This window comes from Streptosporangium sp. NPDC000095, from assembly GCF_042899335.1.
Classification (GTDB): domain Bacteria; phylum Actinomycetota; class Actinomycetes; order Streptosporangiales; family Streptosporangiaceae; genus Streptosporangium.
The window spans coordinates 227,998-341,656 of the sequence record NZ_JBIAZS010000009.1 but is presented as its reverse complement, the minus strand read 5'-3'; the positions used below and the strand labels follow the sequence as shown (position 1 = coordinate 341,656).

Here is a 113,659-nt window from a genome sequence, read left to right as displayed (position 1 = left end):
GGTCGCACGCCGCTTCGCGGCCAGGATCGGAGTGATCCGTGAGGCTGTCGGTATCGCGGCCTACCGTGCCGGCCACTTCTCCGAGGCGCTCAGCGATCTGCGCGCGGCTCGCCGGATGACAGGTTCCGACTCGTTCCTGCCGATCATGGCGGATTGCGAGCGCGGTCTTGGCCGCCCCGAGCGTGCGCTTGACCTGGTCCGTTCCAAGGAGGCCGAGCGACTCGACCGCGTCGGCAAGATCGAGCTCGCCATCGTGGAGTCCGGCGCCCGGAGAGACCTCGGTCAGAACGACGCCGCGGTCATCACCCTCCAGCGCCTTCCCGAGCTGCGTGACACCCGTCCCCAGCCCTGGTCGGCCCGTCTCGCCTTCGCCTACGCCGACGCGTTGTCCGCGGCCGGTCACGCGGGGCCGGCCACGGAGTGGTTCGGCCGGGCGATGACCTTCGACGAGGACGGCGAGACCGACGCGGCCGAGCGTTACGCGGAGCTGACGGGCGCTGTCATCGAGGACATCGAGGACATCGAAGAGGACGACATCGAGGACGGGGAAGTCTTCGTCGACGATGACACCCGCGCCGACGATGACGCCGATGCCGAGGGCGATGATGAGGTCAACGTCGACGATGACGCCGATATCGACGACGTCGCTGCTCTGGACGAGGAGATCGAGGCCGAAGACGATCTCTTTGACGACGACTTCGACGCGAACCGTCCCACTGCCGATGACGCTCAGGACAACGGTTCCGTCGACGAAGAGCACTCCGCCGAGGTGAGCTCCCCCGAGAAGGTCTCTTCCGAGGGCGAGGCGGTCGACGCCGAGCGGAAGACGGAGGAGAAGCCGGGCAAGGTGGAGCACGCTGTCGGCCCTGCCTTCATCGAGCCCGACTTCGGCGACATTCTGAGTGACGCCTCCGACACCGACTCCGATGAGGACGAGGATCAGCGCGAGGACGACGAGCAGGGCCGGGGCAAGGCCGAGAAGAAGTAAGTCCAGGGAACCTTCGCCGCATTCCGGGTGGACGAGCTGTGCGCCCGGAATGCGGGAGGTGTCTCCATCGTTCTCAGCGAGGGGACTGCCAGGTTTACCCGGTGAATTGCTTCCCTGTCACCGCCCCTGTGTTTGAAACGGTCAGGGCTTGGCCGTCGCCTACCTCGACGGAGGGAGGCGAGAAGCCGCTTCTTTCGGGGAGCGGAGGAGTCACAACGGCCCCGAGCCTTGCAGGGCACGTTTTCACGGCTGGATTCGATCCAGCCAGTGCAGGATTCCGGCCACGTTGGACGGGGCGCCGCTCAGCAGCTCGAATTGTTCGGCGGTCGCCTCGTCCGTCTTCAATGCCGCGTAACGGTCGCGGGTGCGCTCCCTGACCATGGCAACGGCGTGATCCAGGTCCATGCCCTCCGTGTGGGCCTGACGGGTCAGGTCGACCCAGACACGAAGCTCCTCGGCGGAGCGTCCCAGGATCTCCTCCACATCCGTGACCGGTCCGTAGTGACTGAAGAGCAGCCTTTGCGGGCCCAGTGCTTTGAACAGGGCGATCGAGTCCAGCGCGGTCCGCAGGTCGAAGTCCGGCGGAGGCGTGGCGGGACGCAGGTCGCCCGTCTCAGGAAGGTAGACCCCGGCCGCATCACCGACATAGAGGTCTCCGGTGCCGGAGTCGATGAGTCCGACATGGTGTTTGGCGTGCCCCGGCGAGTAGTGGCTGTTCAGGGTACGCCCGTTGCCGAGGTCGATCGTGTCGGTGTCGTCGAGCGCGCGGATCCGCGAGGCTTCTGTCGGGGAGAGTTCGCCGAACAGGGTGTCGAGCTTGTCGCCCCAGACCATTCGCGCGCTCGCCATCAGCCTGGATGGATCGGCGAGATGCCGGGCACCCTTCTGGTGAACCACAATCTCCGCATTCGGGTAGAAACCGGCGATGTCGCCGACCCCGCCCGCGTGATCCAAATGGATGTGCGTGACGACGACCGTGGCGAGATCTCCGGGTCCGACGCCCAGCGAGGTGAGGGCGTCACGCACCACGGGGGCGGAGGTGGAGGTGCCGGTCTCAACCAGGCAGGGACGGTCTCCAAGGATCAGGTATCCGGCCGTGATGCTGGAGTACCCGGCCATCCTCGTATCGATCTCATAGACGTCCCCGCCGAGGGCGGTGATGTTGTCCACAGGCCACCTCATAACTGGAACCGGTATCCACAGAACAGTATTCGGCCATTCCGGTGCAGCTCACATCGTAGAGAGTCGTCCTCGACAGGCAGGATCGAGGGAGGATCGCATGGATCGTAACGAGGTCATTCTCGTGGGCCGCCTACCTGAGGTGGCCCACGTCAGGCCGTTGCAGAGCGGAGGCACGCTCGGCACCTGGCGGCTCATCGTCCGGCGGCGACACCGCGGGCGTGGCGCCCGGGTCGACACCATTCCGTGCGCGTCGTTCGAGACCGATGTCATCGAGGCCGTGGCCGGTTGGCTTCCCGATGACATCGTCGAGGTGACGGGTTCGCTGCGTCGGAGATGGTGGGGAAGCGAAGGGGCCAAGTCGTCCGGCTACGAGGTCGAAGTGCGTTCGGTGAGACGTCTTGAGCGTAAGGTCATCACGATCCTGGCCTGTGACGAGGAGGTTCCCGTGCCCGTCCCGCCTCGGCCGGTGCGCTCACTCCTGCATGCGAGGAGGGGGCCACGGGACCGGGGGGAGGAGCCGCGGCTCACCCCGGCGAGATCGGGTAACTGACGCCCTACTTCCAGGGCATGCAGGATTCCGAGATCTCGGACCGACCTCCACGGCTCGGGAAACGCAGGGTTTCGGAGTTTCCGCGGCATCCGGCTCTTCTCAGGGGTCCGGCCCTCCTGAGTTTCAGGATCCTGACTTCGCGGAGGGCGGGTTTTCTTCGGAAGGTGTCCGTCCCGGGGTGAGCGTGCGCAGAACCAGACCGGTTCTGGGCTTCGGGCCGAAGGAGGTGGACTTGCGAGGCACTCGTTCCCCCTGAGCCGCGATGGCGAGCACCTCGTCGACCGCGAGCGGGCGCAGAATCACCGCGGTTCCACCGGACGTCCGCGCGAGCCGTACGGCGGCCTCCGGGTCGTGGTGGACGACGCGCACCGACTGTTCGTCGTCCCGCATCCCCCACACCTTCGGCAGAAGAAACTCCGCGAGGATGGAGGTGTTCAGCGCCCGCCACCTGGCCGAGTGCTCGGACGGCATGGCGTGTTCGAGCTGGTCGGGATCGGGGTCGGTGAGAAGGTGTGCGGACCCGCCGGCGGACAGCAGGTAGGCCGGTCCGCTGGTCTCCTCCAGTGCGGCCAGACCTTCGGCCAGGTCCGCGTGGTCGTGCACCTGCCACGAGCCCCTCGCCTTGGCCAGCGCCTCCTCAAGCGGCAGTCCGGGAATGACCCGGTGGATGGCCTTCAGATCCGGTGGGTAGGCGCTGGAGTCCACCAGGAGCGCGAGACCGAAGTCCCACGGACCGGGCTCCGGAGGGTTCGTCGGGCTCACCGCTTCCGTGGGTTCCACCGGGCTCACCGAGGCCGTGGCTTTAGCGGGTTTCCCGGGATTCGTGGCTTCCGCCGACTCCGCGGGGGTGCCGTCCGTCATGGGCGTCACCGATTCCACGGCTGTCGTGGGTTTCATGGACGTGGTTGTCGCGGCGTCACTCGTGACGGAGGCAGTGACGGAGGCGCGGTGTTCCCGCTGGAGCGCGAGATAGGTGGCGTAGCGGTGGTGCCCATCGGCGATCAGGGCCTGGCGGGGGCGGAGGTCGGCGTCGATGGAGGCGAGCTCGCCGGTGTCGGTGACGGCCCACAGCCGGTGCCTGACCCCGTCCTCGGTCTCCGTCTCCGCCAGAGGGGGCCGGGACGCGGCGATGCGGTCGACGAGGTGTGTGGTGGCGCCGCCCGCACCGTCGTAGAGCAGGAAGATGGGTTCCAGGTTGGCTTGCGTGGTGCGCATCAGCGCGAGCCGATCGGCGACCGGTCCGGGCATCACGTTCTCGTGAGGAAGGATGATGCCCAGCTCCGGACCGGCCAGGCCCACGTCACCGATGATCCCGCGCTGCAGGATGCCAGGACCCGACTGCTCATAGATGTAGACCGCGGGTGTCTCGTCGGCGGTCAGCACCCCGCAGGAGAGCCACTGGTGAAGAGTCTCCCGCGCCTCGGCGTATTTGTGATGGTCGGTGCCGGGAAGGATCAAACGCACCACATTGTTGGGGTGAAGGTCGAGCAGCTTCCGCACCTCGGCCTCGTCGATGAGGTCGTACGGCGGGGAGGTGACTCCGGCCAGATCGTCGACCGTGAACCGCACGCCGTGAAACGGGCGCAGCACCAGCCCGCCGGGTATCGGCAGTTCAGGATTCGCCATAGAGGGCATGCTGCCATAAAGGCCTGAAACGGCCGGGGGCCGCTTCGAGTCTGCGATGGTGCCTGGTCCGTCAGGAAATCGGCCAGATCTGTCGTCTGTCGATGAAGGAGGCCTCACATAATGGTCCAAGGACGTGGCGGTCCGTCTGATTCCCCCAGCCCCGAGACGGGCGCTCCGGCCGGGGACGTCTACGAATGGTTCCAACGAGGGACGAAACTGCTGGCCGAGGGCAGTCCGGCGGCGGCGGCCGCGCTGCTGGAGCGGGCGGCCGACGCGGAGCCGGAGTCGCGGAGCATCCGGGAGGCCCTCGCCCGAGCACAGTTCAACTCCCGGCAGTACGCCGACGCCGTCGACAGCTTTCGCTGGATCATCGACGCCAATCCGGCTGAGGACTACGCGTATTTCGGTCTTGGGCTCGCCCTGTGGCGCACCGGGGACATGGAGGGGGCTCAGGAGCCACTGGCGATCGCCGTCGCGATGCGGCCCGACCTGCGGCACTATGTTTCCGCGCTGAAAAGTGTTCGCGCCACGTTGCGTGCCCGCAGGATGTGATCCGTACGAGTTCGCCGTTGTGATCCCGAACGCCCGCAGGATGTGATCGGTGCCGACCTTGCCGGTGTGATCGGTTCCTGCTGCCGACGCGACCGGTGGGTGCCCTGCCGGTACGCCCCGAGGATGCTCGCCCGGTTGATCCGTGCGGGTTCGCAGGACGTGATCCAGGCGGTTCCGCCGCATGGGAGCGGTGCGGGCGGTGGAACGTGGGTGATGAAATGGGCCGGTGGACACGAATACGCTGATCGACCCGTATGACACCCTTCTCCTTGACCTTGACGGGGTGGTGTACCTCGGGCGCAACGCCGTACCGGCGGCCCCGGAGTCCCTGCGCCGGGCGGCGGAGGGTGGTGTACGTCTCGCCTACGTCACCAACAACGCCTCACGCACCCCCGCGGCCATCGCCCAGCACCTGCGCGCGCTGGGCGCCCCGGCGGAACCCGAGGACGTCGTGACCTCCGCCCAGGCCGCCGCGCGGGTCGTGGCCGAGCGGGTCGAACCGGGCGCCGCGGTGCTGGTGGTCGGTGGGATGGGGCTGCGCTCCGCACTGCGCGTCCACGGACTGCGCCCGGTCAGCACCGCCCTGGAGGGGCCGGTCGCGGTCGTCCAGGGCATCGCTCCCGATCTCTCCTACGGCCTGCTGGCCGAAGGCACGCTCGCGGTGAGAGGGGGAGCCCTCTTCGTCGCCGCGAACGCCGACTCGACCATGCCGACGGGCAGGGGTGAGCTTCCCGGTAACGGCTCGATGGTCAGGGTCATCGCCACGGCGACCGGGGTGGAGCCGATCGTCGCGGGCAAGCCCGAGCCGCCCCTGCACCGCGAGTCGATGCTCCGCACCGGATCGCAGCGGCCTCTGGTGGTCGGTGACCGGCTCGACACCGACATCGAGGGAGCGACCAACGCGGGGGTGGACAGTCTGCTGGTCCTGACGGGAGTGGCGGGCCCGCTCGACGTGCTGACCGCCGCTCCCCGGCACCGGCCCACCTACGTCGCCGCTGATCTGTCCGACCTGCACCGGCCCTACCCCGAGGTGCGGAGGATCGCGGACGGGTGGACCTGCGAGGGGTGGACGGCCCGCTGGGAGGAGGGCGTGCTCACCCTCGAAGGCGGGGGTGAGCCGCTTGACGGGCTTCGCGCGGCTTCCGCGGCGACCTGGGAGGCCGTGGGCGAGGGCCGGGCGGACGAGGACGCGGTGAAGGCGGCACTCGACTCAGCGCTCTCGCCACGGGCCTCGCGTTCCGGCTGAGACGGCCGCTCGACCCCGGCCTCCTCCAACGGCCGCCCAGCCCTCGTCATCCCCTTCTCGGCGTGACCTCACGTGCTCCCCTTGACGCCGAGCCCAGGCCGGGAGGCCGGGGCCGGGCGGGCCGTCGCCCTGCGTGACCCTCTCCGCCCGTGTGATCCCGCCCTCGGGCGGGATCCTCAAAGGAGCTTGCGCAGGCGGAGAAGGTCACCGAAGCTGGCGTCGACCTTGATCCGGCCGCCGAAGACGGCCCGTCCCATGTCGAGGTCCCCGTTGACCAGCGAGATGAGATCATCGCTGCCGATGGTCAGTTTCACCTCGGCCTGCCTGCGGTCGTCCGGGGAAAGATCCTCGAAGGGACCGAGGCCGCCGTGGTGGATGTGGCCGTAGAAGGTGACGTCGAGATCCTTGATGTGGCAGCTGATACTGCGTTCGACCACGTGCTTGTCGCGGCTCTCCCGGTCAACCTCGTCGAACTGCTCGCCGAGTTTGCGCAGTGCCACCCGGCACTCGTCGACGGTCGCCATCGCGTGGCGCTCCCTTCTCTTCTCCCTGACCGATCCGAATCCCTTTCAGGTACGGACGGTAGCGTTCCACATGGGTACGGCATGCAATCCGGCGCGGGGGCACCGGAGAAAGAGGCTTCCGCAATGGCGTTCACGACATCGCGGGGTTATGCGCCGACGGCCGCCGACCTTAATGGCATGACAACGATCGAGGTTCCCGCGATAGTTCGCGGTTTACCCATCTTTGGAAGATCTCTCCCTTCCTTGCCCGCGCTGGGCCGACCTGTGTGGATCGGCCGCTGCGGATCCCCCCGTATCCGTGCGGATCGGCCGCCGCGAATATCCCGCGTCTGTGCGGGTCGGCCCTCGCGGATCCCCCTGCGTTCAAGGGAAGGACGGGGCGGGATTCGCGGCGTGGGGAGAACCCGCCGAGGAGGGGAGCCCGTGCATGGGCGAGGGAAAGCCGGAAAGGCGGGAAAGCCCGCCGAGGCGACGAGGGGCGCGGCTTCCGATACGGTCGGGGAATCCACGGGCGCGGCGCCGGTGAGCGTGGCGCTCGTACGGCGGCAAGGGCCGCGAAGACGACCATGACGGCCGAAGCGGCCAGGAGCGGTTCCGGAGGGGGCACATGACGGACCTGCTGGAGGAGACGGGCGATGAGCGGGCGGACGCCGCGCTGGGCGGGCTCACCCGTCTCGGCGCTCTGCCCGTCTCCGCGCACGCGGACGTCTTCGAGGAGGTGTTCACCGGACTGGAGCAGGCGCTCGCCGCGGTGAACGGTACCTCGGGGCGGGAGTCCGCCTCGCCGGACAGTCCTCCGGAGCGGGCCACCGCCCCGGCGCACGGTGCCCCGGAGCGGGAAGCGACCTCACCGGGCGGCCTGCCAAAGCCAAGCGGCGTGCCAAGGCCGGGACCGGCCCTGGTGCACGCTCTTCCCGGGCAGGGGCGCCCCTCGGTGGACGGCACCCGGGATCGGCGCCCGTGAGCCGGCGGACACGTCTCGACAGCGAGCTCGTCCGCCGGAAGCTGGCGCGGTCCCGCGAGCAGGCGGCCCAGCTCATCGAGGCCGGCCGGGTCAGCGTCGGCGGCCAGGTGGCGGCGAAGCCCGCGACCCAGGTCGACACGGCCTCGGCGATCGTGGTCGCGGAGGCGGCCGAGGGACCCGACTATGTCTCGCGGGGCGCGCACAAGCTCCTCGGCGCGCTGGAGGCCTTCGGTCCTCTCGGCCTCACCGTGGAGGGACGCCGCTGCCTGGACGCGGGAGCCTCGACCGGGGGCTTCACCGACGTACTGCTACGTGCGGGAGCGGCGCACGTCCTGGCCGTCGACGTCGGGTACGGCCAGCTCGCGTGGTCGCTGCGGACCGACGACAGGGTCACGGTGATGGAGCGGGTCAACGTCAGGGACCTGAAACCCGACATGCTCGGCGAGGCGCCCACGCTGATCGTCGGTGACCTCTCCTTCATCTCCCTGCGCCTGGTGCTGCCGGCCCTCGTCCTGTGCGCCGCGGAACGGGCCGACTTCGCGATGCTGGTCAAACCCCAGTTCGAGGTCGGCAGGGAGCGGGTCGGCGCCGGAGGGGTCGTCCGCGATCCGGAACTTCGCGCCGGGGCCGTAAGGGACGTGGCCGAGGCCGCGCGGACGCTCGGCCTGACCGTGCGAGGGGTGACCGCGAGTCCTCTGCCGGGCCCGTCCGGCAACGTCGAGTACGTCATCTGGCTGGGCAGGGGAGAGGGCGCTCCGCCGGTCCCCGACCTTGACGCGGAGATCGAGCGAGCGGTGGCGGAAGGCCCCCGGTAGCCGCTCCAGCTCTCCGGCTCCCGGCCCTTCAGCGCCCGGCCTCGGCCCTCCAGACCTCTGCCACCCGGAAACCTTCCGGCCTGTCCGGACCTCAACCTCCGAATCCTCTGCCACCCAGACCTCAGCTTCCTCCCCCACCCGGGGGCGAGGATCTCCACGTTCAAGGAGAGTCGATGACTGCCAAGCGCACCGTGCTGGTCACCGCGCACACCGGGCGGGCGGCGGCCGTCGACAGCGCCCGGATGGTGATCCAGCGGCTCGTGGACGCCGGGCTGACCGTGCGGGTCCTCAGCGTCGAGGCCGAGGAGATCGCCTGCGCGGGGACCGACGTGGTACCCGCGGGTCCGGCGGCGGTCGACGCCGTCGAGATGATGATCGTGCTCGGTGGCGACGGCAGCCTCCTGCGGGCGGCCGAGCTCGCCCGCCCGGCGGGAGTGCCGCTGCTGGGGGTGAACCTCGGCCACGTGGGTTTCCTGGCGGAGGCCGAGGTGGAGGACCTGGCGGAGGCGGTCGACAGCGTGGTGGACGGCCGTTACGACGTCGAGGAGCGGATGACCATCGAGGTCACCGCCCGCCTCAACGGCAAGCTGCTCGCCGACAGCTGGGCGCTGAACGAGGTCACCGTCGAGAAGAGCGAGCGGATGCTCGAGGTGGTCGCCGAGATCGACGGGCGCCCGCTGTCACGCTGGGGGTGCGACGGGGTGATCTGTGCCACGCCGACCGGTTCGACCGCGTACGCCTTCTCCGCCGGAGGCCCGGTCGTGTGGCCGGAGGTGGAGGCGCTGCTGCTCGTGCCGATCAGCGCCCACGCCCTGTTCGCCAGGCCCCTGGTGGTCTCTCCCCGCTCCAAGCTGGCACTGGAGGTCCAGCCGGAGACGGCGGGCGCGGTGCTGTGGTGCGACGGCCGCCGCAGGTTCGACCTGCCGGCCGGTGCGAGGGTGGAACTGCGGCGGGCGGAGCTACCGGTACGGCTGGCGCGGCTGCACGGTCTGGAGGACACCGGGGCGCCGTTCACCGACAGGCTGGTCGCGAAGTTCGATCTCCCCGTACAGGGGTGGCGGGGTCGCGTGAGGCCCTAGTTCGTCCGGGCGGGCGACGCCTCAAGCGCGTAGGATCGTGCCCGCGCACCGCACTGATGTTCGGTGAATTCGATGTGACGGGAGGGACCAGTGCGACCTGGAGTCGAGGAGGTCCGTATCCAGGGGCTCGGCGTGATCGATGAGGCCGTCCTGGAGCTGGCGCCGGGATTCACCGTGGTCACGGGCGAGACGGGCGCGGGTAAGACCATGGTGGTGACCGGCCTGGGGCTGCTGTTCGGCGGCCGTGCCGACCCCGCCCGCGTCCGTCCGGGCTCCGGCAAGACGACCATCGAGGGCACGCTGATCGTCGACCCCGCCGGGCGGGTCGCCCAGCAGGTGCAGGACGTGGGAGGCGTGGTCGAGGACGGCGAGCTGATCATCTCGCGCACGGTCTCCGTCGAGGGGCGCAGCCGCGCCTGGCTGGGCGGGCGGACGGTTCCCGTCGGCACGCTCACCTACCTGGCCGAGGACCTCGTCGCCGTGCACGGCCAGATGGACCAGCAGCGGCTGCTGCAGCCGGGCCGTCAGCGGGCCGCCCTCGACCGCTACGCCGGTGAGGAACTGGTCAAGCCGCTGCGTGCCTACGAGCAGGCGTACAAGCGGCACAGGGAGACCGCGGAGAGGCTGGCCGAGCTGACCACCAAGGCGAGGGAACGCGCACAGGAGGCCGACCAGCTCAGGTTCGGGCTCGGCGAGGTCGAGAAGGCCGATCCCAAGCCCGGCGAGGAGATCGAGCTGCGCGAGGAGGAGGAGCGGCTCTCCCACGCCGACTCCCTCAGGAGCGCCGCGGAGACGGCGCACCGGGCGCTGCTCGGCGATCCGATGTCGGGTGAGCAGGCCATGCCGGACGCCATCGCGCTGGTCGGCGAGGCCCGCGCGGCCGTCGAGGCGGTGCGCGACTTCGACCCCTCGCTCGCCGGGATCGCCGACCGGCTCGCGGAGGCGGGCTATCTGATCTCCGACGTCGCCACCGAGCTGGCCGCGTACGCCGAGTCGGTCGACGCCGACCCGGGCAGACTCGCGGTGGTGCAGGAGCGACGGGCCGCGCTCATCCACGTCATCCGCAGATACGGCCAGGACACCGCGGAGGTGCTCGCCTGGGCCGCGCGGGCCGCCGCCCGGGTGGCGGAGCTCGACGGTGACGACGACCGCATCGGCGAGCTCACCCGCGAGCACGAGGAGCTCACCGCGCGCCTCACCGAGCTGGCCGCCGAGCTGACCCGGGTCAGGACGGCGACCGCGGAGCGGTTCGGGCAGGCCGTGACCGAGGAGCTCACCGCGCTGGCCATGCCGCACGCCAGGGTCGCGGTCACGATCACCGCCGCCTCCGAGTTCGGCCCGCACGGCGTCGACGAGGTCGAGCTGCGCATGGCGCCGCACCCGGCCTCGCCGCTCCTGCCGCTGAACAAGGGCGCCTCCGGCGGTGAGCTGAGCCGGGTGATGCTCGCCATCGAGGTGGTCTTCGCCGGCGCCGACCCGGTCCCGACGTTCGTCTTCGACGAGGTCGACGCGGGCGTCGGAGGTAAGGCCGCGGTGGAGATCGGCCGCAGGCTGGCACGGCTGGCCCGCACCTCCCAGGTGATCGTCGTCACTCACCTGCCGCAGGTCGCGGCCTTCGCCGACCAGCATCTCGTCGTGGAGAAGGCCGACGACGGGAGCGTGGTGCGCAGCGGCGTGATCGCCCTCGACAAGGACGGCCGGGCGAGGGAGCTCTCCCGCATGCTCGCCGGGCTTGAGGACTCCGAGCTGGGCCGCGCGCACGCGCAGGAGCTCCTCTCGATCGCCGCCGCCGACAAGGCGTGACCCGAAACAGGCCGAACACGCCGGATTCGAGAAGCGAGGCGGTACGTGAGGGGTTGAAGGAGTAATCCTCGCGTTCCAGGGGAGCAGGTCTCAGGAGTATCGGGTGACGTATCTAACACGCTGCCGCCTGTTTGGCTCTCCCGGTCGTTCACTCTGGCAGGATGGGCGTGATGAAGGTGCCGACTGAAGAGCTTCAAGACAGGCTCACAAGGTACCTCCGCCGCAGGAAGGTCACGGACCTTCCCGGGGTGACGGCAGTGGCGAGAATCGATCGGCGGACCAAGAGGCTGACCAAGCGCCTCAGGGCCGGGGAAATCGCGATTATCGATCACGTTGACGTTGACCGGGTGAGCGCGGAGGCCCTTGTCGCGTGCGGCGCGGCGGGTGTCGTCAACATCGCCTCCGGCATCAGCGGCCGCTACCCCAACCTCGGCCCGCAGATCATCGTCGAGGCCGGGGTGCCGTTCGTCGACAACGCGACCCCCGAGCTGTTCGAGCGGATCAAGGACGGCGACCTGGTCAGGCTGCACGAAGGCGTCCTTCACCTCGACGACGAGGTGGTGGGCAAGGGCGACGTGCAGACGGCGGAGTCCATCGAGGCCGCGATGAGCGAGGCCCGTGCCGGGCTGACGGTGCAGATCGAGGCGTTCGCGGCCAACACCATGGAGTACGTCCGCCGTGAGCGCGACCTCCTCATCGACGGGATCGGCGTCCCCGACGTCCGGACCGTGATGGAGGGCAGGCACGTTCTCATCGTGGTGCGCGGTTACCACTACAAGGAGGACATCGCCGCCCTCCGCCCCTACATCCGCGAATACCGCCCGATCATGATCGGGGTGGACGGCGGCGCCGACGCGCTGCTGGAGGCCGGTTACCTGCCCGACATCATCGTCGGTGACTTCGACTCCGTCTCCACCAAGGCGCTCACCACCGGCGCCGAGCTGGTCGTGCACGCCTACCGCGACGGCAGGGCGCCCGGACTGGAGCGGGTCCAGCAGTTGGGCCGCACCGCGGTGCTCTTCCCGGCGATCGGCACCAGCGAGGACATCGCGATGCTGCTCGCCGACGACAAGGGCGCCGATCTCATCGTCGCCGTCGGCACCCACGCGACCCTGGTGGAGTTTCTCGACAAGGGCCGCTCCGGCATGGCCAGCACCTTCCTCACCCGCCTGCGGGTGGGCAGCAAGCTCGTCGACGCGAAAGGCGTCAGCCGGCTCTATCGCAGCCGGATCTCCACACCGTCCCTGCTCCTGCTCGTCGCCACCACGCTGATCACCATGGGAGTGGCGATCGTCGTCTCCCCGGTGGGCAAGATCTGGCTGGACAGCGTCCGCGACGTCTGGAGTGGCTTCATCTTCTGGCTGGTCGGACTCTTCTCGTGATCGATTTCCGCTATCACCTCGTCTCCATCGTCGCGATCTTCCTCGCGTTGTCGGTCGGGATCGTGCTCGGCACCACCCTGCTCGAAGATCCCGTCATCAAGGCGAGCGAGTCGCTGGCCAACCAGCTTCGCGAGGGCAACAACGAGCTTCGCGACCAGGTGGACGCCCTGCAGAAGCGCGAGGCCGCCAACGACGCCTTCGTGACCGGCGGCACCGCCCGGATGGTCCAGGACGCGCTCGTCGGCAGGAGCGTCGTGATCGTCGAGGCCCCGGGCAGCACCGCGAGCGTGCGCGAGGCGGCGCAGCAGGCGATCGAGGAGGCCGGGGGGAGCGTGACCGGCCGGATCACCCTCACCGAGCGGTACACCGACCCCGCCCAGGCGGGCTTCGTCGACAAGCTGGCCGTCGGGGCCAAGGCCGCCGAGACCGTCTTCTCCGTCGAGGACACGGCGCACGACAAGGCGGCGGAGGTGCTCGCCGGCGCGATCCTGACCAGTGACTCCAGCCAGGTGGGCAAGGAGCACCCGTCCGGAGCCGGCATCCTCGACGCGTTCCAGCGCGCCGGCCTGCTCACCGTCACCGGCGAGCCCGCCAGACGCGCGGAGACGGCCCTGATGATCGCCCCGGCGGAGGCGTACGCGGGGGAGACCGCGAGTGCGCAGGCGGGCACGCTCGTGACGCTGGCGCTCGGCCTCGACGACGCGGGCCAGGGCACCGTGATCGCCGGCACGCAGACCTCCGTCGCGCCCGGCGGGGTGATCGCCGCGCTCCGCGAGGACGCGGCCTTCACGGAGAAGGTCTCCAGCGTCGACACCGCCGATATGCCCGCAGGACGGGTCGTGGTGGTCTACGCTCTCCGAGAGCAACTCACCGGGCTGGCCGGCCAGTACGGCATCGGCCCCGGTGTCTCCGGCATCGAGCCCAGCGCGACGCCGACCCCCACGGTCCCCACGGCCACCTCCGGAGGATGATCCGATGGCTCGTCGCGCTTTTCCCCGCGCCCTCGCGGGTGCCCTCGCCGGTGCGTTCCTCGGCGCGGTTGCCGCGCGCGCCGCGTACGCCGCCTTCACCCGCAGGCCTCCGGTCGGCGACACGGAGACCTGGGCCCGCACGAACCACAGGGGTGAGCCGATCACCCTGCTTGAGGGCCCGGCGTTCGTCGCCGGTGCCGGTGCCGCCGCGGCGGCGATGCCCGGGCTGCCCGGCAGGGTCCGCGTGGCGGCATTGCTGGCGGTGGCCGGTGGTGGCGGGCTCGGCGCCTACGACGACCTGTACGGCGCGACCTCGTCCAAGGGGTTCAAGGGGCATCTGAGTGCCCTGGCCAAGGGCGAGGTCACCAGCGGGGCCGTGAAGCTCCTCGGTATCGGCGCGACCGGCCTGGCCGCGGCCGCCCTCACCTCCCGTCACCCCTTCGACGTCGCCGTCAACGGTGTGCTGATCGCGGGGAGCGCGAACCTGGCCAACCTCTTCGACCTGCGGCCGGGTCGCGCCGTCAAGGTGGGCCTCCTCGCCGGAGCGCCCCTGCTCGCCGCGGGGCTGCTCGGAAACGACCCGGCTTCGGCCACCGTGGTCGCGCTCCCCATGGGGGCCGCCGCCGCGCTGCTGCCCGAGGACCTCGGTGAGCGGGCGATGCTCGGTGACGCGGGGGCCAACGCGCTGGGCGCGCTGCTCGGCTTGGCCGCGACCATCACCCTGGGACGTCCGGGGCGCCTGGCCGTGCTCGGCACCGTGGTCGCGCTGACCGCGGCCTCCGAGAAGATCAGCTTCACCAAGGTGATCGCGGGCAACCCCGTCCTGCACCGCCTCGACATGCTCGGCCGTCGCCCTGTGGAGCAGGCACCCGCCACCCGATGAGCACGAGGATCGCACGAGGGGTCGCGGGAGCGGCGCTCCTCATCGGAGTCGTGACCGTCCTGGCCAGGCTCGTCGGTTTCGGCCGCTATCTCGTCCAGTCGCAGAGCGTCGGCAACAGCTGCCTGGGCACCGCCTACAACACCGCCAACTACGTGCCCAACATCGTCTTCGAGCTGGTCGCGGGCGGCGTACTGGCCGGGATGGTGGTGCCGGTGCTGGCCTCGGCGGCCTCCAGGTCCGATGACGACCCCAAGGCCAGGGCGGAGGTGAGCAGGACCACCTCGGCGCTGCTCACCTGGTCGATGCTCGTCCTGGTGCCGCTCACGCTGCTCATCGTCGCGTTCGCCGGGCCGATCGTCGCGCTGCTCGTGGCGAATCCGGCCCCGTGCGACCTGGCGGACGTCGTCGAGGCCGGCACCGGCCTGCTCGTCGTCTTCGCCCCCCGGATGATCTTCTTCGGCCTGGCCGTGGTGCTGTACGGGGTGCTCCAGGCCCACCAGCGGTTCATGGGCCCGGCCCTGGCGCCGCTGGTCTCCAGCCTGCTCATCGTCGCCTCCAACCTGTTGTTCGAGGCGGTCAACGAGGAGGCCGCGAGGGACCTGTCGCAGCTCAGCGGTGCCGGGCAGCTGTCGCTCTCCCTCGGTGCGACCGTCGCCGCCGCCGCGATGGTGCTCACCGTGATCGGTCCGGTGGCCCGGCTGCGGCTGAGGCTGCGGCCCTCGCTGTCGTTCCCGCCGGGCGTCGCGGCCAGGGCGCGGAGTCTCGCCACCGCGGGTCTCGCCGTGCTGATCGCGCAGCAGATCGCGCTGATCGTCGTGATCCGCCTCGCCAACGAACTGGGAGGCGAGGGCGCGATCGCCGCCTACACCTACGCCTGGGCGCTGTACCAGCTGCCGTACGCGGTGCTCGTGATGCCGATCGCCACCAGCTCGTTCCCCGTGCTGTCCACCCGAGCGGCCGAGGGGGACACGCCGGGTTTCGACGCCCTGACCGCCTCCACCACCCGGGCCGTGCTCCTGGTCACGGGGCTCGCGGCCGGGGTGATGGCGGCGGTCGCGGTACCGGTGTCGAGGGTGTTCCTCGATGGGACCCCTGGCGGCGACCCCGCCGAGATGGCGAGGGGTGTCGCGCTGTTCGCGCCCGGCCTGGCCGGGTACGCGCTCATGTTGCACCTCGCCCGCGTCCTGTACGCCTGCGGGCGGGGCCGGTCGGCGGCCGTGGCCTCGGTGACCGGGTGGGCCGTCGCGCTGGTGGCCCAGATCGTGCTCGCCCGCACGGCGGGGAATCCGGCCGACGTGGTCGGGCTGCTCGGTCTGGGCAGCACGGTCGGTATGACCGTCGGCGGGCTGCTCCTGGCCGTCGCGGTGCTTCGCACCAGGGGAGCGGCCGCGCTGGCGGGGACGCCACGCACTCTCCTCGCGACCGTGGCCGGTGGTGGTGCCGCCTGGGGATCGGGGCTCGCCCTGGTCAACGCCTTGGGTGCGGTGTCCACCTGGGAGTTCGTGGCGGCGGGCCTGGCCGCCGGTGTGGCCGGTGTGGTCGCTTTCGCGGCCGTGGCCGTGATGATCGACAGGCAGGACGTCCAGGCGCTGGCGGTGAGGCTCCGCCGAGGGGCCGCGAAGGAGGGTGGCCTTTCCGATGGCTGATGAGGGCAGGCGGGTGGCACTCGTACTGGGAACGAGCGCGGGAGGGGTCGGCCGGCACGTGGCGATGCTGGCCGGAGGGCTGGTGCGTGACGGCCACCGGGTGGTCGTGGCGGGCCCGCCGAGTACGGAGCGGGCCTTCGGCTTCGCCGCGCTCGGTGCGCGCTTCGTGCCCGTGCCGATCTCCGACCGGCCTCGCCCGGCCGGCGACCTGCGGGCTGTCCTGGCGCTTCGCGCGTTGCGCGGGGCGCACGTCGTGCACGCCCACGGGTTGCGGGCCGGGGCTCTGGCGTCGATCGCGCTGGCGGGGACCGGGACAGGGCTGGTGGTGACCCTGCACAACGCCGCCACCGCGGGCGGCGCCGTCGGCGCGGTCTACGGCCTCCTGGAACGGATCGTGGCCCGTCGCGCCGACCGGATCCTGGTCGTCTCCCCCGACCTGGGGGAGCGGATGAGCCGCCTGGGTGCCACGCGTGTCGAGGCCGCGGTCGTGCCCGCGCCCCCGTTGCCCCCTTCGGGACGCGAGCCCGGCGACATGCGGCGAGAGCTCGGGGTGGGAGACCAGATGATCTTCCTCACGGTCGCGAGGCTCGCCCAGCAGAAGGGCCTGGAGACCCTGCTCGACGTCGCGAAGACCCTGCGCGGGGCTCAGGAGGCGGAACCCGCGCGGGAAGCGATCTCCACCGAGCCCGGGCACGGCCGGATCGCGCGGGAGCGCGCGCCCGGAGTCGTGTTCCTGGTGGCGGGGGAGGGGCCGCTGAGGGGGGAGCTGCAGGGGCGGATCGACCGGGAGAGCCTGCCGGTGCGGTTGCTCGGCGATCGCGCCGACGTGGGAGATCTGCTCGGGGTGGCGAGGGCGCTGGTGGTGCCGAGCCGCTGGGAGGGGCAACCCCTCACCGTGCAGGAGGCCCTGCGGGCGGGAACGGCGGTCGTCGCCACCGCCGTGGGGGGCATCCCCGCGATGGTGGGAGAGGCCGGGCTGCTGGTGCCGTACGGGGATGTCGCCGCGATGCGCGACGCGGTCGCGAGGGTGCTCGCCGACGACAAGCTCGCCGCGGCGCTGGCCGGGGCCGCCGCCCTGCGGGGCCGCGAACTGCCGGGCGAGGCAGAGGCGCTCGGGGCGGTGCTCGCGGTCTATGCGGGGCTCTCCGGCTGAGAGCGCGCGGGGTTTTTCGATCAGAGAACCGCGGGAGGGCGCTCGGTCCCGCGGGGAGAAGGAAGGCGCGCGCCCGGTCCCGAAAGGGAGCCGGAAGGGCTGGAAAGGGCCGTCGGCAGGCGATTTCGGGGTCGATGGAACAAGCGGAGGAGCCGCGAGGTTGGATTAGGCGACGCCATGCCAGACGCCTATACTGGCGTGGTTAGGGGGGGAGTATCCCTTCGCGGCAGTCTCGTCATCACGGTGTTGTCTCGCTCCACGAGGCCCCCGGGGCTGTCGGTCCGCATCGTCGATCCGCTTCACATCGACCTGGTTTCATGCGGGCGGGAGAGACCTCCGGCAGTCTGTCATGCGCGCCGCCGGAGGTTTATCAACCGTGAATGTTCCTGTCTGGGTCTGGCTCGCCGTGATCGGCGGCCTCCTGGTCGTCCTCGCCTTCGACCTGTGGATAGTCGACCGAGGCGAGCCCCGGGAGTTCTCCCTCAGGCAGGCCGGGTTCTGGGTCGGTTTCTACGTCACACTCGCGGTGCTCTTCGGCATCGGGCTGTGGGTGATCGCTGGTCCCACCCCCGCGGGCCAGTTCATCGCCGGATATCTCACCGAGTACAGCCTCAGCGTCGACAACCTCTTCGTCTTCTACATCATCATGACCCGCTTCGCGGTGCCGAAGATATACCAGCACAAGGTGCTGCTGATCGGCATCGTGATGGCGCTGGTCATGCGCGGCATCTTCATCGCGATCGGCGCCGCGGCGCTGGCCAACTTCGGCTGGCTCTTCTACGTCTTCGGCGCGTTCCTGATCTACACCGCCGTCCAGCTCGTCCGTCAGTTCGGCGAGGAGGAGCACCTCGAGGAGAACGCGGTGCTGCGCTGGGCACGGCGGGTGCTCCCGCACACCGACGACTACGTGGGCGCCAGGATCACCGTCAAGGTCGACGGCAAGCGCCTGGTCACCCCGCTGCTGATCGTCATGATCGCGATCGGCACCACCGACCTGCTGTTCGCGCTCGACTCGATTCCGGCTATCTTCGGCCTCACCACGGACGCCTTCATCGTCTTCACCGCGAACGCGTTCGCCCTCATGGGATTGCGCCAGCTTTACTTCCTGCTGGGCGGACTGCTTCAGAAGCTGGTCTACCTCAGCTTCGGTCTTGCGTTCATCCTCGGTTTCATCGGGGTTAAGCTGATCCTCGAGGCGCTGCACTCCAGTGGTGTCTCCTGGGCCCCCGAGGTGCCGATCTGGGTGTCGCTGTCGGTGATCGTCGTCACGATGGCCGTCACCACGGTGATCAGCTTGATCAAGGTCCGGCGTGACGCCCGCGCGGGCAAGGAAAACACCACCCCGGCGAGTGTCGAGCAAGGCTAGCGAATCGGCGTGTGAGGCGCTTTGCTTGTCTCATTGCGCCTTATAAAGGCTAAGAGATGGGTAACATCCTGCCCCAGAGCGGGTAGACATACCGGTCTAATGCCGCAAGACATCACAAAGGTTCCCTGTGTCCCACGATTCAGCAAGCCACATACCAGGTCCGTTGGGCCTGGCACGTGGCGTCTCCCCGTGGTTGCTCCCGACCGTCGCCGCCGCCGCCGTGACCTCACTGCTCAGCCGCCGTGACCGGCGCTGGGCGCTGGCGGCGGTTCCGCTGACCGCGCTCAGCGGTGGGATGCTCTGGTTCTTCCGCGACCCGGATCGCACTCCGGGCACCGGGCGGATCCTGTCGCCCGCGGACGGCGTGGTGCAGAGCATCGACCCGTGGCCGGACGGCCGCACCCGGGTAGCGATCTTCATGAGCCCGCTCGACGTGCACGTCAACCGGGCGCCGCTCGCCGGCACGGTCACCTCGGTGGAGCACGTGTCCGGGGGATACCTGCCCGCGTTCAACAAGGACAGCGACACCAACGAGCGGGTCGTCTGGCACCTGGACACCGCTCTCGGCGACATCGAGATGGTCCAGATCGCCGGCGCGGTCGCACGTCGCATCGTGCCCTACGTGGCCGAGGGGGCGAAGGTGGCCAAGGCCGAGCGGATCGGCCTGATCAGGCTCGGCTCCCGGGTCGACGTCTACCTTCCCGAGGGAGTCGCGCCCGCCGTCTCCGTGGGCGAGAAGACGGTCGCGGGGGTGACGAGCCTTGACCACGGCTGACGCGAGCTGGCCGATGGACGAGACGGACGACGAGCCGCGAGGACCGGTAGGTAAGGCGTTTCGCCTGTCGGCCGCGGACTCCCTCTCCCTGGGCAACGCCCTCTGCGGCTTCCTCGCGGTCTGCGTGCTCGCCTGGTCGGCCATCAGCTCGCTGCAGGAGGCCAAGCCCTTCGCGGCGGACCCCCGGTTCTTCGGCACCGCCGTGGTGCTCCTGCTGATCGGCGCCACCTGCGACCTGTTCGACGGCCTGGTGGCGAGGAAGTTCCGCGCCTCGGCGATGGGCGCCGAGCTGGACAACCTCGCCGATGTGATCAGTTTCGGCTTCGCGCCGGCCTTCATGGTGGTCATCTGGGCGGGGTTCAACCAGCAGATCCCCTTTCTGCTGGTGATGGCCGCGGCGTCGTCGGTGCTGCTGGCCGGCGTCATCCGGCTCGCGCGCTTCGCCTCGGTGAAGACCAAGAGCGGTGACTTCATGGGGTTGCCCATCCCGATGGGGGCGATGACCGTGGTCTCGGTCGTGCTGCTCTTCCCCCCGTCGGTCTGGACGATCCTGCCGGTCTTCGGTGTGGCGTACCTCATGGTGAGCCGGATCGAATACCCCAAGCCCAAGGGCAACCTCGCCGCCGCCGTGCTCGCCTGGATGATGATCAACGTCGCCTGCCTCACCATCTGGGTCGCGGGCCTGGCGGGCGGCGACACGCTGATCAAAGTCGGTGCCGTCATGCAGATGACGATCGTGGCGGCGATCCCGCTGCGGGTTCTGATGTTCAAGCGGGAGAAGCGCAAGGAGCAGCGCAAGGCGTCCGCCGGAGTCGGCTGAGGCCTGGCCTGAGGCCGCCCGGAGTGTGTTCACCCGGGCGGTGGGGCGATGGTCGCGGACATCCCATGCCGCGACCCGTTCTCGCCCTGGAATGTCCCGATCCGCTTTCCCCGCCCGGCGCGGGTGCGTTCAATTGCCTCATGGCAACCGAGCCGCACGAGCACACACGCACCTATTTCCTCGGCATGCTCGCTCGCGAGCTGGAGCTGAGAGGCATGAACGTGACGCTCAGGCGGAGCCCGCCGTCGTTGCGGGTCACCGATCCCGAGGCGGCGATGTTCAACGAGACCCTCGACTGCGTACCGCTCGCCGAGGGCTGGTTCTACCGCTGGTCATGGGGCGATCTGGTCGAGCGGGTGGAGGATCCTTCCAAGGCCGCGGATCGGATCCTCCGGGTCTTCGGCGGCTGATGTCCGCGAGCCCGGTGGGAACCTACCGCCTTCCCACCGTGCTTCCGCGAACCGGACCGCCTCGATGACGTGCGCGGGGGAGCGGGAACGGCCTTCCCCCCCGGGCGGGCGGGTGTCGGTCCTGGCGTTCCGAGAGCGGTCACCGACCGTGCCCGGGCGGCGCCGAGGGGTTGCCCCGGCCTGCCATGCCCGCGTCAGGCGACGCAGGGGGAGGGAATGAGGCGGGAGGTCACCAGCCGCGTTCGCGCCACTCGGGCAGGGAGGGGCGCTCGGCGCCGAGCGTGGTGTCCTTGCCGTGGCCCGGGTAGACCCAGGTGTCGTCCGGCAGCCTGTCGAAGATCCGCTCCGACACATCGGCGAAGAGTTGGGCGAACCGCTCGGGATCCTTGTTGGTGTTGCCGACGCCGCCAGGGAAGAGCGAGTCGCCGGTGAACAGGTGGCCGGGGTAGTACAGGGCGATCGAACCGGGGGTGTGCCCGCGCAGGTGGATCACCTCCAGGCTGACCACACCGACGGTGACCCCGTCGCCGTCCTCCACCTCCAGATCCACCGGCACCGGCAGTGCCCCCGCGTCGAGCGGATGGGCGATCACCGAGGCGCCGGTCGCCCTGGCGACCTCCTCCAGGGCCTGCCAGTGGTCGCCGTGCTGGTGGGTGGTGACGATCTTGCTGATCGGCTGGTCGCCGATGAGTTCGAGCAGACGGTCGGGTTCGGCGGCGGCGTCGATGAGGGCGCCGTCGCCGGTCTGGGTGCACCGGATCAGGTAGGCGTTGTTGTCGAACGGGCCGACGGCCAGTTTGGCGATCGTCAGGGCGGGCAGTTCGCGCAGGTCGGCGGGGCCGCCGACCTGCACGTCACCGGTGTACGTCACGGATTCTCCTCGGACGGGGTCGCGGGAAGGCGGGGCGGCACGCGCTCCGCCCTCGTCACCATCATCATCGCGCCCGGCGGGCCGGACGGGGCATAAGGGGGGTGTTCACGTCGTTGAAATCGTGGGCCACCTGCCATATCCGGGGGGAGACCGTACTCTGGAGGGGGCGGGAAAACGACCCCGGACGCCGGTCAGGAAAGACTCCGAACGCCGGTCCGGAAAATTGTCGGCCCCTCTCGCTAGTCTTCCCGCGACTACTTCCAACCCTCTACCAACGACGTCGGGACTGCTGTGGCTGACCGCCTCATCGTGCGTGGTGCACGTGAACACAACCTCAAGGACGTCTCGCTGGACCTTCCGCGAGACGCTCTGATCGTCTTCACCGGGCTGTCCGGCTCGGGCAAGTCAAGCCTGGCCTTCGACACGATCTTCGCCGAAGGTCAGCGCCGCTACGTCGAGTCGCTGTCGGCGTACGCGCGGCAGTTCCTCGGGCAGATGGACAAGCCCGACGTCGACTTCATCGAAGGACTCTCACCCGCGGTGTCGATCGACCAGAAGTCGACGAGCCGCAACCCCCGTTCCACCGTCGGCACGATCACCGAGGTGTACGACTACCTGCGCCTGCTGTGGGCGCGCATCGGCAAGCCGCACTGCCCGCAGTGCGGGCGGGCGATCGCGAGGCAGAGCCCCGAGCAGATCGTCGACCGGGTGATGGAGCTGCAGGAGGGCACCCGCTTCCAGGTGCTCGCCCCGGTGGTCCGCGGCCGCAAGGGCGAGTACGCCGAGCTGTTCAGCCAGCTCCAGGCCAAGGGGTTCGCCCGCGCCCGCGTCGACGGCACCGTGGTCCGCCTGGACGAGCCGCCGACGCTGAAGAAGCAGGAAAAGCACGACATCGAGGTGATCGTCGACCGTCTGGCGGTGAAGGAGGGCGCGGCCAGCCGGCTGACCGGCTCTGTGGAGACCGCCCTGGGCCTGTCGGGCGGGACGATCACCCTGGAGTTCGTCGACCTGCCCGAGGACGACCCCAACCGCGAGCGTTTCTACTCCGAGCACCTCTACTGCCCCTACGACGACCTGTCGTTCGAGGAGCTCGAGCCCCGCTCGTTCTCGTTCAACTCCCCCTTCGGCGCCTGTCCCGAGTGCACGGGCCTGGGCGTCCGGATGGAGGTCGACCCCGACCTGATCGTGCCCGACCCGGAGAGGCCGCTGGGCGAGGGCGCGCTCTCGCCGTGGGCCGGGGGCCACACCAGCGACTACTTCGAGCGCCTCGTCGAGGCGCTCGGCCTGACCATGGGGTTCGGCCTCGACACCCCGTGGGAGCGGCTCCCCAAGAAGGCGCAGAAGGCCCTGCTGTACGGCCACGACGAGCAGGTCCACGTCCGCTACAGCAACCGCTACGGCCGCCAGCGCTCCTACTACACCACCTTCGAGGGGGTCATCCCCTGGGTGCAGCGCCGCCACGGCGAGTCCGACAGCGACGGCATGCGCGAGAAGTACGAAGGCTACATGCGGGAGATCCCGTGCCCGGCCTGCAAGGGGGCGAGGCTCAAGCCGGTCTCGCTGGCCGTCACGGTCGACGGCCGCTCGATCGCCGACGTCTCGTCGATGTCGATCGGCGACTGCGCGACGTTCCTGGCGGGGCTGAAGCTCTCGGAGCGCGACATGCACATCGCCGAGCGGGTGGTCAAGGAGATCAACGCCCGGATGGGCTTCCTGCTCGACGTGGGCCTCGACTACCTCACCATGGACCGGGCCTCCGGCACCCTCGCCGGTGGCGAGGCACAGCGCATCCGGCTCGCCACCCAGATCGGCTCGGGACTGGTCGGGGTGCTGTACGTGCTGGACGAGCCCTCCATCGGCCTGCACCAGCGTGACAACCAGCGGCTGCTGGAGACCCTGATCAGGCTGCGCGACATGGGCAACACGCTCATCGTGGTCGAGCACGACGAGGACACCATCGCCGCCGCCGACTGGGTGGTCGACATCGGCCCCGGGGCGGGGGAGCACGGCGGCCAGGTCGTCGTCTCCGGCACCGTGGCCGACCTGCTCGCCTCGGAAGACTCGATGACCGGCGCCTATCTGTCGGGGCGCAGGACGATCGCGATCCCCGCCACCCGCCGCAAGCGCGACAGGAAGCGGCAGATCACCGTGAAGGGCGCCCGTGAGCACAACCTCAAGGGCGTCGACGTGGAGTTCCCGCTCGGGTTGTTGACCGCGGTCACCGGGGTCTCGGGTTCCGGCAAGTCCACCCTGGTCAACGACATCCTCTACAACGCGCTCGCCAAGGAGCTGAACGGCGCGCGCACCGTCCCCGGCCGCCACGCGCGGGTCAACGGGATGGATCTGGTCGACAAGGTCGTGCACGTCGACCAGTCGGCGATCGGCCGCACGCCCCGGTCCAACCCGGCGACCTACACCGGCGTCTTCGACAAGGTCCGCGACCTGTTCGCGCAGACCACAGAGGCCAAGGTCCGCGGCTACCAGAAGGGCCGTTTCAGCTTCAACGTCAAGGGCGGCCGGTGTGAGGCCTGCTCGGGAGACGGCACCCTCAAGATCGAGATGAACTTCCTGCCGGACGTCTACGTGCCCTGCGAGGTCTGCCACGGGGCGCGCTACAACCGGGAGACCCTGGAGGTCCACTACAAGGGCAAGACGATCTCCGAGGTGCTCGACATGCCGATCGAGGAGGCCCTGGACTTCTTCGACTCCATTCCGGCGATCAAGCGCTACCTCAAGACGCTCAACGACGTCGGCCTGGGATACGTCAGGCTCGGCCAGCCCGCCACGACCCTGTCCGGCGGTGAGGCCCAGCGCGTCAAGCTCGCCTCGGAGCTGCAGCGCCGCTCCACCGGCCGCACGATCTACGTGCTCGACGAGCCCACCACCGGCCTGCACTTCGAGGACATCCGCAGGCTGCTGGGCGTCCTGGGCAAGCTCGTCGACGGGGGCAACACGGTCATCGTCATCGAGCACAACCTCGACGTGATCAAGACCGCCGACTGGCTGATCGACATGGGGCCCGAAGGCGGCTCGCGGGGCGGTAGCGTGCTCGCCACCGGGACGCCCGAGGAGGTCGCCCTCGTCGACGAGAGCCACACCGGCCGCTTCCTGCGCAAGATCCTCGGCAGCTGAGGGCCGGATTCGGGACCGGGCTCCCCCGTCAATACCCTGGACGAGGGAGCCCGGTTCCGATCGGGGATGACATTGCGAGAAGGGCCGCGATGAGCATGCAGGAAACCTCCGCCATGCCCGCGCGCAGGCAGGTGATCGCCGCCGCGGGGGCCGTGGCGTGCGGTGCGGCGCTGGCGGGATGCGCGAGCGGGGAGTCCGCCGCCGCCATCGTGCCGCCGGGGATCAAGGGGAAGGTGATCGCACGGACCGCCGACATCCCGGTGGGCGGCGGCAAGGTGATCACCAAGTGGAAGATCGTCATCACCCAGCCGGCCTCGGGGGTGTTCAGGGCGTTCACGGCGAGCTGCCCGCACCGGGGGTGCGCGGTCGGCAGGATCGGGGACGGCGTCATCCGCTGCCCCTGTCACGGCAGCGAGTTCGCGGTCGACTCCGGAGAATGTCTCAAGGGCCCGGCGGAGGCGCCGCTGGTCCAGTACGCGCTGAAGGTCGAGGGCGACGGGATCATCGTGCTCTGACGGTTCGCGCCGACCTCTCCTCCGGGGAGGCGCGGATCCGCCGGGCCGGGCCTGGTTCGCCGGGGCCGAGGCCCGTGATGAGGGTTTGGCGAGGGTTCTCCGGTTAGTCCGTGAAGAGGGCCGAGGGAGTAATTCTTCACAGTCCCCTGACACGATGTGCGGCAAGCTGAACCGTCATCGGGGTGCGAGCCGTACCTGAAGATGATGATTCTGGAGGATATAGATGACTGAGACGACACGTCGTACGGTGATATTCAGCGCCGGCGGGGCCGGGATGGCCGCGGTGCTGACCGCGTGCGGAGGCTACGGGGAGCCGGCGGAGAGCGGCGGGGACACCTCCGCGACCTCCGCGTCGCAGGCGCCGGAGGCGGCCGAGACGAGCGCGGGCGCCGACTCGGGCGGCTCCGCGAACGCCCTGGCCAAGACCGCGGACATCCCCGAGGGAGGCGGCAAGATCTTCAAGGACCAGAAGATCGTGATCACCCAGCCGGCCGCGGGCGAGTTCAAGGCGTTCAGCTCCGTCTGCACCCACCAGGGGTGCGACGTCGACAAGATCGAGGGCGACACCATCGACTGCCCCTGCCACGGCAGCAAGTTCAAGATCACCGATGGTTCCGTGGCGAACGGCCCGGCCACCGACCCGCTGGAGGAGAAGGCGATCAAGGTGGACGGCGACTCCATCGTCCTCGCCTGATTCCTGACCGCCGCGAGCCCACCACCGGGGAACGTCCCGGCGGTGGCGGGCGTCTCACACGGCGGTTCTCGTACGGCCAGAAGCACCTGCAGGAGGCGACGGGCGTCGCATGAGGCCGTGGCCCGGTCCCGGGCGGGGACCGGGCCACGGCCCGTTCCGTCGATCCGCTCGGTGGGAGGCTGCGAGGCGGTCGACCCCGAGGCGGCGACGCGGGCGGTGAACCGGCCGCGGGCGGAAGGCTCGGCGCCGGTCGAGAGGAGGTCCGGGCAGGGACTGTGCGGGAGGTTCGGCGGAGGGGCGAGGGAATTCGGGCAGCGGGGTCGCGCGGAAAGCTCTAAGGAAACCTGTCGGTCCGGGCCGATAGGCTTTCCGTGTGGCGAGATCTGTGGGTGGTCAGGTGAGTTTCCGGCCGAAGCCGGGGTCCATCCCCGAGTCCCCCGGCGTCTACCGGTTCAAGGACGCGGAAGGCCGGGTCATCTATGTCGGCAAGGCCAAAAGCCTGCGCCAGCGGCTCAACTCCTACTTCGCCGACTTCGCGGGCCTGCATCCGCGCACCCAGACCATGCTCACCACCGCCGTGGACGTCGACTGGACGGTCGTCGGCACCGAGGTCGAGGCGCTCCAGCTCGAATACTCCTGGATCAAGGAGTACGACCCGCGGTTCAACGTCAAATACCGCGACGACAAGTCCTACCCCTACCTCGCGGTCACCATGGGGGAGGAGTTCCCCCGGGTCCAGGTGCTGCGCGGTGCCAAGCGCAAGGGCACCCGCTACTTCGGCCCCTACTCCCACGCCTGGGCGATCAGGGAGACCGTCGACCTGCTGCTGCGGGTCTTCCCGATCAGGAGCTGCTCGGGCGGGGTCTTCAAACGGGCGGCGCAGATCGGCCGCCCCTGCCTGCTCGGATACATCGACAAGTGCTCGGCCCCCTGCGTGAGCCGGGTCACGGCCGAGGAGCACCGGGCGCTGGCCGACGACTTCTGCGAGTTCATGGCGGGCAACACCGGCCGGTTCGTCAAGCGGCTGGAGCGCGAGATGCGCGAGGCCGCCGTCGAGCAGGAGTACGAGCGGGCCGCCAGGCTGCGCGACGACATCCAGGCGCTGCGGCAGGCGATGGAGAAGCAGGCCGTGGTCCTCGGAGACAACACCGACTGCGACGTGGTCGCCCTCGCGGAGGATCCGCTGGAGGCCGCCGTCCAGGTGTTCTACGTCCGCGGCGGGCGGATCAGGGGGCAGCGCGGCTGGGTGGTCGACAAGGTCGAGGAGGCCGCGCCGGGCGAGCTGGTCGAGCAGTTCCTGCTGCAGATGTACGGCGAGGCGGCCGCCGAGGCGTTGCCCAGGGAGGTGCTGGTCCCGGTCCTGCCCCCCGACGCCGCAGCGGTCACCGAGCTGCTCGGCGAGCACCGCGGGGCGCGGGTGGAGATCAGGGTCCCCCAGCGCGGCGACAAGAGATCGCTGATGGAGACCGTCGAGCGCAACGCCGTCGAGTCCCTGAAGCAGCACAAGCTGAGGCGGGCCAGCGATCTGACCGCGCGCAGCAGGGCGCTGCAGGAGGTCGCCGACGCCCTCGACCTGGACCAGGTGCCGCTCCGCATCGAGTGCTACGACGTCTCCCACATTCAGGGCACCGACGTGGTGGCCTCCATGGTGGTCTTCGAGGACGGCCTGGCACGCAAGAGCGAATACCGCAGGTTCTCCGTACGCTCCACCGAGGGCGATGTCGCCTCCATCCACGAGGTGATCTCCCGCCGGTTCAAGCGCTACCTGGAGGAGCGCTCGGCCACCGGGGAGCTCGACGCGGGCACCGGGGCCGATCCCGCAGGCCCCGCCGAGGAAGCGGCCGAGGGCGTAAGCGGAGGGCCGGGCACGGGCGATGGGCCGTCGGCCCGCACGTCACCGGGCATCGACCCGGAGACCGGCAAACCGCGCAAGTTCGCCTACCCGCCCAACCTCGTCGTCGTCGACGGAGGTCCCGCCCAGGCCGCGGCGGCCCGCAGGGCGCTCGACGAGCTGGGCGTGGACGACGTGGCGGTGTGCGGGCTGGCCAAGCGGCTGGAGGAGGTCTGGCTGCCCGGCGAGGACCTGCCGGTGATCCTCGCCCGCTCCAGCGAGGCCCTTTACCTGCTCCAGCGAGTACGCGACGAAGCCCACCGCTTCGCCATCACCTACCATCGATCCAAACGGTCGAAGAGTGTCAAGGAAAGCGCTCTGGACGAGGTTCCCGGTCTCGGCCCGGCCCGCAGGCAGGCGTTGATCAAGCATTTCGGATCGGTGAAGCGGCTGCGGGAGGCGACCGCGGCACAGATCTGCGAGGTTCCCGGGATCGGCCCCTCGACGGCCGAGACGATCGTGTCGGCCTTGAAGGGGCAGAACCCATGAGCGAAAGAGAGTCCGCGTTCGTCCTCGTCACCGGAATGTCGGGGGCGGGGCGGAGCACCGCCGCCAAGGCCCTGGAGGACCTGGGGTGGTTTGTCATCGACAACCTGCCGCCCGGGTTGCTGTTCGCCATGGCCGAGGAGGCGGGGCGGGTCAAGCTGGCCGCCGACAAGGTGGCCGCGGTGGTCGACGTGCGCAGCCTCGCCTTCACCAGCGACCTCAACAGCGCGATCGAGGAGCTGGAGGGGCGCGGCGTCGCCGTGCGCGTGGTGTTCCTGGAGGCGAGTGACGAGGAACTGGTCCGCAGGTTCGAGAACGTCCGCCGCCCGCACCCGCTGCAGGGGGACGGCCGCCTGGTCGACGGGATCGCCCGCGAACGCGGCATACTGCGCGAGGTGCGGGCGAACGCCGACCTGGTGATCGACACCTCCAACCTCAACGTCCACGAGCTCCGCGGGAAGATCGTCGCCTTCTTCGGCGGCGAGGACCGTCCAGGGCTGCGGGTCAACGTCGTCTCCTTCGGCTACAAGTACGGCCTGCCCGTCGACGCCGACCTGGTCGTTGACTGCCGGTTCCTGCCCAATCCCCACTGGGTCCCCGAACTCCGCCCGATGAACGGACTGGACGCTCCCGTACGGGAGTACGTTCTCAACCAAGCGGGTGCGAAGGAGCTCCTCGACGCCTACGAGGAGGTGTTCACCATCATCGCCTCCGGCTACACCCGCGAGGGCAAGAGCTATGCCACGCTCGCCGTTGGCTGCACCGGCGGCAAGCACCGCAGCGTCGCCATGGCCGAGCAGATCGGCGGGCGGCTGCGCGACAGGGGTGGCATGGAGGTGCAGGTGAGCCATCGGGATGTGGGCCGGGAGTGAATGAAGGTCTCAAGGTCGTCGCGCTGGGTGGGGGACACGGGCTGTACGCCTCGTTGTCGGCGCTGCGGAGGGTCACCTCCCGGCTGACGGCGGTGGTGACCGTCGCCGACGACGGGGGCTCCAGCGGCCGTCTTCGCCGTGAGCTCGGTGTGCTCCCCCCGGGGGATTTGAGGATGGCCCTGGCGGCCCTGTGCGGTGACGACGAGTGGGGGCGCACCTGGAGCGAGGTCGTCCAGCACCGCTTCCGCAGCGAGGGCGACCTGCACGGCCACGCGATCGGCAACCTGCTGATCGTGGCGCTGTGGGAGCGGCTCGGCGACACGGTGTCGGGCCTCGACTGGCTCGGGCGGCTGCTCGGCGCGCACGGGCGGGTGCTGCCGATGGCCTCGGTGCCGCTCGACATCGCCGCCGAGGTCGAGCTGGACGGCGAGGTGAGCACGGTGCGAGGTCAGGTGGCCTGCGCGCTCACGCCCGGCAGGGTCCGGGCCATCTCGCTGCTTCCTGAGGACCCGCCGGCGTGCCCCGAGGCCGTCCGTGCGGTCCTGGACGCCGACTGGGTGGTGTTCGGCCCCGGTTCCTGGTTCACCAGCGTGCTGCCGCACCTGAAGGTGCCCGAGCTGGCCGAGGCGCTGCACGCCACCCGCGCCCGTCGTCTGGTCGCGCTGAACCTCGCCCCGCAGGCGGGGGAGACCGACGGATTCTCCCCCCAGAAGCACCTGGAGGTGCTGCGCGAGCACGCGCCTTCCCTGGAGATCGACGTCGTCGTCGCCGACACCGGGGTGATCGACGACCGTGATGAGCTGGACAAGGCCGCGGCCGACCTCGGGGGGAGGCTGGTCCTCGCCTCCGTGGCGGACGAGGACGGCTCCCCGCGACACGATGCACAACGTCTTGCCTCCGTCCTGGACGAGATTTTCCGTGAGAAGCGTTGATCCTGGTCAGCGGTGCTCAGGAGTGCGAGAAACTTCTGTGAGCCCGATTTATCTCGGGTCGCAAGGGGTCTGTATGGGGGAGGACGAACACGCATGGCGATGACAGGTGTGGTCAAGGACGAGCTGAGCAGGCTGCCGATCCTGAAGCCTTGCTGCCGTAAGGCCGAGGTGTCGACGCTGCTGCGGTTCGCGAGCGGGTTGCACCTGGTGAGCGGCCGGATCGTGATCGAGGCCGAGCTTGACACCAACGTCACCGCTCGGCGGCTGATCAAGGACATCGGCGAGGTCTTCGGGCACAAGGCCGAGGTGCTCGTCCTGGCCCCGGCCGGGCTGCGCAAGGGCTCGCGCTACCTCGTGCGGGTCTACCGCGACGGGGAGGCGCTCGCCCGCCAGACCGGTCTGATCGACAACCACGGGCGCCCGGTCAGGGGCCTGCCCCGCCAGGTCGTCGCGGGGGCGACCTGTGACGCCGAGGCGGCCTGGCGGGGGGCGTTCCTGGCGCACGGCTCGCTGACCGAGCCGGGGCGTTCGATGTCGCTCGAGGTCACCTGCCCGGGGCCCGAGGCGGCGCTCGCGCTGGTCGGGTCCGCGCGGAGGTTGAAGATCCACGCCAAGGCGAGGGAGGTGCGCGGCGTCGACCGGGTGGTGGTCCGCGACGGCGACGCAATCGGCGCGCTGCTGACCAGGCTGGGCGCCCACGACAGCGTGCTCGCCTGGGAGGAGCGGCGGATGCGCCGCGAGGTCCGCGCGACGGCGAACCGGCTCGCCAACTTCGACGACGCCAACCTGCGCCGTTCGGCCCGTGCCGCGGTCGCGGCGGGGGCGAGGGTCCAGCGTGCCCTGGAGATCCTCGGGGAGGAGGCCCCCGAGCATCTGGTGATCGCCGGTCGCCTGAGGGTGGAGCACAAGCAGGCGTCCCTGGAGGAGCTGGGTCAGCTCGCCGACCCGCCCCTGACCAAGGACGCCATCGCCGGTCGTATCCGCCGCCTGCTGGCCATGGCCGACAAGCGGGCCCAGGACATCGGCGTTCCCAACACCGAGGCCAATCTCACCGTCGACATGCTGGCCCCTTAGGGCGTCGTCGGGATCGCACCACCGGCAGCGGTCGTTCGGCCGGATGGCCCGTGGCTCAGGGCTGCTTCCTGGGCTCGAAGTAGTTCGTGTGGTCGGCGGCCTCGTCCGGCTGCGAGACGGACGAGGCGGCGCGGGCGTCGTGGGCCTCCCGGGCCGCCTTGACGCGCCTGTTCACGAAGCTGAAGCCCGCGTAGGCGGCGACCACCCAGAACAGCAGCGAGATGGGGTCCTGGCGCAGGAGCTCGGGGAAGGCGTCGAGCACCCGGGCGAGGGCGGGGCCGTAGTCCTCGCCGGACACCTGCGCCCAGGCGATGGTGGATCCGACGATCTGGCCGAGCGCGGCGCCGGCGAGGGAGAAGAAGGCGGCGAGCGGCGGCAGCACCGGGCTGGTCGGCTTGACCGCGATCATGGCGAGGCCGACGAGGAGACCGACGCCGATGGCGGCGAAGCCGATCTCGTATCCGCTGAAGGCGATGAGCGCGCCGTAGGCCCCGGCGCCGACGGCGGTGCCCAGCAGGCCGGTGATAATGCCTGGTAGGAGGCCGTTCGCCAGGTGTGGGTCGTTATCTGTCACAGCAGATTCTCCTGGGGGTTGGGGTGTTTGTAGTGACGAGTCGGGCACTTTACTTGAATGGTGCGATACCTGTTCGTGGGTTAGCGAATAACGGGGCACCCCCTCAAGTGGTCTAGGCCAATTTGGGTCCGATAAGGTTCGTGGTTGAGGTTTCAGCCCGCATCAAGTCGCCGGATCCGAGAGACCGGCGCATCGACGTACGAGGAGATCGGCACCGTGACCATCCGCGTAGGCGTCAACGGATTTGGCCGCATCGGCCGCAACTTCTGGCGCGCGGTCGCTGCCAGCGGCAAGGACATCGAGATCGTGGCGGTCAACGACCTGACCGACAACGCCACGCTCGCGCACCTGCTGAAGTACGACAGCATCCTCGGCCGTCTGCCGTACGAGGTTAAGAGCACCGCCGACGAGATCATCGTCGACGGCAAGACCATCAAGGCGTTCGCCGAGCGCGACCCGGCCAAGCTGCCCTGGGGCGACCTGGGCGTGGACGTCGTCGTCGAGTCGACCGGCTTCTTCACCGACGCCAACAAGGCCCGCGTGCACGCCGAGAACGGCGCCAAGAAGGTCATCATCTCGGCTCCGGCCAAGAACGAGGACGTCACCGTCGTGATGGGCGTCAACCACGACAAGTACGACCCGGCGAACCACACGGTCATCTCCAACGCCTCCTGCACCACCAACTGCCTGGCGCCGATGGCCAAGGTCCTCAACGACACCTTCGGTATCGAGAAGGGTCTGATGACCACGATCCACGCCTACACGCAGGACCAGAACCTGCAGGACGCCCCGCACAGCGACCTGCGCCGCGCCCGCGCCGCCGCGATCAACATCGTGCCGACCTCGACCGGCGCCGCCAAGGCCATCGGCCTGGTGCTGCCCGACCTCAAGGGCAAGCTCGACGGCTACGCGCTGCGCGTGCCGATCCCCACGGGCTCGGCCACCGACCTCACCGTCGAGGTCGGCCGTGAGACCACCGTCGAGGAGGTCAACGCCGCGATCAAGGCCGCGGCCGAGGGCGAGCTCAAGGGCTACCTCAGCTACAACGAGGACCCGATCGTCTCCGCCGACATCGTGACCGACCCGGCGTCCTGCATCTTCGACGCGCCCCTCACCAAGGTGATCGGCAACCAGGTCAAGGTCGTCGGCTGGTACGACAACGAGTGGGGTTACTCCAACCGCCTCGCCGACCTCATCGAGCTGGTCGGCGCCGACCTCTGATGAAGGACATCTCCGAGTTCGACGTGGACGGTCGGCGCGTCCTGGTGCGCGCCGACCTCAACGTCCCCCTGGAGGGGGACGTCATCACCGACGACGGCCGCATCCGCGCCTCGGTGCCGACGATCAAGGAGCTCGCGGGCCGAGGGGCCCGCGTGGTCGTCGTCGCGCACCTGGGACGCCCCAAGGGCAAGCCGAACCCGGAATACTCCCTCGCCCCGGTCGCCAAGCGGCTGGGTGAGCTCCTGGGTGCCGACGTCGCCTTCGCGACCGACGTGGTCGGCGAGTCCGCCCAGGCCGTCGTGGAGGCCCTCCAGGACGGCCAGGTGGCCCTGCTGGAGAATCTGCGCTTCGAGGCGGGCGAGGAGTCCAAGGACGACGAGGAGCGGGCCGCCTTCGCCGCCAAGCTCGCCGCCTTCGCCGACGTCTACGTGGGCGACGGCTTCGGCGCGGTGCACCGCAAGCACGCCAGCGTCTACGACGTGCCCGGTCTGCTGCCGCACGCCGCGGGCCGGCTCGTCCTGGCCGAGGTCGAGGTGCTCAGGAAGCTGACCGACGAGACCGAACGGCCGTACGCCGTGGTGCTCGGCGGCGCCAAGGTCTCCGACAAGCTCGGCGTGATCGGCAACCTGCTCACCAAGGTCGACCGGCTCCTCATCGGCGGCGGCATGGCCTACACCTTCCTCAAGGCCCAGGGCTACGAGGTCGGCAGGTCACTGCTCCAGGAGGACCAGCTCGACAAGGTGCGGGGCTTCCTCGACGAGGCGCGCAAGCGCGAGGTCGAGATCGTCCTGCCGGTCGACGTGCTCGCGGCCGTGGAGTTCGCCGAGGACGCCGAGTACGAGGTGGTCGACGCCACCGCGATCCCGGCCGACCGCGAGGGGCTCGACATCGGCCCGCGCACCCGCGAGCTGTTCGCGGGCAAGCTGGCCGACGCCAGGACGGTGTTCTGGAACGGCCCGATGGGCGTCTTCGAGTTCGAGGCCTTCTCCGGGGGAACTCGCGCGGTCGCCGAGGCGTTGATCGCCTCTGAGGCCTTCACCGTCGTCGGTGGTGGAGACTCGGCCGCGGCCGTGCGCAGGCTCGGCCTGGCGGAGGACGGGTTCTCCCACATCTCCACCGGTGGCGGTGCCAGCCTCGAATACCTGGAGGGCAAGACCCTCCCCGGACTCGTGGCGCTGGAGCGGTAGAAAGTGAACGCACGCGACGAGCGGAGCGGCCGGTCGACGACCGACGCCGCCTGCCCAGTGAACAAGGAGTGGTGAGCGAACGATGAGCACACCTCGTAAGCCGCTCATGGCCGGCAACTGGAAGATGAACCTCAACCACCTTGAGGCCATCGCGCACACCCAGAAGCTCGCCTTCGCGCTGAACGACAAGGACTTCGACCGGGTCGAGGTGGCCGTGCTGCCGCCGTTCACCGACCTGCGCAGCGTGCAGACCCTGGTGGACGGCGACAAGCTGCGGATCGTCTACGGCGCGCAGGACCTGTCACAGCACGACGGCGGCGCCTACACCGGCGAGGTCTCCGGGGCGATGCTCTCCAAGATCGGCTGCACCTTCGTGCTCGCCGGTCACTCGGAGCGCCGCCAGTATCACCGCGAGGACGACGACGTCGTCAACGCCAAGGTGCAGGCGGCCTACCGCCACTCGCTCACCCCCATCCTGTGCGTGGGGGAGGGCCTGGAGGTGCGCAGGGCGGGCGACCAGGTGGCCCACAGCGTCGCGCAGCTCGACGGCGCGCTCCGCAAGGTGAGCGCCGAGCAGGTCGCCTCCATCGTGCTCGCCTACGAGCCGGTGTGGGCGATCGGCACCGGCGAGGTGGCCACCCCGGACGACGCGCAGGAGGTCTGCGGGGCACTCCGGGCGCGACTCGCCGAGCTGTACGACGCAGAAGTGGCCGCCGGTGTCCGTATCCTTTACGGTGGGTCGGTCAAGTCTGACAACATCGCGGGCATCATGGCGCAGCCTGATGTCGACGGTGCCCTGATCGGTGGCGCGAGCCTCGATCCCGGGGAGTTCGTCAAGATTTGCCGTTTTGGCGAATTGTCGAACTGACTGAGCCATTCGGTGGGTGCGACTTGACAGCACGTCATACCCTCTTAGAGCAGGTTTGAATCGTCACGCCATCGGCGTACACAAGGGTCGTGCCCGGACGCGGGTCACGCGCACATAGGGAACAGGTCAACGGTGACAATCGGAATCTCCATCGCCCTCATCCTGTCGAGCTTGCTGATGATGCTGCTCGTCCTGCTCCACAAGGGCAAGGGCGGTGGCCTCTCGGATCTGTTCGGTGGCGGTTTCTCGTCGTCGTTCGGAGGCTCCTCGGTGGTGGAGCGCAACCTCGACAGGCTCACCGTCATCACCGGTGTCGTCTGGTTCGTCTGCATCATCGCGCTGGGCCTGCTCCTGCGGCCCTGACCTGGCTTCGCGACAGGCGTGACAGTGGTTCAGTCCCCGCATCCCCAAGCGGCGGGGCCATCGAGCAAGGAGTTCATCCGTGGGTAGTGGCAACGCGATCCGTGGCAGCCGTGTCGGTGCCGGCCCGATGGGGGAGGCGGAGCGCGGCGAGGCGGCCCCCCGTGTGCGGGTGCCTTTCTGGTGCGCGAACATGCACGAGACGCGCCCCAGTTTCGCCAGCGACGCGGCCGTCCCCGAGTTCTGGGACTGCCCCCGGTGTGGTCTCCCCGCCGGTCAGGACGAGGCGAACCCGCCCGCCCCGCCGCGTAACGAGCCTTACAAGACGCACCTCGCGTACGTGAAGGAACGCCGCAGCGACAAGGATGGCGCGCAGATCCTCGCCGAGGCCCTGGAGCGGCTGCGCTCCTCCTCACGCCCGATCTACTAGCCGGTCCCTCGGGTCCCGGACCCTCGGGGACGGCTCGACGGCGAGTACGCGGAAAGACCTCCGCGGGTGGAATCCACCCGCGGAGGTCTTTCCGCGTTCCGGGGGTTTTCGCGATCGCCGGGAACCGCTTACCGGGCCGGCCCCGCGCCCTCTCGGCGAACTCCGGTGTCGTGGATGGTGAGGGATGTCCTGGGTAGGGGCTGAAAGATACCCCCGCATAGATGTGAGCAGGTGGGGGATCGACATCGCCCTGGAGGTGGTCCCATGAAGGAGCAGCCAGGTACACACGACCATCCGAAGAGCGCGCTGAACCTGCGGTTCGTTCTGGCGATCTTCGGCCTGGTGGTCTGCACGGTTCTGGCGGTGTTCGCGGCTCAGGGCGGATTCACCCTGCTCACCGTGGCCCTCGCCGTCCTGGCGGCCGTCGCGGTGGTGGACATCGTGGTGGTCGGGATCAGGATCGCCCGCAGGCGCCGACGCGGTGAGCGGCACACCCTGTTCGAATGAACCGTCCCCCTGGCCTTCCCGGCGGGCTCCCGTCTTCCTGGCGGGGTCCGTGGCAGAGGACGGATGCCCCGAAGACGACGGAAGCCCGGCCGGGGCCGGGCTTAGCGGGGGACGGCGCTCTCAACCCGGTCCCTGGCCGGGTTGAGCAGCCGTCGCGCTGATCTCACATCCATCTGTCTATGGCCTGTTGGGATAGTCGGGCCTGTTGGGGTAGTCCGGCCGATTGGGCATGTCCGTTCGACCGGGCATGTCCGTCCTGTGGGAGCTGTCTCCTCGGTGGGACATGCTTCCCTTGTGTGACATTCCGGCCATCTTCTTGGTGCCCATCGCCACCGCTCCCAGACCGAGCAGGAGGATGACGATGCCGGTGACGACGTTGTTCCAGATGCTGCCCCTCGTCGCCGAGCCGGTGATCCAGGGAGCGATGATGGTCCAGATTCCGATCACCGGGGCGACCCAGCTGACCCCGTAGGTCCGGCCGTAGGCGGACGCGAAGGCCAGAGCCAGCGCGGCGACCGCGATACCGGTGACGAGGTTGCTCACCGAGAGCCTGGACAGGCCGTTGAAGCCGACCACCCAGGGTGAGATCGCCAGATACAGGCCCGCCAGAAGGCCCAGTCCTTCGATGGCCTGGGCCACCGAACTGGAGCCCGCTCGTTCGTACCTTTCCCGCATCTCGATGAGATCGGGGTGATGCTCCAGGCTTGCGGGTCTCGTCATGACCCATGCCCCCTTCCGGTTTCACGCGAAATACGATCCGCTGTGAAAGCGAACTCTTACCGATATACCCGACATAAGCTCCAAACAGCCCAAAGGGCTACAAATCTAGACAATGAAATCCTTAGGCTACGGAGATCCGACATAGCCCTCAGGCGCCCTGTCCAGGGCTTACAGCACGATGTGTGTATGGATACGGGGAGCAGGGACATGGGCGATTGGAGGCCCATCCCGGGCGGGCTCCGGTCCTGCGCCAGAAGATGTGATGACCACGGCCAGTGGACTGCCCGTCGTCTCAGAGTCGCTGCGCCTGGCGCCTGCTGCGGGTGGCGGACACACACGTTGGGCGACACGGATATCGTCGCGGTGCGGGATCTCCACAAGCGGCTACGGATGTTTCCGCCCCCCATCGACGTCCACGGCCGAGGCGCCACCACGTGACCAGATTCAACTTCCGCGCCAGAGCCGTGAGGTTCCCCCGTATCCCCATCGGCCGTCACGGACTCGACCCGCTCACCGCGGTGCGCTCGCTTCGTGCCGCGCTGGAGAGGCTCCGCGCGCTGCGGCCCGGTTTCTACCGGGCCAACGTGACGGCCCACCTGGAGCGGGGAGCGTTCTTCCCCGAGTCGTCCCCCGAGTCGAGCCCGCCGCCCGAGGGCCTGCTCATCCATGGCGAGGAAGCCGAGCCGCCCGCCGGTGCGGTCAGCCGCAGTCGCAGTTGCAGCACTCGCAGCAGTCGCAGCACCCGGAGCACCCGTTGCAACACTGTCCGCAGGCGTCGCAGCCGGTGGGGTCGCAGCGCTCGCCGCACGACCGGTAGCGGTCCTCGTCCCACGGCGGCCGGTACAGTCCGCAGGTGCAGCAGGCCGCCGACATGCACAGCAGCGACAGCAACCCTCCGGGATCGGGCTTCAGCCGCGGGTCACGAGAGGGGGCCTCGGGGCTCTCCCGCTCGGCCTCGGCGAAGATCCGGTCGACGGCACGGCCGGTCTCGGCGACCAGCAGGGCGTTGACGAGGCGACGTCGTTCCAGGTCCAGTTCGGCCATCGCGAGGCGCAGTCCGTGCACGGCGTCGTCGCAGTGCCGCCGCGCGGCGGCCAGGTCGGTGCCCGAGGCCGTCAGCGGGTTGTAGGCCCCGTGGTCGCGGTCGCGGGCGAGGTCCTCGACGGCGTCGAGCAGGTGTGCCAGGCGGCCGAAGTAGCGTCCGGCCTCCTGCAGGGTCTCCCGGTTGTGCGGCTTGCCGGCCAGTACGGCGGTGTGCCCGAAGGCGGCGGCGACCGCGGCCTCGGTGGGGGCGGTGAGCCGGAGCAGGCTCGGGTTCGGCAGCCGTTCCAGCCGGGTCTGCTCCTCGACCGCGGCCAGGAGCGGGGCGGGATCGAATCCGAGGGCGGCGGCCGTACCCGATCCGGCGGCCGACCAGCGCGCGGCCACCCGCCCCGCGCCGGCCGCCACCAACCGGCGGGCGTAGACGCCGTCGCCGTCCTCGACGTGGTCTTTGACCTTTCCCGCGGCCAGGATCAGCGAGACCGCGGCGGCCAGCCGTACCCCCTCGGCCTGGGCGACGTCCGCGCCCTTGAACCCGCGCAGCGCGCAGGCGGCCGCACGCCGGTACGGGGAGGGGGCCGCGGCCTGTGCCTCGGTGAGCACGGACACCAGCAGGCCGTCGTAGTTGGTCACCAGCCGGGAGGCGTGCCCGTGCTCATCCCGCAGGGCCAGGCAGAGCCCGCACAGGTGCGCCATCCACTCCTTGAACAGCCCGCCGCACATCCCGTGCCTGCATGGGCGAACGATCCCAAACATATGCCCCTCTTCCGCCTGCGACCGGTGCCCAGCCTGACGGCCCCCACTTGTCGCACACTTGCGGATGGCGGGTCAGCCTGTCAGAGCGCCCATGCCGCTCCGGGATCTTGGACTCATTGTCGGGGCCGCGAAACGTACATTATCGGGTTGATGTTTCCCGTAAGCCGTTTTATCGGGCATCGCCGATCCCGGTCAGCAGGTTCCGGACGAGGGCCTCGGCGAACTCGTCGGTGAGAGGTTGGTCGGGGATGAGAAGACGGTGGTAGCAGGCGCCCCAGAGCTGGTCGACGACCACCTCGGGGGCGACGTCCTCGCGTAGCTGCCCGCGCCGCTTGGCGCGCTCCAGCGCTTCGACGGCGAGTGCTCTGCGCGGTGCCGAGTAGCGTTCGCGGAGCAGCGCCGACAGCTCGGGGTCGGTCTGGGCGTGGCCGACGAGCTCGGGCATCACGCGCCCGGCCTGGGTGTCGCGCATCAGGTGGACGAAGGCTCGCAGTTGCGCGGTGAGGTCGGCGGCGATGTCGCCGGTGTCGGGGAAGGCCAGGGTGGGGCCGACGGCGTCGAAGTAGCCGTCCAGTGCGAGTGCCCCCTTGGACGGCCACCACTTGTAGAGCGTCACCCTGCTCGCGCCCGCCAGTGCCGCGACCCGTTCGATGGTGAAGGCGGCCATCCCTTCGGTGAGCAGGAGTTCGCCGGCCGCCCGCAGGATCTCGCGGCGCACCTCGGCGGCCGGGCGGCGTCCGCGTCCGCGACGCGCGGGTGCGGGGGATTGCTGCGTCACCATCCACCTCCATGGAATATATGGACATTGTGTTTACATTCATATATATACATAGTGTACATAAGTTCTTGGAGGAGTGACCGATCATGAGCAGCACAGCAGCCCGCGTCGCCGTCGTCACCGGAGGCTCACGCGGCATCGGGCGCCAGGTCGTGGGCAGGCTCGCCGCCGACGGCTACGCGGTCGTGGTCAACTACGCGAGCAACGACACCGAGGGCAAGGCCGTCGTCGCGGAGGTCGCCGACGAGGGCGGCCGGGCGATCGCGGTCCGAGCCGACGTCGGTGACGAGCGGGCGGTCGCGGAGCTCTTCGACACGGCCGAGCGGACCTTCGGCGGCGTCGACGTCGTCGTGCACGCCGCCGGGATCATGAATCCGCCCACCCCGGTCGCCGAACTCGACCTGGACGTGCTGGACCGCGTGCTCCGCGTCAACGTACGCGGCACCTTCGCCGTGGCCCAGCAGGCCGCCAGGAGGCTGCGCGAGGGCGGCGCGCTGATCACCTTCTCCACCTCGGTGATCGGACTGGCCTCTCCCGGTTACGGCGCCTACGCCGCATCCAAGGGCGCCGTCGAAGGACTGACCCTCATCCTCGCCCGCGAGCTGCGCGGCAGGGACGTCACGGTCAACACGGTCGCCCCCGGGCCCACCGCCACCGATCTCTTTCTGGAGGGCAAGGACGAGGAGACCGTCGCCAGGCTGGCCGCCCAGCCGCCGCTGGAACGGCTGGGCCGGCCCGCGGACATCGCCGAGGCGGTGGCCTTCCTCGCCGGCCCCGCCCGCTGGGTCAACGGCCAGGTGCTACGGGTCAACGGCGGACTCGTCTGAGCCGCGACCGGATCCGGAAAGGCTGAGAGGGGAGACCGGGACGGGGCCTGCCGGCGGACTTGCCGCTTGTCGCGTTCCGGTGCGCCGGGGATGGGTGGTCAGGTGCGGGGCAGGCCGGTGGCTCGTGAGATGAGGGCGTCGAAGGCGCGGTCGGGCAGGAGCCGGCGGGTGAGGATGAGGGGCTTGGCGCCGAATCCGGCGGTGTAGCGGGTCTTGGGGCGGCGGGCGGTGACGGCCTTGGCGACGGTGTCGGCGATCACAGTGGGTGGGGAGTTGCGGCGGGCGTTGGCGGGGGAGGAGAGTGACTTCGAGACGGCGGCGGCCTGCGCGCCGTACGGGCCCGTCCCGGAGGCTTCTTTGAGCTTCTCGGCGGCGATGCCGCCCCATTCGGTGGCGATGCCTCCGGGCTCGATGACCACCACATCGATGCCGAACGGCTTGACCTCCAGGCGCAGGCAGTCACTGAGAGCCTCCAGGGCGAACTTGGTGCCGTGGTACCAGCCGCCGAGCGGGGTGTGGATCTTGCCGCCCATGGAGGTGACGTTCACGATCGTCCCCGAGTGTTGGGCGCGCATGTGCGGCAGGACCAGGCGGGTGAGTTCGATGGCGCCGAACACGTTGACGTCGAACTGGGTGCGCGCCTCCTTCATGGGCACGTCCTCGACCGCCCCGTAGGAGCCGTAGCCGGCGTTGTTGACCAGCACGTCGATCCGGCCCGTCGCTGCGATGATCTCCTCCATCCCGGAGGTCATGGAGCCGGTGTCGGTGACGTCCATGGCGAGGGGGCGGACGCCGCGGTCGGCGAGTGTCTTGAGCCGGTCGACGCGGCGCGCGGCGCCGTAGACGTCGTAGCCGAGCTGGAGCAGTTTCAGTGCGGTGGCCTCGCCGATCCCCGAGGACGCCCCGGTCACCAGTGCCGTCTTGTTCTTCGTGCTCGTCATGACAGGATCCTCCCGTAAGGTGAATTGTGCTTCACCTTCTATAGTGAAGCACAATTCACTTTGTGCCAAATCGTTCCCGGGAGCAGCACATGACCTCGTCACGGCCGCAGCGCGCCGACGCCGTCCGTAACCGCGCCAAGATCATGGCGGCCGCGCACGAGCAGATCACCGCGCACGGGCCAGAGGTGTCGATGGAACAGATCGCCTCGGCCGCCGGGTTCGCGGTCGGCACCCTGTACAAGCACTTCCCGACCAAGACCGACCTGGTCGCCGCCGTGGTCGCCGCCTCGATCAGCGCGGTCGCCGACGACGCCGAAGCCGCCCTGCGCCGTGCCGACGACGGCTCACCGGCCCTGGAGGAGATCACCGGCTTCCTGACCCGCCTGGTCGACGCCGCCGCCCACGACCACGCCGTCAAAGCCGCCGCCCGCACCCTGGGCGCCACCGATCCTGCCGCGCGGCAAGACGAGGTCCGCGCCACCCGTGCCCTGGGTGAGCTCATCCACGCCGCGCGGGCGAAGGGGGATCTGCGTGGCGACTTCACCGTGGACGATCTTTACCTGCTGTTCTCCACCGCTCCCACCGACCAGCCCGAGCCCGTCCGCGCCCGCTGGCTCGCCCTCCTGCTCACCGGCCTGGCCTCCCGCTGACCGGGAGGCGTCGAGAATCGATTCCCCCGTGGCCCGCAAGCCTGTGGCAACCCCTGGAGCCGCGGGTCACGGGGGCGCGCACGCGAGGCCGATGACGTCGGTGTTCCTCGCCCCCCGTTCGAAGGCCAGGGAGTATCCACACGCCCCGAGCGCGTTCTTCATCAGCCGTTCGGCCTCGGCGTGGGCGTCGTGAAACGGCCGCAGGCCGATGAGCGCCACCCCGGTCGTACGCCGTAGCCGGTGCGCGGCGCCGAGTAGCTCGGCGGCACGGTCGTGACGGCCGGTGGCGGCGACGGTCCAGGCGAGTGTCTCAAGGCCCCAAACCGGTCCCCAGCGGTCGTCGATGTCGTACTGGCGGCGCAGCGAGTCGCGGAACAGGGTGGCGGCCCGTACCGGGTCGCCGTGGCGCGACTCGGCGAGACCGAGGCCCCACAGCGCCCAGGAGTGGGCCCAGGTCCCGCCGAGGGCCTCGGCGTCGGCGAGGTAGGCCTCGGCGGCGGTGACGGCGAGCTCCCGGTCTCCGAGGAAGGCGCAGGCCATCGCCCAGAGCATGGTGGCCATGTGGGCGTCACCGATCGCGCCGTCGGCGAGGAACCGATCTCTCGCCTGCGCCAGCAGCGGGATGGAGCGAGGGCTGCCGTGGACGAGCATCGCGTGGGCGCCCTCGACGCAGGTGACGGCGGCGGGGACGTCGGTGTCGGGGAGCTGTGCGGCGAGGCGGCGGCAGCGGGCCATGAAGGCGTCGGCACCCTGCCTGTCGCCCTGGCAGAGGGCGATCCAGGCGACCATGGCCACCGCGCCGACCTGGAGGGGATCCGGCCGGCGGGGGGAGAGCGCGAGCCCGCGCTCCAGCCAGTGACGGCCCTCGCCGATGGTGCTGTTGAAGAACCAGAACCGGGTCCTGGTGAGGTTGACGGTGATCTCCAGACCGCTCCTCGCCTCGCCGGGCTCGGTGAGGCAGAAGTCCAACGCCGCCCGCAGGTTGGGGAGCTCCTGCCGCAGTCGTGACAGCCATCCGACCTCGTGAGGGCCGCACCAGTCGGCCGCGGCCTGTGCGGCGGTGCTCCGATAGTGGTCACGGTGACGCCGCCGCATCACGGTCTCCTGGCCGAGGTCGATCAGGCGCCGCCTGCCGTACCGGCGGATGGTCTCCAGCAGGCTGTAGCGCGTCCTGCCGTCCTGGCCGTTCACGACGAGGATCGACTTGTTCGCCAGGCCCGTGAGGAGGTCGAGGACGTCGTGGCGGTCGATGCCCGTCCCCGAGCACACCACCTCGGCCGCCTCCAGGTCGAACTCACCGGCGAAGACCGACAACCGGGCCCACAGCAGCCGTTCGTGTTGGGTGCACAGGTCGTGGCTCCAGTCGACGACGCCGCCCAGGGTCCGGTGGTGGCGTGGGGAGTTCTCGGCGTCGGTGTCGGCGAGCAGCCGGAAGCGGTCGTCCAGCCGGTCGAGTATCTCCTGGACGGAGAGCGTTCCCAGCCGGACCGCGGCCAGCTCGATCGCGAGTGGCACGCCGTCCAGTCGTCCGCACAGCTGCGCGACGACGTCGCGGTTGTGCCGCGTGATCTGGAAGTCCGGTGCCGAGGCCGCGGCGCGGTCGGCGAGCAGTTTCACCGCCTCGTAGTGGGTCAGCGCCGGCTCGGCGTCCGCGTCCGCCGATGTCGTGGGCGGTACGGAGAGGGGCGGCACCGGCAGGACGTGCTCGCCCTGGACGCCGAGCCGCTGCCGGCTGGTGGCGAGCACCCGCAGACCGGGCGCCGAGCGCAGGAGCGCGGTCACCAGCGTCGCGGCGGCGTTCACCAGGTGCTCGCAGTTGTCCAGCACCAACAGTGTCCTGCTGTCGCTCAGGTGCTCGACGAGGATGTCCAGGCAGGGGCGCGCGGAGTGGTCGCGGATTCCGAGAGCCTGGGCCACGGTCCGGTCGAGCAGAGCGGGGTCGGTCAGCGGGGCGAGGTCGGCGATCCACGCTCCGCCCGGGAAGGTGGGCGACACCTGCGCGGCCAGTCGCAGCGCCAGCCGGGTCTTGCCGACTCCGCCCACCCCGGTCAGCGTGACCAGGCGGCTGGTCTCCAGCAGTCGCGCGGCGTCGTCGAGCTGCCGCTGTCTGCCCACGAACGTGGTCATCTCGCCGGGGAGGTTGCCGGAAGATCTCCTGGCGGTGAGCGCGGGATCGTCGTCGAGAATCCGCTGGTGCAGTTTCCGCACCTCAGTGCCGGGGTCGACGCCGAGCTCCTCGGCGAGGACCTCGCTGAGGGATTGGTAGCAGCGCAGAGCCTCGGCCTGGCGTCCCGACCTGCACAGCGCGAGCATCCGCTGCGCCCAGAACCGCTCTCTGAGCGGATACGCGGCGGTCAGTCGGCGCAACTCGGCGAGCACCTCCTCGTGGCGGCCCAGTGCGAGGTCGGCCTCGATGCGGGACTGGAGCGCGTCCAGCCCGCGTTCGGCCAGCACGGGCGCGACCTCCCGCCGCAGGGTCTCGGACGGCACGTCCTGCAGTGGCTTCCCGCGCCACAACCCCAGGGCCTCGGCCAGCAGCGCGGCGGCCCGCTCCGTCGCGTCCGCGGCGAAGGCGGCCCTGGCACGGAGGGTGAGGGCCTCGAAGCGGTGCAGGTCGAGCCGGTCGTCGGCCACCCTGAGCAGATAGCCTCGCGGGCAGGTGAGCAGCGGACCCTCGTCCCCGGCGCACCCCAGCAGGCGCCTGATCCGCAACACGTAGTTCTGCAGGGTGTTTCTCGCCCCTCCGGGCGGGTCGTCTCCCCACAGATGGTTCGTCAACGTCTCGACGGAGACCGTCTTGTTGGCGTCGAGCAACAGCGAGACGAGCAACGTCCGCAGCTTGGCCGCCCGGATCGGCACCGGGACGCCGTCCCGCAGCACCTCGAACGGCCCCAGAATCCTGAACTCGAGATCCGAGCCTCCCGTTTCCATTACTCAATGTAATCATAAAATCGCCGCTCGTGATCAGGGGTGTACGTCAAATGCGCCTTGAATGCGCGGCAATCGTTTGGCGTGACAGGCTCCCGCGAAGGTCAAGTGTGACTCTGGGTAATCGCGAAGTGACCGTCGAGTGAGTGGCCCGCGGAACGGTGTGTGACGGCGGGGCGACATGTCCCGCTGATCCTCACGCGACAGGAAGGGCATCTCATGTTCAAGCGCGTAACCGGGATCGTGGCGGCGGTGATCGCGGCGGCGGTGATGGTCACCGCCGCTCCCGCTCCCGCCGGCGCGACCTCGTTCTCCCGGGAGCTCGCGGCCGCGGCGCGGGCCGCGGGCGTCTCGGAGGCGACGGCCCGCTCCATGGCGATGTCGCTGGTGAGCAGCGACCCGCAGGACGAGTACCGCTTCCCCGACGAGGAGTTCCAGGACGCCCCCCGCTCCTGGAGCGCGATCGTGGCGTTCGTCAAGAGGTTCTGGCGCCAGATCGTCGACGCGGCGAAGGCCGCCGGCGAGTGGGTGTGGTGGAAGGCGGGCAGGTGCGCCACCGGTGCCGTGAGCGAGGTCTGGAACAGGTTCGGCACAGACCTGACCGACCCGCAGGCGGTGCTGGCCGTGGCCGTCTACGGATGCCTGAAGGGGCTGCGCGGCTGATCGCCCCATCCCGCGGCTGATCGCCCCATCCCGTGGGGGCATCCTCGATCCGATGATCGGGGGTGCCGCCCACCCCGTGTCTGAGCCCGGGAAGCGGCGACGGCCTGCCGAACCGGGGCCTCGCTCGCTTGGTGGATGGTTCAAGGGTGCGCCGCGCGCCCTGCGATGTTCCAGGGCCGCCCGGTTCCTGGTCTCCGCGGAGGTGGTCGATTCACCAATATCTAGCTCGATAGATGTCGAAATTATCCTGATCAAGACAGGGTGCTCATCCATAGACATTTCGTACTTCCGACCCATAACATCAAGCCTTCTTGGGGCAGTCTTTACTGTCCCTTGAACTTTGGTCGGGGTTTTTTCCCGCCCCGAACTGATCGTTCTGGAAGGTTTTTGATGTCTGTACCACCTCTGGCGACGGGCCCTGGGGCGCCGGCCAACCTCCGCAGTTCGAGATCGACGCGTCGTGGCGCGGCGGCGTTGGGTCTCGCCGTCGCCATGACCCTGGCCGGGGTCGCGGCGCCCTCGGCCTCCGTCGGCGCGGCCGCCGACCCCTCCGTCGGACCGGTCTTCGTGGACGGCATGGCCCAGCCGGTGTTCTCGTCGAACCGCAACGACTGGATCCGCGAGGAGATGTGGGTCGAGACCTCGATCGACAGTGACGGCGACGGGCGGAACGACCGGGTACACGCCGAGGTCACCCGGCTGCGGGAGACGGAGACCGCCGGTCTGAAATCACCCGTCGTGTACGAGGTGAGCCCCTACTACGCGGGCGGCAACGCGGTCGCGAACCACAACGTCGACCACGAGCTCCACGAGGCGCTCCGCCCGGGCAAGGGCTGGATGAACCGCGGTGGTTCGGTGAAGGACCCGGCGGCCGACGAGCGGCTCGCCGCCGCCGGCGTGGCCGAGGCGGCCAGGGGTGACGAGGCCGTCACGGGCACCGGGCCGCAGCCCGTCATCAGCACCAGCCACGAGGCCAACTGGCTGCCTCGCGGTTTCGCGGTGGTACACGCCGAGTCGCTGGGCAGCGGTAAGTCCGACGGCTGTCCCACCACCGGTGGGCGCAACGAGACCATCGGCGCGAAAGCGGTCGTCGACTGGCTGAACGGTCGCGCGAAGGCGTACGACGCCGCGGGCAGAGAGGTCAGCGCCACCTGGACGACCGGCAAGGTCGGCATGATCGGCACGTCGTACAACGGCACCCTGCCCAACGCGGTCGCGAGCACCGGCGTCGAGGGTCTCGAGGCCATCGTGCCGATCTCGGCGATCTCCAACTGGTACGACTACTACCGCGCGAACGGCGCCGTCGTCGCGCCGGGCGGCTACCAGGGCGAGGACGCCGACGTGCTCGCGGAGTACGTCTACACCCGCGCGGACAGGCAGGTGTGCCGGAGCGTCATCGAGGAGCTCGCCAAGGAGCAGGACCGGGTCACCGGCGACTACAGCGCCTTCTGGGACGAGCGCAACTACCTGAACGACGTCGACAAGGTCCGCGCCGCGACGCTGGTCGCGCACGGGCTCAACGACTGGAACGTCAAGACCAAGCACGCCGCGCAGTGGTACGAGGCGCTCAAGGCGCGCGGAGTGCCGCACAAGATCTATCTGCACCAGGGCGGGCACGGCGGCTCCCCGAGCGTCAACGTGCTCAACCGCTGGTTCACCCGTTACCTGTGGGGCCAGCAGAACGGCGTGGAGAACGACCAGCGGGCGCTGATCCAGCGCGAGAACAGGACGCTGGTGGAATACCCCGAGTGGCCGGAACCGGCCGCGGCGGACACCGAGCTCAACCTCGCGCCCAGCACGGACGGCACCGCCGGTGTCCTCACCGCCGACAAGACCCGCCAGGGCAAGCCGGTGACCGAGACGATCGTCGACGACGCCTCGAAGCGGGCACTGGCCCTCGCCGACGCCGTGACGTCCCCCAACCGCCTGGCCTACAAGTCGGGGGCGCTGACCGACGCTGTCCGGCTCAGCGGCACGCCGCAGGTGTCACTGCGGATGTCCTTCGGCCAGCCGGCCGCCAACGTCACGGCGCTGCTCGTCGACTACGACCAGAACGGCAAGGCGAAGATCATCACTCGCGGCTGGACGGACCCGCAGAACCGTAAGTCGATCTCGAAGACCGAGCCGGTCAAGCCGGGCAGCCCGTACCGCCTCGACTTCGACATGCAGCCGCACGACTACGTGTTCGCGGCGGGGCACCGCATCGGCGTCGTGCTGCTGTCGAGCGACTACGAGTACACCATCCGGCCCACCCCCGGGGCGAAGCTGCACCTCGACACGACGAAGAGCACGGTCACGCTGCCGCTCGTCGGCGGGGCGACCGCGTTCACCGCGGCGAACGGCTGATCCGTCGCTCCCCTCGACAGGGCGAGATCGCCCTGTCGAGGGGAGCATGCCTCATGAGGTGGCGGGCCCCGGGCGTTCGGGGGCGGGCCGGCGGATGGGGGTGAAGAGCGCGACCGTCGCGAGCAGGAGGCAGGCGGTGCCCGCGAGCAGGCAGATCACGGTGACGCCGTAGCCGCCCGCGCCCCAGGTCAGGACGGCCGCGCCCACCGGGCCCAGGGAGAAGTGGATCGTCCAGAACGCCGAGGTGACGCGGCCCAGCAGATGGTCGGGAGTCACCTGCTGGCGCAGGGACATCGAGCAGATCCCGGCCACGCTGACGCCGCAGAGATAGACGGCCATCAGGGCGGCGATCACCGGGACGCGGCCCGAGAGTCCGACGCCCGCCATCGCGAGCCCGCTCGTCGCGAGGGCGCCGATCCAGGTCACGCCGAAACCGAGCCTGCGGCGGACGGGCGCCACGAGCACGGCCCCGGCGATCGTGCCCACCGCGGCGACCGCGAGGACCGTGCCGACGGTGCCGTCGGAGCGGCCCAGGTCGTGCTTCAGGTGGTAGATCAGCACGTCGGTCATGCCGAGCGTGAAGAAGATGAAGAAGGAGAGCAGGATCGTCAGGGAACGCAGCACCGGGTGCCGCCAGAGGAACCGGGCACCGGCCAGCATCTCCTGCCAGGGCCGCTGGCGCGGCGGCGCCGCGCCGGCCTCGGGCCGCCTGAACCGGACGAAGTACAGACCCGCCGCCGACAGCGCGAAGCTCGCCGCGTTGATGGCGATCGCCGCGGTCGGGCCGAACTGCCCGGAGACCACGCCGGCGAGCAGCGGGCCGCCGACACCGGCCGCCGCCGCGGTCGCGTAGAGCCGTCCGTTCGCCTCGGTGATGCGGTCGCCCTCGACCAGGTTGCGCACCGCGGTCACGTAGGTGACCTGGAAGACCATCCCGATCGCCTCGCTGAGCGGCAGCACCACGTACAGCAGCCAGACCTGCGGGCCGAACGCCCAGACGAGCGGGATGAGCCCGTACAGCGCCAGACGGGCGAGATCGCAGCAGATGAGCAGGGTGCGCCGGTCGAGCCGGTCGGCCAGGATGCCGGCGAAGACCCCGGCGAAGACCGACGCGGCACCGGCCACGCCGGTCAGCAGGCCCATCTGCGCGACCGACCCGGTCACGTTCAGCACCAGCAGCGGGATGGCGATGTAGGCGAACGAGTCCCCGGCGACGGAGAGCGTCTGGGAGACCCAGAAGACGTTGAAGTTGCGATCGCGCCACAGCGGGCGCCCACCCCCGCTCTCCGGCCCCCCTGCCTGCGTCACGGGGTGACTATCGCGCATCCCGGGCGGGCTTTTCCAGTGATTAAAGGATCATTTGGGAGCTGTTCCGGGGTTCGGATCTGGATGAGGTTCGGTGGCGAGCCGGCCGTGGCCGGTGGGAGTCGGATGTGGCGCGCTTTGACGTGACGGATGTCGAGCGGGCGTCGATCGAGCCATATCCGCCGGTGGCGGCTACCGGGCCTTCGAACCGGAGCGCTACCGGCAGCACGACACCGTCGATTCCACCTCGGCAGGTGACGTGATCGGTCGGCAAGGCCGCGCTGAGCATGGTCATGGAGGTGGATTTTCCGGGATCTACTTCGTGCGAACTGTCAGGACCCCGGCGAGATCGATGTCGCTGGAGCGGCCACCGAAACCGGACTCCGAGATCAGCCGAGCCCCCAGGACGGCGCTCCAGAAGGTCCGTGCCTCGACGAGGGCGGGACGATCGATGACCCAGTCATGGCGCTCCAGGACCGCGGTGAGGTAACGCTCCGCCAGGCGGAAGAGCAGATCGAGGTCGTGTTGCGCCAGCGGCTGCAACTCGGGCCGATGCCGTGTGATCGACATCGCCTGGACGGCGATCGGTACGGCCGGCAGTGCCAGCGCGGTGCGTGCCATCGCCTCGCGGAACGCCCTGGGGGTGCGCTGCCGGTGTCCGACCGGCTTGAGGCGTTCGGCGTCGCGGAGCAGCATCAGGAACGCCGCGTGGACGAACAAGGCGTCCTTGGAACCGAAGTAGTAGGTGATCTGGTTCGGGTGGGCGCCGGCCGCGGCCGCGATCTCGGCCACGCTCACGGAGCCGAAGTGCCGTCCGGCGAAGAGCGTCACGGCCTGTTCGAGAAGCTGCGCCCGGGTGCGTCGGCCGCGGCTTCGGGGGGGATCGCTCGTGGACACCCTATATTTGTATGCGATACAACTCCGCGAGATCAAGCTCGGGCACCGTTTCCGTGGTGAGGAGATCGACATGAGCGTTCAGGACGTCGTTGTCACCGGCCTGGGGGCGACCACACCTCTCGGCGGGGACGTCACTTCTCTGTGGGAGGGACTCCTCGCCGGGCGCTCCGGTGTCCGCCGGATCGACGACCTCGTGGCTTCGTTCGCCCACGCCGGCGAACTGCCCGTGAAGATCGCCGCCCCCATGGCGGTCTCCCCCGACGAGGTGCTGCCCCGTGTCACGACCCGGCGCATGGACCGCTGCCAGCAGGCCGCGCTCGTCGCCGCCCAGCAGGCCTGGAACGACGCCGCCGCGCCTGCGGTCGATCCGGAGCGCCTCGCGGTGGTGATCGGCACCGGCATCGGAGGCATCAACACCCTCCTGAACCAGGACGATCTGATCGAGGAGAAGGGGCCCCAGCGGATCTCTCCCCTCGCCGTCCCCATGCTGATGCCGAACGGACCGGCCGCCTGGATCAGCCTGGAGTACGGTGCCCGCGCCGGTGCGTACACACCTGTCTCGGCGTGCGCGTCGGGCGCCGAAGCCCTCGCCTTCGCCGCCCGGCTCATTCGGTCCGGTGAGGTCGACGTCGTCATCGCTGGCGGCACGGAAGCCGCCATCACGCCGTTGACCATCGCCGGTTTCGCCCAGGTGCGCACGCTGTCGAAGCGCGACGACGACCCCGAGCGCGCCTCACGGCCGTTCGACGTCGACCGTGACGGCTTCGTACTCGGCGAGGGCGCCGGCGTCATGATCCTGGAGCGGGCGGACTTCGCGGCCGCGCGGGGCGCCCGCCCGATCGGCCGGTTGGCCGGGTTCGGCATCACCTCGGACGCCCATCACATCACCGGCCCGGACCCGGCGGGCTCCGGCCAAACCCAGGCGATCCTCAGGGCCGTCTCGTCCGCCGGACTCCGACCGGCGGACGTCGATCACGTCAACTGTCACGCCACGTCCACCGTCGTGGGCGACGTCGGCGAAGCCTCCGCGATCCAGCGGGCACTCGGGAACGACGTCGTCCTCACCGCACCCAAGTCCAGTCTTGGTCACCTCGTCGGCGCCGCCGGCGCGGTCGAGGCGATCATCACCCTGCTGTCGGTCGCCAACAGCGTCATCCCGCCCACCCTCAACCTTGACCGGAAATCCCCCGACGTCGAACTTGAGGTCGTCAGTGGCGAGCCCCGCAAGCAGCACCTCGGCGCGGCGGTGTGCAACTCCTTCGGGTTCGGCGGCCAGAACGTCTCTTTGCTGTTCACCGCCCCTTGACCCTGTCCCCACAGGGAACGGTCTGCGGAGCGAGCCCGCTCCTCACCCGGCGCCGCGATGCACATCCGCGGCGCCGGAGTCGTACCGGCTCAGCGGATCGGTGGAAAGTCGAAGGATTCCCGTAGGTACGGCTCTCTTACGGAGGCGTAGGACTCCAGGGGGAGTCGTCCAGCGCGAAGGAGAGGTAGCGCTCGGCGGAGCGGCGGACGGCCTCGGCGCCGTCGGTGCGCACGATCCGCTTCCACCAGCCGCCGTAGACGCGGTCGAAGGCGTACGGCTCCAGCAACGACAGGGCGCGGCGGACGGTCGCGGGGCGCTCGGGGATCAGGTTGGGATAGCTGTACATGAAACTGACCCAGCGGCGGTCCTGGACGACCTGGAGGATGTCGCCGGAGAACAGCGAGCCCCGGCCGTCCTCGGCGTCGCGCCAGTGCATGACCTGGCCGCCGTCGAAGTGCACGCCCGCGTTGACCAGCGTCACCCCTTCGAGGATCTCGTGCGTGTCGCCCTCCCAGAAGAGCACCGACTCGTCGGGACGGGCCACCCAGTCGCGGTCGGCCGCGTGGATGTGGATCGGCGCGTCGAAGGCGTGTGCCCACTCGACCATCGAGCCGTAGAAGTGCGGGTGGCTGATCGCGATGGCGTCGATCCCGCCGAGCTCGCCGACCTGCCTGATCAGCTCGTCGTCGAGGTGGGTGACCATGTCCCACAGCACGTTGCCCGTGGGGGTGCGGACCAGCAGGGCGCGCTGCCCGATGGCGGTGGCGGGATCGGTGCCGATGCCGACGACCCCGGTGCCCTCCTCGGCGAGGTGCGCTCTGTGCCCGCTCTCGCGCAACTCGTCGAGGGAGGTCCAGCGCTGGCCTTCCCAGCCGACGTACTGCCGCTCGTCCTCGCAGATCGGGCAGTCGTCCCGCGCCTCGGCGTACTGGACCCCGCAGGTGACGCAGATGGGCAGATCGTTCACGATGTCCTCCGCCGACCGGCTGTTCGGGAGTGGTACGACCCGGCTGTTCGGGAATGGTACGGCGTCCTCCTGTGACAGCCGCCGTCGTTACGCCGCTCCGTGTGTCGCGGGGGAGGGGTGTCGCGTTGTCCGGCCGCCTTGAGCCGCACGACACCGTTCAGGTCCGGGGCGCCTACCTGGACAGCGAGCTCGTCTCCTGAGGAGGTGTCCTCCGGTCCGGCGCGCATCGTTCCCGCAGGAAGGTCCGAGGGCGCCGGGAGCCGGACCGTCGGCCGTCGGACGAGGTCAGCGCTGGTAGACCTGTTCGCCGTCGAGGAAGGTCATCGCGACCTTGGTGCGCCAGATGTCGGACTCCGGTTCGGTGAACGGGTCGCGGTCAAGGACGACGAGGTCGGCGCGGTTGCCGGGGACGATGGTGCCGGCGTCGTCGTCGCGGTTGATCCTGGCCGAGCCCGCGGTGTAGGCGGTGAGCGCGGTGGCGAGGGTGAGTCTCTGGCCGGGCAGGAACGGGGTCTGCGCCGTCGGGTAGCCCGCGTGCAGCGAGCCGCCGGGTTCGGTGCGGTTGACGGCCACGTGCATGCCCTGGATCGGGTCGGCCTCGGAGACCGGCCAGTCGCTGCCCGCGCAGAACAGGGTGCCGTGGCGCAGCAGGTCGGCGAACGGGTACTGCCAGGTGGAGCGCTCCTCGCCGAGGAAGGGGAGGGTGAGCTCGTCCATCTGGGCGTGGTGCGTGGCCCAGAGCGGCTGCAGGTTGGCGGTCACGCCGAGCTTGGCGAAGCGCGGCACGTCGGACGGCTCGACGATCTGCAGGTGCGCGATGTGGTGCCGGTTGGCCGGGTCGGTCCCCTCGAAGCTGTCCAGCGCCTCGCGGACGGCCCGCTCGCCGATGGCGTGGAAGTGCACCTGGAAGCCGTGCCGGTCCAGCTCGGCGACGCACTCCTTCAGGAGCACGGGGTCCACGTACGACAGGCCGGTGCCGCCGCAGCGGCAGTAGGGCTCGATCACCGCCGCGGTGAAGTTCTCGGCGATGCCGTCCTGCATGATCTTCACCGAGGTCGCGCGGAACCGCTCCAGGCCCTCGGCGGAGCGGCGCCGCTCCAGCAGCTCGGGGATCTGCTCGGCGCCGCGCGCCCGGTCCCACCACAGCGCGCCCACGACGCGGGCGCGCAGCGCGCCGGAGGCCGCCGCCGAGACGTACGTGGGCAGCTGGTCGTCGTAGCCCGCGTAGGAGCCGACGATGGCGTCCTGCCAGCCGGTGACGCCGAGGGAGAACAGATGGTCCTGGGCCGCGAGCAGCGCCTGGTGCATGTCCTGGGCGCTGGGACGGGGGGTGAGCAGGCCGACCAGGTCCATCGCGCCCTCGTGCAGCACTCCGCTCGGCGTGCCGTCGGCGTCGCGCTCGATCCTGCCGTCGGCGGGGTCGGGGGTGTCGCGGGTGATTCCGGCCAGTTCCAGGGCCCGGCTGTTCACCCAGGCGGCGTGGTGGTCGCGCTGGATCAGGTAGACCGGGCGGTCGACGACGTCGAGCTGGGAGCGGTGCGGCAGGCCGCCGGGGAAGGCCGACATGTCCCAGCCGCCGCCGTCGATCCACTCGTGGCCGGGGTGGGAGGCGGCGTAGGCGGTGATCCGCTCCAGATACTCCGGCAGGCCGTAGACCCCGGACAGGTCGCACCTGGCCCGCTCCAGGCTCGCCTGGACCGGGTGGATGTGCGCGTCGGTGAACGCCGGGGTGAGCAGGCGGCCGTCCAGGTCGACCACCTCGTGGCCGGGGGCGGCGAGGCCCGCGACGTCGGCCTCCGTGCCGACGGCGGCGATCCGGCCGTCACGGACCAGCACCGCCTCGGCGAAGGCGTCCGCGGCGAGGAAGACCCGGCCGCCCCGGAAGAGCAGGTCGCTCACTTTCGTACCATCCTTCTGCCGATGTCCCGAAGGCCGCTGAAGCCACGGAATGCCGCTTGATCACCTACATTGCACGTTCGACCGGCCGAGGTCCAGCGTGAGTTTTCTCCCGGCGCCGGTCGAGGTCCGGAGACGTCGGCCCACACTCACCGACGTCCATCACCCGTCCACCGCCCGTTCACCGACGTCCGGCGTTCGACGGGCGGGGGCGTCCGGGGTCGCCCGCCCCGCGTTCAGCGTCCGGTGATGGAGTCGGCGACGCGGGCCAGCACCGAGGTGCGGCCGAGCCCGGCCTTCTCCCTGGCGTCGGCCCGGCGGTAGAGGTCGTACATGGTGTGCACGCCGATCCACCGCAGCGGTTCCACCTCCCAGCCGCGCACCTTGCGGTCCACCCAGGGCAGGGAGGTCAGGTCGGTGTCCTCGCGCAGGACGAGGTCGCGCAGGGTACGGCCGGCGAGGTTGGTCGTGGTCACCCCGTGGCCGGTGTAGCCGCCCGCCCAGCCGATGCCGGTGGTGTGGTCGACGTGCACGGTGGCGCACCAGTCGCGGGGTACGCCGAGCACGCCGGACCAGGCGTGCGCGACGCGGGAGGCCCTGACCGCGGGGAACATCCCGGTGAGCAGCTCCCAGAGCGCCTCGATCGTCCAGGCGTGGGTGTGGCCCCGGTCGTCCACGCGGGATCCGTACAGGTAGGGCTTGCCGCGCCCGCCGAACGCGATCCGGCCGTCGGCGGTGCGCTGGGCGTACATGTAGTAGTGCGCCATGTCACCGAGCAGTTCGTTGCCCTCCCAGCCGATCTCGTCCCACAGCGCGCCCAGCGGCTCGGTGACGATCATGGAGCTGTTCATCGGCAGCCACGTCCGGTGATACTGCCTCAGCTCGGCGGTGAAGCCCTCGGTGGCGCGGATGACGTATTCGGCGCGGACCGTCCCCTGCGGCGTGCGGGCCTCGCGGGGGGCGATCTCGGTGACCGGGGTGCGCTCGAAGATCTCCACCCCGAGCCCTCTCACGGTCTCGGCCAGACCTCTGGCCAGCTTGGCGGGCTGGATCCTGGCGCAGTGCGGGCTCCAGATCGCGCTGACCGCGCCGTTCACCCGCAGGCGCCCTTCCCGCTCGGCGGGGTCGAGCAGCCGCACGTCCTCCTCGGTCCAGCCCCAGTGGCGCTCGTGGGCGAGCAGCCGGTGCAGCCGCCGGTCCTGGGCGGTGTTGGTGGCGACCGTGGTGACACCGCCTTTGACGATCTCGGCGTCGATGTTCTCGTCCTTGGCGACGGCGACGACCTCGTCGATCGTGTCGAACATCACCCGCTGCAGCCGCCTGGCCGCGTCCGCGCCGTGCGTCTTGGCGTAGCGCTCGGGGGTGCCCGCCAGCTCGCCGACCAGCCAGCCGCCGTTGCGTCCGGAGGCGCCGTATCCGGCGAACTCCTTCTCCAGTACGACGATCCGCAGACCAGGGCTCGCCTTCTTCAGGTAGTAGGCGGTCCACAGGCCCGTGTATCCGGCGCCGACGATGGCGACGTCGGCGTCGAGGTCTCCGGTGAGAGGGGCGCCGGGGGAGGGGATGCCGAGGGAGCGATACCAGAAGGAGACGTCTCCGTTGACGAAGTCCCCGGCCAGGGGAACGCGCGTGCTCATGGCCTCACATTCTGCTGTATCCGTCTATCTGGGTGCACCTGTCAACGGAAACCGTTGCAGAAACGCCGTCCGGCCGCGTAATGAGTGATCTTCTCAGACGTAACGATGGGCTCACTCATGTGTAGCAGTCCCGTAACAGCTTCGGGACAGGCTATGCCCTGACGGAAGGGGCATTCTGATGGGGTTTCTGAGGATTCGTACGACCGTTGACGAGAGGCCGGGACGGCTGGCCTCGCTGACCGCCGCGCTCGCCGCCAAGGGCGGCAACATTCTGGGCCTGAGCGTGCAGACCGACGTGGACGGCACGGTCGACGAGTTCGTCACGGACATCCCCGCCGGAGCCGAGGCGGTACGCGAGGCGCTGGAGGCCGCCGGGGGACGGCAGGTCCAGGTCGTCGCCGCCACCGCCCACGAGCTGACCGACGAGCCCACCCGCGTCCTGCTGCTCGCCTCCCGGCTGCGCATGACGCCCTGGCGCCTGCCGGAGCTGCTGGGAGAGCTGCTGCGCGCCGACGACTCCCGCTGGGTCTACGGTTCGGAGATGAGTGATCTTCCGGACCCGACCCTGCTGACCGTGCCCGTGGCTCCGCGCCGCGCGATCAGGGTCCGCAGGGCCGAGCTGCCCTTCACGCTGACCGAGGCCGCCCGTGCGGCCTCCTTCGTCCGCCTGGCGCAGCCACCCGTGGAGGAGTCCGGGGCCGACCGCGACATCACGCTCTCCGACGGCGTCGAGGTCAACGTCCGCCCGCTCACCCGCCTCTACCGCGAGGCTGTACGCGACCTGCACGACCGCTGCTCGCCCGAGGCCCGCAGGTTCCGCTACTTCACCTCGGCGCCGGTACTGCCGCCGAAGGTCTTCGAGCGGCTCTGCGACCGGGCCCGGGGGCAGTCGGTCGTCGCCGGACACGACGGCCAGGTCGTCGGTCTCGCCAACCTGATGTTCACCTCCGACCCGGGCACCGCCGAGATGGCGTTCCTGATCGAGGACCGCTGGCAGGGCAGGGGGCTGGGAACGGCCCTGGCGGGAATGCTCGTCCGCCAGGCCCGCGACCTGGGCTTCGCCGAGGTCAGGGCGACGCTGCTGTCCGACAACATCCGCATGCGCAGGCTCCTGATCTCGCTCGGCGCGACCCTGAGCTACACCGAGGACCCCGGCGTGGTGGAAGCCAGGCTGGCCGTGGGCGTGATGGCGCCGGCATCCCCGAGCTGAACCCCATCACGCGACCTTCCCGTTTCGAGATCGCTCAGGGATTCCGAAGCGGGGAGGTCGCACTTTTCGGTTTCTCCGTGGGGCCACAGTCCTCCCCGGGAGAGGTCGGGGTGCGCGGCCTCAGCCTCTCCCGGGGAAAAATGACATTTTAGTGTCAGCTTCGCGGTAAATGCCTTTCGCGGCCGGGGGCGGCGTGCGTAGGGTCCCCGCATGACGATCAACGCCTTCATCGACGCCCTCCCCAAGGTCGAGCTCCACGTCCACCTGGTCGGCTCCGCCTCCGTCCCCACCGTGCTCGAACTCGCCCGCCGCCACCCCGGCGGCGGCGTCCCCACGGACGAGGAGGAGCTGCGCGCCTTCTACAGGTTCACCGACTTCCCGCACTTCGCCCGCATCTACCAGGCGATCAACGCCCTCGTCCGCGAGCCGGAGGACGTGGCCACCCTGGTGCTCGGCCTCGCCTCCGACCTCGCGGGGCAGAACGGCCGCTATGTCGAGCTGACCGTCACGCCGTACGCGCACCACCTCGTGGGCATGCCGATGCGCGAGGTCACCGAGGCGCTCGACCTCGCCGCCCGCCGCTCCCACGAGGAGCACGGGGTGCGGATGGCGTACGTGTTCGACATCCCCGGCGAGTACGGCGCCGAGGCGGCCCGCGTCACCCTGGACCACGCGCTCGGTGAACCTCCCCAGGCGCTGGTAGGTTTCGGGCTGGCCGGCATCGAACAGGACCGCCCGAAGTATCGGGACGTCTTCGCCGACGCCTTCCGCGCCGCCACCGCCGCCGGGCTGCGCAGCCTGCCGCACGCGGGCGAGATGACCGGTCCGGAGACGATCTGGGAGGCCCTCGACCTCCTGGGCGCCGAGCGGATCGGCCACGGCATCGCCTGCATGGACGATCCCCGCCTCGTTGCCCACCTGCGCGAGACCCGGATCCCCCTGGAGGTCTGTCCCACCTCCAACGTCTGCACCGGCCAGGTCGCCCGCATCGAGGAGCACCCGCTGCCCCGCATGATCGAGGAGGGCCTGTTCGTCACCCTCAACAGCGACGACCCGCCCATGTTCGCCACCACGCTGAGCCGCGAGTATCGCGTCGCCGCCGAGCACCTCGGCCTGGACCGCGCCACCCTCGCCACCCTGGCCCGCAACGCGGTCGAGGCCTCGTCCATGGACCCGGCGGGCAAGAAGGAGATCCTCGCCGAGATCGACACCGTCGCCGCCCGGCACTCCGAGACCGCCCCCTGACGGCCATCTCGAAGATCGTGGTCGTCAGGTCATGCCGATTCGCGATAGACGCGCTGCCGCCGCACGGCCTGGCGGAGCACGGGTGCCTCGTCCGGCTCGTCGAGTGAGGCGACCAGATCGTCGAACTGCTCGGCGGGCATCAGCGTGACGTCGGACGGTTCGGCCACCATCCCCTCCATTCCGCGGTGTGCGTGCGGCCCTTCCGATGGCCACCGTAGCGGTCATCGCTCGATCGCACACCGTGAGCACGGTGTTCGGCGTGGCCGGATGTGAAGGACCGGGCTCAGCGGGGGAGATACGGCTCAGGGGGAAGGGATCTTGGAGGCGGCGGCTCCGTCCAGCAGGAAGAGGGTGTTCCGGCTGCCTCGGGCGCCGGCCGCGGGGACCTGCATCGTCCCCGAGTCCGACAGCGCGAGCCGTACCGCTTCGGCCTTCTCCTCGCCGGCGGCGATCACCCACACCTCGCGGGCGCCCTGGATCACCGGCAGCGTGAGCGAGACACGGGTGGGCGGGGGCTTGGGGGAGTCATGCACCGCCACCACGGGTCGGGTGTCGTGCAGGGCGGGCAGGCCGGGGAAGAGCGAGGCGACGTGGCCGTCGGGGCCCATGCCCAGCATCATCAGATCGAAGGACGGGGCCGGGCCGTGGTCCTCGGGGCGTGCGGCCTTGCGGAGTTCCTCGGCGTAGGCCTCGGCCGACTCCTCGGCGGTCATGCCCGAGTCGGGGCCGCGCATCACGTGGACCCGCGCGGGGTCGAGGTCAAGCTGATTGAGCAGGGCCTCGCGGGCGCCGGTCTCGTTGCGCTCGGGGTCGCCGTCCGCCAGGAAACGCTCGTCACCCCACCAGATGTCCACCTTGCGCCAGTCGACGGCGTCCCTGGCGGGGGAGGCGGCGATCTCGGCGAGGGTGGCGATGCCGACGGTCCCGCCGGTCAGGACCAGGTGGGCCGAGCCCTTGGCCGACTGGGCGTCGACGAGTCGGACGATCACCCGGGCGGCGACGGCCTTGGCGAGCACGTCGGCGTCGCGGTGGGTGATCACAGTGGGAACGCTCACGGGGCTTCTCTTTCGAAAGGAGGCGCCCCGCGGCGATCGCCGCGGGGCGCTCACGGCTCAGGACTTGTGGGTCCGGGCGAGTCGCTGGATCGCCGACGCGTAGATCTCGTCGGGGTCCAGCCGCCGCAGCTCCTCGGCGAGCAGCTCCGACGTCGGGCGCCGGGCCAGGGCGACCCTGCGGTCAGGCTGGCCGGGACGCGACAGCGTGCCCAGCCGGCCGTCGGGGCGGGTGATGGTGATGTCGCCGTCCGCCGCGATCAGCTTGACCATGGTCAGGCCGGGCCCGCTGGAGTCGGAGACCTTCACCGGGGCGTCGAGACGCTCGCCGAGCCAGGCCGCGAGCAGCAGGGCGCTGGCATGGCCGGGCACGGCCTCGATGGCGCCCCGCTTGACCTTGCCCACCGGCTGGTCGAACGCGGCGGCCAGCAGGCTCCGCCACGTCGTCAGCCGGGTCCAGGCAAGGTCGGTGTCGCCGGGTACGTAACCGCGGGCCCGGCCGACGATCGCCTTGACCGGGTCGGCCGCCGACCGCGCGTCGACGATGCGACGCTGGGCCAGCATGCCGATCGGGTCCTTGGACGGCACCTCGGGGCCGTCGGTGGGCCACCAGGCCACCACCGGGGTGTCGGTGAGCAGCAGCGGGCTGACAACCGAGTCGGCGTGCCTGGTCAGCTCTCCGTACAGGCGCAGCAGGATCACCTCGCCCGGGGTCGACTCACCGAACCGGATCTCGGCGTCGAGCCGGTTCGGCTCCTCGGAGTCGCGGGGAATGACGACCAGGATCCGGGAGGGGTGCTCCCTGGCGGCCTCGGTCGCGGCCCGGACCGCGTCGTACTGGTCGCTCTCGCCGCAGACCACCACGAGGGTCAGCACCATGCCGACCGCCGGGGTGCCCATCTGGTGGCGCAGGTGGGTGAGCTGCGAGGAGATCTTCGAGGCGGTCGTGCCGCTGAGCATGAAGCTGGTCATCTACAGCCGCCTCCAGACGCGCCCGTCGCGGGCCATCATCTCGTCGGCCGAGGCCGGCCCCCAGGTGCCCGAGGGATACTCCTCCGGCGGGCCCTGGGAGCTCCAGAAGTCCTCGATCGGGTCGAGGATCTTCCATGACAGCTCGACCTCGCGCTGGTGCGGGAAGAGCGGCGGGTCGCCGATCAGCACGTCCAGCAGCAGCCGTTCGTAGGCCTCGGGGGAGGACTCCATGAACGACTCGCCGTAGGCGAAGTCCATCGAGACGTCCCGCACCTCCATCGCGGTGCCCGGCACCTTGGAGCCGAAGCGCACCGTGATGCCCTCGTCCGGCTGAACCCGGATGACCAGTGCGTTCTGCCCCAGGATCTCGGTGTCGTCCTTGCTGAACGGCAGGTGCGGCGCCCGCTGGAACACCACGGCCACCTCGGTGACCCGGCGGCCGAGCCGCTTGCCGGTGCGCAGGTAGAACGGCACCCCGGCCCAGCGCCGGTTGGCGATCTCCAGCTTGATGGCCGCGTAGGTCTCGGTGATCGAGTCGGGCGGGATGCCCTCCTCCTGGGTGTAGCCGATCACCGGCTCGCCGCCCTGCCAGCCGGGCCCGTAGCGGCCGCGCGCGGTGGCCTGGGACAGGTCGGACGGCAGCCGCACCGCCTTGAGGACCTTCTCCTTCTCCCTGCGCAGCGAGTCGGCCCCGAACGACGTCGGATCCTCCATGCCGACCAGGGCGAGCAGCTGCAGCAGGTGGTTCTGGATCACGTCGCGGGCCGCGCCGATGCCGTCGTAGTAACCCGCCCGGCCTCCGATGCCGATGTCCTCGGCCATCGTGATCTGCACGTGGTCGACGTAACCGCGGTTCCAGATCGGCTCGAACAGGTTGTTGGCGAACCGCAGCGCCAGGATGTTCTGGACGGTCTCCTTGCCCAGGTAGTGGTCGATGCGGAACACCGAGCTCTCCGGGAAGACCGCGCTGGTGATCGCGTTGAGCTCCTGGGCACTACGCAGGTCGTGCCCGAAGGGCTTCTCGATCACCACCCGGCGCCAGGATCCGGGAGGGCCGTCGGCGAGGCCGGTCCGCTTCAGCTGCTGGACCACGACCGGGAAGAACTTCGGCGGCACCGAGAGGTAGAAGCCGTAGTTGCCGCCGGTGCCCCGGGTCTGGTCGATCTCCTTGAGCATCATCGCCAGCGTGTCGAACGCACCGTCGTCGGTGAACTCGCCACGGCAGAAGAAGATGCCCTCCGACAGCTGCTTCCAGACCTCCTCGCGAAACGGCGTCCGCGCGTGCTCCTTGACCGCGTCGTGGGTCAGCTGCGCGAAGTCCTGATCCTTCCAGTCGCGGCGGGCGAAGCCGACCAGGGAGAAGCCAGGGGGCAGCAGCCCGCGGTTGGCGAGGTCGTAGATCGCCGGCAGCAGCTTCTTGCGTGCCAGGTCGCCGGTCACACCGAACAGCACCAGCACGCACGGCCCGGCCACGCGCGGCAGGCGCTTGTCTCTCGGGTCGCGCAGCGGGTTGGCCTCGATCATGGCCTCGGTGACGCCGGCGGTCGCGACGTCGGTGGCCGTGGTGGTCGTGGGCGTCTTCTCTCCCTGCGCGTCCGTCACCGGGACGACCGTGTCGGTGGCCGATGCCGGGGCACCGGCCGCTTCGCCCGCCCGGGAGCTCCCCTTGCTCATGCGAACCTCCGGCGCTCCATCAGACCTCCCGCGAGGCGGCGAGCAGGCGCGCGACGCCGGCGGCGCGGTCGGTCAGGTGCAGTCGTACGGCGGGACGGCCGCGGCTGGCCAGCGCGCCCAGGTCGCCCAGGGCCTGGGCGAGCTGGAGCCGGCCCAGGGTGTAGGGCTTGCCGGGGACCTCGACGTCCTCCTCGACCGCGCCGGTGATCTGCAGGAACACCCCGTTCTGCGGGCCGCCCTTGTGGTACTGGCCGGTGGAGTGCAGGAAGCGGGGACCCCAGCCGAAGGTGACCGGGCGGTCGGTACGGACGGCGAGCAGCCCGCGCAGCGTCGCCGGGTCGGCCCCGCTCCACACGTCCGTCATCTCCTCGAACGAGGCGCCCTCGGCGTACGGGGCGTCGAAGGCCGCCTCACGGTCGAGGTAGGCCATCACCGCGAGGTAGCCGCGCTCCGGGATCGCCTCCAGCAGCCGGGTGAACACGTCCGACAGGTCCTTGACGTCCTCGGAGCCGGGGAACTCGCCGTACACCTCCACCGGGCCGTCGACCAGGATCGGGGTGCCGACCGGCAGCTCGGCCTGGTCGAGCAGCTTGGCGGTGTTCTCCTTGGACTCGGCCACGTTCGGCTGGTTGAACGGGTCGATGCCGAGGACGCGGCCCGCGACGGCCGTGGCGTACTCCCAGACGAGGAACTGCGCGCCCAGCGGGCCGGCGACGGTCACGACGCCGTCGGTGTCGATCCCGGCGAGCAGCTCGTCGTCGGCGTCACCGGGGTCGGCGCCCACGACGGGCAGGATGCCCTTGCCGGACTTGCCGGTGGACTCGGCGACCAGCTGCTCGATCCAGTCGGGCAGGCCGTTGATCTCCGACAGGCTGTCCTCGATCACGAGCTTGTCGCGCCCGGCCTCGGCGGCTGCGCCCAGGGCCGCGCCGAGGTCGAGACCGGGGTTGCCCTCGGTCCGCGACAGCAGCGGCGCCACCTCGGCCGCGTCGTCGAGCAACCGCTCGACGTCGGCGCCCGCCAGCGCGCTGGGCACCAGGCCGAACGCCGTCAGGGCGCTGTAGCGGCCGCCCACGTTCGGGTCGGCGAGGATCACCTGGTAGCCCGCCTCGCGGGCGCTCGCCTCCAGGGGCGAGCCGGGGTCGGTGACGACGACGATCCGCTTCGCCGGGTCGATCCCGGCGTCGCGGAAGGCCTTCTCGTAGATCCGCCGGTGGCTGTCGGTCTCGACCGTGCCGCCGCTCTTGCTCGCGACGACCAGGATCGTGCTCTCCAGCCGGTCCTCGAGCGCCCGGCGCACCTGGCCGGGGTCGGTGGTGTCGAGAACGGTGAGGGGTACGTCGGCTGAGGTGGTGATGACCTCGGGGGCGAGGGAGGAGCCGCCCATGCCGGCCAGGACCACGTGGTCCAGGCCCTCGGCGCGGGCCCGCTCCACCAGCGCGCCGATCTCGGGAAGCAGCTGCCTGCTCGTCAGCGGGAGGTTGAGCCAGCCGAGCCGGATCGCCGCCTCGGCCTCGGCCTCGGGGCCCCACAGGGTGGAGTCGCCGGAGGCGAGGGCCTGGGGGACCCCCTCGGAGACGAGCTGTCCTGCCGTCTCCGAGGCCTGCTCGGTGAAGTCGTCCTCGCTGAACGTCACGGACACTGACATATGGTCCTCACGCCTTCTTCAGCTCGGAGGAGACGGTCTCCAGCAGCTCTTTCCAGGAGGCCTCGAACTTGCTCAGGCCGTCCTCCTCCAGGAAGCGCACGACATCGTCGTAGTCGATGCCGGCGTCCTTGAGCGCCGCCATGGTGTTCCAGGCCTCCTCGTAGGAGGAGCGGACCGTGTCGCCGGTGATGTTGCCGTGGTCGCCCGTGGCGTCCAGGGTCTTCTCCGGCATCGTGTTGACCGTGCCGGAGGTGACCAGCTCGTCGACGTAGAGGGTGTCGGGGTAGTCGGGGTTCTTCGTCCCGGTGGAGGCCCACAGCGGGCGCTGGGCCCGCGCACCGGCCGCGGCGAGCGCCTGCCAGCGCGGGGACGCGACGACCTCCTCGAAGGCGGCGAAGGCGAGGCGGGCGTTGGCGACCGCGGCCTTGCCCTTCAGCGCGAGCGCCTCGGGGGTGCCGATCTTGTCCAGGCGCTTGTCGATCTCGCCGTCCACGCGGCTGACGAAGAACGAGGCGACCGACTCGATGGCCGACAGGTCCAGGCCGGCCTCCTTGGCCTTCTCCAGACCGGTCAGCCAGGCGTCCATCACGGCGCGGTAGCGCTCAAGGGAGAAGATCAGCGTGACGTTGACGCTGATGCCCTCGGAGATCGCCTGCGTGATCGCGGGCAGGCCCTCGACGGTGGCGGGGATCTTGATGAACAGGTTGGGCCGGTCGACCAGCCACCACAGCGCGCGCGCCTCGGCGACGGTCTTGTCGGTGTCCCTGGACAGGCGGGGGTCGACCTCGATCGACACCCGGCCGTCCACCTGGCCGGTGGTGTCGTAGACCGGCCGCAGCACGTCGGCGGCCCAGCGGATGTCGTAGGTGGTGATCGCCCGTACGGCCTCCTCCACGTCGACGCCGCGGATCTTCAGGTCGCGCAGCTGGCCGTCGTAGGCGTCGCCCTTGCTCAGCGCCGAGGCGAAGATCGTCGGGTTGGAGGTGACACCGACCACGTGCTTGTCGTTGATCAGGGACTGCAGGTTGCCCGTGCGCAGGCGCTCACGGCTGATGTCGTCCAGCCAGATGGAGACACCCTGCTCGGAGAGCTTCTTCAGGATCTCACTCATGATCAGTTTCCCGTCGTCTCGCCCTTGTCGGCTCCGGTCTTGGCGAGGCTCGCCTTGGCGGCGGCGGCCACGCGCTCGGCGGTCAGGCCGAACTGCTCGTAGAGGGTCTTGTAGGGGGCCGAGGCACCGAAGTGCTCCAGGCTCACCACCACACCCTCGTCTCCCACGAACTCCCGCCAGCCCAGCGCGATTCCCGCCTCGACCGCCACGCGCGCGCGCACCGCCGTGGGCAGCACCGTCTGCCGGTAGGCCGAGTCCTGGGCCTGGAACCACTCCACGCACGGCATCGACACGACCCGGGTGGCGATGCCCTCCGCCTCGAGGAGCTCGCGGGCCTCGACGGCGAGCTCGACCTCGGAGCCGGTACCGATCAGGATCACCGAGGGCTGCCCGTTGGAGGCGTCCCGCAGGACGTAACCGCCGCGGGCGACCTTGTCCGCGTCGCGGGTGCCCTCGTAGACCGGGAGGTTCTGGCGGGTGAGCGCGAGCGCGGCCGGCCGGTCGTTGTGCTCCAGCACGACCTGCCAGGCGGCGGCCGTCTCGTTGGCGTCGGCCGGGCGGACCACGTCGAGACCGGGGATGGCGCGCAGCGCCCACAGGTGCTCGACGGGCTGGTGCGTCGGACCGTCCTCGCCCAGGCCGATGGAGTCGTGCGTCCACACGTAGGTGACCGGCAGCTTCATCAACGCGGCCAGCCGCACGGCCGGGCGCATGTAGTCGCTGAACACCAGGAACGTGCCACCGTAGGGGCGGGTGCCGCCGTGCAGCGCGATGCCGTTGAGAATCGCGCCCATGCCGTGCTCACGGATGCCGAAGTGCAGCGTGCGGCCGTAGGGGCCGCCGGGGAAGTCCTTGGTCTGGAACTCCTCGGGGATGAAGGACGGCTCGCCCTTCATCGTGGTGTTGTTGGACTCGGCGAGGTCGGCCGAGCCGCCCCACAGCTCGGGCAGCACCGGCGCGAGGGCGCTGAGCACCTCACCGGAGGCCTTGCGGGTGGCGACGGAGGAGCCGATCTCGAAGGTCGGCAGCGCCCCGGTCCAGTCGGCGGGAAGCCGTCGCGCGGAGATGCGGTCGAACTCGGCGGCGCGCTCGGGGTTGGCCTCGCGCCAGCTCTGGTAGAGCTTGTCCCACTCCGCCCGCGCGGCCCGGCCGCGCTCGACGACCTCGCGGGCGTGCTCCAGGACCTCGGAGGGGACGTCGAAGCTCTTCTCGACGTCGAAGCCCATGACCTTCTTGGTGGCGGCGACCTCGTCGGCGCCCAGCGCCGAGCCGTGGATCTTGCCGGTGTTCTGCTTGTTGGGCGCGGGCCAGCCGATGATCGTGCGCAGCCGGATGAACGACGGCCTGCCGGTCTCGGCGCGGGCGGCCTCCAGGGCCTCGTACAGCGCCTGGACGTCCTCGACGTACTCGCCCGTCCGCGTCCAGTCGACCGTCTGGGTGTGCCACCCGTACGCCTCGTAGCGCGCGACGATGTCCTCGCTCAGCGCGATCTGGGTGTCGTCCTCGATCGAGATGTGGTTGCTGTCGAAGACGACGGTGAGGTTGCCCAGCCTCTGGTGGGCGGCGAGGGCGCTCACCTCGTGGCTGATGCCCTCCTCGATGTCACCCTCGGAGGCGATGCACCAGATGTTGTGGTCGAACGGGCTCGCGCCCGGAGCGGCGTCCGGGTCGAACAGGCCGCGCTCGCGGCGGGCGGCCATCGCCATGCCGACCGCGTTGCCCAGGCCCTGGCCGAGCGGGCCCGTGGTGGTCTCGACGCCGACGGTGTGGCCGTGCTCGGGGTGGCCGGGCGTGAGGCTCTCCCACTGGCGGAGCCCCTTGATGTCGTCCAGGCTCAGGCCGTAGCCGGAGAGGAAGAGCTGGATGTAGAGGGTCAGGCTGCTGTGACCAGCCGAAAGGACGAACCGGTCACGGCCCGCCCACGAGGGGTCTGAGGGGTCATGTCGCATCACCTGCTGGAACAGCAGGTAAGCGGCCGGCGCCAGGCTCATCGCGGTGCCGGGGTGACCCGATCCCGCCTTCTCTACCGCGTCCATGGCCAGGGTGCGTACGACGTCGACCGCGCGGCGGTCCAGGTCGCTCCATTCGAGGGCTGGCACGAGTTCAGTGCTCAAGTGCTCGATCTCCGGATCTAATCGTGTGATGGTGGCGCCGGTCTGGTATTTCCCGCCCACACCGGACCCTAACGGGTTCGACCTGGCTACCGGGGCGTAGGTCGGCCCGAGGCGGGTCCGGGGGGGCGGCAGGCGGCGCGCCTCCCCCGCGGGGAGTCCCCTCGCGCCGCTTCCGCACCCCGTGCCGGGACCGGCCTCCCCTGCAACTACAGTGAGTCCTCAGGGCCGGCTGGTGCCCGCATTCACGGATCCGCTCTAATCAGAGGTTACGCGTTGACCCCGCACGTGCTGGAAGCACCTTAGATGGTGCTCACCGACAAGCAATCGACGGCCCCGCCCGAGGCGGGCACGGCCACCGAGGCCGCGCCGCGCTCCTTCGGCGACGTCGTGAAGGCCTACGTCGCCCTCACGAAGCCGCGGATCATCGAGCTGCTGCTGATCACGACGCTGCCGGTGATGTTCCTGGCCGCCAAGGGGCTGCCGCCGCTGTGGATCGCGGTCAACACCCTGGTGTTCGGCACCCTGTCGGCAGGCAGCGCGAACGCGCTGAACTGCTACATCGACCGCGACATCGACGCCGCCATGCGCCGCACCCGGCGCCGCCCGCTCGCCCGCGACCTGGTGCCGCCGACGAACGCGCTGATCTTCGGGCTCATCCTCGGCGTGGTGTCCACCGTTGGGCTCGGCCTGGCGGTGAACTGGCTCGCCGCCGGCCTGTCGCTGGCCGCGAACCTGTTCTACGTGCTCGTCTACTCGATGATCCTCAAGCGCCGGACCTCGCAGAACGTGGTGTGGGGAGGCCTCGCCGGCTGCATGCCCGTGCTGATCGGCTGGGCGGGTGTCACCGGCCGCCTCGACTGGGCCCCCGTGGTGCTCTTCGGCGTGGTGTTCTTCTGGACGCCGCCGCACACCTGGACCCTCGCGATGCGCTACCGGGAGGACTACGCGGCGGCGAAGGTGCCCATGCTCCCCGTGGTCGCCACGGAGCGCCGCGTGGTGCTGGAGAGCATCGTCTACACCTGGGCCACGGTGTTGTGCTCGCTGCTGCTGTGGCCGGTGGCCGGGACCACCCTTCTCTACCCCGCGGTGGCCGTCGTCCTCGGCGCCGCCTGCCTGTGGGAGGTCCACCGCCTCCTGGCCCGGGTCAACGCGGGCAAGACCGGTGTCGACCTGCGCCCGATGCGCTTCTTCCACTGGTCCAACGCCTATCTGGCGCTGCTCTTCCTGGCCGTCGCCATCGACTCGATGCTCGTCTGAGATCCGGATCGTCTCGCGCGGTCTCCTCGGGCGGTGCCCGTTTCCGTGCCCCGGCGACGGGGGAGACGTCTCCCGGGGGAAGATGTTCTCTTGACCGGCCTGGGGTGGGCCTGACCGTGGGGAGGGTGTTTCGTGGTCTTCGGTAAATCCCGGGAGCCTGATTCCGGTTCCGGCCGCGAGCGCGGCTCATCGCCCGGCACGGTCCACGGATTCGAGGTTCCCGTCCGGCATCGTCCGTTTCCTGGCGGGGGGCGGCCGAGGGGTGGCGGGGCGAAGTGTGGCAACCTTCGGCCGATAATCTCCCGATTCGAGTCGTGGGGTGGACACCAAGGGTTACGGTGGCCACATGGCCGGCCGTGACCCCCGCTGGGTGCTCAGGGACCGTCCGTCGGTCGGACTGATCGTCGGGCTCGTCCTCACCGGGGTGTGCGCCCTGGTGTCGTTCTCCTTCGACGTGCTGAACGGCGATCCGGTCTACTTCTTCATCGCCCTGTGCCTCGCGCTGGCGCCCGTTCCCGTGTTGCTGGCCGCGGTGCTGGCGCTCGACCGCATCGAGCCCGAGCCGCGCGGCAACCTGATCTTCGCGTTCGCCTGGGGCGCGGGGGTCGCGGTCCTGGTCGCCGGAGTGATCAACTCCTTCAACCTGGTCTACATCGAGAACACCGTCCAGCTGGGCTACGACTACGCGCGCAACATCGCCGCCACCTTCGGCGCGCCCGTGGTCGAGGAGACGATGAAGGGCCTGGTCCTGCTGGGCCTGCTCAGGTTCAGGCGCGCCGAGCTGGACGGGCCCACCGACGGCATCATCTACGCCAGCATGGTCGGCCTCGGCTTCGCCATGAGCGAGAACGTCAGCTACTACGTGGCCGCGCTCAACGAGCTGGGCGCGCAGGGCCTGGCGGTGACCGTGGTGCTGCGCGGGGTCCTCTCGCCGTTCGCCCACCCGCTGTTCACCTCCATGATCGGTGTCGCGGTGGCCTACGCGGCGCAGCGCCGGGGGCCCGGGCGGCTCTTCGTCATCGCGGCCGGGTGGGTCGGCGCGATGCTGCTGCACGGCATCTGGAACGGCTTCGTCTCCTACGCGGGCCTCGGCGGCCTGGCCGTCGCCTACCTGCTGCTGATGGTCGTGCTGTTCGTGCTGATCTGGATCATCTTCCGCGACCGCAAGCGCATCATCGGGCTCATCCAGACCTACCTGCCCGCCTACTGGGCGACGGGGCTGGTGTCCGCGGGCGACGTGGTGATGCTCTCCTCCCTGCAGGGGCGCCGCCACGCCCGGCAGTGGGCCAAGCAGCACGGGGGCAGGACGGCCCTGCGGGCGATGAGCGACTACCAGCTCGCGGCCACCGAGCTCGGTCTGCTCCATGAGCGGGCCAGGGGCCACGTGATCGACGAGCCCACCTTCAACGAGGAGCAGCGGGCGCTGCTGGAGTGCATGGCCGGTGCCCGCGCCCAGTTTTCCGGGCCGCCCGCCACGGGGAACGCTCCGGCCGGCCACGCCTCCGGCCCGTCCTACCCGCAGGACGGCCCCCCTTATCCGCAGGGTGGCCTCCCCGGTCATCCTCAGGGGGGTCCCGGTCGCCCGCCGCCGGGCGGGCCGTTCCACTAGTTCCACCGGGCTGGTTCCACCGGGCGTGTTCGCACCCGCGACATCCGTCCTGTCGTCGCGGGCCGGTGGCCGCGTCCGATCCTGTGTGGAGGATCACCTTTCCCGCACCGGATCGGAGCGCGGGGCCGGGCCTCGGACCGGCTCGGACGCGGGCGCGCGTCACGGTCGGCTCATGCGCGGGGGAGACGGGGGACGCGGCCCTCGTCCGCGGGGGCGCGTCACGTCCGCGTCACAGGGCCTCAGACGCGGACGGCGTCGAGCTCGCCGGTGACCGCCTCCGAGGCGTCCCGCGGCCTGGGTGAGCCGGTCGCGAAGACCACCCGCAGCGTGCAGACCCAGACCAGGGTCGCGCCGAGCACGTGCAGGTTGACCAGGGCCGCGGGCACGCCCAGGAAGTACTGGACGTATCCGATGACCCCCTGCGCGGCCTCCACGCCCAGCAGCGTCCACGCGGTCCGCCGGGCGTACCCGGGCGCGTCGGTGATGTGCAGCGCGAACGCCAGCGCGAAGGTGAGGCCGATCACCACGTAGGCGACGTCGGCGTGGATCCTCGCCACGGTCTCGATGTCGAAGCCGAACCTGGAGGCCATCTCGTCGCCCGAGTGCGGCCCGGTGCCGGTCACCACCACGCCCACCACGAGCAGGGTGAACACGGCGGCGACGAGCCCGAAGACGAGCGTGCGGACATGGCGGTGGATCCGCTGCCGGGGTGGGGAGCCGTCGCCCGGGCTCTCGTTCAGGCCGGCGCGGGCGTACAGCGCGTACGCCGCGGCGATCATGCCGATGGAGGCGAGGAAGTGCACGCTCACGGTGACCGGGTTGAGCGCGCTGCGCACGACCAGGCCGCCCCAGAGTCCCTGGAAGGCCACGCCGATCGGCTGCAGCCAGGCCAGCCTCACCAGGTCGGGGCGGCGGGCCGGTAGCCGCAGGGCGGCGATCAGGCAGGCCACGCCGACCGCGAGTACCAGGAAGGTGAGCAGCCGGTTGCCGAACTCGATCGCCATGTTCAGCGGTGAGATCTCGTCGTGGGCCACCGGGATGAAGCTCTCCGGCGTGCACCGTGGCCAGGTGGGACAGCCCAGGCCGGATCCGCTGACCCGCACCGCGGCGCCCGTCACCGTGATCCCGACGTTGACGACGACCGCCGCCAGCGCCCAGCGGCGCAGGGTGAGGAAGGTCGGCGGCCCCACGATTCGCGCCGATCCGGCGGCATACCGGCGAGCCTGGTCAAGGAGGTGGTTCACGGCTCACATGCTAGGCGGCGAGGGGGGTGGTCCCACCGTGGACCCCGGCGGACCCTGGCGGACCCCGGGTGGCGGCCACCGGGCGCGAGGCGCGTACCACGGGACGGCGTGCCGTACGCCCCTGAGGGTAGAGGTGGGCTTGAGCCGAAGTTTTGCGCGTGATGTCCGTTTAGGCGCATTGATCCGTTCAAAGGTATGTGACATAGTACTGACGGGCCCGAGGTGCGGGAACGAGGTGAGAGATGCCGGACGTCGTGGTCGTCGGTGCCGGGGTCGTGGGGGCCGCCTGCGCCTACTACGCCGCCCGCGCGGGCCTGGACGTCGTGGTCGTCGACCGGGGGGCGGTGGCGGGCGGTACGACCGGTGCGGGCGAGGGCAACATCCTGGTCTCCGACAAGGAGCCGGGACCCGAACTCGACCTGGCACTGCTCTCCAACCGGCTCTGGCGTGACCTGGCGGGGGCCGCGCCAGAGGGCGGGGCCCGAAACGGCGCGCCGGGGGACGAGCGCGTCGACGCCGGACCGGGCGGTGCGGGAGCGGGCGTCGTGGACCGGCCCGTCACGGGCGGCGGGTTCGAGTTCGAGGCCAAGGGCGGCCTGGTGGTGGCCGAGACGGACGAGATCCTGGAGGCGCTCACCGACCTGGCGGGAAAACAGGGGGTCGAGCACATCGCCGTCGCCGCGGGGGAACTCGGCGACTACGAGCCCCACCTGGCGAAAGGGCTCGCCGGTGGCGTGTTCTACCCGCAGGACGCCCAGGTCCAGCCCATGCTGGCGGCGGCCTCCCTCATCCGGAGAGGCGCGGAACGGTTCGGCCGCGGCGCCCTGATGCTGCGCACGGGCGTCACGGTGACCGGCTTCGTCACAGGCGGCGACCGGATCGCCGGGGTCACCACCGACCACGGTGACATCCTCGCCGGAGCCGTCGTCAACGCTGCGGGCACCTGGGGCGGCGAACTCGCCGCGCTCGCCGGCGCGCACGTCCCGATCCTGCCCAGGCGCGGCTTCGTCCTGGTCACCGAGCCGCTCGCCGGGCCGTTGATCAGGCACAAGGTCTACACCGCCGCCTACGTCACCGCGGTGGCCAGCGACTCGGAGGGGCTCCAGACGTCCGCCGTCGTGGAGAGCACCCCGGCGGGGCCCGTGCTCATCGGCGCCAGCCGCGAGCGGGTCGGCTTCGACCGCACGATGTCGGTCCCGGTGCTCGAACGTCTCGCCCGTCAGGCCGTGGAGCTGTTCCCTGCCCTGGCGGCATACCGGGTGATCCGCGCCTACTGCGGTTTCCGCCCCTACTGCCCGGACCATCTTCCGGTGATCGGGGAGGATCCCCGAGTTCGGGGGCTCTACCACGCCTGCGGTCACGAGGGGGCGGGCATCGGCCTGGCCCCGGCCACCGGCCACCTGATCGCCCAGCTCCTGATCGGCCTCGGCCCCGACCTGGACCTCACCCCCTTCCGTCCCGACCGCTTCACCCGGGAGGCGTCTTGACCTGCTCCCCGAGCCTGAACCGGAACCCGAGCCGAGGTCCGGAGCCGGAGCGGAGCCCGAACTCGAACCGGAGCCACCACCGGGATCCCTCCCACGGAGGTGCCCGATGAGGGATCCGTACCGTCTGGTGGGGGCGCGGCCCGAGCCGGAGTTCGAGATCAGCGTGGACGGTGTTCCCGTCCCGGTGATCCCCGGCCAGAGCCTCGGCGCCGCCATGCACGGCGCGGGCATCCGCTCCTGGCGCACCACCAGGTTCGCCGGGCGAGCGCGCGGGCTGTTCTGCGGCATCGGGGTCTGTTTCGACTGCCTGGTCACGGTGAACGGAACCCCCTCCCTGCGGGCCTGCCTGACCGAGGCGCTTCCGGGAGACCGGGTGACCACCGGCGGTCCTCCATCGCCCTCCCAGGGCCCACAGGAGGCCCCGCGAGACCCCTGGCAAGAGGCCGGAGCCGGACCGGGGGAGCGGGCGTACGCTCCGGATACGGACGTCTCCCATGATTCCGGCACCTCCGACACAGAGGAGGACGTCCCGGGCGCGCACCCTCCTCGTGCTCCCGGCGTCTCCGACACGCGGAGGGAGGGATGAGCGGCCGATGACGCGGATTCACGATCTCGCCGTGATCGGTGCCGGTCCCGCCGGGGTCGCGGGCGCGCTCACCGCGGCCCTCTCAGGGCTGGACGTCGTACTGGTCGACGGGGCCGCCAGGCCGGGCGGCCAGTACTTCCGGCGCCCCGCCGAGGGCTTCCGCGCCGAGCGGCCCGGCGCGCTGCACCGCGGGCTCGACAGGTTCACCCGACAGTGGGAGACGCTTCGCGAGCGCGCCGAGGTGCTCCTGCGCCACCGGGTCTGGGCGGTCGAGCGCGCGGACGGCGCGGTCACCGTACGGTGCCTGGAGGGAGACCGCGAGGAGCGGCCCCGCACGGTGACCGCGCGAGGGTTGCTGATCGCCACCGGCGCGTACGACCGGCCGCTGCCGTTCCCCGGCTGGGACCTGCCGGGGGTGCTCACCGCGGGCGGCGCGCAGGCACTGCTCAAGGGCGACCTGGTCGGTGCGGGAAGCAGGGTCGTGGTCGCCGGTACCGGCCCGTTCCTGCTGCCCGTCGCCGCGGGCCTGGCGGACGCCGGGGCGCGGGTGCTCGGCGTCCACGAGGCGAACGGCGGGTTCGGGCTCGCCAGGCACCCGCTGCTCGCCGCGGGCCGGGTGGGGGAGGCCCTCGGGTACGGGGCGCGCCTGGCCCGCCACCGGATCCCGTACCGCCGCCGCGAGGCGGTGGTCGCCGCGCACGGCGACACCGCGCTGACCCACGTCACGGTGGCGAGCCTGGACGGCGACTGGCGGCCGACGGCGACGAGGACCGTCGAGTGCGACACCCTCGCCTGCGGCTACGGATTCGTCCCCCAGCTCGACCTGCCGGTCCAGCTGGACTGCGCCACCCGCCGCGACCCCGACGGCAGCCCGGTCGTTGCGGTGGACGCGGGCATGCGCACCAGCGTGCCCGGCGTCTACGCGGCGGGAGAGTCCACCGGTGTCGGCGGGGCCGTGCTCGCCGAGGTGGAGGGACGCGTCGCGGGCCGGTCCGCCGCCGACGACCTGGGCCGCCCGGTTCCTCCGGATCCGGCCCTCGCCCGGCGCGCGGCCAGGCTCTCCGCCTTCGCGCACGCCCTGCAGGAGGCCTACCCGGTACGGGCCGGCTGGCAGGACTGGCTCCGCGACGACACCCTCGTGTGCCGCTGCGAGGAGGTGCCCCTGTCGGCCGTACGCCGGGCACAGGCCATGGGGGCCGCCGACGCGCGCTCCGTCAAGCTTCTCGCGCGCCCGGGGATGGGGTGGTGCCAGGGCAGGATGTGCGGCTACGCGGTCGCGTGCCTCGCCGGGGAGGACCCCGCGCCGCCCCGGCGCCCGATCGCCCAGCCCGTCAGGCTCGGCGACCTCGCCGCGGCGACGTCCGCCTCCCACGGCCGAAGGGAGGCCCTGCCGGCCTCGGAGGAGGCGGAGAGCTTGGCGGAGACGGGCGCACCGGAGGTTCTCCCGCGTCCGGCACATGCGGAACCTCCGCCGACCCCGGCGGCGGATCGGCCCGAACCCCCTCGGAAGGACGAACGATGACGACCCCCGCGAAGCCCTGGCACGGTGTGACGGTGGCCACCGCGCTGCCCCTGGGCGCGGACCTCTCCGTCGACCTGGACGGCTACGCCGAGCACTGCCGGTGGCTGGTCGCCTCCGGGTGCGACGGCGTCGTGCCGAACGGATCGCTGGGCGAGTACCAGACGCTCACCTCCCGGGAGCGGGCCTCGGTCGTGGAGACCGCGGTCGCCGCCGTGGGCGGCGACCGCGTCATGCCGGGTGTCGCGGCCTACGGCGCCCTGGAGGCCCGCCGCTGGGCCGAGCAGGCAGGTGAGGCCGGGTGCCGCGCGGTGATGCTGCTCCCGCCGAACGCCTACCGCGCCGACGACAGGACCGTGGTGGAGCACTACCGCGAGGTGGCCGCGGCCGGTCTGCCGGTGGTGGCCTACAACAACCCCTTCGACACCAGGGTGGACCTCACCCCCCGGTTGCTGGCCACCCTGCACGCCGAGGGCCTGATCGTCGGGGTGAAGGAGTTCAGTGGTGACGTCCGGCGGATCTACGAGATCGCCGAGCTCGCCCCCGGGCTGGACGTGCTGGCCGGGGCCGACGACGTACTGCTGGAGCTGGTCACCGCCGGGGCGGTCGGCTGGGTGGCCGGATTCCCCAACGCGCTGCCCGAGTCGACCGTCGCCCTGTACCGGGCGGCGGCCGAGGGGGACACGGCCACCGCGCTTCCGCTCTACCGCGCGCTGCACCCGCTGCTTCGCTGGGACTCCAGACCGGTGTTCGTCCAGGCGATCAAGCTCTCCATGGACCTGGCCGGCCGCCGCGGTGGCCCGTGCCGCCCGCCCAGGCTCGCCCTGGTGCCCGAACAGGAGGCCGCCGTACGCGCCGCGACGGAGAAGGCCCTCGCCGAGGGACTGCGTTAGTGGGCCGTCCCCGAACGTCGCCCCGGTATCGCCGCCCGGTGGCGGGCTCCCGCCGGATCTGCCCTCCCCCGGCAAGGTCGTGCGACGGTCCGGTGGAGCGCCCCCACATCCCTTCCCGCGAGGAGCGTCGATGAGAACGAAGAGGATCTTCCACGCGGTGGACTCCCACACCGAGGGCATGCCCACCCGAGTGATCACCGGGGGAGTGGGGGTCATCCCCGGCTCGACCATGGCCGAGCGGCGCGAGCACTTCCTCGCCGAGATGGACCACGTCCGCACCCTGCTCATGTACGAGCCGCGCGGTCACTCGGCGATGAGCGGGGCCATCCTGCAACCGCCCACCCGGCCGGACGCCGACTTCGGCGTGCTCTACATCGAGGTCTCCGGTTGCCTGCCCATGTGCGGGCACGGCACCATCGGCGTCGCCACCGTCCTGGTCGAGACCGGGATGGTCGAGGTCGCCGAGCCGGTCACCGTCATCCGGCTGGACACCCCGGCAGGGCTGGTCGTCGCCGAGGTCAGGGTCGAGGACGGCGCCGCCACGGAGGTGACCATCACCAACGTGCCCTCCTTCAGCGCCGGGCTGGACCGCGCGGTCAAGGTGCCCGGCCTCGGGGAGGTCGTCTACGACCTGGCCTACGGCGGCAACTACTACGCGATCCTGCCCATCGAGTCGGTGGGCCTGCCGTTCGACCGCGCACACAAGCAGCGGATCCTCGACGCGGGCCTGGCGATCATGGAGGCGATCAACGAGCGGGACGAGCCCGTCCATCCGCTGGACCCCGGCATCCGCGGCTGCCACCACGTGCAGTTCGTCGCGCCAGGTTCCGACGCCGGGCACTCGCGGCACGCGATGGCGATCCACCCCGGCTGGTTCGACCGTTCGCCGTGCGGCACCGGCACCAGCGCCCGGATGGCCCAGCTGCACGCCAGGGGCGAGCTGCCTCTGGAGACCGGCTTCGTGAACGAGTCGTTCATCGGCACCCGCTTCGTCGGGCGCCTCGTGGCCCGGACGGAGGTGGGGGGCCTGCCCGCGGTGGTTCCCACGATCACCGGGCGTGCGTGGGTCACCGGCACCGCCCAGTACTTCCTCGACCCCCGCGACCCGTTCCCCGGAGGTTTCCTCCTCTGACGACTCTGACGACTTCGACCCGGGCAGGGATCCGGTTCGCCGTCCGACGGTGGGAATGTCGGCGAACGCCTCCCGGGGGGATCCGGACCATCGCCTGACCGGCCGGGGTGGCTTCCGCCGGATCCGCCGATCCCGCCGGTCGGAGGCCACTCCGCGTGAGGAGCCCACGATCGGCGTCCCGAGAGCACCGGGTTTCAGCGAGAGGGGGCACCGGACCGATCCATGCCATCTGAACTGCGAATACGTCTCCGTTTCCGATGCTCCCCGCGCCGGGTCCCGCGTCGAGGGGAAACGGCGTCCCAACGTTAACGGTCTTGTTTCGGCCCTTGACGTGTCCTTGCATTACACGTGCAATATCACACATCACTAGATGTGAGGAGCCGCACATGCGTGCCACCCCCCTGAAGTGCTTCACGTCGCTGGCCGCCCTCGGTCTCCTGGTCACCGGATGCGGCCAGGGGCTGCTCGGTGACGGAGGCGCGGGCCAGGCGACCGCGGAGAAGGACGAGCCGATCGTCTTCGGCATGCTGATCCCGCAGTCGGGCAGCGAGGCCGCGATCGGCCCCTACATGAGCAACGCGGCGCAGCTCGCGATCGACGAGATCAACGCCAAGGGTGGTGTGCTCGGCCGACGGCTGGAGCTGAAGACCGCCGACGACGCCTGCGACGCCCAGTCCGCGGCGGCGGGCGCGAACAAGCTGGTCACCGAGGGGATCGACGTCTCGGTGGGCGGTTACTGCTCCGGTGCGACGCTCCCCACCCTGCCGATCTTCGGCAAGGCGGGGATCCCGATGATCATCCCGGCCGCCAACTCCCAGGAGCTGGTCGACCAGAAGCTCAAGCACGTCTTCCTGATCAACGGCACGGGCTCCCAGCAGGCCGCGGCCGCTGAGAAGTGGATCACCAAGCAGGGTTCCAAGAGCGTCGCGCTCATGCACGACAACACCAGTTACTCCAAGGACATCGCGCTGCGCACCCAGGCACTCCTGGAGGCTCCCGGCGGAGCCGAGGCCGTGATCACCGAGGCGGTCACCCCGAAGGAGAGCGACTACAGCGCCAACATCACCAACGTGCTGGCCAAGAAGCCCGACTTCGTCTACTGGACCGGCTACTTCCAGGAGGGCGGCCTGATCGCGCGTCAGCTCCGGCAGGCCGGATACAAGGACTCCATCATGGTGGGCGACGGCTCGGTCTCCCCCAAGCTGGTCGAGATCGCCGGAGACGAGGCCGCCGAGGGCCTGTACGCGACGATGACCCAGACGCCCGACACCCTCCAGGGCGCCGAGGGCTGGATCGAGGCGTACCAGAAGAAGTACTCCTCCGAGCCGGGCCCGTACTCCAACCAGGCCTACGACGCGGTGCGGCTCGCCGCCGAGGCGGTCACCAAGGCGGGCGCCACCGACGGCGACAAGGTCATCGCGGCGCTTGAGGCGATCGACGGCTTCTCGATGTTCTCCGGGCCGCTGAAGTTCACCCCCGAGCACACCCTGGCGAACGGCGGCTTCCAGATCCTCGTCGTCAAGGACGACAAGTTCGCCCTGCAGGACGCCCTTAAATGACGCAGCTCGTCTGGAACGGGCTGTTCGTCGGCTCGTTCTACGCCCTGGTCGCCCTGGGATACAGCATGGTCTACGGGATCATCAAGCTGCTCAACTTCGCCCACGGCGACCTGTACATGCTCGGCGCGTTCGCCGGTTTCGCCATCCTCGGCGCGGTCGGCGGCGTGTCCTCCTCGATGGCACTGCCGCTGCTGCTCGCGGTGCTCCTGGCGACCATGGTCGCCACCGGCCTGGCCGGGGTGGCCCTGGAGCGGATCGCCTACCGCCCGCTCCGCCGCGCCCCGAGGCTGTCCCTGTTGATCACCGCGGTCGGGGCCTCCTTCGCGCTGGAGTACGGGATGCGCGCGGTGGCCGGGGCCGACCCGCGGGTCTACCCGGTACGGCTGGGTGGCACCTCGCTGGAGATCCTCGGGGCCCGGCTCACCGTGCAGCAGATCGTCCTGATCGGCGTGGCGGTGCTCCTCATGGCCGGGCTCAACCTGCTGGTCACCCGCACCCGCGAGGGCAGGGCGATGCGGGCCATCGCGCTGGACCCGCGCACCAGCGCGCTGATGGGCATCGACGTCAACGCGGTGATCTCCCGCACCTTCTTCATCGGCTCGGCGCTCGCGGGGGCCGCGGGCGTGATGGCCGGTGCCTACTACGGCAAGATCGATTTCATGATGGGCTTCCTGATCGGGCTCAAGGCCTTCACGGCGGCCGTCATCGGGGGCATCGGCAACATCCCGGGCACGATGCTCGGCGGTCTGCTGCTCGGGCTGCTGGAGTCGTTCGGCACGTTCTGGCTGGGCGGTGAGTGGCGTGACGTGTTCGCCTTCGGGGTGCTGATCCTGTTCCTGACGGTGCGGCCAACCGGCCTGCTCGGCGAGCGCGTCACGGAGCGGGTATGACCGGGACCGCCGGACCCACCGGGCCTGCCGGGCCCGCGGGAGCCACGACGACCAAGGTCCGCCGCCTCGGCACCGACTCACCGCCCAGCAGGGCGTCGAAGCTGATGCAGAACCGGTGGGCCGGGCTCGCCGGGCTGCTGATCGCGCTGCTGGCGCCCTTCGTCAACGCCACGCCGTACGCGCTGTCGGTCATGACCAGCGCGGCCATCGCCGTGATGCTCGCCGCCGGGCTGAACATCGTGGTCGGCTACTGCGGCCTGCTCGACCTGGGGTACGTCGCCTTCTTCGCGGTCGGCGCCTACACCAGCGGCGTGCTGGCCACCCGCTTCGACCTGCCACTGCCGGCCACGATCCCCGCGGTGCTCGTGGCCACGGTCATCGCGGGGATCGTGATCGGCGCACCCACCCTGCGCCTGCGCAGCGACTATCTGGCCATCGTCACCCTCGGCTTCGGTGAGATCATCCGGATCACCGCCAACAACCTGGACGTCACCGGTGGCCCCTCGGGGATCTACGGCATCCCGCATCTGGTCGAGAGCCCGGTGCTCTTCTACTACCTCACCGTGGTCGTCGTCTCGCTCGCCGTCCTCGGCGCGGCGCGGCTGGGCCGCTCCCGCCTGGGCAGGGCCTGGCGTTTCGTCCGGGAGGACGAGGACGCCGCCGAGGCGATGGGCGTGCACACCTACCGGGTCAAGCTCGCCGCCTACATCGCGGGCGCGGTCTGGGGCGGCATGGCCGGGGTGCTGTTCGCCGCGCAGCTGTCGGCCATCTCACCGGGCAGCTTCACCTTCCTGTCGTCGGCGCTGGTGCTCATGGCCGTGGTCCTGGGAGGCATGGGATCGACGCCCGGCGTCGTCGTCGGGGCCGTGGTGATCAGCATCCTGCCGGAGATCCTGCGCGACCTCGCCGACTACCGGTTCTTCCTGTTCGGCGTACTGCTCATCGCCTTCATGATCCTGCGGCCGCAGGGGATCTGGCCGGCCCGTTCCAAGGAGGTCCCGTGAGCCTGCTGAGCGTGACCGACCTGCGCCTGACCTTCGGCGGGCTGGTGGCGATCGACGGCCTGTCGTTCTCGGTGCGCGAGGCGGAGATCGTCTCCGTGATCGGGCCCAACGGGGCGGGCAAGACGTCGGCGTTCAACTGCGTCACCGGCTTCTACCGGCCGACCTCGGGCCGGATCACCCTGCGCGGCAGGGACCTGCCGGGGCTGCGGCCCTCGGCGATCGCGGGTCTGGGCGTCGCGCGGACCTTCCAGAACCTGCGGCTGTTCGGCGAGCTGTCGGTCCTGGACAACGTACGCGCGGGATCGCACCTGTGGCTGCGCCAGAGCGTCCTGGACGCCCTGCTGCACACCCCGCGCTACCGGCGCTCCGAGCGCGAGTGCACCGAGCAGGCCCATCACTGGCTGGACTTCGTCGGCCTGCGCGGCGACAGGTACGGACAGGCGAGGAACCTTCCCTACGGGGAGCAGCGCCGCACCGAGATCGCTCGTGCCCTCGCCCGGCGCCCCGACCTGCTGCTGCTCGACGAGCCCGCGGCCGGGCTCAATCACGGCGAGAAGGCCGAGATGCTCGACCTGATCCGGCGCATCCAGGCGCTGGGGGTGGCGATCGTGCTCATCGAACACGACATGGGCCTGGTCATGGAGGTCTCGGAACGCGTGGTCGTGCTCAACTTCGGCAGGGAGATCGCCGACGGCCGCCCCGAGGACGTCCGGCGAGATCCGGCCGTCATCGAGGCATACCTCGGTGGCGACACCTCCGCGAACGACGGGACCGGCGAAGCCACGACCGCGGAGAAGGACGGCGCGGTCGAAGAGGGCACGGGCAAGGACAGCGCGAAGGACAACGCGACGGGTGACGCGGCCGGGGGAGACGCCGATGCTTGACATCGACGGGCTGGACGTTCACTACGGCGGCGTACACGCCCTGCGCGGACTGTCCCTCGGCGTCGCCGAAGGCGAGATCGTCGCGCTGCTGGGCAACAACGGCGCGGGCAAGACCACCACGCTCTGCGCGGTCTCGGGACTGCTGCGGCCCAGTGGCGGCAGGGTGCTCTTCGAAGGGAAGGAGATCACCGGGCGGAAACCGCACAGGATCACCGCGCGCGGCCTGGTGCACGTGCCGGAGGGCCGCAGGATCTTCAGCACGCTCAGCGTCCACGAGAACCTCCAGTTGGGCGGCTACCTGGTCCGCGACCAGGCGGAGATCCGCGCGCGGATCGACCGCGTCTACGAACTGCTGCCGCGCCTGGCCGAGCGGCGCGCACAGCAGGGCGGCACGCTGTCGGGCGGTGAGCAGCAGATGCTCGCGATCGGCAGGGCGCTCGTCACGGGCCCTCGGCTGCTGCTGCTCGACGAGCCCTCCATGGGGCTGGCGCCCCTGGTGGTCGCCTCGATCATGGAGCTCATCGCGGGCGTCAACGCCCAGGGCACCTCGGTGCTGCTCGTCGAGCAGAACGCCGTCGCCGCCCTCGGGATCGCCCACCGCGGCTACGTGATCGAGAGCGGGGAGTGCGTCCTGGAAGGGCCCGCCGCCGAGCTGCGCCGGGACCCCCGGGTGGTCGAGGCCTACCTCGGCGGAACCGGGGGGAGCGAACGCGGGTGACCGGCGGGTCCGCCGTCGGCGCCGTACCCCGCGGATCGGCCCCCGGGTGTTCGGAGGCAGGCGGATGGCCTGGGAGGATGGGAGGGTGGCGGGTTCCGCCGATCAGGCGTGGACGTGAGCGACGCGAGAGGCTCCGGTATGGCTCCTAGGGCGGACGGCCGGCTCGACCTGCCGCCCGTGAGCGAGCGGCAGAGCCTGCGGGAGCAGGTGGCCCACGCGCTCAGGGCGGCCCTGATCACCGGTGAGATGAGGCCGGGCATGGTCTACTCGGCCCCGGTGCTCGCCGCCCAGTTCGGCGTCTCGGCGACCCCGGTGCGCGAGGCCATGCTCGACCTGGCCAAGGAGGGCCTGGTCGAGGCGGTACGCAACAAGGGCTTCCGGGTCACGGAGCTGTCCGACAGGGATCTGGACGAGCTGACCGAGATCCGCAGGCTCATCGAGGTGCCCACGGTGGCCCAGCTGGCCGACGCCGGGCGCGCACCGAGCTTCGAGACACTGCGCCCGCTCGCCCAGGCGATCGTCGACGCCGCCGAGCGTGGCGACCTGCTCGCGTACGTCGACGCCGACATCCGCTTCCACCTGGACCTGCTCGCCCTGGCGGGCAACTCCCGCCTCGTGGAGGTGGTGCGCGACCTGCGCAACCGGGCCCGTCTGTACGGCCTGTCCTCCCTGCACCGGCAAGGCGTCCTCGCCGACTCCGCCCGAGAGCACCTCACGCTGCTCGCGCTGCTGTCGGAGGGGGACGCGAGCGGCGCCGAGCGGCTGATGCGCGACCACATCCGGCACGTCCGCGGCATCTGGGCGAGCCGGCCGGGGCAGCCCGAGGATTGACATCCTCCCCCTCGTGAACGTCGTGAACGCGGGGGATCCGCGGCCGCCCGTGAGGGTTCCCGCCTCAGTCCGGTGGCCCGCCCGAGAGGATTCTCGTCGAGGCATCGCACCGGCTCCACCGGCGTCTCACCTCTGCGCCGGGGCCATGTCCGGAGAAGCGTCGGGGCGGGTCGGAAGAGCCGTGGGTGGCGCCGTCACCGAATCGGTGGCGTGGGACCCGAGAGTTCAGCCGGTGCTGCGGGTGGCGCCGACGCTGGCGATGACCACGCAGCCGATGGCGGCCCACTCGCGCATCTGGAGCACCTCGCCCAGGATCAGCAGCCCGGCCAGCGCGGCCATCGCGGGCTCCATGCTCATCAGGATGCCGAAGACCCGTTTGGGCATCCTGCGCAGCGCCTCCAGCTCGATCGAGTAGGGGATGACCGACGACAGCAGTCCCACCCCGAGCCCGATCAGCAGCAGCTCGGGCTGGAGCAGGTCGGCGCCACCCGAGGCGATCCCGACGGGGGCGACCAGCAGGCAGGAGACGATCATCGCCAGGGCGAGGCCGCTCGTTCCGGGGAAGCGCCGGCCGACCGAGGCCGACAACAGGATGTAGCCGGCCCAGCAGACCGCCGCCACCAGGGCGAAGGCGATCCCGGCCCAGCTGATCCTGGAGGCGGTTCCGCCCCACGGGGCGAGCAGCACCACGCCCGACCCGGCGAGCACCACCCAGAACAGGTCGAGGCGGCGGCGCGAGGCCGCCACCGCGACGCCGAGCGGGCCGAGGAACTCGATCGCCACCGCGATGCCCATCGGCAGCCGGGCCAGCGCCTCGTAGAACGACAGGTTCATCACGCCCAGCGTCACGCCGAACGCCACCCCGGCGCCGATGTCCGCCCTGGACAGGCCGCGCAACCGGGGTCTGACGACCGCTCCCAGGATCAGGGCACCCGTCGCGATCCGCAGGAACACCACGGCGCTCGGCGGCAGCTGGGAGAACAGGTCCTTGGCCAGGCCCGCGCCCACCTGCACCGACATGATGGCCAGCAGCACCAGACCGGACGGCGGGATGGCGTCGGAGGCCGCTCTCAGCAGCGTTCCGGGCCTGGGCAGCCTCGGCTTGTACGGCTCGGCGGGCCCGTGCAGGGCATCGGCGGTCACGACTCTCCTTGGTCATGTGCAAAACAACATATGACACCTTACTTGTCGAGGTCGTCGTTTTCACGGCTGTCCGTGATGTGAGACGGCACCTGATCGGTGGCGGGCCGGGACGTGCGACGACCCCGTGGAGGGGCTTCCGACGGTTCGCCCTCCGCCGGAAGGACGCTCCCATGGTTCGTCAGGCGACGAGCCGGACCTCACCGGGAGGCGTTCACCTCCATCCTCACTGTCAGGGAAGGGGAGTCTCGCCGGTCGTGCGGCGTCCGGCGTCCGGCGCGCGGGTGTAGAGCGCGACGGTCATGCCGGGTACCCGACCCGTCCGCCAGGACCTGGCCCGGACGAATCCCTCCTTGACCAGGGTGATCACCCGGCCGACGCGCGAGGCCGCCTCCGACCCGCCCCGCCAGATCACCCAGACCCGTTCGCGCCCGGCCACGGCGGCGGCCACGTCGGAGCGCTCCGGGTAACCGAAGGAGTGGGACAGGGGCGCGGGCCCGGCGAGCAGCACGTCGTCGGGCAGCCCTTTACCGCCGTGCCGCGTCCGGTCGTAGTAGCGAAAGCCCTCGCGCAGGGAGGAACGTCCGTAGAGGAGGGCGTCCCCCGGCCGGCCCTCGCTCGCGAGGATCCGTACCGCCCGGGGGAAGTTCTCGTGGTGCCCGTCCTCCCCGCGCAGGTCCAGCTGGCCGGGGAGCCCGGCCGCCAGGACGCCCGCCAGCGCGATCCCGGTGACCAGGTGAGGCAGCGCGGCGAGGGTGAGCCCGGCGAGCAGCGCGTACGCGGGCACCGTCGCGAACAGGTAGCGGTCGACGTAGACCGGCGAGACCAGGTGGGACAGGGTGAACAGCAGCAGGGGCGGCAGAATCGCCCAGGAGCCGAGCAGGACGATCCAGAGCCGGTCGGCGCCGTTTCTCCGGCCCAGGAACGGAGCGGCGGCGGCGACGGCGAGCACCACGCACCCGGCCAGGGCGGTGCCCCCGGCCATCTTGGGCAGGGCGAGGAACACGTCGGGTCCCGGCAGGGTGATCCAGCTGATCGCGTGCCGCTCGGCGAAGCCGACCGCCGTCCAGACGGCCCCCGGGACGCAGCCAACGGCCATGCAGGCGAGCACCCTGGGCAGGACGCCCCGCCCGTACGTCCCGACCGCGAGCAGGTGGGCGGCGAGGACGAGCAGCGCGAACACCTGCGTGCAGCCCAGCAGCGCGACGGCGGCCGCGTATCTCCACCAGGCGCCGCGCCGCCCCGGCTCCTCGATCGCCCGGTACAGCGTCCAGGTGGCCAGGACCGCCGCGGCGGCGGCGAACGCGTAGGAGCGGATGTTCTGCCCGTGGTAGGAGACCGAGGGCAGGAAGACGTAGACGGCGGCGGCGGCCAGTCCGGCGGGCTGCGAGCTCAGCCGGCGGCCCAGGTCGGCGATGAGCGCGGTGGCCGCGCCGGTCGCGAGCGCCGAGGGCAGGCGCATCCACCACTCGGCCTGCCCGAACTCCAGCCACAGGTGCATGAAGGCGTAGTAGGGCAGGAAGTGCCCGTCGATGTGCTGGGCCAGCTCCCAGAGTCCCGCGGCGCCGCGGCGGGCCGCGCTGAGAGTGGCGAGTTCGTCCCCCGACTGGGAGACCGTGGACGAGCCCGCGACGGAGACAAGCGTGGCAACGATCCCCATGGCCAGAGTTGGCCAAATTCGCCCCGTATGTCGTGTCGCCGGACGGGATGAAGATCGCGTTCCGGTAATGATCACCTGGAGGATGGTAGATCTTGGCGATCATTCTGGTTGATCTTTTGCGGTGATAGGTGGAGAAATTCCCGATTTAGGCGATCCCTGGTAACCGGTTTCCGGGCGGGTCACTCCCAGCGGAACGTCCGGGAGGTGAGGAAGAGCGACACGGCCGCCCATGCCGCGAGGATCGCCACGGCGGCGAGCGGTGCTCCCGTGCCGTCGCTCAGGACCGCGCGGAGCCCTCCGGTCAGCGCCGAGATCGGCAGCAGCTCCAGCACCGGCCGCACCGCCTCGGGAAACCTCGCCAGCGGGAAGGCGACCCCGCCGCAGGCGAGCAGGAGCAGGTAGACGAGGTTCGCCGCGGCGAGCGTGGCCTCGGCGCGCAGCGTCCCCGCCATCAGCAGGCCGAGCCCGCTGAACGCGGCGGTGCCCAGCACGATGAGCGCCAGGACCGCGAGCGGCGAGCCCACCGGATGCCAGCCCAGGGCGAGTGCCACCGCGCAGATGACCGTCACCTGGACGACCTCCACCGCGATCACCGCGAGCGTCTTGGACAGCATCAGCCCGGTCCGCGACAGCGGGGTCGCGCCCAGCCGCTTCAGCACGCCGTAGCGGCGCTCGAAGCCCGTCGCGATGGCCTGCCCGGTGAAGGCGGTGGACATCACGGCGAGCGCGAGCACGCCGGGGGTCATGAAGCCGATCCGGGAACCGCCGCCCACGTCGATGATCGGGGCGGAGGAGAGGCCGACGAGCAGCAGCACCGGGATGATCATCGTGAGCAGCAGCTGCTCGCCGTTGCGGAGCATCGCCCGGATCTCCGCTCCCGCCTGGGCCGCCACCATCCGGCTCAGCGGCGCGGCTCCGGGGGCCGGCGTGAGGTCCAGGGTCGTCATCATTGGGCTCTCCTGCGGTCTGGGTTTCGAGGGCGTCACCGGAGCTCACGCCCGGTCAGCTCCAGGAAGACGTCCTCCAGGGTGCGCCGCTCGATGCTGAGGTCGTCGGCGGTCACGCCCTCGGCGGCGCACCAGGTCGTCACCGTGGCCAGGAGGCCGGGTACGACCTGCCCCTCGATGATGTAGTGCCCGGCCGGCGACTCCTTGGCCGTGCTGCCGGCGGGCAGGGCGGCGAGCAACTCGTCCAGGCAGAGGCCGGGGCGGGCGCGGAAGCGCAGCTGCCGCTCGGCGCCGGTGAGGGAGGAGGGCGTGCCCTCGGCGACGACCCTGCCGCGGTCGATGATCACGATCTGGTCGGAGAGTCTCTCCGCCTCGTCCATGTGGTGGGTGGTGAGCACCACCGAGACCCCGCTGGAACGCAGGTCCTTCACCAGCTCCCAGCAGGCGTGCCTGGCCTGCGGGTCCAGGCCCGCGGTCGGCTCGTCGAGGAAGACCAGCTCCGGGCGGCCGATGACCGCTCCGGCCAGTGACAGGCGCTGCTGCTGGCCGCCGGAGAGCCTGCGGTACGGGGTGCGGGCGTGTTCGCTCAGCCCCAGCCGTTCCAGCAGCGCCGCGGGGTCGAGCGGGTGGGCGTGGAAGCGGGCCATCAGCCGCAGCCACTGCCCGCAGCGGGACGCGGGGGGAACGCCGCCCGCCTGGAGCATCACCCCGACCCTGGCCCGCAGTTCCGGCCTCGACGGGTCGAGCCCGAGCACCCGCACGGTGCCGCCGTCGGCCCGGCGGAACCCCTCGCAGATCTCCAGGGTGGAGGTCTTGCCGGCCCCGTTGGGGCCCAGCACCGCGGTGACCGCGCCGCGGGCGGCGTTGAAGGTCAGGCCGTCGATCGCGGTCGTCCCGCCGTATCTTTTGACCAGGTCGACGATCTCGACGGCTGGGGAGTCCATGGCCACGAGTTTAGGGACCGCGCCCGCCGGTCACGCTCCCGGACCACGCGTCCGCGGCCGCCGGGAACCCGTTTCCCGCGCGGCGCCCGGCCGCCCTCCGTTCACACCTAAAGGTTTTTTCGAGGAAATTTCCGAAAAGCAGGAATTCGGGTGACCGGTTGTTGGTTGGGACGCTTCGGCCCCTGTGGGCCGTCATCGCCCGTCAGTGGGGGCGTAGCCTGCGAAAAAGGGGATACGGGTATGACCGCGGCCGCCGTCGAGCCGGAGGTGGCGCCGATCGTACGGCGCAGGGGACTGTTGCTCGCCATCCTGGGAGCGCTGTCGGCGGTCGGCCCTCTCGCGATCGACATGTATCTTCCCGCCTTCCCCTCCATCGCCGCCGACCTGGGCAGCGGGCAGGCACAGGTGCAGCTCACCCTCACCGCCTGCCTCATCGGATTCTCGGTCGGGCAGGTCATCGCGGGCCCGATCAGCGACACGCGCGGACGCCGGGGCCCGCTCCTGATCGGCATCGCCGCCTACGCCGCGGCCTCCCTGCTGTGCGCCTTCTCGCCCTCGGTGTACGGGCTGGTCGGCTTCCGCCTGCTCCAGGGCATCGCGGGCGGCGCCGCGCTGGTGATCGTCCGCGCGATCGTCCGCGACCTGTACGAGGGGGCGGCCATCGCCCGCATCTTCGCCACCCTCATGCTCGTGACCGGCCTCGCCCCGATCCTCGCCCCGATCGCGGGCGCGCAACTGCTCGCCCACACCTCCTGGCGGGGCGTGTTCGTCGCGTTGAGCGTCGCGGGCCTGCTGCTGCTGGTCTTCGCGCTGTCCGGGGTACGCGAGACGCTTCCCGCCGAGCGGCGTGAGAGGGGCGGGCTCAGGCACACCCTCACCACCTTCTGGCACCTGCTCCGCGACCGCCCCTTCATGGCCGCGACCCTCGCCGGAGGGCTGAACTTCGCGGCCATGTTCGCCTACATCTCCGGGTCGCCCTTCGTGCTCCAGGACGTCTACGGCACCTCGGCGCAGACCTTCTCGCTGGTGTTCGGGCTGAACGCGCTGGGCCTGACCATCGCCGCCCAGGTCGGCGGGCGCCTCGCCGGGCGCCTGGACCCGGCCCGGCTCATTCTCGCCGGGCTGTTCCTGGGCGTGGCCGGAGCCGCCGGGGTGCTCGCCGCGGCCCTGTTCCACCTGCCGCTGCCAGTGCTGGTCACCGCGCTGTTCACGATGATGTGCGGGGCGGGCCTCGTCCTGCCGGGCAGCAGCGCGCTCGCCCTGGCCGGTCAGCCCGCGCGGATCGCCGGTAGCGCGGCCGCGCTGACGGGCGTGCTGCAGTTCGCGCTCGGCGCCGTCGCCGCACCGCTGGTGGGGCTGGGCGGGGAGGGATCCGCACTGCCGATGGCCGTCGTGCTGGCCGGTTTCACCCTCGCCGCGCTCGCCGCCTTCGCCGGGCTGCGTGGGACCGCGCGGAGCGTTTCCCCAGCTTAGGTAAGCCTTACCTGCGTGATGAACCACATTCCGGACGACCGTACATCGGGTTTGTAACTCGGGAAGCAATTACGGCACACTGATGTTGTGAAATACGTGACCGGGATGCAGGACACCGAGGGAGCCGCCATCGCGCGGCCCTCCGGCGTGTCCGCCGAGCGCAGCACGCGAGCGCGTGTCGCCCGGCTCATCCTGGAACACGGGCCCATCACCGCCGCCGCCCTCGGCGAGCGGCTCGGCCTCACCCCCGCCGCCGTCCGCAGGCATCTCGACGCCCTGCTGGCCGAGGGGATGGCCGAGGCCCGCACCGCGAGGCCGCGAGGCCAGCGCGGGCGCGGGCGACCGGCGAAGCTGTTCGCGATAACCGACGCCGGCCGCAGCGCCTTCGAGCACGCCTACGACGGCCTCGCCGGGAGCGCGCTGCGCTTCCTGGCCGAGCGCGTGGGGCCCGAGGCCGTGGCCGAGTTCGCCCACTCCCAGGTGGCCGGCCTGGTCGACCGCCTGAGACCGAGGATGAGCGAGGTCCCCGCCGACCAGCGGGTCCGTGTCCTCGCCGAGGCGCTGTCGGCCGACGGCTACGCCGCCTCGGCGAGCAAGGCGAGCCTCGGCGGCGAGCAGCTGTGCCAGCACCACTGCCCGGTCGCGCACGTGGCCGCGGAGTTCCCGCAGCTGTGCGAGGCCGAGACGGAGGCGTTCGCGCGCATCCTCGGCACCCCCGTGCAGCGGCTCGCGACCATCGCCCACGGCGACGGCGTGTGCACCACGCACGTCAGCCCTCACAGAGCACCGGGGCCGGGCGCAGGAGACTCCCCGGCACCCGATCCGGCGCGATCGCCGGCAATCCACGAAACGATCGACACATCGAGCAAGGAGACCGGAAGGTGACTGTCACCGACCGCCCGGAGCTGGAAGGCCTCGGGAATTACAAGTTCGGCTGGGCCGACTCGGACGCCGCGGGAGCGACGGCCCGGCGTGGCCTGTCCGAAGAGGTCGTCCGCAACATCTCCGCGCTGAAGAGCGAGCCGGAGTGGATGCTGGACCTTCGTCTGAAGGGGCTGCGCCTTTTCGGCAAGAAGCCCATGCCCAACTGGGGTTCCGACCTCAGCGGCATCGACTTCGACAACATCAAGTACTTCGTGCGCTCGACGGAGAAGCAGGCCGCCTCCTGGGAGGACCTGCCGGAAGACATCAAGAGCACCTACGACAAGCTCGGCATCCCCGAGGCGGAGAAGCAGCGCCTGGTCGCCGGCGTCGCCGCCCAGTACGAGTCCGAGGTGGTCTACCACAAGATCCGTGAGGACCTTGAGGAGAAGGGTGTCATCTTCGTCGACACCGACACCGCCCTCAAGGAGCACGAGGAGATCTTCAAGGAGTACTTCGGGACCGTGATCCCCGTCGGCGACAACAAGTTCGCCGCGCTGAACACGGCCACCTGGAGCGGCGGCAGCTTCATCTACGTGCCGCCGAACGTCAACGTGGAGATCCCGCTCCAGGCCTACTTCCGGATCAACACCGAGAACATGGGCCAGTTCGAGCGGACCCTGATCATCGTGGACGAGAACTCCTACGTCCACTACGTCGAGGGCTGCACCGCGCCGATCTACTCCTCCGACTCGCTCCACAGCGCCGTCGTGGAGATCATCGTGAAGAAGGGTGCGCGCTGCCGTTACACGACCATCCAGAACTGGTCGAACAACGTCTACAACCTCGTCACCAAGCGCGCCGTGGCGTACGAGGGCGCGACCATGGAGTGGGTCGACGGCAACATCGGCTCCAAGGTCACCATGAAGTACCCGGCCGTCTACCTCATGGGTGAGCACGCCAAGGGCGAGACCCTCAGCGTCGCCTTCGCCGGTGAGGGCCAGCACCAGGACGCCGGGGCCAAGATGGTGCACCTCGCGCCGAACACCAGCTCCTCGGTGATCTCCAAGTCCGTCGCCCGCGGCGGCGGCCGCACCTCCTACCGCGGCCTGGTCCAGATCGAGGAGGGCGCTCACGGCAGCGCCAGCACCGTCAAGTGCGACGCGCTCCTCGTCGACCAGATCAGCCGCTCCGACACCTACCCCTACGTGGATGTGCGCGAGGACGACGTCTCCATGGGGCACGAGGCCACCGTCTCCAAGGTCTCCGACGACCAGCTCTTCTACCTGATGAGCCGCGGTCTGGGTGAGGACGAGGCGATGGCGATGATCGTCCGGGGCTTCGTGGAGCCGATCGCCCGCGAGCTCCCGATGGAGTACGCCCTGGAGCTGAACCGCCTGATCGAGCTGCAGATGGAAGGGGCCGTCGGCTGATGGGTCTCGACACAGGAAAGCCCCTGTCGACCCTCCACGAGAAGGCCTCGTACGACGTGGCCGACTTCGAGGTACCGACCGGCAGGGAGGAGGAGTGGCGCTTCACCCCGCTCTCCCGGCTCAAGGGTCTGCACGAGGGCGCCGCGGCCTCGGCGAACGTGGTCGTGCACGTCGACGCCGCCCCCGAGGTCACCGTGGAGACCGTCGGCCGCGACGACGAGCGGGTCGGTAAGGCCTACGTGCCCGCCGACCGGGTGAGCGCCCAGGCCTACTCCTCCTTCGAGAAGGCCACCGTGCTCACGGTCTCGCGCGAGGCGGTCGCCTCCAAGCCGACCGTGATCACCTTCCTCGGCTCCGGCGAGGGCACCGCGTACGGCCACACGGTCGTGCGGCTGGAGCCGATGGCCGAGGCCGTGGTCGTGCTCGACCACCAGGGCAGTGCCGTCTACGCCGACAACGTCGAGTTCGTCGTGGGCGAGGGCGCCACGCTCAAGGTCGTCAGCCTGCAGGACTGGGCCGACGACGCCGTGCACGTCTCCCACCACCACGCCCTGCTGGCCAAGGACGCGACCTTCCGCGGCTTCGTGGTCACCCTCGGCGGCGACCTGGTCAGACTGTCACCGTCGGTCGCCTACTCCGGCCCCGGCGGCGACGCCGAGCTGAACGGCCTCTACTTCGTCGACGCCGGCCAGCACCTGGAGCACCGCCTGCTCGTCGACCACTCCAAGCCCGGCTGCCGCAGCAACGTCGACTACCGCGGCGCGCTGCAGGGCACCGACGCCCACGCGGTCTGGATCGGCGACGTCATCATCCGGGTCGAGGCCGAGGGCACCGACACCTACGAGCTCAACCGCAACCTGCTGCTCACCGACGGCGCCCGCGCCGACTCGGTGCCCAACCTGGAGATCCTCACCGGCGAGGTCGCCGGGGCCGGCCACGCCAGCGCCTCGGGCCGCCTCGACGACGAGCACATCTTCTACCTCCAGGCCCGCGGCATCCCCTTCGAGGACGCGCGCCGACTCGTCATCAGGGGCTTCTTCGCGCAGCTGCTGGAGAAGATCGAGGTTCCCGAGCTTCGCGAGCGGGTGCTCGCCCGGGTCGAGGCGGAGCTTGAGAAGTGACGTTCGAGAAGGTCTGCAAGCTCGCGGACATCCCCGACGAGGGAGTCATCGGCCTTGAGGTCGACGGCACCCCCGTCGCCCTGGTCCGCCAGGGCGAGGAGGTCCACGCGCTGCACGACGTGTGCTCCCACGCCGAGGTGAAACTCAGCGAGGGGGAGGTCTACGACGGCACCCTGGAGTGCTGGCTGCACGGCTCGTGCTTCGACCTGCGCTCGGGCAAGCCCACCGGCCCGCCCGCCAACAAGCCCGTTCCCGTATACCGAGTGAAGATCGACGGCGATGACGTCCTCGTCTCGCTCTCGAAGGAGTCATAAAGTGTCTGACACGAGCCGAGTCCCCTCGGGGTCCACCCTGGAGATCCGCGACCTGCACGTCACCGTCGCCGACAAGGAGATCCTGCGCGGCGTGAACCTGACCGTGCGGGCCGGCGAGACCCACGCCATCATGGGTCCCAACGGCTCGGGCAAGTCCACGCTCGCGTACGCGATCGCGGGCCACCCCAAGTACACCATCACGAGCGGCCAGGTCCTGCTCGACGGGGTCGACCTGCTGGAGCTCACGGTCGACGAGCGCGCCCGCGCCGGCCTGTTCCTCGCGATGCAGTATCCGGTCGAGGTCCCCGGCGTCAGCGTTTCCAACTTCCTGCGCACCGCCGTCACCTCCATCCGCGGCGAGGCTCCCAAGCTCCGCGAGTTCGCCAAGGACCTCAAGTCCGGCATGGACGCCCTGTCCATCGACGCGGCCTTCGCCCAGCGCAACGTGAACGAGGGCTTCTCCGGCGGTGAGAAGAAGCGCCACGAGATCCTTCAGCTGGAGCTGCTCAAGCCGAAGATCGCCGTCCTGGACGAGACCGACTCGGGCCTCGACGTCGACGCGCTGCGCGTGGTCTCCGAGGGCATCAACCGCTTCCGCTCCGGCGAGACCGGTGTGCTGCTCATCACCCACTACACCCGCATCCTGCGCTATGTGAAGCCGGACTTCGTCCACGTCTTCTCCGCCGGGCGGATCGTGGAGCAGGGCGGCCCCGAGCTCGCGGAGAAGCTCGAGGCGGAGGGCTACGAGGCCTACACGAAGGCGTCCGCCTGATGGACACCGGCCTTGACGTGGAGAGGATCAGGAAGGATTTCCCCGTCCTCTCCCGTGAGCTTCCCGGCGGCAGGCCGCTGATCTACCTCGACTCGGGAAACTCCGCGCAGAAGCCGACCCAGGTGGTCGAGGCGATGCGCGAGCACATGGCGATGCACTACAGCAACGTCGGCCGGGCCATGCACGTGCTGGGCGCGGAGTCCACCGAGGCGTACGAGAACGCCCGCGACAAGGTCGCCGCCTTCATCGGCGCGCCCGACCGCGACGAGGTCGTCTTCACCAAGAACGCCTCCGAGGCGATCAACCTGGTGGCGTACGCCTTCGGCAACCCCGTCGGCGAGGACCCCCGCTTCCGGCTCGGCCCCGGCGACGAGATCGTCGTCTCGGAGATGGAGCACCACTCCAACATCGTGCCGTGGCAGATGCTCGCGCAGCGCACCGGCGCGACCCTGCGGTGGTTCTCCGTCACCGACTCGGGCCGCCTTGACCTGTCCAACCTCGACGAGCTCGTCACCGAGCGCACGAAGATCGTCTCGATCGTGCACCAGTCGAACGTGCTGGGCACGGTGAACCCGGTCGCCCCGGTGCTCGCCAGGGTCCGCGAGGTCGGCGCGTTGATGATGCTCGACGCCTCCCAGTCGGTGCCCCACCAGCAGGTGGACGTGGCCGCGCTGGGCGTCGACTTCCTCGCCTTCACCGGTCACAAGGTCGTCGGCCCCTCGGGGATCGGCGTGCTGTGGGCCCGCGGCGAGTTGCTCGAGGCGATGCCCCCGTTCATGGGCGGCGGCGAGATGATCGAGGCGGTCTGGATGGACCGCTCGACCTACGCGCCCGCGCCGCACAAGTTCGAGGCGGGCACCCCGCCGATCGTCGAGGCCGTCGGCCTCGGCGCCGCGGTCGACTACCTGTCGGAGATCGGGATGGACGCCGTCGTGCGCCACGAGCGCGAGCTCACCGCGTACGCGCTCGGCGCGCTGGGGGAGATCCCCGGGCTGCGGGTGGTCGGCCCGCTGGACCTCGCCGACCGGGGCGGTACGGTCTCCTTCACCCTGGAGGGGATTCACCCGCACGACGTCGGGCAGATCCTGGATGACAACTTCGGGGTGGCCGTGCGCGTGGGACACCACTGCGCACGCCCGCTCCACCTCAGGTTCGGGATTCCCGCGACCACGCGGGCGTCCTTCTACCTCTACAACACACCGGCCGAGATCGACGCACTGGTCCGCGGCCTCCACCACGTGCGGAAGGTGTTCGCCTAGCCATGCCCGAGCAGTCGAGACGGCGTCCGGGCGGACGGCGGGCGGCGGACGCCCGCCGCACGGCGTCCGGCGACGCACGAGCGCACGGCGCAGCGAACGAGAAGGTGAGCACGACCCTATGATCGCCGAGTCCATGTACCAGGAGTTGATCCTGGAGCACTACAAGCACCCGCAGGGGAGGGGGCTCCGCGATCCGTACGACGCCGAGGTCCACCACGTGAACCCGACGTGCGGTGACGAGATCACCATGCGCGTGAAGCTGGGCGACGGCGGCAAGGTCGAGGACGTCTCCTACGACGGGCAGGGCTGTTCCATCAGCCAGGCCGCGGCCTCCGTGCTGCACGAGCTGGCCACCGGCTCGACCGTCGACGAGACCCTCGGTGTCGTGGAGGAGTTCACCCGGCTCATGCAGGGCAGGGGAAAGATCGAGGCGGACGAGGACGTGCTGGGCGACGCCGTCGCCTTCGCCGGGGTCGCCAAGTTCCCCGCCCGGGTGAAGTGCGCGCTACTGGCGTGGATGGCCTACAAGGACGCGGTCGTGAGGAGCACCAAATGAGCAAGGCTGTAGAGACCCCCACCACGGCGTACGACGGTGACGCCACTCATGACGAGGTCATGGAGGCGCTCAAGGACGTCGTGGACCCCGAGCTCGGCATCAACGTCGTCGACCTGGGCCTGATCTACGGGCTCCACCTGGACGCCGCCGACGGGGCCGGTGAGGGCGGCGAGGGGGCCGCCCTGCCGGTCGCCACCATCGACATGACGCTGACCAGCGCGGCCTGCCCGCTGACCGACGTCATCGAGGACCAGGCGCACTCGGCCCTGGAGGGCATGGTCTCCGACGTCAAGATCAACTGGGTGTGGCTCCCGCCGTGGGGCCCGGACAAGATCAGCGACGAGGGTCGCGAGCAGCTCCGGATGCTGGGTTTCAACGTCTGAGCGGCACTTCGCGGCACGGCTCGCACCCCCTCGGTTCGGGCTGTGGCCAATTGTGTGAGAGGATTTCCGAGGCCGGGAAGAAAAACCCGGCCTCGGAGTGTTGACTCCAACCGACGGACAAGCGGCCGGCCCATGCCGGACGCCCCGACCGAACCCGGCACTGCGAACGCCGGGTATGCTTGATCGTGGTTTGACTGCGTGCGGGTAAGCTAGACCCGCCCCGTGCGGTGCGCCTCGACTTGCACCGCACTACCGCCCTTCATGTGGGTGTTGATCCAGCGCGGCCTCAGGCCGTGCGTTCCAGGCTCGTCCTTTCGCAGAAGTGACGTGCCCCGTTCTTCTATCGAAAGGCACGAGTCTTCGTGACCATGCTTGACGCTGTTCTGCCCGAAATCACCGACATCACCGAGATTTCCCAGGCCCCCGCAGGTCCGTCCGAGTTCACCCTCCTCGGTCTGCCGAAGCCGCTGGTGACCGGTCTCTCCCGTGCGGGCATCGACAGTCCCTTCCCCATCCAGCGGGCCACGATCCCCGACATTCTCGCCGGTCACGACGTTCTCGGCCGTGGCCAGACCGGCTCCGGCAAGACGCTCGCCTTCGGTCTGCCCATGATGTCCCGCATCGCCGGCGCCAAGGCCCGTCCGGGCCACCCCCTCGCCGTCGTCCTGGTGCCGACCCGCGAGCTCGCCATGCAGGTGACCGACGCCCTCGAGCCGCTCGGCCGCGGCCTGTCGCTGCGGATGAAGACCGTTGTCGGCGGCATGTCCATGGGCCGCCAGATCGAGGCGCTGCGCCGCGGCGTCGAGGTCATCGTCGCCACGCCGGGCCGTCTCACCGACCTCATGCAGCAGGGTGAGTGCATGCTGGACGAGGTCCAGGTGACGATCCTCGACGAGGCCGACCACATGTGCGACCTCGGTTTCTTCCCGGTCGTCAGCGCGATCCTGCAGCAGACCCCGGCAGACAGCCAGCGCCTGCTGTTCTCGGCCACCCTCGACGGCGACGTCGACAAGCTGGTCCGCCGCTTCCTCACCAACCCGGTGACCCACTCCATGGCTCCGGCCGCCTCCTCGGTCGACACCATGGAGCACCACGTGCTGGAGGTGCACCGCGACGACAAGTTCCCGGTGACCGCCGAGATCGCGAACCGCGAGGGCCGGACCATCATCTTCGTGCGCACCCAGCACGGGGTCGACCGGCTGTGCAAGCAGCTCGCCCAGGTCGGCATCCGCGCCGGCGGCCTGCACGGCGGCAAGCGCCAGAACCAGCGCACCCGCATCCTGGCCGAGTTCAAGGAAGGCGCGATCAACGTCCTGGTCTGCACGGACGTCGCGGCCCGAGGCATCCACGTCGACAACATCAGCCTCGTGCTGCACGTCGACCCGCCCCAGGACCACAAGAGCTACCTGCACCGCGGTGGCCGTACCGCCCGCGCCGGGGAGAAGGGCACCGTCATGACGCTGGTGCTCCCCAACGAGCGCCGCTCCACCGACGCGATGACCCGCCGCGCGGGCATCAAGCCGTTCCGTCTCAAGGCGACCCCGGGCCACCCGCGCCTGGAGGAGGTCGCCGGCGCGCGGATGCCCAGCGGCGAGCCGATCCCGGTCTGGGAGCCTTCGGCACCGGCCGCCAAGCAGCGTCAGGGGCGCGGTGGTTTCGGTGGCAACGGTGGTGGGCGTGGCCCGCGCCGCTTCCGCTCCGACCGTCCCGCCCACGGTGGCGAGGGCCAGTCGTCCCGTGAGCGTTCCTTCGGTGACGACAACCGTGGTGCCTCCGGCGGCGGTCAGTACCGTTCCGAGCGCCCCGCCGGTGGCGGCTACCGTTCCGAGCGTCCCTCGGGCGGCGGTTTCCGCTCCGAGCGTCCCGCCGGTGGCTACCGCGGTGGCGAGCGGCGCGAGCCGTTCCGCGCCGACCGTCCGGCTTCGGCCGGCGGTCACCGTTCCGAGCGTCCGGCCGGCGAGCGCGAGTCGTTCCGCGGCGAGCGCCAGGGCGGCTTCCGCGGCGGGGAGTTCCGCGTCGACGGTCGCGGCTCCTCCGCACGCGGCCGCTACGGGCGCTGATCACCAAGTAGCACCTGAGGGCTTCACCGCGAGCCCCTGAAGGGCCGGTACGACATCCGTCGTACCGGCCCTTTCCCTGTCGCCGGGCGGGGGGCGGCCGCCGGATCCTGTGCGGGAAGGGCGACGGGCGTGTCTTCGCGGCGAGCACGGGCTTCGAACGCGCCGAGATATGTCGAGGTATGTCGAGGTATGGAGCATCCGGCGCCGCTCGTCATCCTGACCAGGCGCTGAGAAGAGCTCGCGGCCCCGACGTGGAGGTCCTCAGCGGACCTCGGAGGGCGGGGGAGCGGTGCTGGCCCTGGGGGTGAGGCGGGCGGTCTCGTCCTCGTACGGGCCCGCCTCCTCCCCGGCCTCCCCGGTGACGAGGGCGAGGAGCCTGCGGGCGGCGTGGGCGCCGTAGGCGGAGATGTCCCGGCTCAGGGCGGTGAGCGGCGGGCGGACGACGCGGGAGAGGGGGGAGTCGTCCCAGGCGACGATGGACAGGTCGTCCGGCACATCCAGGCGCAGGTCCTGGGCGGCCGACAGCCCGGCGACGGCCATGATGTCGTTGTCGTAGACGATCGCGGTGGGCCGGTCGGCGGAGCTGAGCAGTCGCCGGGTGGCGCGGGCTCCCTCCTCGCCGGTGTAGTCGGTGTGCACGGTCACGTGCTCGGCGACGCCTTCGCAGGCCTGGGCGAAGGCACGGTCGCGTAGCACGGTGTGGAGCAGGCGTGGCAGTCCGGCGATCCTCGCGATCCTGCGGTGGCCGAGCGCGACGAGATATCCCACCGTCTCGTGAACGGCGCCGTCGTCGTCGGACCAGACGGAGACCAGCGACCCGGCCCCCGACGGATGACCGACCACCACGGAGGGCAGGTCCAGCGCCTCGAACTCGGGGACGCGCGGGTCGTCCACGTGCAGGTCGACCAGGATGGCGCCGTCGATGCGGCCTTCCGCCCACCAGCGCCGGTAGATCGAGACCTCCTGCCTGTGGTCGGTGACCACCTGCAGCGTGAGCGCGTAGGAACGGGCCGACAGTTCGCTCTCGATGCCGCTGATCAGCTCCATGAAGAAGGGCTCCATGCCGAGGGTGCGGGCCGGGCGGCACAGGGCGAGGCCCACGGTGTGGGCCCGCGCACCGTTCAGGGCGCGGGCCGCGCTGTTGGGGCGCCAGCCGATCTCCTCGGCGATCGCCAGGATCCTGGCGCGGGTGCTCTCCGAGACGCCGGGCTGCCCGTTGAGGGCGTACGAGACCGCGCCCTTGGAGACCCCGGCCTGTCTGGCGACATCCGTGATCGTCGGTCTTCTCATGTCACTCTCCCCGATCGGGGTGATTGTAACTGAACCGGTCCAGTCGCCTATTGACAGTGCCGACACATTGACTTTACGGTCACGTTACTTATCCGGTTCAGCCAGCGCATGCGGTCGCGTCTAGATCGGTTGGGAGCGCTCCCATGCTGGAGAGGAGACTGTCGATGCGGATTCGACGAAGGTTCGCGATCCTCGGGATGGCGGCCTGTATGGTCGCGACCGGGTGCACCGGAGGATCCACGACGCCGTCCGCCCCGAGCGCGGCGCCGCAGGGTTCCGGCGCCGCGGCCCCGTCCGGTGGTGCGGGTGGTGCGGGCGACGCGAACGCCGCGTTCCCCCGCAACGAGACCCTGTACACCAGTGGCACCCAGTGGGGTCCCCCCGCGAACTGGAACCCGTTGCGGACCTGGGACTCGGCGGTCGGCACCAAGGGGCTCATCTACGAGACCCTGTTCCTGTACGACCCCCAGACGGACGAGTTCACCCCCTGGCTGGCCGAGAGCGGCACCTGGACGGACGACAAGACCTACGACCTCAAGATCAGGCAGGGGGTCACCTGGGCCGACGGCAAGCCGTTCACCGCCGACGACGTGGTCTTCACGGTCGAGCTCGGCAAGATGAAGACCATCCCCTACGCCAACCTGTGGGACTGGCTGGAGAAGGTCGAGGCGGTCGACCAGAGCACGGTCAGGTTCACCTTCTCCAAGGCCAACTACCAGCAGTGGGCCAACTGGGTCTACGGCAACGCGATCGTCCCCAAGCACATCTGGGAGGGCCGCTCCGAGGAGGAGGTGCTGAACGGCGTCAACGAGAAGCCGGTCGGCACCGGGCCGTACGCCTACCACAGCCACGACCAGGACCGGATGGCTCTGGTCAAGCGGGACGGCTGGTGGGCCACCGCCGCGCTGGGCAAGGACGTCAAGCCCAAGTACGTCGTCGACATCGTCAACTCCAGCAACGAGGTCGCGATGGGCCTGCTGCTGCAGAAGGGCCTGGACCTCAGCAACAACTTCCTGCCCGGGGTGGCCAACCTGGTCAAGGGCAACTTCGGTATCAAGACCTACTATCCGGAACCGCCCTACATGCTCTCGGCCAACACCGCCTTCCTGGTGCCCAACACCAAGAAGAAGCCGCTGGACGATCCCGCCTTCCGCAAGGCGATCGCCAACTCCGTCGACACCAAGAAGATCGTCGAGGGTGTATACGGCAACCTGGTCAAGGCGGCCGGCCCCACCGGGCTGCTGCCCCAGTGGGACAAGTACGTCGACCAGGCCGTGGTGAGCGAGAAGGGCTTCTCCTTCGACACCAAGAAGGCGAAGAAGCTGCTGGCCGACGCCGGATACAAGGACGGCGACGGCGACGGGTTCGTGGAGAACAAGGACGGCTCCAAGGTCTCGCTGAAGGTCATCGTCCCGGCGGGGTGGACCGACTGGATGGAGGCGAGCCGGGTGATCGCCGAGGGCGCCAAGGCGGCCGGGATCGACCTCACCCCCGAGTTCCCCGACTACAACGCGCTCGTCGACCAGCGCGCGTCCGGCAAGTTCGACCTGCTGCTCAACAACGAGCGGCAGCTGTCCAACACCCCCTGGATGTACTACGACTACATGTTCCGGCTGCCGATCAACAAGCAGCAGAACACCGTCAACTTCGGCCGCTACGAGAACAAGAAGGTCTGGGACCTGGTCCAGGATCTCGACGGCAAGAAGGCCGACGACCTCGAGGGCATGAAGCAGGTCGCCTCGGAGATCCAGAAGATCCAGCTGGACGATCTGCCGGTGATCCCACTCTGGTACAACGGCCTGTGGGCGCAGACCAGCAACGCGGTCTGGACCAACTGGCCCTCCTCCGACGCCGCGACGCCCAAGAGCCCGCCGACCATGTGGCGCAACTGGCTTGAGCTGGGCGGGGTGCTCACCCTGACCGAGCTGAAGCCCGCCGGAGGCTGATCCCCGCGATCCTCACCCCCTTCCCGCGCCGCCCGCCCGGCCCTCGCCCCACCCGGGGCGGGACGACCGGCCGGCCAGGTTCCGTGGCCGCGCGGGGAGGGGCCCATCTCGCCGATTCTGGAGGATCGCGTGCGACGCTATTTCGGCCGGAAGCTGCTCGTGTACGGGCTCACCTTCCTCGTGGCCGTCACGATCAACTGGATGATCCCGCGCTTCATGCCTGGCGACCCGGTCCAGAGCATGCTGGCCAGGGCGAACGTGTCACAGCCCGCCGCCGTGGAGGCGATGCGGGCCCACTACTCGAACCTGTTCGGGCTCGACCTGCCGCTCTGGGAGCAGTACGCCAACTTCTGGGCGGCGCTCTTCCGGGGCGACCTGGGGACCAGCATCTGGCTGTTCCCCACCCCGGTGACCGACGTCATCGTGCGGGCGGTGCCGTACACGCTGGCGTTGCTCATCCCCTCCATCCTGCTCAGCTGGTGGGCGGGCAACAGGTTCGGCGCCTTCGCGGCCAGACGCAAGTGGCTGGACAACACGGCCCTGCCGATCGGGTACGTGCTCACCGCCACGCCCTACATGTGGCTCGCCATCCTGATGGCCTGGGGACTGGGCATCGTGGCCGGGATCTTCCCCGTCTCCGGCGGTTACAGCTTCTCCATGCGGCCCAACTGGTCGTGGGAGTTTCTCGGGAGCCTGGCGCTGCACTGGTTCCTGCCGTTCGTCTCGCTCTTCCTCGTCGCGTTCGGCGGCTGGGCGATCGGGATGCGCAACATGATCATCTATGAGCTGGAGGCCGACTACTCCACCTACCTGTCCTCGCTCGGGGCCTCCCAGCGGCTCATCCGGCGCTACGCGTTCAGGAACGCGGTCCTGCCGCAGATCACCGGCCTGGCGCTGCAACTCGGCGTGCTCGTGGCCGGGGCACTCGTCACCGAGATCGTCTTCTCCTATCCGGGACTGGGGCACCTCATCCTCAAGGCGATCCAGAACCAGGACTTCTTCCTGCTGCAGGGGACCTTCCTGTTCATCGTCGTGGGAGTGCTGATCGCCAACTTCATCATCGACATCGTCTACGTCCTGGTCGACCCGCGTACCAGGACCGGGATGGGAGGGGAGGCCGCGTGACCGCCGTGCCCGCGGACCCGCGCCAGGAGGGGAAGGCCGTCGTGACGGCCGTGCCCGCCAGGCGCCGCGAGGGTCTGTACTTCGCGATGCGCAACGGAAAACTGCTGGCGGGGCTCGCCGTGCTGGTCCCGCTGCTCGTCCTGGCCGTGGCCGCCCCCGTGATCGTCGGGGGCGACCCCAACGCCTACGTCGCCGCCCCCGCCTCGCCGCCCTCGGCCGAGCACTGGTTCGGCACCACCATGTTCGGCCAGGACATCTTCGCCCAGTTCGTCTACGGACTCAGCCTCACCTTCCAGGTGGGGGTGCTCGGCGGCGGGCTGGCCGCGATCATCGGCATGGCGGTCGGTTTCACCGCCGGATACCGGGGCGGGCTGGTCGACGAGGTGCTGAACATGATCACCAACATCGTCCTGGTCCTGCCCGCGCTGGCGGTGCTGCTGATCGTCAACGCCTACCTCGGTGTGCGCAGCGTCGGCGTGCAGGCGCTCTTCATCGGGCTCACCTCCTGGCCCTGGGCGGCGAGGGCGATCAGGGCCCAGACCTTCTCGCTGCGCTCGCGCGACTTCGTGGACCTGGCCAGGCTCAGCGGCGTGCGCACCTGGAAGATCATCGCCAGGGAGATCGCCCCCAACATGAGCTCCTACCTCTTCATGACTTTCATCCTGCTGTTCGGCGGGTCGATCCTGATCGCCGCCTCGCTCGACTTCATCGGGCTCGGCCCGAGCGAGGGCGTCTCGCTCGGCCTGATGCTCAACAACGCGGCTCGCTGGAGCGCCCTTCACCTGGGCATGTGGTGGTGGTTCATCCCGCCGGGGGCCGGGATCACCGCCATCGTCGGAGCCCTCTACGTGATGAACGTCGGCCTCGACGAGGTGTTCAACCCGAAACTGCGGGAGCTGTAGATGACTCTGCGTGTGAACGACCTGCGGGTCCACTACAGGACCCTGCGCGGCGAGGTGAAGGCGCTCGACGGCGTCAGCTTCGACGTCGGCGACGGCGAGATCCTCGGCCTGGCGGGCGAGTCCGGCTGCGGCAAGACGACCCTCGGCAAGAGCCTCATCAGGATGGACGGGCGGATGCGGCTGGCCGGGGGCGGGGTCGAGCTGGACGGTGAGGAGCTGCCGATCGGCGACGACCGCCGGATGAACCCCTTCCGCTTCAGCCGGGTCTCCCTCATCCCGCAGTACTCCATGAGCGCGCTGAACCCCACCAGGAAGATCGGCCGGATGGTCACCGAGCTGCTCGCCTCCCGGGGCGAGCGCCTCGACGTCGCCGAGCTGGAGCGACGCCTGGACCTGGTCGAACTGCCCCGCGACGTCCTGGATCGCTACCCGATCGAGCTGTCGGGCGGGATGAAGCAGCGGATGGTGATGGTCGTCTCCACCCTGCTCGACCCGTCCCTGCTCATCGCCGACGAGATCACCTCCGCGCTCGACGTGTCGACCCAGAAGGCCGTGGCCAGGACCCTGGTGGAGTTCAGGGACCGGGGCTTCGTGCGCAGCATGATCTTCATCACCCACGACATCTCGCTCACCTACCAGATCGCCGACACGATCATGGTCATGTACGCGGGAAGGCTGGCCGAGAAGGCGCCGGCGGGTGTGATCGTCGGTGAGCCGCGCCATCCGTACACCCGGATGCTGATCTCCTCGCTGCCCGAGGTCGGTGTCCGCCACGCCGAGCGCAGGCTGTCGGGCATCCCCGGCAGACCGCCCTCACTGCTCGACCCGCCCTCGGGCTGTCGCTTCAGGGACCGCTGCCCGCTCGCCTTCGAGCGCTGCGCGCAGGACCCACCGCCGGTCGAGGTCACCCCCGGCCATCACGTCGCCTGCTGGAAGGCCTGACCCGAAGGATTCGGACGATGTTGAGCCTCGAAGGGGTCACCAAGACCTACCGGGTGGGTGCCTTCGGCACCGCGACCCTCACCGCCGTGGACGACGTGAGCCTCGACCTGGCACCGGGGGAGGTGGTCTCCCTCATCGGTGAGAGCGGAAGCGGCAAGACGACCCTCGGCAAGACCGTACTCGGGCTGGTCCGCCCCACGAAGGGCCGGATCACCCTCGACGGCGAGCCGGCCAGGCCGGGCAAGGCCTACTACCGGCACGTGCAGGGGGTGTTCCAGGATCCGTTCAGCTGCTACAACCCGGTCTTCAAGGCCGACCGGGTGCTCCACATGATCAGGAACGAGTACTTCCCCGGCGTCGCCGACTCCGAGTGGGCCGGCAGGATCGACACCTCACTCAAGGACGTCGGCCTCGACCCCGGGCAGATCCTGGGCCGCTACCCGCACCAGCTCAGCGGCGGCCAGCTGCAGCGCCTGCTGATCGCCAGAGCGCTCCTGCTCGACCTCAGATACCTCGTCGCCGACGAGATCACCAGCATGCTCGACGCCTCCACCAGGATCGACGTCCTCAACCTGCTCGCCGACCTGAAGTCGCGCGGCCTCGGGGTGCTGTTCGTCACCCACGACCTGTCGCTGGGCAACTACATCAGCGAACGGGCCGTGGTCCTGTACCGGGGACAGGTGGTCGAGTCCGGTCCCACCGACCTGGTGTTCGGCAACCCCCTGCACCCGTACACGATCAAATTGCTGTCGTCGGTGCCGAGACTCACCGTCCGGTGGGACGGCGAACCCGCCACCGCCCCCGCGGGGGACACAGGAGAGGGACCCTCCACGCTGGTGGAGGCCGAACCCGGTCACCTCGTCCGGCGGGGCGAGGGCACATCCACGGCATCCGCGGGAGCGTGAGTTGAGGGAACTACACGACGGCTGGACCCTTCACCAGGTGGGCGGGGACCTCTCGGGCGTCCCGGCCACGGTGCCGGGGTGCGTGCACACCGATCTGCTGGCGGCCGGGCTCGCCGAGGACCCGTACCTGGACGACAACGAGAGCCGGCTGACCTGGATAGGCCGCTCGGCCTGGGACTACGAGACGGTCTTCGCCTGGCACGCAGACCGGCACGACCGCACCGACCTGGTCTGCGAGGGCCTCGACACCGTCGCCGTGATCGAGCTGAACGGCGTGGAGGTCGCCCGCGTCGCCAACCAGCACCGCTCCTATCGCTTCGCGGTGCGGGAGCTCTTGCGCGAGGGCGAGAACTCGCTGCGGGTGCGCTTCGCCTCCCCGGTGGAGTACGCCGAGGCGCGCAGGGCCGAACTGGGCGACCGGCCGGGCGCCTACGAGGCGCCCTACCAGTTCATCCGCAAGATGGCCTGCAACTTCGGCTGGGACTGGGGACCGGCCGTCGTCACCTCCGGCATCTGGCGCCCCATCGGCCTGGAGGGCTGGAGCGTGGCCAGGCTCGCGTCGGTGCGCCCGCTGGTGAGCGGGGACGGACGGGTCGAGGTGCACGTCACGGTCGAGCGCGCCGACCGTGACGTGCCCCTCACGCTGACCGCGGAGGTGGCCGGGGTCCCGGTGCGGACGGTGCTGGCCCCCGGCGAGTGCGAGGCCGTGCTGGCGCTGCGGGTGCCCGGCCCCCGGCTGTGGTGGCCGCGCGGTTACGGCGACCAGGACCGCTACGAGCTGGCCGTACGCCTGTCCGAGCGGACCGGCGAGGCGCTGGGGGAGCCGTGGACGCGGCGGATCGGCTTTCGCGACGTCCGCCTCGACCGCACCGACGAGGCCTTCACCGTGGTCGTGAACGGCGTGCCGGTCTTCGTGCGCGGCGCCAACTGGATCCCCGACGACTGCTTCCCCGCCAGGGTGACCCGTGAGCGGCTGGCCGAGCGCTTCGGCCAGGCCGCCGACGCGAACGTCAACCTGCTGCGCGTCTGGGGCGGCGGCCTGTACGAGAGCGAGGACTTCTACGACCTGGCCGACGAGCTCGGCATGCTGGTGTGGCAGGACTTCCCGTTCGCCTGCGCGGCCTATCCGGAGGAGGAGCCGTTCGCCGCGGAGGTGGAGGCCGAGGCGCGCGAGAACGTCACCCGGCTGTCCTGGCGTCCCTCGCTGGTGCTGTGGTGCGGCAACAACGAGAACATCGAGGGCCACGCCGACTGGGGCTGGCAGGACGGCCTGGAAGGACGCACCTGGGGAGCGGGCTTCTACTACGAGCTGCTGCCCGCCCTGGTGGCCGAGCTGGATCCCACCCGTCCCTACTGGCCGGGCAGCCCCTATTCGGGGAGCCCCGACCTGGCGCCCAACGACCCCTCGCGCGGCACCACGCACATCTGGGACGTGTGGAACCGTGAGGACTACACCCGCTACGGCGCCTACCGCCCCCGTTTCGTCGCCGAGTTCGGCTTCCAGGGCCCGCCCGCCCACACCACCCTGCGCGACGCCGTCGGCGGCGAACTCACCCCCGACGCGCCCCTGGTCCTGCACCACCAGAAGGCGCACGAGGGCAACGCCAAGCTGCTGCGCGGTCTCGGCGAGCATCTGCCCGCCCCGCGGACCTACGATGACTGGCACTACCTGACCCAGCTCAACCAGGCCAGGGCCATCACCTTCGGCATCGAGCGTTTCCGCTCCCTGGCGCCCTACTGCGCGGGCACGATCGTCTGGCAGCTCAACGACTGCTGGCCGGTCGTCTCCTGGTCGGCCGTTGACGGGCGCGGACGGCGCAAGCCGCTGTGGTACGCGCTGCGCCGCGTCTACGCCGACCGCCTGCTCACCGTCCAGGACGGCGCGGTGGCCGTGGTCAACGACGGTCCGCAGCCCTGGACGGGCGAGCTGGAGCTTCGGCGACTCGCCCTGGACGGGGAGCCGCTGGCCAAGGAGAGCGTCCAGGTCGAGGTGGCGCCCCGCTCGGTGGCGAGGATCCCCCTCCCGGACCCGGTGGCCGTCCCTCGCGACCCGTCGGCCGAGCTGCTGTCCGTACGGCTGGACGGGCACCGCGCGCTCCGCTTCTTCGCCGAGGATCCGCGGGTCGCCTTCCCCACCGCCGTCTACGACACCGAGGTGACCCCCGCGCAGGGCGGCGGCCTGGACGTCACCGTCACCGCCCGCACCCTCCTGCGCGACCTCGCCCTCTTCCCCGACCGCCTCGATCCGGCCTCCTCGGTCGACGACATGCTGATCACCCTGCTGCCCGGCGAGAGCGTCACCCTGCACGTCACCGGCTCGCCCGACCCCGCCGCCCTCGTCACCCGCCCGGTGCTGCGCTGCGTCAACGACTGAGCGCGGGCGGCGCGTGTCCCAGAGAGTGGACCTGCACGCGGCGGGGCCGGTGGACCATTAGGCTTGACGGGCACATCCGACGATTCCGAGAGAGATCATGAAGACCTTCGAAGAGCTGTACGCCGAGCTGTCCGACAAGGCGCGCACCCGGCCCGAGGGCTCGGGCACCGTGGCCGCGCTGGACGCCGGGGTCCATGCCATCGGAAAGAAGGTCGTGGAGGAGGCCGCCGAGAGCTGGATGGCGGCCGAGCACGAGTCGAACGAGCGGACGGCCGAGGAGATCTCCCAGCTCCTCTACCACGTGCAGGTCCTCATGATCGCCAAGGGGATCGGGCTGGACGAGGTCTACAAGCATCTGTGAGCCGGTGCGCCCGGCTCCCGGTCTCGTAAGCAGTCTCGTCCACACGTAAGGAAATCCCGCCATGCTGCGTCTCGCCGTACCCAACAAGGGCGCCCTCACCGAGGGTGCCCAGACGATCCTCAAGGAAGCCGGATACCGCGTCCGCAAGGACAGCAAGGAGCTCGTGGTCGTCGACCCCGAGAACTCCTGCGAGCTGTTCTTCCTGCGGCCCAAGGACATCGCCGTCTACGTCGGCGAGGGCACCCTGGACGCCGGGATCACCGGCCGCGACATGCTCCACGACTCCGGGGCACGGGTCGAGGAGATCATCCCGCTCGGCTTCGGCCGCTCCACCTTCCGCTTCGCCGCCAACCCCGGTGACTTCGACGCCGTCGCCGATCTCAAGGGCAGGCGCATCGCCACCGCCTACGCGGGCCTGCTGGAGGCGTACCTCGCCGAGCAGGGCGTCGAGGCCCGGGTGATCAAGCTGGACGGTGCGGTCGAGACCGCGATCCGGCTGGGCGTGGCCGACGCGGTGGCCGACGTCGTGGAGACGGGCACCACGCTGCGCAACATCGGCCTGGAGGTGTTCGGCGAGCCGATCGCCCGCTCCGAGGGCGTGCTGATCAAGGGGATCGGCACCGAGGAGAGCGCGGGCCTGCGGCAGCTCATCCGTCGCCTGCAGGGCGTGCTGGTGGCGCGCGACTACGTGATGATGGACTACGACATCCGCGCCGAGCGGATCGAGGAGGCCATCGCCCTCACCCCGGGCATGGAGGGGCCGACGGTCTCCCCGCTGCACCGGGAGGGCTGGGTCGCGGTCCGGGCCATGGTCCCCCGCAAGGGACACCAGCAGATCATGGACCAGCTCTGGGAGATGGGCGCCAAGGCCATCCTGGTGACCGCCATCTTCGCCTGCCGTCTCTGACCCGTCGTCCATGATCTTCCGCGCCACCGGGACGCCCACCCGGTGGCGGTGTCGGCGTACCTGACAAATGTCATCCCCAAACCAGGAGGAGCGGCACTGAGGATTCCCGCCGGACGCTCCTAGCGTTGGGGCATGGACGCCATCGCCCTCACAGACGTGAGCAAGAGCTACGGCGACGTGCTCGCCGTAGCGGGCCTGAACCTCTCCGTCGAGGTGGGCCACACCGTCGCCCTGCTCGGCCCCAACGGGGCCGGCAAGTCGACCTCGATCAACATGATGCTGGGTCTGACCCGCCCGAGCGGCGGCCGGGTCGAGATCCTGGGAGGCTCCCCCGAGGCGGCCGTCGCCCGGGGGGAGATCGGGGCCATGCCGCAGAGCGGCGAGCTCATCGGTGAGCTCACGGTCAGGGAACTCGTCGACTTCGTCCGGCGGCTCTACCCCGAGCCGCTCGCCCTCGACGAGATCCTGCGGGTGGCCGACCTCACCGAACTGGCGCGCCGGCGCGCCGGCAGGCTGTCCGGCGGGCAGGCCCAGCGGGTCAGGTTCGCCCTGGCCATCGCGGGCGCGCCCAAACTGCTGGTGCTGGACGAGCCCACCGCGGCCATGGACGTGGAGTCACGGCTGCGTTTCTGGAAGAGCATGCGCGACTACGCCGCCGAGGGCCGGACGATCCTGTTCGCCACCCACTACCTGGAGGAGGCCGAGGAGAACTCCGACCGGGTCATCGTGATCACCCGGGGCCGGGTGGTGGCCGACGGCACCGCCGCCCAGATCACGTCGGGGATCGGCGAGCACGTCGTCCGCTTCACCCTGGGCGGGCAGCCGGTCGCGGGGCTGGACGGCCTGCCGGGTGTCCTCGCCGCGGAGATCTCCCAGGGGGTCGCCACGATGCGCACCGCCGACCCCGACGCCACCGTGGCGGCCCTGTACCGGAGCACCTCGCTGGAGATCCGCGACCTCAGGATCATCGGCGCCGACCTCGAAGACGCCTTCCTCGCCCTCACCCGGGAGCCCTGATGCCGAACTACGTCAAGATCGAGGTTCTGCGGATGTTGCGCAACAGGCGTTACATCATCTTCGTGGTGGGATTCCCCACGGTGTTCTACCTGATCTTCTCCGGCATCTGGGGTGCCGAGCCGGATTCCGGCGGGGTGAGCGCCGCGGTCGTCCTCATGGTCTCCATGGCCGCGTACGGGGCGATCGCGGCCAGCCTGATGAGCACCGCCGTGCCGTGGGCGCAGGAGCGGCAGTCCGGCTGGCTCCGCCAGCTTCGGGTCACCCCGCTGCCCGGCTGGGCGATCATCGTCACCAAGCTGGTCGCCGCGCTGCTGCTGGTGTTGCCGTCCATGGCGCTGGTCTGCCTGGCCGCGATCCTCACCCAGGGCGTCCGGCTGCCGGTGGGGGAGTGGCTCGTGCTGGTCCCGGCTCTGTGGATCGGTGCCCTGCCGTTCGCCGCGCTCGGCCTGCTCATCGGTTCGCTGCTGCCCGCGGACGCCGCGCAGTCGGCCGCGATGATCAGCGCGTTCGGGCTGGCGATCCTGGGTGGGCTGTGGTTCCCTGTGGAGATCATGCCCGAGGCCATGAAAAGCGTCGTGCACGCGATGCCCTCCTTCTCCTACGTCGACATCGGCCACCACCTCGTCGCCGGCGACGCGGCGCCGCCGTCCGAGATGGTGATCGTCGCGCTCTGGGCCGCGGCGCTCGGCACCGCCGCGGTGCTCGCCTACCGCAGGGCGCTCGTCCGGGCATGATCCGCGTCTCCGCGCTCACCTTCGGCGGGACGGGCGAGCGCCCGTCCCGCCTCCGGCGTCTGCTGGGGATCTCCATCGGCCTGGTCTACCTGTGCTTTCCCGTCCTGGAGATCGTCACCGGCGAGCTGTCGGGAGCCGGGGCCGTCTGGGGCGGTGCCGGTCTGGCCGCCTTCGTCGCCCTCTACATCGCCACGGTGCTGAGCCCGAGGAACTTCGGGGACCCCACTCGCCTGACGTACTGGCTGCTGGGGGTGACCACGCTGCTGGGAGTCGGCCTGGCGGTGGCCTTCGGCGGCGGTTGGCTGACCCTGCCGATCTACATGGCCGTGGTCTACGGCATGGCGCTGCGTCCGCGGCTCTCGGTGATCGGTGTCCTCGCGATGGGCCTCGCCGTCGCGCTGATCGGCCTGCTTGAGGAGAACGACCCCGGTGCGACCCTGGTGCTCGTCTTCCAGGTCATCACACTCGGCGTCCTGTTCATGGGGGTGCGCAACACCCGGATGCTGGTGGTGAGGCTCCGCCAGGCACAGGAGGAGGTGGCGCGGCTCGCCGCGAGCGAGGAGCGGCTGCGCATCGCCAGGGACCTGCACGACCTGCTCGGCCACAGCCTGTCACTGATCGTGCTCAAGAGCGAGCTGGCCGGACGGCTGGCGGAGAGCGGCTCGGAACGGGCTGTGGCCGAGATCCGCGACATCGAGTCGGTGGCCAGGCAGGCGCTGGTCGAGGTGCGCGACACCGTCACCGGCTACCGCCAGCGCGGCCTCTCCGGCGAGTTGGACGGGGCCCGCGCCGCCCTGGAGGCGGCGGGGACGAGGCTCACGATCCGGCTCGCGGGCCCCTCACTGCCGGAGGAACTGGACGAGCTGCTGGGCTGGGCGGTGCGGGAGGGGGTCACCAACGTCATCCGGCACGCGCGGGCGACCCGGTGCGAGATCGAGGTGACCATGGACGAGACGGCCGCGACCCTGAAGATCGCGGACGACGGGCGCGGCACGGCCACGGACGGGCAGGGCAGCGGGCTGACCGGGCTCACCGAGCGGGTACGGGCGGCCGGTGGCACGGTGTCCGCCGGGCCGCGGCCGAGCGGTTTCGTCCTCCTGGTCACGGTGCCGCACACCGGCCTCCTTTACCCGCCGGCGAAGGAGGGGAGTCGGTGATCCGGGTGCTGCTGGTGGAGGACCAGGCGATGGTGCGGGGCGCCCTGGCCTCGCTCCTCGGCCTGGAGCCCGACATCGAGGTGGTCGGGGAGGCCGCCGACGCCGCCGAGGCGCTCGCCGTGGCCCTGCGGGTCCGGCCGGACGTCGCGCTGCTCGACGTCGAGATGCCCGGCGACGACGGCATCGTCGCCGCCGCACGGATCCGCGAGGCGCTGCCCGGCTGCCGGGTCATGATCCTGACCACCTTCGGCCGCCCCGGCTACCTGCGCAGGGCGATGGAGGCCGGCGCGACGGCCTTCCTGGTCAAGGACAGTCCGGCCCGTGAACTCGCCGCCGCCGTCCGGCGGGTCCACGGCGGCGAGCGCGTCATCGACCCGGGCCTGGCAGCCGCCGCGCTCAGCGCAGGCCCCAACCCGCTTTCGCCCCGCGAGCGTGACGTCCTGGTCGCGGCCTCGGGCGGAGCCGGTATCGCCGACATCGCCGCACGGCTGCACCTGTCGGAGGGGACGGTCCGCAACTACCTCTCCTCGGCCATCCGCAAGACGCACGCCCGCAACCGCATCGAGGCGGTCGAGCGGGCCCGCACCCAGGGCTGGCTCTGAGCGGGGTTCACGAGGAGAGCGCCGCGGCCTCCTCGGTCTCGATCCGCTCGTTCCACTCGCGCTTGGAGGAGCGCCACGCCTCGTCGTCACGGCCCAGACGCCAGTAGCCCGAGATGGAGAGTCTCGCCAGCGGGATACCGCGCTCGGTGCGCAGGTGGCGTCTGAGATCGCGGACGAAGCCCGCCTCTCCGTGGACGAAGGCGTGCACGTCTCCCGCGGGGAAGTCGAGTTCGCGGACGGCCTTGACCAGCCTCTCGCCGTACTGGGCGGGACCCCGGTGCAGCCAGACGATCTTCACGTCACCGGGGGAGTCGATCCTCTGCTCCTCCTCGGGGCCGGCGACCTCGATGAAGGCCCAGGCGCGGGCGCCGGCGGGGAGGTTCTCCAGGGAGACGGCGATGGCGGGCAGCGCGCTCTCGTCCCCCGCGAACAGGTGCCAGTCCGCCTCGGGGTCGGGCGCGTACGCGCCGCCGGGGCCGAAGAAGTGGACCTCCTCGCCGGGCCGGACCCGGTCGGCCCACGGTCCGGCCAGGCCGGCGTCGCCGTGGTGGACGAAGTCGAGTGTGAGTTCGCCCGCCTCGGCGTCCCAGCGGCGCACGGTGTAGGTGCGGGTGGTGGGCCACTGCTCGCGGGGCAGGGCGCGCATCGCCTCCATGTCGAACGGCCGGGGGTAGCTCACCCCGGCCGGGGCGAACAGCAGCTTGACGTAGTGGTCGGTGTAGCCGTCCGTGCGGAACCCGGAGAGTCCTTCGCCGCCGACCACGACCCGGATCATGTGGGGAGTGAGCCGCTCGACCCGCCGGACCAGGCCGCTCGTCACCTTCCGGTTGCGGCGCTCGGCTTTCTCGTCTGCCATATGTCACTCCGTGGGGATCTAAGTTAGGTGAACCTAACTCGTACCATATGTCACCGGAGCGTGGCGACGGCCCTCACCGCCTGGTCGACCTGTTCGGGGGTGGTGACGATCCCGGTCCCGAAGCGCAGGTAGACGTCCCGGTACGGGGTGGCGCTGGTGATGATCCGGTGGCCCCTGCGGAGCCTGCCCACCGCGGCGGGGGCGTCCACGCCGTCGATCGCGCAGCAGATCAGGCCGGCCGACAACTCGGGGGAGACCGGGGTGATCAGCCGTACGTTGGGCAGGGCCGCGAGCCCCGCCTTGAGCTGGGTGGCCTGCTCGGTGATCCTGGCCGCCACCCGCTCCTTGCCGATGGCCCGATGGAAGGCGAACGCCTCGTTCAGCGCCCAGCGGTGCTCGAAGCTGTGGTAGCCGCCGGGGGTGTGCAGGAGCCCGCCCGGGCCGTACGGTTCGTCGCCCGTCCCCGGGTCGACGGTCACGTTGGAGAAGCTCGCGACCACCGGCAGCAGCGCGCCCCAGGCCCGCCCCTTTCCCCACAGGACGCCGGTGCCCCGGGGGCCGAACAGCCACTTGTGGGTGCCAGCGGCCAAGAAGTCGCAGCCCAGCTCCTCCACCCCGTCGGCCGTCGCGCCCAGGCCGTGCACCCCGTCCACGCACAACAGCGCCCGGTCCTCGGCGTCTCTGGAGCGGTTGGCCTCGGCGACCATGTCGGCGATCGCCCTGACCGGCATCCGCACCCCGGTGCCCGAGTGCACCCAGGTGATCGCCACCACCCGGGTCCTCGGTGTGAGCGCGGCCTTCAGCCGGGAGACGATCTCGTCGGCGGAGGCCTTGGCCGGGTCGTCGTACAGACGGACCCTGCCGACCTTGGCGCCGGTCCTCGCGGCGAGCAGCCGCAGGCTCTCGTGGGTGGCGAAGAAGTCGTGTTCGGTGGTGAGCACGTCCTGGCCGGGGAGCAGGCGCATGCCGCTG

102 protein-coding genes (2 of these 102 running past the window's edge) are annotated in these 113,659 nt (G+C 70.5%); 72 read left to right on the top strand and 30 right to left on the bottom strand.

Annotated features, from left to right (window positions below; genetic code table 11):
• Window positions 1–988: the 3' portion of a hypothetical protein gene (locus ACFY3V_RS22020; protein WP_389775733.1), read on the top strand. It extends 167 nt beyond the left edge of the window; the window shows 988 of its 1,155 coding nt (coding positions 168–1,155); its start codon lies beyond the left edge, outside the window; its stop codon occupies window positions 986–988.
• Between the two features lie 243 nt (window positions 989–1,231).
• On the opposite strand, the gene ACFY3V_RS22015 is transcribed toward ACFY3V_RS22020, so the two are convergent.
• Complete coding sequence (locus ACFY3V_RS22015; protein WP_389775730.1) at window positions 1,232–2,170, bottom strand: MBL fold metallo-hydrolase; 939 nt, start codon at window positions 2,168–2,170, stop codon at window positions 1,232–1,234.
• A 97-nt stretch (window positions 2,171–2,267) separates the two neighbouring features.
• On the opposite strand from ACFY3V_RS22015, the gene ACFY3V_RS22010 reads away from it, so the two are divergent.
• Window positions 2,268–2,720 carry a hypothetical protein gene (locus ACFY3V_RS22010; RefSeq protein WP_362897388.1) on the top strand — a complete coding sequence of 151 codons (453 nt, stop codon included), beginning with the start codon at window positions 2,268–2,270 and terminating at the stop codon, window positions 2,718–2,720.
• A 123-nt stretch (window positions 2,721–2,843) separates the two neighbouring features.
• Here the strand turns inward: ACFY3V_RS22010 and ACFY3V_RS22005 are convergent, their stop codons facing one another.
• Window positions 2,844–4,346: a DUF1015 family protein gene (locus ACFY3V_RS22005; protein ID WP_389775726.1), complete on the bottom strand. Its 1,503-nt coding sequence runs from the start codon at window positions 4,344–4,346 to the stop codon at window positions 2,844–2,846.
• Between the two features lie 120 nt (window positions 4,347–4,466).
• Between ACFY3V_RS22005 and ACFY3V_RS22000 the strand changes: the two genes are divergently transcribed.
• A complete protein-coding gene (locus tag ACFY3V_RS22000) occupies window positions 4,467–4,898 on the top strand; it encodes a tetratricopeptide repeat protein (RefSeq protein WP_350947807.1) in 432 nt (143 codons plus the stop codon).
• Window positions 4,899–5,124: 226 nt separating this feature from the next.
• Window positions 5,125–6,144 carry an HAD-IIA family hydrolase gene (locus tag ACFY3V_RS21995; RefSeq protein WP_389775723.1) on the top strand — a complete coding sequence of 340 codons (1,020 nt, stop codon included), beginning with the start codon at window positions 5,125–5,127 and terminating at the stop codon, window positions 6,142–6,144.
• 176 nt (window positions 6,145–6,320) lie between these two features.
• Here ACFY3V_RS21995 and ACFY3V_RS21990 read toward each other — a convergent pair whose 3' ends face one another.
• A complete protein-coding gene (locus ACFY3V_RS21990) occupies window positions 6,321–6,668 on the bottom strand; it encodes an SCP2 sterol-binding domain-containing protein (RefSeq protein WP_389775720.1) in 348 nt (115 codons plus the stop codon).
• 607 nt (window positions 6,669–7,275) lie between these two features.
• On the opposite strand from ACFY3V_RS21990, the gene ACFY3V_RS21985 reads away from it, so the two are divergent.
• The 13 genes from ACFY3V_RS21985 to ACFY3V_RS21925 all read left to right on the top strand — a co-directional run bounded on the left by ACFY3V_RS21985 (window position 7,276) and on the right by ACFY3V_RS21925 (window position 20,735).
• Entirely contained in the window at window positions 7,276–7,632 is a 357-nt protein-coding gene (locus ACFY3V_RS21985; RefSeq protein WP_389775717.1) for a hypothetical protein, read from the top strand.
• On the top strand, window positions 7,629–8,447 hold the full coding sequence (locus ACFY3V_RS21980) for a TlyA family RNA methyltransferase (RefSeq protein ID WP_362897384.1): 819 nt from the start codon (window positions 7,629–7,631) through the stop codon (window positions 8,445–8,447). Before ACFY3V_RS21985 ends, ACFY3V_RS21980 begins: the two co-directional genes overlap by 4 nt.
• A gap of 173 nt (window positions 8,448–8,620) precedes the next feature.
• Window positions 8,621–9,526: an NAD kinase gene (locus ACFY3V_RS21975; protein ID WP_350947802.1), complete on the top strand. Its 906-nt coding sequence runs from the start codon at window positions 8,621–8,623 to the stop codon at window positions 9,524–9,526.
• A gap of 90 nt (window positions 9,527–9,616) precedes the next feature.
• On the top strand, window positions 9,617–11,329 hold the full coding sequence (gene recN, locus ACFY3V_RS21970) for a DNA repair protein RecN (RefSeq protein ID WP_350947801.1): 1,713 nt from the start codon (window positions 9,617–9,619) through the stop codon (window positions 11,327–11,329).
• Between the two features lie 170 nt (window positions 11,330–11,499).
• A complete protein-coding gene (gene steA, locus ACFY3V_RS21965) occupies window positions 11,500–12,711 on the top strand; it encodes a putative cytokinetic ring protein SteA (protein ID WP_350947800.1) in 1,212 nt (403 codons plus the stop codon).
• A complete protein-coding gene (locus ACFY3V_RS21960) occupies window positions 12,708–13,682 on the top strand; it encodes a copper transporter (protein ID WP_350947799.1) in 975 nt (324 codons plus the stop codon). Before steA ends, ACFY3V_RS21960 begins: the two co-directional genes overlap by 4 nt.
• 4 nt (window positions 13,683–13,686) lie before the next feature.
• A complete protein-coding gene (locus ACFY3V_RS21955; RefSeq protein ID WP_362897383.1) occupies window positions 13,687–14,565 on the top strand; it encodes a hypothetical protein in 879 nt (292 codons plus the stop codon).
• Window positions 14,562–16,211 carry a murein biosynthesis integral membrane protein MurJ gene (gene murJ, locus ACFY3V_RS21950; RefSeq protein WP_389775713.1) on the top strand — a complete coding sequence of 550 codons (1,650 nt, stop codon included), beginning with the start codon at window positions 14,562–14,564 and terminating at the stop codon, window positions 16,209–16,211. Before ACFY3V_RS21955 ends, murJ begins: the two co-directional genes overlap by 4 nt.
• Entirely contained in the window at window positions 16,204–17,364 is a 1,161-nt protein-coding gene (locus tag ACFY3V_RS21945; RefSeq protein ID WP_389775710.1) for a glycosyltransferase family 4 protein, read from the top strand. The genes murJ and ACFY3V_RS21945 overlap by 8 nt, the downstream gene beginning before the upstream one ends.
• 376 nt (window positions 17,365–17,740) lie before the next feature.
• Window positions 17,741–18,730, top strand: coding sequence for a TerC family protein (locus tag ACFY3V_RS21940; RefSeq protein WP_362897380.1), 990 nt, complete (start codon window positions 17,741–17,743; stop codon window positions 18,728–18,730).
• A 169-nt stretch (window positions 18,731–18,899) separates the two neighbouring features.
• The gene (locus ACFY3V_RS21935) at window positions 18,900–19,505 is read left to right on the top strand and encodes a phosphatidylserine decarboxylase (RefSeq protein WP_350947822.1); all 606 of its coding nucleotides are present in this window, start codon (window positions 18,900–18,902) and stop codon (window positions 19,503–19,505) included.
• Entirely contained in the window at window positions 19,492–20,325 is an 834-nt protein-coding gene (gene pssA, locus ACFY3V_RS21930; protein ID WP_350947794.1) for a CDP-diacylglycerol--serine O-phosphatidyltransferase, read from the top strand. The genes ACFY3V_RS21935 and pssA overlap by 14 nt, the downstream gene beginning before the upstream one ends.
• A 140-nt stretch (window positions 20,326–20,465) precedes the next feature.
• Window positions 20,466–20,735 (top strand): hypothetical protein, encoded by a 270-nt coding sequence (locus ACFY3V_RS21925; RefSeq protein WP_350947793.1) that lies wholly within the window; start codon window positions 20,466–20,468, stop codon window positions 20,733–20,735.
• A 229-nt stretch (window positions 20,736–20,964) separates the two neighbouring features.
• Here ACFY3V_RS21925 and ACFY3V_RS21920 read toward each other — a convergent pair whose 3' ends face one another.
• Window positions 20,965–21,606 (bottom strand): MBL fold metallo-hydrolase, encoded by a 642-nt coding sequence (locus ACFY3V_RS21920; RefSeq protein ID WP_362897379.1) that lies wholly within the window; start codon window positions 21,604–21,606, stop codon window positions 20,965–20,967.
• A gap of 291 nt (window positions 21,607–21,897) precedes the next feature.
• Between ACFY3V_RS21920 and uvrA the strand changes: the two genes are divergently transcribed.
• The 7 genes from uvrA (at window position 21,898) to whiA (ending at window position 31,202) form a co-directional block, all read left to right on the top strand.
• Complete coding sequence (uvrA, locus tag ACFY3V_RS21915) at window positions 21,898–24,738, top strand: excinuclease ABC subunit UvrA (RefSeq protein ID WP_362897378.1); 2,841 nt, start codon at window positions 21,898–21,900, stop codon at window positions 24,736–24,738.
• 89 nt (window positions 24,739–24,827) lie between these two features.
• Window positions 24,828–25,253, top strand: coding sequence for a Rieske (2Fe-2S) protein (locus ACFY3V_RS21910; protein WP_350947790.1), 426 nt, complete (start codon window positions 24,828–24,830; stop codon window positions 25,251–25,253).
• Window positions 25,254–25,476: 223 nt separating this feature from the next.
• Window positions 25,477–25,947 (top strand): Rieske (2Fe-2S) protein, encoded by a 471-nt coding sequence (locus tag ACFY3V_RS21905; RefSeq protein WP_362897377.1) that lies wholly within the window; start codon window positions 25,477–25,479, stop codon window positions 25,945–25,947.
• A 385-nt stretch (window positions 25,948–26,332) separates the two neighbouring features.
• Window positions 26,333–28,327 (top strand): excinuclease ABC subunit UvrC, encoded by a 1,995-nt coding sequence (gene uvrC / locus ACFY3V_RS21900; protein ID WP_389775751.1) that lies wholly within the window; start codon window positions 26,333–26,335, stop codon window positions 28,325–28,327.
• Complete coding sequence (gene rapZ, locus ACFY3V_RS21895; protein WP_350947788.1) at window positions 28,324–29,196, top strand: RNase adapter RapZ; 873 nt, start codon at window positions 28,324–28,326, stop codon at window positions 29,194–29,196. Before uvrC ends, rapZ begins: the two co-directional genes overlap by 4 nt.
• Complete coding sequence (yvcK, locus tag ACFY3V_RS21890; protein ID WP_362897376.1) at window positions 29,193–30,128, top strand: uridine diphosphate-N-acetylglucosamine-binding protein YvcK; 936 nt, start codon at window positions 29,193–29,195, stop codon at window positions 30,126–30,128. Before rapZ ends, yvcK begins: the two co-directional genes overlap by 4 nt.
• Before the next feature lie 93 nt (window positions 30,129–30,221).
• On the top strand, window positions 30,222–31,202 hold the full coding sequence (gene whiA / locus ACFY3V_RS21885) for a DNA-binding protein WhiA (protein WP_350947786.1): 981 nt from the start codon (window positions 30,222–30,224) through the stop codon (window positions 31,200–31,202).
• A gap of 55 nt (window positions 31,203–31,257) precedes the next feature.
• Here whiA and ACFY3V_RS21880 read toward each other — a convergent pair whose 3' ends face one another.
• Window positions 31,258–31,776, bottom strand: a complete 519-nt coding sequence (locus tag ACFY3V_RS21880; protein WP_362897375.1) for a hypothetical protein — start codon at window positions 31,774–31,776, stop codon at window positions 31,258–31,260.
• 216 nt (window positions 31,777–31,992) lie between these two features.
• Between ACFY3V_RS21880 and gap the strand changes: the two genes are divergently transcribed.
• The 6 genes from gap to ACFY3V_RS21850 all read left to right on the top strand — a co-directional run bounded on the left by gap (window position 31,993) and on the right by ACFY3V_RS21850 (window position 36,349).
• Entirely contained in the window at window positions 31,993–32,997 is a 1,005-nt protein-coding gene (gap, locus tag ACFY3V_RS21875; RefSeq protein ID WP_350947784.1) for a type I glyceraldehyde-3-phosphate dehydrogenase, read from the top strand.
• Window positions 32,997–34,184, top strand: a complete 1,188-nt coding sequence (locus ACFY3V_RS21870; protein ID WP_362897374.1) for a phosphoglycerate kinase — start codon at window positions 32,997–32,999, stop codon at window positions 34,182–34,184. Before gap ends, ACFY3V_RS21870 begins: the two co-directional genes overlap by 1 nt.
• A gap of 82 nt (window positions 34,185–34,266) precedes the next feature.
• The gene (gene tpiA / locus ACFY3V_RS21865; protein WP_362897373.1) at window positions 34,267–35,052 is read left to right on the top strand and encodes a triose-phosphate isomerase; all 786 of its coding nucleotides are present in this window, start codon (window positions 34,267–34,269) and stop codon (window positions 35,050–35,052) included.
• 132 nt (window positions 35,053–35,184) lie between these two features.
• Window positions 35,185–35,415: a preprotein translocase subunit SecG gene (gene secG / locus ACFY3V_RS21860; protein ID WP_030905020.1), complete on the top strand. Its 231-nt coding sequence runs from the start codon at window positions 35,185–35,187 to the stop codon at window positions 35,413–35,415.
• Between the two features lie 79 nt (window positions 35,416–35,494).
• Window positions 35,495–35,842 (top strand): RNA polymerase-binding protein RbpA, encoded by a 348-nt coding sequence (locus tag ACFY3V_RS21855; RefSeq protein WP_012892502.1) that lies wholly within the window; start codon window positions 35,495–35,497, stop codon window positions 35,840–35,842.
• 264 nt (window positions 35,843–36,106) lie between these two features.
• Window positions 36,107–36,349 (top strand): DUF6343 family protein, encoded by a 243-nt coding sequence (locus ACFY3V_RS21850; protein WP_389775696.1) that lies wholly within the window; start codon window positions 36,107–36,109, stop codon window positions 36,347–36,349.
• 177 nt (window positions 36,350–36,526) lie between these two features.
• On the opposite strand, the gene ACFY3V_RS21845 is transcribed toward ACFY3V_RS21850, so the two are convergent.
• The 3 genes from ACFY3V_RS21845 to ACFY3V_RS21835 all read right to left on the bottom strand — a co-directional run bounded on the left by ACFY3V_RS21845 (window position 36,527) and on the right by ACFY3V_RS21835 (window position 39,647).
• Window positions 36,527–37,069: an SPW repeat protein gene (locus ACFY3V_RS21845; RefSeq protein ID WP_350947780.1), complete on the bottom strand. Its 543-nt coding sequence runs from the start codon at window positions 37,067–37,069 to the stop codon at window positions 36,527–36,529.
• 699 nt (window positions 37,070–37,768) lie between these two features.
• Window positions 37,769–38,866: a DUF5685 family protein gene (locus ACFY3V_RS21840; RefSeq protein WP_389775693.1), complete on the bottom strand. Its 1,098-nt coding sequence runs from the start codon at window positions 38,864–38,866 to the stop codon at window positions 37,769–37,771.
• 169 nt (window positions 38,867–39,035) lie between these two features.
• Window positions 39,036–39,647, bottom strand: coding sequence for a TetR/AcrR family transcriptional regulator (locus tag ACFY3V_RS21835; protein ID WP_389775690.1), 612 nt, complete (start codon window positions 39,645–39,647; stop codon window positions 39,036–39,038).
• Window positions 39,648–39,730: 83 nt separating this feature from the next.
• Between ACFY3V_RS21835 and ACFY3V_RS21830 the strand changes: the two genes are divergently transcribed.
• Window positions 39,731–40,471 (top strand): SDR family oxidoreductase, encoded by a 741-nt coding sequence (locus tag ACFY3V_RS21830; protein WP_362897350.1) that lies wholly within the window; start codon window positions 39,731–39,733, stop codon window positions 40,469–40,471.
• Between the two features lie 98 nt (window positions 40,472–40,569).
• On the opposite strand, the gene ACFY3V_RS21825 is transcribed toward ACFY3V_RS21830, so the two are convergent.
• Entirely contained in the window at window positions 40,570–41,412 is an 843-nt protein-coding gene (locus tag ACFY3V_RS21825) for an oxidoreductase (RefSeq protein WP_362897349.1), read from the bottom strand.
• An 89-nt stretch (window positions 41,413–41,501) separates the two neighbouring features.
• Between ACFY3V_RS21825 and ACFY3V_RS21820 the strand changes: the two genes are divergently transcribed.
• Window positions 41,502–42,062, top strand: coding sequence for a helix-turn-helix domain-containing protein (locus ACFY3V_RS21820; RefSeq protein WP_362897348.1), 561 nt, complete (start codon window positions 41,502–41,504; stop codon window positions 42,060–42,062).
• Window positions 42,063–42,128: 66 nt separating this feature from the next.
• Here the strand turns inward: ACFY3V_RS21820 and ACFY3V_RS21815 are convergent, their stop codons facing one another.
• Window positions 42,129–44,993, bottom strand: coding sequence for a BTAD domain-containing putative transcriptional regulator (locus ACFY3V_RS21815; RefSeq protein WP_389775685.1), 2,865 nt, complete (start codon window positions 44,991–44,993; stop codon window positions 42,129–42,131).
• 216 nt (window positions 44,994–45,209) lie between these two features.
• Between ACFY3V_RS21815 and ACFY3V_RS21810 the strand changes: the two genes are divergently transcribed.
• Together ACFY3V_RS21810 and ACFY3V_RS21805 are read left to right on the top strand one after the other, a co-directional pair.
• A complete protein-coding gene (locus ACFY3V_RS21810) occupies window positions 45,210–45,653 on the top strand; it encodes a hypothetical protein (RefSeq protein ID WP_350947775.1) in 444 nt (147 codons plus the stop codon).
• A gap of 390 nt (window positions 45,654–46,043) precedes the next feature.
• The gene (locus ACFY3V_RS21805; protein ID WP_362897346.1) at window positions 46,044–47,999 is read left to right on the top strand and encodes a Xaa-Pro dipeptidyl-peptidase; all 1,956 of its coding nucleotides are present in this window, start codon (window positions 46,044–46,046) and stop codon (window positions 47,997–47,999) included.
• A 51-nt stretch (window positions 48,000–48,050) separates the two neighbouring features.
• On the opposite strand, the gene ACFY3V_RS21800 is transcribed toward ACFY3V_RS21805, so the two are convergent.
• Both ACFY3V_RS21800 and ACFY3V_RS21795 read right to left on the bottom strand, forming a co-directional pair.
• Entirely contained in the window at window positions 48,051–49,307 is a 1,257-nt protein-coding gene (locus ACFY3V_RS21800; protein WP_362897345.1) for an MFS transporter, read from the bottom strand.
• 312 nt (window positions 49,308–49,619) lie between these two features.
• On the bottom strand, window positions 49,620–50,201 hold the full coding sequence (locus ACFY3V_RS21795; protein WP_362897344.1) for a TetR/AcrR family transcriptional regulator C-terminal domain-containing protein: 582 nt from the start codon (window positions 50,199–50,201) through the stop codon (window positions 49,620–49,622).
• Between the two features lie 70 nt (window positions 50,202–50,271).
• On the opposite strand from ACFY3V_RS21795, the gene ACFY3V_RS21790 reads away from it, so the two are divergent.
• Window positions 50,272–51,507 carry a beta-ketoacyl-[acyl-carrier-protein] synthase family protein gene (locus ACFY3V_RS21790; protein WP_389775680.1) on the top strand — a complete coding sequence of 412 codons (1,236 nt, stop codon included), beginning with the start codon at window positions 50,272–50,274 and terminating at the stop codon, window positions 51,505–51,507.
• A gap of 136 nt (window positions 51,508–51,643) precedes the next feature.
• On the opposite strand, the gene ACFY3V_RS21785 is transcribed toward ACFY3V_RS21790, so the two are convergent.
• The 3 genes from ACFY3V_RS21785 to ACFY3V_RS21775 all read right to left on the bottom strand — a co-directional run bounded on the left by ACFY3V_RS21785 (window position 51,644) and on the right by ACFY3V_RS21775 (window position 56,007).
• Window positions 51,644–52,474, bottom strand: coding sequence for an MBL fold metallo-hydrolase (locus ACFY3V_RS21785; protein ID WP_362897342.1), 831 nt, complete (start codon window positions 52,472–52,474; stop codon window positions 51,644–51,646).
• 285 nt (window positions 52,475–52,759) lie between these two features.
• On the bottom strand, window positions 52,760–54,373 hold the full coding sequence (locus ACFY3V_RS21780; protein WP_389775676.1) for an amidohydrolase: 1,614 nt from the start codon (window positions 54,371–54,373) through the stop codon (window positions 52,760–52,762).
• Between the two features lie 233 nt (window positions 54,374–54,606).
• The gene (locus ACFY3V_RS21775) at window positions 54,607–56,007 is read right to left on the bottom strand and encodes an NAD(P)/FAD-dependent oxidoreductase (protein ID WP_389775673.1); all 1,401 of its coding nucleotides are present in this window, start codon (window positions 56,005–56,007) and stop codon (window positions 54,607–54,609) included.
• A gap of 178 nt (window positions 56,008–56,185) precedes the next feature.
• Between ACFY3V_RS21775 and ACFY3V_RS21770 the strand changes: the two genes are divergently transcribed.
• Together ACFY3V_RS21770 and add are read left to right on the top strand one after the other, a co-directional pair.
• On the top strand, window positions 56,186–57,217 hold the full coding sequence (locus tag ACFY3V_RS21770; protein ID WP_362897339.1) for a GNAT family N-acetyltransferase: 1,032 nt from the start codon (window positions 56,186–56,188) through the stop codon (window positions 57,215–57,217).
• A gap of 210 nt (window positions 57,218–57,427) precedes the next feature.
• Entirely contained in the window at window positions 57,428–58,462 is a 1,035-nt protein-coding gene (gene add / locus ACFY3V_RS21765) for an adenosine deaminase (RefSeq protein ID WP_389775669.1), read from the top strand.
• A 29-nt stretch (window positions 58,463–58,491) separates the two neighbouring features.
• Here add and ACFY3V_RS21760 read toward each other — a convergent pair whose 3' ends face one another.
• The 7 genes from ACFY3V_RS21760 to tkt all read right to left on the bottom strand — a co-directional run bounded on the left by ACFY3V_RS21760 (window position 58,492) and on the right by tkt (window position 67,033).
• Window positions 58,492–58,629, bottom strand: a complete 138-nt coding sequence (locus ACFY3V_RS21760) for a hypothetical protein (RefSeq protein WP_389775665.1) — start codon at window positions 58,627–58,629, stop codon at window positions 58,492–58,494.
• A gap of 135 nt (window positions 58,630–58,764) precedes the next feature.
• Window positions 58,765–59,517 (bottom strand): 6-phosphogluconolactonase, encoded by a 753-nt coding sequence (gene pgl / locus ACFY3V_RS21755; RefSeq protein WP_389775662.1) that lies wholly within the window; start codon window positions 59,515–59,517, stop codon window positions 58,765–58,767.
• A 57-nt stretch (window positions 59,518–59,574) separates the two neighbouring features.
• Window positions 59,575–60,486, bottom strand: coding sequence for a glucose-6-phosphate dehydrogenase assembly protein OpcA (locus ACFY3V_RS21750; RefSeq protein ID WP_350947765.1), 912 nt, complete (start codon window positions 60,484–60,486; stop codon window positions 59,575–59,577).
• Window positions 60,487–62,010, bottom strand: coding sequence for a glucose-6-phosphate dehydrogenase (zwf, locus tag ACFY3V_RS21745; RefSeq protein WP_362897396.1), 1,524 nt, complete (start codon window positions 62,008–62,010; stop codon window positions 60,487–60,489).
• A gap of 169 nt (window positions 62,011–62,179) precedes the next feature.
• Window positions 62,180–63,808, bottom strand: a complete 1,629-nt coding sequence (locus ACFY3V_RS21740) for a glucose-6-phosphate isomerase (RefSeq protein WP_362897336.1) — start codon at window positions 63,806–63,808, stop codon at window positions 62,180–62,182.
• A 7-nt stretch (window positions 63,809–63,815) separates the two neighbouring features.
• Window positions 63,816–64,919, bottom strand: coding sequence for a transaldolase (gene tal, locus ACFY3V_RS21735; RefSeq protein ID WP_362897335.1), 1,104 nt, complete (start codon window positions 64,917–64,919; stop codon window positions 63,816–63,818).
• 2 nt (window positions 64,920–64,921) lie between these two features.
• Window positions 64,922–67,033: a transketolase gene (gene tkt, locus ACFY3V_RS21730; RefSeq protein WP_362897334.1), complete on the bottom strand. Its 2,112-nt coding sequence runs from the start codon at window positions 67,031–67,033 to the stop codon at window positions 64,922–64,924.
• Between the two features lie 303 nt (window positions 67,034–67,336).
• Here tkt and ACFY3V_RS21725 point away from each other — a divergent pair, with 303 nt between their 5' ends.
• Window positions 67,337–68,290, top strand: a complete 954-nt coding sequence (locus tag ACFY3V_RS21725; protein ID WP_350947761.1) for a heme o synthase — start codon at window positions 67,337–67,339, stop codon at window positions 68,288–68,290.
• A gap of 346 nt (window positions 68,291–68,636) precedes the next feature.
• Complete coding sequence (locus ACFY3V_RS21720; RefSeq protein ID WP_362897333.1) at window positions 68,637–69,899, top strand: PrsW family intramembrane metalloprotease; 1,263 nt, start codon at window positions 68,637–68,639, stop codon at window positions 69,897–69,899.
• A 239-nt stretch (window positions 69,900–70,138) separates the two neighbouring features.
• Here the strand turns inward: ACFY3V_RS21720 and ACFY3V_RS21715 are convergent, their stop codons facing one another.
• A complete protein-coding gene (locus ACFY3V_RS21715) occupies window positions 70,139–71,143 on the bottom strand; it encodes a COX15/CtaA family protein (RefSeq protein WP_362897332.1) in 1,005 nt (334 codons plus the stop codon).
• 242 nt (window positions 71,144–71,385) lie between these two features.
• Between ACFY3V_RS21715 and ACFY3V_RS21710 the strand changes: the two genes are divergently transcribed.
• The 11 genes from ACFY3V_RS21710 (at window position 71,386) to ACFY3V_RS21660 (ending at window position 82,646) form a co-directional block, all read left to right on the top strand.
• Window positions 71,386–72,630 (top strand): NAD(P)/FAD-dependent oxidoreductase, encoded by a 1,245-nt coding sequence (locus ACFY3V_RS21710; protein ID WP_389775655.1) that lies wholly within the window; start codon window positions 71,386–71,388, stop codon window positions 72,628–72,630.
• 106 nt (window positions 72,631–72,736) lie between these two features.
• A complete protein-coding gene (locus tag ACFY3V_RS21705; RefSeq protein ID WP_389775652.1) occupies window positions 72,737–73,216 on the top strand; it encodes a (2Fe-2S)-binding protein in 480 nt (159 codons plus the stop codon).
• A gap of 7 nt (window positions 73,217–73,223) precedes the next feature.
• Entirely contained in the window at window positions 73,224–74,738 is a 1,515-nt protein-coding gene (locus ACFY3V_RS21700) for an FAD-dependent oxidoreductase (protein ID WP_389775649.1), read from the top strand.
• Complete coding sequence (locus ACFY3V_RS21695; RefSeq protein ID WP_389775646.1) at window positions 74,735–75,628, top strand: dihydrodipicolinate synthase family protein; 894 nt, start codon at window positions 74,735–74,737, stop codon at window positions 75,626–75,628. The genes ACFY3V_RS21700 and ACFY3V_RS21695 overlap by 4 nt, the downstream gene beginning before the upstream one ends.
• Before the next feature lie 130 nt (window positions 75,629–75,758).
• Complete coding sequence (locus ACFY3V_RS21690; protein WP_362897327.1) at window positions 75,759–76,760, top strand: proline racemase family protein; 1,002 nt, start codon at window positions 75,759–75,761, stop codon at window positions 76,758–76,760.
• A 386-nt stretch (window positions 76,761–77,146) separates the two neighbouring features.
• Window positions 77,147–78,319: a branched-chain amino acid ABC transporter substrate-binding protein gene (locus ACFY3V_RS21685; RefSeq protein WP_389775643.1), complete on the top strand. Its 1,173-nt coding sequence runs from the start codon at window positions 77,147–77,149 to the stop codon at window positions 78,317–78,319.
• Window positions 78,316–79,209: a branched-chain amino acid ABC transporter permease gene (locus ACFY3V_RS21680; protein ID WP_350947752.1), complete on the top strand. Its 894-nt coding sequence runs from the start codon at window positions 78,316–78,318 to the stop codon at window positions 79,207–79,209. The genes ACFY3V_RS21685 and ACFY3V_RS21680 overlap by 4 nt, the downstream gene beginning before the upstream one ends.
• Window positions 79,206–80,213, top strand: coding sequence for a branched-chain amino acid ABC transporter permease (locus tag ACFY3V_RS21675; RefSeq protein WP_389775640.1), 1,008 nt, complete (start codon window positions 79,206–79,208; stop codon window positions 80,211–80,213). Before ACFY3V_RS21680 ends, ACFY3V_RS21675 begins: the two co-directional genes overlap by 4 nt.
• The gene (locus tag ACFY3V_RS21670) at window positions 80,210–81,097 is read left to right on the top strand and encodes an ABC transporter ATP-binding protein (RefSeq protein ID WP_389775637.1); all 888 of its coding nucleotides are present in this window, start codon (window positions 80,210–80,212) and stop codon (window positions 81,095–81,097) included. Before ACFY3V_RS21675 ends, ACFY3V_RS21670 begins: the two co-directional genes overlap by 4 nt.
• Window positions 81,090–81,815, top strand: a complete 726-nt coding sequence (locus tag ACFY3V_RS21665; RefSeq protein WP_362897323.1) for an ABC transporter ATP-binding protein — start codon at window positions 81,090–81,092, stop codon at window positions 81,813–81,815. Before ACFY3V_RS21670 ends, ACFY3V_RS21665 begins: the two co-directional genes overlap by 8 nt.
• Before the next feature lie 138 nt (window positions 81,816–81,953).
• Window positions 81,954–82,646, top strand: a complete 693-nt coding sequence (locus tag ACFY3V_RS21660) for a GntR family transcriptional regulator (RefSeq protein WP_362897322.1) — start codon at window positions 81,954–81,956, stop codon at window positions 82,644–82,646.
• Between the two features lie 225 nt (window positions 82,647–82,871).
• Here ACFY3V_RS21660 and ACFY3V_RS21655 read toward each other — a convergent pair whose 3' ends face one another.
• From ACFY3V_RS21655 to ACFY3V_RS21640, 4 genes are all read right to left on the bottom strand, one after another.
• Complete coding sequence (locus tag ACFY3V_RS21655) at window positions 82,872–83,789, bottom strand: DMT family transporter (RefSeq protein ID WP_389775632.1); 918 nt, start codon at window positions 83,787–83,789, stop codon at window positions 82,872–82,874.
• A gap of 229 nt (window positions 83,790–84,018) precedes the next feature.
• Window positions 84,019–85,446, bottom strand: coding sequence for a glycosyltransferase family 39 protein (locus ACFY3V_RS21650; protein WP_389775628.1), 1,428 nt, complete (start codon window positions 85,444–85,446; stop codon window positions 84,019–84,021).
• Window positions 85,447–85,625: 179 nt separating this feature from the next.
• Entirely contained in the window at window positions 85,626–86,393 is a 768-nt protein-coding gene (locus ACFY3V_RS21645; protein ID WP_389775748.1) for an ABC transporter permease, read from the bottom strand.
• 35 nt (window positions 86,394–86,428) lie between these two features.
• Window positions 86,429–87,337, bottom strand: coding sequence for an ABC transporter ATP-binding protein (locus tag ACFY3V_RS21640; RefSeq protein WP_350947745.1), 909 nt, complete (start codon window positions 87,335–87,337; stop codon window positions 86,429–86,431).
• Window positions 87,338–87,577: 240 nt separating this feature from the next.
• Here ACFY3V_RS21640 and ACFY3V_RS21635 point away from each other — a divergent pair, with 240 nt between their 5' ends.
• From ACFY3V_RS21635 to ACFY3V_RS21590, 10 genes are all read left to right on the top strand, one after another.
• Window positions 87,578–88,810: a multidrug effflux MFS transporter gene (locus ACFY3V_RS21635; protein WP_389775624.1), complete on the top strand. Its 1,233-nt coding sequence runs from the start codon at window positions 87,578–87,580 to the stop codon at window positions 88,808–88,810.
• Window positions 88,811–88,915: 105 nt separating this feature from the next.
• Complete coding sequence (locus ACFY3V_RS21630) at window positions 88,916–89,695, top strand: metalloregulator ArsR/SmtB family transcription factor (protein ID WP_362897395.1); 780 nt, start codon at window positions 88,916–88,918, stop codon at window positions 89,693–89,695.
• The gene (gene sufB / locus ACFY3V_RS21625) at window positions 89,692–91,104 is read left to right on the top strand and encodes a Fe-S cluster assembly protein SufB (protein ID WP_344920891.1); all 1,413 of its coding nucleotides are present in this window, start codon (window positions 89,692–89,694) and stop codon (window positions 91,102–91,104) included. Before ACFY3V_RS21630 ends, sufB begins: the two co-directional genes overlap by 4 nt.
• Window positions 91,104–92,225 carry a Fe-S cluster assembly protein SufD gene (sufD, locus tag ACFY3V_RS21620; RefSeq protein ID WP_362897318.1) on the top strand — a complete coding sequence of 374 codons (1,122 nt, stop codon included), beginning with the start codon at window positions 91,104–91,106 and terminating at the stop codon, window positions 92,223–92,225. Before sufB ends, sufD begins: the two co-directional genes overlap by 1 nt.
• A complete protein-coding gene (locus tag ACFY3V_RS21615) occupies window positions 92,222–92,539 on the top strand; it encodes a non-heme iron oxygenase ferredoxin subunit (protein ID WP_350947742.1) in 318 nt (105 codons plus the stop codon). The genes sufD and ACFY3V_RS21615 overlap by 4 nt, the downstream gene beginning before the upstream one ends.
• Window position 92,540: 1 nt before the next feature.
• On the top strand, window positions 92,541–93,311 hold the full coding sequence (gene sufC, locus ACFY3V_RS21610; RefSeq protein WP_386207977.1) for a Fe-S cluster assembly ATPase SufC: 771 nt from the start codon (window positions 92,541–92,543) through the stop codon (window positions 93,309–93,311).
• Window positions 93,311–94,570 (top strand): cysteine desulfurase, encoded by a 1,260-nt coding sequence (locus ACFY3V_RS21605; RefSeq protein WP_362897317.1) that lies wholly within the window; start codon window positions 93,311–93,313, stop codon window positions 94,568–94,570. The genes sufC and ACFY3V_RS21605 overlap by 1 nt, the downstream gene beginning before the upstream one ends.
• 118 nt (window positions 94,571–94,688) lie before the next feature.
• Complete coding sequence (gene sufU / locus ACFY3V_RS21600; protein ID WP_350947740.1) at window positions 94,689–95,126, top strand: Fe-S cluster assembly sulfur transfer protein SufU; 438 nt, start codon at window positions 94,689–94,691, stop codon at window positions 95,124–95,126.
• On the top strand, window positions 95,123–95,509 hold the full coding sequence (locus tag ACFY3V_RS21595; RefSeq protein ID WP_362897316.1) for a metal-sulfur cluster assembly factor: 387 nt from the start codon (window positions 95,123–95,125) through the stop codon (window positions 95,507–95,509). Before sufU ends, ACFY3V_RS21595 begins: the two co-directional genes overlap by 4 nt.
• 368 nt (window positions 95,510–95,877) lie before the next feature.
• Window positions 95,878–97,569, top strand: coding sequence for a DEAD/DEAH box helicase (locus ACFY3V_RS21590; RefSeq protein ID WP_389775615.1), 1,692 nt, complete (start codon window positions 95,878–95,880; stop codon window positions 97,567–97,569).
• A 261-nt stretch (window positions 97,570–97,830) separates the two neighbouring features.
• Here the strand turns inward: ACFY3V_RS21590 and ACFY3V_RS21585 are convergent, their stop codons facing one another.
• Window positions 97,831–98,859, bottom strand: coding sequence for a LacI family DNA-binding transcriptional regulator (locus tag ACFY3V_RS21585; RefSeq protein ID WP_362897314.1), 1,029 nt, complete (start codon window positions 98,857–98,859; stop codon window positions 97,831–97,833).
• Window positions 98,860–99,023: 164 nt separating this feature from the next.
• Between ACFY3V_RS21585 and ACFY3V_RS21580 the strand changes: the two genes are divergently transcribed.
• From ACFY3V_RS21580 to ACFY3V_RS21525, 12 genes are all read left to right on the top strand, one after another.
• Window positions 99,024–100,805, top strand: coding sequence for an ABC transporter substrate-binding protein (locus tag ACFY3V_RS21580; RefSeq protein WP_362897313.1), 1,782 nt, complete (start codon window positions 99,024–99,026; stop codon window positions 100,803–100,805).
• Window positions 100,806–100,934: 129 nt separating this feature from the next.
• Window positions 100,935–101,930, top strand: a complete 996-nt coding sequence (locus ACFY3V_RS21575; protein ID WP_350947735.1) for an ABC transporter permease — start codon at window positions 100,935–100,937, stop codon at window positions 101,928–101,930.
• Entirely contained in the window at window positions 101,927–102,832 is a 906-nt protein-coding gene (locus ACFY3V_RS21570) for an ABC transporter permease (RefSeq protein WP_386207982.1), read from the top strand. Before ACFY3V_RS21575 ends, ACFY3V_RS21570 begins: the two co-directional genes overlap by 4 nt.
• The gene (locus tag ACFY3V_RS21565; protein ID WP_350947734.1) at window positions 102,833–103,774 is read left to right on the top strand and encodes an ABC transporter ATP-binding protein; all 942 of its coding nucleotides are present in this window, start codon (window positions 102,833–102,835) and stop codon (window positions 103,772–103,774) included.
• Window positions 103,775–103,791: 17 nt separating this feature from the next.
• Window positions 103,792–104,679 (top strand): ABC transporter ATP-binding protein, encoded by an 888-nt coding sequence (locus ACFY3V_RS21560; RefSeq protein WP_389775609.1) that lies wholly within the window; start codon window positions 103,792–103,794, stop codon window positions 104,677–104,679.
• Between the two features lies 1 nt (window position 104,680).
• Entirely contained in the window at window positions 104,681–107,053 is a 2,373-nt protein-coding gene (locus tag ACFY3V_RS21555) for a glycoside hydrolase family 2 protein (RefSeq protein ID WP_389775606.1), read from the top strand.
• Window positions 107,054–107,150: 97 nt separating this feature from the next.
• Window positions 107,151–107,414, top strand: a complete 264-nt coding sequence (locus ACFY3V_RS21550; RefSeq protein WP_350947730.1) for a phosphoribosyl-ATP diphosphatase — start codon at window positions 107,151–107,153, stop codon at window positions 107,412–107,414.
• 61 nt (window positions 107,415–107,475) lie between these two features.
• Complete coding sequence (gene hisG, locus ACFY3V_RS21545; protein ID WP_362897310.1) at window positions 107,476–108,321, top strand: ATP phosphoribosyltransferase; 846 nt, start codon at window positions 107,476–107,478, stop codon at window positions 108,319–108,321.
• 132 nt (window positions 108,322–108,453) lie between these two features.
• Window positions 108,454–109,338, top strand: a complete 885-nt coding sequence (locus ACFY3V_RS21540; RefSeq protein WP_362897309.1) for an ABC transporter ATP-binding protein — start codon at window positions 108,454–108,456, stop codon at window positions 109,336–109,338.
• The gene (locus tag ACFY3V_RS21535; RefSeq protein ID WP_362897308.1) at window positions 109,338–110,072 is read left to right on the top strand and encodes an ABC transporter permease; all 735 of its coding nucleotides are present in this window, start codon (window positions 109,338–109,340) and stop codon (window positions 110,070–110,072) included. The genes ACFY3V_RS21540 and ACFY3V_RS21535 overlap by 1 nt, the downstream gene beginning before the upstream one ends.
• Window positions 110,069–111,229 (top strand): sensor histidine kinase, encoded by a 1,161-nt coding sequence (locus tag ACFY3V_RS21530; RefSeq protein WP_389775601.1) that lies wholly within the window; start codon window positions 110,069–110,071, stop codon window positions 111,227–111,229. The genes ACFY3V_RS21535 and ACFY3V_RS21530 overlap by 4 nt, the downstream gene beginning before the upstream one ends.
• Window positions 111,226–111,831, top strand: coding sequence for a response regulator transcription factor (locus ACFY3V_RS21525; protein ID WP_362897306.1), 606 nt, complete (start codon window positions 111,226–111,228; stop codon window positions 111,829–111,831). The genes ACFY3V_RS21530 and ACFY3V_RS21525 overlap by 4 nt, the downstream gene beginning before the upstream one ends.
• Window positions 111,832–111,838: 7 nt before the next feature.
• Here the strand turns inward: ACFY3V_RS21525 and ACFY3V_RS21520 are convergent, their stop codons facing one another.
• Together ACFY3V_RS21520 and ACFY3V_RS21515 are read right to left on the bottom strand one after the other, a co-directional pair.
• Window positions 111,839–112,687, bottom strand: coding sequence for a siderophore-interacting protein (locus ACFY3V_RS21520; protein WP_362897305.1), 849 nt, complete (start codon window positions 112,685–112,687; stop codon window positions 111,839–111,841).
• 50 nt (window positions 112,688–112,737) lie between these two features.
• On the bottom strand, window positions 112,738–113,659 hold the 3' portion of the coding sequence (locus tag ACFY3V_RS21515) for an aminotransferase class V-fold PLP-dependent enzyme (RefSeq protein WP_389775597.1). It continues 407 nt past the right edge of the window; only the last 922 of its 1,329 coding nucleotides appear in the window; the start codon falls outside the window, past its right edge; its stop codon occupies window positions 112,738–112,740.

Bases quoted from the DNA above. Each gene is read 5' to 3' on its own strand.
- ACFY3V_RS21540 (WP_362897309.1), top strand. From the start codon at position 108,454: ATGGACGCCATCGCCCTCACAGACGTGAGCAAGAGCTACGGCGACGTG.
- ACFY3V_RS21705 (WP_389775652.1), top strand. From the start codon at position 72,737: ATGAGGGATCCGTACCGTCTGGTGGGGGCGCGGCCCGAGCCGGAGTTC.
- ACFY3V_RS21985 (WP_389775717.1), top strand. From the start codon at position 7,276: ATGACGGACCTGCTGGAGGAGACGGGCGATGAGCGGGCGGACGCCGCG.
- rapZ (WP_350947788.1), top strand. From the start codon at position 28,324: ATGAGCGAAAGAGAGTCCGCGTTCGTCCTCGTCACCGGAATGTCGGGG.
- ACFY3V_RS21770 (WP_362897339.1), top strand. From the start codon at position 56,186: ATGGGGTTTCTGAGGATTCGTACGACCGTTGACGAGAGGCCGGGACGG.
- ACFY3V_RS21720 (WP_362897333.1), top strand. From the start codon at position 68,637: ATGGCCGGCCGTGACCCCCGCTGGGTGCTCAGGGACCGTCCGTCGGTC.
- zwf (WP_362897396.1), bottom strand. From the start codon at position 62,010: ATGATCGAGGCCAACCCGCTGCGCGACCCGAGAGACAAGCGCCTGCCG.
- hisG (WP_362897310.1), top strand. From the start codon at position 107,476: ATGCTGCGTCTCGCCGTACCCAACAAGGGCGCCCTCACCGAGGGTGCC.
- ACFY3V_RS21905 (WP_362897377.1), top strand. From the start codon at position 25,477: ATGACTGAGACGACACGTCGTACGGTGATATTCAGCGCCGGCGGGGCC.
- tal (WP_362897335.1), bottom strand. From the start codon at position 64,919: ATGAGTGAGATCCTGAAGAAGCTCTCCGAGCAGGGTGTCTCCATCTGG.
- ACFY3V_RS21675 (WP_389775640.1), top strand. From the start codon at position 79,206: ATGACCGGGACCGCCGGACCCACCGGGCCTGCCGGGCCCGCGGGAGCC.
- ACFY3V_RS21520 (WP_362897305.1), bottom strand. From the start codon at position 112,687: ATGGCAGACGAGAAAGCCGAGCGCCGCAACCGGAAGGTGACGAGCGGC.
- ACFY3V_RS21595 (WP_362897316.1), top strand. From the start codon at position 95,123: ATGAGCAAGGCTGTAGAGACCCCCACCACGGCGTACGACGGTGACGCC.
- ACFY3V_RS22000 (WP_350947807.1), top strand. From the start codon at position 4,467: ATGGTCCAAGGACGTGGCGGTCCGTCTGATTCCCCCAGCCCCGAGACG.
- sufD (WP_362897318.1), top strand. From the start codon at position 91,104: ATGGGTCTCGACACAGGAAAGCCCCTGTCGACCCTCCACGAGAAGGCC.
- ACFY3V_RS22010 (WP_362897388.1), top strand. From the start codon at position 2,268: ATGGATCGTAACGAGGTCATTCTCGTGGGCCGCCTACCTGAGGTGGCC.
- ACFY3V_RS21630 (WP_362897395.1), top strand. From the start codon at position 88,916: ATGCAGGACACCGAGGGAGCCGCCATCGCGCGGCCCTCCGGCGTGTCC.
- ACFY3V_RS21825 (WP_362897349.1), bottom strand. From the start codon at position 41,412: ATGACGAGCACGAAGAACAAGACGGCACTGGTGACCGGGGCGTCCTCG.
- ACFY3V_RS21590 (WP_389775615.1), top strand. From the start codon at position 95,878: ATGCTTGACGCTGTTCTGCCCGAAATCACCGACATCACCGAGATTTCC.
- ACFY3V_RS21665 (WP_362897323.1), top strand. From the start codon at position 81,090: ATGCTTGACATCGACGGGCTGGACGTTCACTACGGCGGCGTACACGCC.
- sufU (WP_350947740.1), top strand. From the start codon at position 94,689: ATGATCGCCGAGTCCATGTACCAGGAGTTGATCCTGGAGCACTACAAG.
- ACFY3V_RS21815 (WP_389775685.1), bottom strand. From the start codon at position 44,993: ATGGAAACGGGAGGCTCGGATCTCGAGTTCAGGATTCTGGGGCCGTTC.
- ACFY3V_RS21640 (WP_350947745.1), bottom strand. From the start codon at position 87,337: ATGGACTCCCCAGCCGTCGAGATCGTCGACCTGGTCAAAAGATACGGC.
- ACFY3V_RS22015 (WP_389775730.1), bottom strand. From the start codon at position 2,170: ATGAGGTGGCCTGTGGACAACATCACCGCCCTCGGCGGGGACGTCTAT.
- murJ (WP_389775713.1), top strand. From the start codon at position 14,562: ATGAGCACGAGGATCGCACGAGGGGTCGCGGGAGCGGCGCTCCTCATC.
- ACFY3V_RS21645 (WP_389775748.1), bottom strand. From the start codon at position 86,393: ATGACGACCCTGGACCTCACGCCGGCCCCCGGAGCCGCGCCGCTGAGC.
- ACFY3V_RS21910 (WP_350947790.1), top strand. From the start codon at position 24,828: ATGAGCATGCAGGAAACCTCCGCCATGCCCGCGCGCAGGCAGGTGATC.
- ACFY3V_RS21835 (WP_389775690.1), bottom strand. From the start codon at position 39,647: ATGGTGACGCAGCAATCCCCCGCACCCGCGCGTCGCGGACGCGGACGC.
- ACFY3V_RS21945 (WP_389775710.1), top strand. From the start codon at position 16,204: ATGGCTGATGAGGGCAGGCGGGTGGCACTCGTACTGGGAACGAGCGCG.
- ACFY3V_RS21850 (WP_389775696.1), top strand. From the start codon at position 36,107: ATGAAGGAGCAGCCAGGTACACACGACCATCCGAAGAGCGCGCTGAAC.
- ACFY3V_RS21695 (WP_389775646.1), top strand. From the start codon at position 74,735: ATGACGACCCCCGCGAAGCCCTGGCACGGTGTGACGGTGGCCACCGCG.
- ACFY3V_RS21740 (WP_362897336.1), bottom strand. From the start codon at position 63,808: ATGTCAGTGTCCGTGACGTTCAGCGAGGACGACTTCACCGAGCAGGCC.
- ACFY3V_RS21830 (WP_362897350.1), top strand. From the start codon at position 39,731: ATGAGCAGCACAGCAGCCCGCGTCGCCGTCGTCACCGGAGGCTCACGC.
- ACFY3V_RS21605 (WP_362897317.1), top strand. From the start codon at position 93,311: ATGGACACCGGCCTTGACGTGGAGAGGATCAGGAAGGATTTCCCCGTC.
- ACFY3V_RS21975 (WP_350947802.1), top strand. From the start codon at position 8,621: ATGACTGCCAAGCGCACCGTGCTGGTCACCGCGCACACCGGGCGGGCG.
- ACFY3V_RS21560 (WP_389775609.1), top strand. From the start codon at position 103,792: ATGTTGAGCCTCGAAGGGGTCACCAAGACCTACCGGGTGGGTGCCTTC.
- whiA (WP_350947786.1), top strand. From the start codon at position 30,222: ATGGCGATGACAGGTGTGGTCAAGGACGAGCTGAGCAGGCTGCCGATC.
- ACFY3V_RS21585 (WP_362897314.1), bottom strand. From the start codon at position 98,859: ATGAGAAGACCGACGATCACGGATGTCGCCAGACAGGCCGGGGTCTCC.
- ACFY3V_RS21725 (WP_350947761.1), top strand. From the start codon at position 67,337: ATGGTGCTCACCGACAAGCAATCGACGGCCCCGCCCGAGGCGGGCACG.
- ACFY3V_RS21750 (WP_350947765.1), bottom strand. From the start codon at position 60,486: ATGACCAGCTTCATGCTCAGCGGCACGACCGCCTCGAAGATCTCCTCG.
- ACFY3V_RS21775 (WP_389775673.1), bottom strand. From the start codon at position 56,007: ATGAGCACGCGCGTTCCCCTGGCCGGGGACTTCGTCAACGGAGACGTC.
- ACFY3V_RS21925 (WP_350947793.1), top strand. From the start codon at position 20,466: ATGGCAACCGAGCCGCACGAGCACACACGCACCTATTTCCTCGGCATG.
- ACFY3V_RS21820 (WP_362897348.1), top strand. From the start codon at position 41,502: ATGACCTCGTCACGGCCGCAGCGCGCCGACGCCGTCCGTAACCGCGCC.
- ACFY3V_RS21690 (WP_362897327.1), top strand. From the start codon at position 75,759: ATGAGAACGAAGAGGATCTTCCACGCGGTGGACTCCCACACCGAGGGC.
- ACFY3V_RS21870 (WP_362897374.1), top strand. From the start codon at position 32,997: ATGAAGGACATCTCCGAGTTCGACGTGGACGGTCGGCGCGTCCTGGTG.
- ACFY3V_RS21530 (WP_389775601.1), top strand. From the start codon at position 110,069: ATGATCCGCGTCTCCGCGCTCACCTTCGGCGGGACGGGCGAGCGCCCG.
- ACFY3V_RS21955 (WP_362897383.1), top strand. From the start codon at position 13,687: ATGGCTCGTCGCGCTTTTCCCCGCGCCCTCGCGGGTGCCCTCGCCGGT.
- steA (WP_350947800.1), top strand. From the start codon at position 11,500: ATGAAGGTGCCGACTGAAGAGCTTCAAGACAGGCTCACAAGGTACCTC.
- ACFY3V_RS21845 (WP_350947780.1), bottom strand. From the start codon at position 37,069: ATGACGAGACCCGCAAGCCTGGAGCATCACCCCGATCTCATCGAGATG.
- ACFY3V_RS21680 (WP_350947752.1), top strand. From the start codon at position 78,316: ATGACGCAGCTCGTCTGGAACGGGCTGTTCGTCGGCTCGTTCTACGCC.
- ACFY3V_RS21710 (WP_389775655.1), top strand. From the start codon at position 71,386: ATGCCGGACGTCGTGGTCGTCGGTGCCGGGGTCGTGGGGGCCGCCTGC.
- ACFY3V_RS21840 (WP_389775693.1), bottom strand. From the start codon at position 38,866: ATGTTTGGGATCGTTCGCCCATGCAGGCACGGGATGTGCGGCGGGCTG.
- ACFY3V_RS21650 (WP_389775628.1), bottom strand. From the start codon at position 85,446: ATGGGGATCGTTGCCACGCTTGTCTCCGTCGCGGGCTCGTCCACGGTC.
- tpiA (WP_362897373.1), top strand. From the start codon at position 34,267: ATGAGCACACCTCGTAAGCCGCTCATGGCCGGCAACTGGAAGATGAAC.
- ACFY3V_RS21990 (WP_389775720.1), bottom strand. From the start codon at position 6,668: ATGGCGACCGTCGACGAGTGCCGGGTGGCACTGCGCAAACTCGGCGAG.
- ACFY3V_RS22005 (WP_389775726.1), bottom strand. From the start codon at position 4,346: ATGGCGAATCCTGAACTGCCGATACCCGGCGGGCTGGTGCTGCGCCCG.
- ACFY3V_RS21700 (WP_389775649.1), top strand. From the start codon at position 73,224: ATGACGCGGATTCACGATCTCGCCGTGATCGGTGCCGGTCCCGCCGGG.
- ACFY3V_RS21805 (WP_362897346.1), top strand. From the start codon at position 46,044: ATGTCTGTACCACCTCTGGCGACGGGCCCTGGGGCGCCGGCCAACCTC.
- ACFY3V_RS21635 (WP_389775624.1), top strand. From the start codon at position 87,578: ATGACCGCGGCCGCCGTCGAGCCGGAGGTGGCGCCGATCGTACGGCGC.
- ACFY3V_RS21685 (WP_389775643.1), top strand. From the start codon at position 77,147: ATGCGTGCCACCCCCCTGAAGTGCTTCACGTCGCTGGCCGCCCTCGGT.
- ACFY3V_RS21580 (WP_362897313.1), top strand. From the start codon at position 99,024: ATGCGGATTCGACGAAGGTTCGCGATCCTCGGGATGGCGGCCTGTATG.
- add (WP_389775669.1), top strand. From the start codon at position 57,428: ATGACGATCAACGCCTTCATCGACGCCCTCCCCAAGGTCGAGCTCCAC.
- ACFY3V_RS21660 (WP_362897322.1), top strand. From the start codon at position 81,954: ATGGCTCCTAGGGCGGACGGCCGGCTCGACCTGCCGCCCGTGAGCGAG.
- ACFY3V_RS21810 (WP_350947775.1), top strand. From the start codon at position 45,210: ATGTTCAAGCGCGTAACCGGGATCGTGGCGGCGGTGATCGCGGCGGCG.
- ACFY3V_RS21565 (WP_350947734.1), top strand. From the start codon at position 102,833: ATGACTCTGCGTGTGAACGACCTGCGGGTCCACTACAGGACCCTGCGC.
- ACFY3V_RS21790 (WP_389775680.1), top strand. From the start codon at position 50,272: ATGAGCGTTCAGGACGTCGTTGTCACCGGCCTGGGGGCGACCACACCT.
- ACFY3V_RS21550 (WP_350947730.1), top strand. From the start codon at position 107,151: ATGAAGACCTTCGAAGAGCTGTACGCCGAGCTGTCCGACAAGGCGCGC.
- ACFY3V_RS21535 (WP_362897308.1), top strand. From the start codon at position 109,338: ATGCCGAACTACGTCAAGATCGAGGTTCTGCGGATGTTGCGCAACAGG.